The sequence below is a fragment of the Bacteroides neonati genome (genome assembly GCF_000499785.1).
Lineage (GTDB): Bacteria > Bacteroidota > Bacteroidia > Bacteroidales > Bacteroidaceae > Bacteroides > Bacteroides neonati.
The window spans coordinates 1-112,507 of the sequence record NZ_HG726029.1; the positions used below are offsets into that span (position 1 = coordinate 1).

Here is a 112,507-nt window from a genome sequence, read left to right on the forward strand (position 1 = left end):
AGGAGTTTGGACCGTGTCTCAGTTCCAATGTGGGGGACCTTCCTCTCAGAACCCCTATCCATCGAAGACTTGGTGAGCCGTTACCTCACCAACAATCTAATGGAACGCATCCCCATCAAACACCGAAATTCTTTAATAGCAATAAGATGCCTTATCGCTATACTATCGGGTATTAATCTTTCTTTCGAAAGGCTATCCCCGTGTGAATGGTAGGTTGGATACGTGTTACTCACCCGTGCGCCGGTCGTCAGCGGTATTGCTACCCTGCTACCCCTCGACTTGCATGTGTTAAGCCTGTAGCTAGCGTTCATCCTGAGCCAGGATCAAACTCTTCATTGTAAAAGTATTGTTGATTGATTACTAAATTTACACTCAGTAATCAAATTCTTGCTCTGTTAGGATGTTGTAAATTTATTGACGTTTATTCAAATCCCTGTTTCATTTGTAATGAATCAAATCATTGACGGTTTTAAAATTTTACCCGAGATTCCTATCTAAAAAGACAAGTCTCTCGCTCTTGTACTACTTGTATTGTTTATGTAAATCTTTCAAAGAACGCTTCTTTAAGTATGCTTCGTTTTAAAAGCGGATGCAAAGGTAAGACTTTATTTTTAAACATCAAAACTTTTGAGAAGTTTTTTTGTTTTCTTTTTCGTCTCGTGCGCTTCTCTTGTCGTCTCTCTTGCGAAAGGAAGAAAAGCCTCTGCGAGCTTTTAAACAGAATGTCAATCTTTCAAGGCTTAGCTTCTCTTGCTAAGCGGATGCAAAAGTAGGCTTTTTACCCATACAAGCCAAACTTAAACACCTTTTATTTCGAATAAAAAGGAAATTAAGTTGTAATACACTGAAGCATAGATGTGTTATAAAACATAATTCAGGCAGAGGGAAAAAGGAAAGCAAAGAGGGAACACATTATAATATATACGCGCGCGCGAAGGACATCCGGTAAATAACCGAAAAAGGCCTTACGTGGGTATGAAACTTTATCAAAACATGGCACAGCTTCACCTAGGACTTAATAGTCCACGAGTCAACGGATGAAAAAAACTAGCGATTCCAAAAGGTGTCTCTACTATAATCAGGAGTCACAAGAACCCCATTCGTTTGGTGCCGCTCAACTGAATTATAGACTAGTTGGTATACATCTTGCCCCGGCAGCTGCTCTTGAACAGCCGCTCTTGATGCCACACGGTTGCCCGTAATCAGTTCAATGGCTTTCTTGAGCATAAATTCATCTTCATCGCCCAACGGAAGAAGTTCATCTGTTGTATTTTGATTCCGATCAAACTCATTGCAAGGATAATCGGCCGGCAACCCACTACTGTAATCGTAACTTGTATTGCTACTTGTGATCCGGATAATGATCGGCTGCAAAGCCCATTCGTATTCATTCTTGGCATAATGTACCGAGCCTACATTCTTTCCCTCTGTTGTTTCTCCAATGATTGTGATATCCATGAATGGAGACAATCCATTAATAACCGCCTCCGAAGCCGAAGCTGTTGAACGACTCGTTAGTACAAACAGGCGATCTATATTCAAATGTGTCGTTGCTCCTTCACTACTAAAGTATCTTTTAGATTGCCGTCCTTTGTTATCGGTATCGATGGAAAAAATATCATTTTGATTCTTTTCGGGCACCAGTAGGCTTGCCAAGACATTTGCCGAGATCAAGTAGCCCCCTCCGTTATATCGCAAATCAAGAACAAACTCGTTGACCCCTTGATCAACAAAACGCTTAAATGTGGCCTTCATTTGTTCATCGTACGTTCGGTCGGTATACCCGTCGGGGCCTGTTATGAAGTGATTATAAAGTAAATATCCGATTTTACGGCCATCGATTTCTATTATTTTATCGACATATAAGGGGTTATCTTCGACTTTGCGCGAAGCAACCAGCGAAACTTGCTTGTAGTTCTCGACATCTCGCGGATTAGTGGCGACGGTTAGGGTCAACCCTCCTCCTCTTAATAGGTTGGAATACTGAGTTAAATTATTATTTTTCCCATTAAATCCCACAATCCAGTCGCCCCGCTTTAGACCGATCGCTTGAGCCGGACTATTGGGTAGCACATACAGCACTCTGACCCAATAATAACCAAGCGGTTGATTATTCGAGTCTGTAATGACATAGGCCGTAAACTCCATCCCATACGTATCTTCCTGATCAATCGAAGTTCGGGTAGCTGTATAATCTTTATTCTTCTCAATATACGAATAATAATGGTGGGACCCGCCTCTTGTCTTTCCATCTTTCAGGGTCAGCAGTGAACGAAAAAAGTCTTCGGCCCCTGCCGAGTAGTTAAGCTTGTTTGCAGCAGGTATCTCCGTATTCCAAAGGTAGTTATCTCTCATTGTTGTTTCAATCCACTGAATGACAGCAGACTTTTTCCCTGCAACTTCAATGGTCTTTTCATCCTCTTTTTGACAAGCCATCAACAACAAAACCAATGTGATTATTCCGATTGCAACTCCATAGTTCTTTTTCATAGCGACTTTATTAAAGTTAACGATTTACTTCGATCTCTATTAATTTGATTTTATTCAATGTCTTCTGTGCCTCGGTCGATGGAAATTGCTGAATAACATTCTGCAGGTATTCTTTTGCCTTGCTGTATCCGTTGGACAGCACCCTGCTCAATCCATCTTTGTAACGGGCATACTGCATCCGTGTAGGAGCATTTAGTTTCTTAAAATCGGTATCCAATTGCTTCTTCTCCTGTTCGGCTTTGAGATAAAGGTAGTTTCCGATAAAGATGTTGGCAGCCAAGTTATTCGCATCCAATTGGAGTATTTTCTCATAGGCTTCCAATGCATCATCTTCGCGTCCGCGACAAACTTCGGTCTCGGCATATCCGGCAAGAAACGTTACGTCATTCGGGGTCTTTTGAAGCAGTTCTCTGTAAAACAAATAAGCCTTATCGTAATTTCTCGACTTTTTATAATACAAAGCCAACTTCTGTGCTAACTTCACACAAACGGGACTGTTTTTATCGACCTGAGTCCAATAATACATTTCCGATTTATCGGGATTCGCGTTAATAGCCTGAGTAAATAGCGAAACGGCTTGTTCCTCTTGCCCGGCAGATAATGTCACCGACACTTTTTGCAACAAAACATCTGCCGATTGTGCAGAGAGCATAAACGGAAAGGAAAGGAGACAAAAAAGTACTGGCATCAAGATCTTCATCCTCATATTCGCGATTAAATTAGGTCCTCACAAAGATAATGAAAATCTTCACTCAAAGTTCGCTATCTTGCTATTATATAGGATTATTTCGCAAATATTTTCAATTATATAAAGAGAAAAAACGCAATCGCCATATCGGATGACAATATCAAGAAAGTTTCTTCTCCCCGTGGCTTGGGCGAGGCGTATGGTGTATAGGTAATCATACGGCTCCTGTGCAGCAGCCACGATCACCTCCCCATACGCTATCCGTTCACCTTCACCGAAGTAAAAGAAAAAAAGTGTAATGGATACATTTAACCGTATCATGTCATAAAAAACAACATTCATCCTACCATTTAGAACCATAATGAGAGATGAAACCCTTCATTTAGCCCCACATTTTCAGTTCATCGGATGAAAATCCGAAAATTATCACTTACCTTTGCAGAAACAATTAATAACCCACTATATGGCAAAATATAAACGAATTCTATTGAAGCTCAGCGGTGAGAGCTTGATGGGAGAGAAACAATACGGCATCGACGAAAAGCGCTTGGCCGAATATGCCGCACAAATCAAAGAGATTCATGCACAAGGAGTACAAATCGGCATCGTTATCGGTGGTGGTAATATCTTTCGCGGACTAAGCGGAGCCAACAAAGGGTTCGACCGTGTAAAAGGCGACCAGATGGGTATGTTGGCAACGGTTATCAACAGCCTTGCCCTGAGTTCGGCTCTGGTAGCCGACGGAGTGAAAGCCCGCGTACTAACGGCCATTCGCATGGAGCCCATCGGTGAGTTTTACAGCAAGTGGAAAGCCATCGAATGCATGGAGGCAGGCGAAGTAGTGATCATGTCGGCCGGCACGGGCAACCCGTTCTTTACCACCGACACCGGTTCGTCGTTGCGAGGTATCGAGATCGAAGCCGACGTTATGCTCAAAGGCACCCGCGTAGACGGCATCTATACAGCCGACCCGGAGAAAGACCCCACGGCTACGAAGTTTGACGAGATTACGTACGACGAAGTATTGAAGCGAGGCCTCAAGGTAATGGACTTAACCGCTACCTGTATGTGTAAAGAAAATAACCTGCCGATTGTCGTTTTCGATATGGATACGGTAGGCAATTTGAAAAAAGTAATCGTAGGCGAAGAAATAGGCACATTGGTGCATAACTAACCCATCCGTCATTCCATAAACAGCCCGACAAGGATAGCAATGCATTCGCTATCCTTGTCGGGCTGCTTCATATCGGGCATCACAAACCATCCCTGCCTGCATGAACGGAGATGATAGTATTTACAACTGCTTTTCGTCCGAAACCTAACGCTTCTTCACCTATTAATTATCTTCATTTCTTTAAGAGTTTTAGTTGTCGTCTTGCAATGCGACCATTGTCGGCTTGCATACCGACAATGGTCGCGTTGCAAGACGACAATAATCGTACTACAAGCCGATGATTAAAATAACAAATAGAAACCGGTTAGCAAACAGAAGAAGAAAAGATAACTCATAGATAGCTTGCTGCTAAGTTACCTATAAGATACATCGGAGGCTATACCACGCTGCGTAATAAAGTTATGAACAGAGTTATCAACAGGTATCGCATAAACCCTTAATTCGTTTAAACGCTAACTTCTCGGGCGTTTTATTGCAAATAATCAAAAAATGAGCTACTTTTGTTTGACATTAAAGAAAGTAATTAAAAACATAGAAAATATGGTAGACGTAAAGACTTGTATCGACAGCTCACAAGAGAAAATGGATATGGCCATTATGTATCTGGAGGAATCATTGGCACACATCCGTGCCGGCAAAGCAAGCCCTCGATTGCTGGATGGAATCCGTGTAGATTCTTACGGAAGCATGGTGCCGCTTAGCAACGTGGCAGCCATCAATACGCCCGATGCACGCAGCATTGTAATCAAACCTTGGGACAAAGGAATGTTCCGCCCCATCGAGAAAGCCATCATCGATTCGGACCTCGGTATTATGCCCGAAAACAATGGTGAGATGATCCGTATCGGCATCCCTCCCCTAACCGAAGAGCGACGCAAGCAACTGGCCAAACAATGTAAAGCCGAAGGCGAAACAGCCAAAGTAAGTGTGCGCAATGCACGCCGCGATGGTATCGATGCACTCAAGAAAGCAGTCAAAGACGGCCTGGCCGAAGACGAGCAGAAGAATGCCGAAGCCAAATTGCAGAAGATTCATGATAAGTACATCAAACAAATTGATGAAATGCTGGCCGAAAAGGACAAAGAAATCATGACAGTATAAGCGTATGCACGGATTAGTAATCAAAAACACCGGCAGCTGGTATCAGGTGAAAACCGATGACGGGCGCTTTATCGAATGCAAGATAAAAGGAAACTTTCGTCTGAAAGATATCAAAAGCACCAACCCCATTGCGGTGGGCGATCGTGTTCAGATTATTATCAATCAAGAAGGTACGGCCTTCATCAACGAAATAGAAGATCGGAAGAACTACATTGTGCGTCGTTCTTCCAATCTTTCTAAACAATCGCACATTCTTGCTGCTAACCTCGACCAGTGCTTGCTGGTGGTTACGGTAAACTATCCCGAAACTTCGACTATCTTTATCGACCGTTTTCTCGCTTCGGCAGAGGCTTATCGCGTACCGGTGAAACTGGTATTCAACAAGGTCGACGCTTACAACGAAGAGGAGCGTCACTACCTGCAAAGCCTCATCAAACTTTATACGCATATCGGCTATCCCTGCTTCGCCATCTCTGCCAAAACGGGCGAAGGAATCGAACAGATTATGGAGGAGCTCAAAGGACGTGTTACCCTCTTCTCGGGACACTCGGGCGTGGGCAAATCGACCCTTATCAATACATTGCTGCCGGGGCACGAGATAAAGACCGCCAACATCTCGTCTTATCACAACAAGGGGATGCACACCACCACCTTCTCGGAGATGTTTCCCGTAGCAGGCGATGGCTATATCATCGACACACCGGGCATCAAAGGGTTTGGTACGTTCGACATGGAAGAGGAAGAGATCGGGCATTATTTTTTGGAAATATTCAAGACATCGGCTCACTGCAAATACAACAATTGCACCCACCGCCACGAACCGGGCTGTGCCGTGCGACAGGCTGTAGAAGAGCATTATATTAGCGAATCGCGCTACACCTCTTATTTAAATATGCTCGAAGACAAAGAGGAGGGAAAATACAGATCGGGACATTAATTGACAATCGCCATTAAACCTTTTCAATAAACGGTAGTCTAACCTATAACGGAAATTAGACTACTATACCATGGACAAAAGAATAAAATGGAGCATCATTGTATTATTGGGTGCCGGACTAACCGGTTGGGGCATCTATTCGCAACTTCCCAAAGAGAATAAAGAGTTGGCAGCCGCCGACCGGGTGATGACGGGCAATCGCAACGGTAAGAAAGTCTTGAATGTAAACGCCCGTATCATTAAACCGCAATTATTGACCGATGAGATTCAAATCAGCGGTAGTCTGCTGCCCGATGAAGAGGTCGATCTATCGTTCGAGACATCGGGAAAGGTCGTTGAGATAAACTTCGAAGAGGGTAGCGCCGTTAAGAAAGGGCAACTTCTCGCCAAGGTAAACGACCGGCACCTACAAGCTCAACTGCAACGATTGGTATCGCAACTAAAACTGGCCGAAGACCGTGTGTTTAGGCAGAACGCCTTGCTCGAACGCGATGCCGTAAGTAAGGAAGCCTACGAACAGGTTAAAACAGACTTGGCCACCCTCCAAGCCGATATCGAAATAATCAAAGCCAATATAGCACTAACCGAACTCCGCGCACCCTTCGATGGGGTGATCGGGTTGCGACAGGTGAGCGTGGGTACGTATGCTTCGCCTACCACCATCGTGGCCAAACTCACCAAAGTATCGCCCTTGAAGATAGAGTTTGGTGTACCCGAACGGTACGCCAATCAAGTAAGAAAGGGCACGAACCTCACATTCAGTATGCCCGGCGAACTGAATACCTTCCACGCCAAGGTGTATGCGCTGGAGTCGCGCGTAGATCAAGATACGCGCACGCTATCCATCCGAGCACTCTACCCCAATGCCAACGGAGCGGTATTGCCCGGACGATATGCCAGCATACAGCTAAAGAAGGACGAAATAGCAAACGCCATTGCCGTGCCTTCCGAAGCCATCGTGCCCGAACTGGGAAAAGACAAGATATTCCTCTACCAATCGGGAAAGGCACAACCGGTAGAAATAACGAGCGGTATCCGTACCGAATCTCAGGTGCAGGTCGTGAAAGGACTATCCGTTGGCGATACCATTATCGTATCGGGCACCTTGCAACTACGCACCGGACTACCTGTAACACTCGATCATATTGATTAATACCCGTACCTCATGAATATATCCGAATTAAGCATCCGCCGACCGGTATTGGCCACGGTATTAACGCTCATCATCCTACTCTTTGGTTTCATTGGGTACAGCTACTTGGGTGTACGCGAGTACCCTTCGGTCGATAACCCGATTATTTCCGTCTCCTGCTCGTATCCCGGTGCCAATGCCGACGTGATAGAGAATCAGATCACCGAACCCTTGGAACAAAACATCAACGGTATTCCCGGTATCCGTTCGCTGTCGAGTGTAAGCCGACAAGGACAAAGCCGCATCACGGTGGAGTTTGAATTATCTGTCGATTTGGAAACGGCAGCCAACGACGTACGCGACAAGGTATCGCGTGCACAACGTTACCTGCCCCGCGACTGCGACCCACCTACCGTATCAAAGGCCGATGCCGATGCCATGCCTATCTTGATGGTAGCGATTCAGAGCGATAAGCGAAGCCTTTTGGAACTAAGCGAAATAGCCGAGCTAACGGTAAAGGAACAACTGCAAACCATAGCCGATGTGAGCAGCGTATCCATCTGGGGAGAGAAGCGTTACTCGATGCGTTTGTGGCTCGATCCGCTCAAGATGTCGGGCTACGGCATCACGCCCATCGATGTAAAGAATGCGGTCGACCGCGAGAACGTAGAGCTTCCCTCGGGCAGTATCGAAGGAAATACGACCGAACTAACCATCCGCACATTGGGGCTGATGACCACTGCCAACGAGTTCAACAACCTTATCATCAAAGAGGTCGACAACCGGATCATCCGCTTCAGCGACATCGGACGTGCCGAACTCGGAGCTGCCGATATCCGCAGTTATATGAAGATGAACGGTGTACCGATGGTAGGCGTCGTGGTGATTCCACAACCCGGTGCCAACCACATCGAGATAGCCGATGCGGTATATGCACGCATGGAGACGATGAAGAAAGACCTGCCCGATGATGTACATTACAGCTATGGGTTCGACAACACCAAGTTTATCCGCGCTTCGATTACCGAGGTAGAGGATACGGTTTATGTGGCGTTCATCTTGGTTATCATCATCATCTTCCTCTTCCTGCGCGACTGGCGTGTAACGCTGGTGCCCTGCATCGTTATTCCCGTATCGCTGATCGGTGCTTTCTTTGTCATGTATCTGGCAGGCTTCTCGATCAACGTGCTCTCCATGTTGGCCATTGTGCTCTCCGTAGGCTTGGTGGTCGACGACGCCATCGTAATGACCGAGAATATCTACATCCGTATCGAACGGGGCATGGAACCCAAAGAAGCAGGTATCGAAGGGGCGAAGGAGATATTCTTTGCAGTAATCTCGACCACCATCACGCTGGTAGCCGTGTTCTTCCCCATCGTGTTTATGGATGGAATGACGGGACGACTCTTCCGCGAGTTCAGTATGGTTATCACCGGATCGGTCATCATCTCTTCGTTTGCCGCACTTACGTTCACCCCGATGCTCGCTACCAAACTGTTGGTTCGACGGGAAAAGAAAAACTGGTTTTACCGCAAAACCGAACCTTTCTTCGAAGGCATGAACCGGATGTACAGCCATTCGTTGGCTGCCTTCTTGCGCAAACGATATTTGGCTATTCCTTTTATAGCCGTTACCATCGGCCTCATCGGGTTCTTATGGAATTACATCCCCTCGGAGATGGCCCCGTTGGAAGACCGTTCGAGCATCAGCATCAATACACGTGGTGCCGAAGGAGTTACGTACGAATACATTCGCGACTATACAGAGAGCATCAATACATTGGTCGACTCGATCATGCCCGATGCCGAAGCTGTAACCGCCCGCGTATCGAGCGGCAACGGTAACGTGCGAATTACCTTGCGCGACATGAAAGACCGCGATTACACACAAATGGACGTAGCCGAACGGTTATCGAAAGCGGTACAGAAGAAAACGCAGGCACGAGCTTTCGTACAGCAATCGTCGACCTTCGGCAGCCGCCGTGGGGGTATGCCTGTGCAATACGTGCTGCAAGCCATCAACCTGGAAAAGCTACAAGAGGTATTGCCCAAGTTCATGGCCAAGGTATATGAGAATCCTACGTTTCAGATGGCCGATGTGGATTTGAAATTCAGTAAACCCGAAGCACGAATCAACATCGACCGCGACAAAGCAAGTACCATGGGCGTAAGCACACGCAACATTGCCCAGACATTGCAATACGGACTGAGCGGGCAACGTATGGGCTATTTCTACATGAACGGCAAGCAGTACGAAATTCTGGGAGAGATCAATCGCCAACAACGCAACAAGCCCGCCGACTTGAAATCGATCTACATCCGCAGTGATAAGGGAGAGATGGTGCAACTCGACAACCTGATCGAACTCAACGAAGGCATTGCACCGCCACAACTGTACCGATACAATCGCTTTGTATCGGCTACCGTATCGGCAGGGCTTGCCGAAGGGAAAACCATCGGGCAGGGACTGGAGGAGATGGACAAGATAGCCAAGGAGACATTGGACGATTCGTTCCGTACGGCACTAACGGGCGACTCGAAGGAGTACCGGGAAAGTTCGTCGAGCCTCATGTTTGCTTTCGTACTGGCCATTCTGCTTATCTATCTGATTCTGGCGGCACAGTTCGAGAGTTTCAAAGATCCTTTGATTGTGATGCTGACCGTTCCGCTTGCCATTGGTGGCGCACTGGTCTTTATGTACTACTCCGATCAGACCATGAATATATTCAGCCAGATCGGTATCATCATGCTCATCGGACTCGTAGCGAAGAACGGTATCCTCATTGTGGAGTTTGCCAATCAGAAACAAGAGGCCGGCGAAGATAAGATGCAAGCCATTAAGGACGCTTCGCTGCAACGCCTGCGCCCCATCCTGATGACGAGTGCATCGACCATTCTGGGATTGTTGCCGTTAGCCTTTGCCTCGGGCGAGGGTCGCAACGGACGTATTGCCATGGGTATTGCCGTAGTAGGGGGCATGTTGGTATCCACACTACTGACCATGTACATTGTTCCGGCCGTATACAGTTATATTTCTACCAACCGAACCAAGAAGAATTTACAATCATGAAACGACTATTCTATATACTAACCTGTTGCAGCTTACCCCTCATGGCACAAGCTCAAGAGGTATATACACTGAAATCATGCCTTGAGAATGGTTTGCAAAACAATTACTCGCTGCGCATCACTCAAAACACCGAGCAGATTAGTAAAAACAATGCTACACTGGGCAATGCGGGTTACCTGCCTACACTCGATCTGAGTGCAGGCTATAAAGGAACAATAGACAATACCGAAAGCAAACTGCGCGAAACAGGCGAGATCAGTAAAGAAAACGGTGTATTCGACCAAGCACTTAGCGTCGGGGCAAACCTGAACTGGACACTGTTCGACGGTTTCAACATCACGACCAACTATAAGCGCCTCAAAGAACTGGAACGACAAGGTGCAACCAACACGCGCATTGCCATCGAAGATTTTGTTGCAGGTATGGCAGCAGAGTATTATAACTTTGTACAACAAAAGATCCGCTTAAAGAACTTTCGCTATGCGACTTCGCTTTCGAAAGAACGGTTGCGTATCGTAGAGGAGCGTTATCATATCGGTAACTTCTCGCGGTTAGATTATCAACAGGCAAAGGTCGATTTCAATTCGGACAGTGCCAAGTACATGAAGCAGCAGGAGCTATTGAACACCTCTCGCATCCGGTTAAACGAACTGATGGCAAATCCGGAGGTAGACAAACGCATACGCATCAAAGACTCGCTCATTCAGGTTAACACGCAACTTACCTTCGATGAGTTATGGAACGCTACGCTGGCAACCAATGCCGTACTACTGAAAGCCGAACAGAACACAAGACTGGCACAGTTAGATTATAAAAGCATTCAATCGCGCAACTACCCTTACCTGAAGCTGAATACGGGCTATGGTTATACGCTGAACAAATACGACATCTCGCCCAATAGCCGCCGGAGCAACCTGGGCTTCAACGGCGGACTAACCTTGGGTTTTACCATCTTCGACGGCAATCGCCGACGCGAACGAAAGAATGCTGATATCGCCATCAAGAATTCGCGCTTGCAACAAGAAGAGTTGGAATTGACCCTACAGGCAGATATCAGTAATCTATGGCAAGCCTACCGCAACAACCTCGAAATGCTGAAGTTGGAACGGCAGAATCTGGTAGCTGCCAAAGAGAATTACGAAATTGCCATGGAACGCTATCTGCTGGGAAACCTATCGGGTATCGAGATGCGTGAGGCACAAAAGAGCTTACTCGATGCCGAAGAGCGAATTTTATCGGCCGAATACGATACGAAACTTTGCGAAATATCACTCCTGCAAATCAGTGGCAATGTATTGAGCTATATGCAATAATATGCCAATTATTACTCCATAAAAAAACAGTTCGAAGCTTTTAACAAAGGAGTCACCTGCCTGTAGAAAGGATACCGGATGGTGCCTTGTACCGACTGCGAACCACTATGGGCACGCTTGTACGAACGAGACACCAGCCGTCCTTTCTTTTGCGATCGTGATGGTATTAAGAAATACGATCTATCCGAGATAGGATACGAACGTCGCAATGGATATAGCTGTTATAACAATGCAGGCATCAAGCTGCTTAAGAGTTACGAGCAATGGAAAAAGGAGAACGGCCGTTAGCCGACCAACCATTTTGCCTTCTTGCCCATGCAGCGATAAATAAGCCATACAAGCAACCACGATATGCCAAACGCTATAACAGATGCTATAGGAATCTGCAAACCTAATGGAACGTTCAAGTAACGCATCACGACCACCGACGGGCCGGTGAAGAAGTAATGTATCATATAGATACCGAATCCGCATACCGTCAGGTTGGCCAATGCCCTCTTCGTTCGTTCCGAACGCACCTTTACTTTCTTAGCCAACATAAATACCGGGAACGTCATCAGCAATACATTGATGGAGCAATAAGTAAAGAAGAGCTCAAGCATCTCATCCGAATACTCCGGTAGAGCCGTTATATAGCGGAAACCGAAGAAGGTAATCAGGTAACCTACCACAAACATAGGAAGGCCGATAGCCATCGTTTTGCCCAACGACCAATCGAGGTTGCGCAAGTAATGCCCCAACAGCAGATAACCATTGAATCCGGCAAAAGCATAAAGCATACCAAAAGCATTCCATGAACAGGTTCCCCACAAATAGGGTGCTACAAACTGATTATAATAAGGTATCAACAAAGTAACTCCCCATGCCAACAAGAAATACAACTTGGCACGCTCCGAAGCCTTCTCGACCCATGCCGAAAAGATGGGCATATACAGATAAAGACCGATAAGCAGATAGATATACCACATATGAACCGCCAGAATAGAGAAGTTGAACGGTATGTGTAGAATATAGTCGAGCGATACGGCAAATGACTGTCGGGCAACCTCCTCGCCCGAATAAGGGAAGAAGTCGAGGATAATCTTCGGATCTAATCCGAGCAACCCGGTAATCCAAGGGAACAGATTGTAAATGACAGACCAAATAAGGAAAGGGAAAAACACCCGTGGAATTCTCTTCTTATAAAAGACGGATGCTTCGCCACGTACGGGCAGTAATAACGCACCGGTGATCATTACAAACAGCGGTACGCAAGGACGTAGTAACGAACCGTAGATAGCACCCCAGAGTTTTATTTGATCGATATTGGGAGCAACTCCCGGATAGAAATTGAAAGGGTCGGTGCAATGGCAACAAACGACCGTAAACATGGCAATCAGCCGCACGACATCTAACCAGACCACATGCTGATTTTGTTGTTGAATAGGATTCATCGTATTAGTAGTTTATATGTGTTAGCAAAGAAAGACAGAGCCTCATAGGTATTCTCTACGAGACTCTGTCCGTTTTATCTATTTTTTAAGTAACTCTTATTTGCAACTGCCTGCACAACGAGGCTTTATTTGCTTAAAGAAGTCATTCCCTTTATCATCGACCAAAATAAATGCAGGGAAGTTTTCTACCTCGATTTTCCAGATAGCTTCCATTCCCAGTTCGGGATATTCTACACATTCAATGCTCTTGATGTTGTTCTGAGCCAGAATAGCAGCCGGTCCGCCGATTGATCCTAAATAGAAACCTCCGTGTTTCTGACAAGCATCGGTTACCTGCTGGCTACGATTGCCCTTAGCCAACATAATCATGCTACCGCCGTGTTCTTGGAAAAGGTCTACGTACGAGTCCATACGTCCCGCAGTGGTAGGTCCCATCGATCCGCAAGCCATACCATGAGGAGTCTTTGCAGGTCCGGCATAGTAAATCGGATGATCTTTTACGTATTGTGGCAGACCTTCGCCACGGTCGATACGCTCTTTGAGTTTCGCATGGGCGATATCACGACCTACGATAATCGTTCCGTTGAGCGACAAACGCGTAGCTACCGGATACTTGCTGAGCTCTTTCAGAATATGAGCCATCGGCTGGTTCAGGTTGATCTGTACAGCTTCACCTTCGCCGGCCTGACGTAGTTCGGCAGGAATCAACTCACTTGGGTTTGAGTCAAGCTTCTCGATCCAGATACCTTCTTTATTAATCTTACACTTCACGTTGCGATCGGCCGAGCACGATACGCCTAAACCTACGGGACACGAAGCACCGTGACGAGGCAAGCGGATGATACGCACATCGTGAGCATAATACTTACCACCAAACTGAGCACCCAGCCCAATCTTTTGTGCCTCTTCGAGTACTTGTTTTTCCAATTCTATATCGCGGAAAGCACGACCACCTTCGTTACCGCTCGTTGGCAATTCATCATAATAATGAGTCGAAGCCAACTTAACTGTCAACAGGTTCTTTTCGGCCGACGTACCACCAATCACAAAAGCAATGTGATAAGGAGGACAAGCGGCTGTACCCAATGTCTTCATCTTCTCTACCAGATAAGGAACCAATGAAGTAGGATTCAGAATAGCCTTTGTTTCCTGATACAGATATGTTTTATTGGCAGAACCACCACCTTTGGTTACGCAAAGGAACTTATACTCCATGCCCTCTGTTGCTTCAATATCAATTTGAGCCGGTAGGTTGCATTTGGTATTTACCTCTTCGTACATGGTCAACGGAGCATTTTGCGAATAACGCAGATTCTCTTCGGTGTAGGTTTTGTAAACACCGAGCGAAAGAGCCTCTTCATCGCAGTATCCGGTCCATACCTGCTGTCCTTTCTCGCCATGAATAATAGCCGTACCGGTATCCTGACAGAAAGGAAGCTTGCCTTTGGCCGCTACTTCGGCATTGCGTAAGAAAGTCAATGCTACATATTTATCATTATCACTTGCTTCGGGATCGTTCAGAATCTTTGCCACCTGCTCATTGTGCGAGCGACGAAGCATAAACGATACATCACGGAAAGCCGCGTTGGACATAGCCGTAAGACCTTCCGGCTGAATTTTCAGAACCGGTGTTCCTTCAAACTCGCTTACTGAAACGTAATCTTTCGTAAGCAGATAATACTCGGTAGTATCGGGCCCTAACGGAAAAGGATGCTGATACTTAAACGGAGGTGTTGCCATATTTATACTTTTTAATACGTAATGTTAGTTAGTGAGGCAAAGGTAATAATAGTTTTTTATACGAGCTGCCCGATACGATTAATTAATTCTTCGCCCAATGCTGTTTTATCGTCGATATGCTGCAATACAGCCATCACAAACGGATTGCTCTCAAAGTCGCCCCGTACCTGCTCGAAGTCTTGCTTCATCTCATGCCGCGAACCATCGGCTCCAAAGCCTGTCATCGACGAGAGCGAGAACTCCTTACGGGCATCGTCATAGACCATGCGGTCTAGTCCAACCACTGCTTCACGCCACGACTTAACGATCCCAATAATCTCTTCGGCCGTAATCGTCTCGGGGTTTAGCCCGTAAAACTCTTGAATTTTACTATATGCCCACGTCCACTCATAAGTGTAGTAACGTTCGTGCATCTCGGCAAAGCGGGCATTGATGGTCTTTAGTTGATCTACTTCGCCACTTTCGATTGCTCCCAGCAATTGTTCTATTTCACTTTTAGGAGCAATCAATCCCGATATATCCACCCATTCGCCACATCCGATGCTCGTATCGGGTTTCAGTCGTTGGCGGATATCCTCATTCGTCTGGAAGTTGATACCTTCGAGACGCTTAATAATTGAGTTGCCCAGAAACTTATGAATCGCTATCTCGTAGTACTTCATTCCGCTATTGAGCGACGAGTTCTTTATCTTGGCACTCTGATAAGAGTAGATTTCAGACGTTTCGCCCGATACCCGTTTGAGGTCTCTCAAGATAGACAGCCCTTTGAACATTTTCTGAATGGTATAGGGGCTCAACAGGTTGTAGTTAATAAAGTCCAGCTTATGAGGATCGGTTCGTTTGTCGCGCTTCGGCCATTTCTGTGCATCGCGAATGGTTCCTACGCTTCGCAGATTGACTCCCGGCACAAGATAAGTCGTGTTGCCCTGCTCTATCAGGTAAGAAAAAGGCAGATTAGAGGTATCGGCATGGTTCACGTGCCGCCCCATCACCAGAGAGAAAGCTCCCACCCTGGCAGGCCATAGAATATAAGAATCGGAAGTAGTCTTGGCACCCCGCTCCAATGTACCTTGATGAATCGGCCCCAACTTATACATGTGGTTGCTTTGATTTGACCCCGAACCGGCATTCATAAAGGAGAACATACCGGCAATGAGCAAGGTCGATTTATGATGCGTTACCGTATAAGGACCGGCAAAGATGGCACAAGCCTCTCCATTCTCTCCCTGGCAGTTGCTAAAGAAAAGCGAATCGGATGCCGAATAGTTATGTCCAAGCTGGCAAGCCTGCCCCACGAAGCAGCGACTCAATACCGTTCCGTCATTGACATGCGAACCCGATGAGATGATAAAATCATCGCAGATCACCCCGTGGCCAATGTGTACGGGAGCTACCGCATTGCTATTGATGCTACCATTCCTTAAACGGCATGTGCCTTCGATGCGGCAATAATCTCCGATACGTACATTTTTAATCGAACCTGTGTTGAGAATCATCACATGGCTACCGATAGATCCAACAGTCGAAGCATGCTTGGAGGCATAGTAATCGGTGATTTTCTTCATCCGACTAATCAGTTCGGGACGATGGCGATAAAGTGCAAGTATATAAGCCTGATGCGCCGACAGTTTATCGTTCATCCACACCTCTCGCCCTCCGGTTTCATTGAGTACGGATATTTCGGTTCCATTGCCAAAGGTAGAACAGGAATCTACCAGAATGATATCGACATTTTCAATAAACGTATCGTCGCCAATTTCATAGTTGGCGATATAATTCTGGATATTTTCAATGCAGCAGTTATCTCCCACCGTTGCATTGTGCAAGGTTACGTGCCGCAATCCCGAATGTTTTTTAATACCACCGGGCAATATAAACTCCGAATCGAAGCGCCCCAGCTTCACCTCACCCGAAAAACGGGTGTGGTGAACAAAACACGTTGTGAAGCCTTCAGCTACCCATACACTCTCCCAGTTATCAGCCAAACACGACTGACTCTTCAACTGAAGAATTTCGTCCTCAGTCAAGTTACGGTAATTTCTCATATTGTTCAGTTACGAATTATTCTTCCTCTTCGTAGGTCTGATAAAGAAAATCATTATAGGGGTACTTTGTTACGTGCAATTCTTTCACTCTTTGATAAACCACACTCTTTAGTTCTTCTATATTGATTCGTTCGCGGGCGGAGATAAACAGACAGTTGTCTTCCATCTTCGACATCCACGTCATCATCAGTTCTTCGAGTGTTAAGTTGTCCTTCGTTCGGGGGGTAAGGTCGTCTTCTGCTTTCTCCACGTGGGTGTAAGCATCTATTTTATTAAAAACAAGTATCATGGGTTTTCCACCACCGTCAATATCAGCCAGTGTTTTATTAACCACCTCAATCTGCTCTTCAAATCCCGGGTGCGAAATGTCGACCACGTGAAGCAATAAATCAGCTTCGCGCACTTCGTCGAGAGTCGATTTAAACGATTCGACCAAGTCGGTTGGCAGTTTACGGATAAAACCTACGGTATCAGACAGTAGGAATGGCAGGTTCTCGATGATCACTTTGCGCACCGTTGTATCGAGTGTGGCAAACAGCTTGTTTTCGGCAAACACCTCGCTCTTGGCAAGCATATTCATAATGGTCGATTTGCCCACATTGGTATATCCTACCAAGGCTACACGAATCATACGTCCGCGGCTTTTGCGCTGCGTCGATTTCTGCTTATCAATCTCGGCCAGGCGTTCTTTTAATAAAGCCATACGCCCGAGGATAATTCGTTTATCCATTTCAAGCTGGGTCTCACCCGGTCCGCGAAGTCCTACAGAGCCTCCTTTTCCGCTACCACTACCCGATCCGCCACCTTGACGCTCGAGGTGAGTCCATAGACGTGTCAATCGGGGAAGCATGTATTTATACTGTGCAAGCTCCACTTGTGTCTTAGCATTGGCTGTTTGGGCACGCATGGCAAAGATATCGAGAATCAGTGAGGTGCGGTCAAGTATCTTCACCTGCAACTCGGCTTCTATATTACGTAATTGCTTGGCCGATAGTTCATCGTCAAAGATGACCATCCCAATTTCTCTTTCATTTTCACTTTCACTGCGAAGGTATTCTTTTATTTCTTGCAGTTTTCCTTTTCCTACATACGTCACTGAGTTAGCTGTGGGCAGCTTCTGAGTGAATTGTTTTACTACTTCCGCCCCAGCTGTCTCAGCAAGGAATGCCAGCTCATCAAGATACTCATTCGTCTTGCGCTCATCTTGCGTTTGCGTGATAAGTCCTACAAGTACGGCGGTCTCGTTCTGCACTTCGGATATTACAAATTCTTTCATACTTTCTATTCCTATATAATATGGCAACAAATATAACGATTTTCGGAGAAGAATGGTTATGAGCGATGTTTTTTATTCGATGCGAACGTATTCATTGGAGTGATTCGTTCCTTGCATAGGGTATTGATATAGCTAAATAAAAAAGAGACAGTTCAAATTTGCGAATAGCGATCACTATTCGCAAATTTGAACTGTCTCTTAAAATATAGACAATCTTAGTTCGGGAATTGTAACGAACAATCTACATTGTTATATAATTGCGTTAATTTATTATTGTAAATCACACACGGCTTAAAGTTAAATAACAACGTATTACCTTGTCTCTTAGAGCTATTAAGCACATAATAAACCATTCCATAAGTAGCATTTACATAACCCATTTTTTGAGGTGCAAAAGAAGCTAACGAACCATCATCATTCAAGATAAAAATGAGAGGAAATCCTTTAACTACACAATCAGGCAAACGGTAAATATTTCCTTCCTTTGCTTTTTCTATAAGTTGCTCCCAACTATCCTCAAATAGTCCATCCGTATAAAGTCCCGTTCCAAAAGTTTCCCAAGTCAATTTACGTTGTGCATTGATCTTAATTGTTTTGACTCCAGATGGTGAAGCCTCAGTGGGATCAACTAGACTCAATACAATCGTATAGACATCTGTCACACCCAGCTTACTTAAGTCAAAGCCGATTTTAGCTACCGCTGAAGATTCGCCATCGGCAAAAGATACAGTAGGTGAAGTTAAACTAAAAAGGCCTTGATCAATAGTTTTGCTATCTATTTGAACTTTAACGGAAGCTTCTCCATTCTTACCTGCCCTATAAATAGGAACTTCTATTACACCATTATCTTGTGCCGCCAACTCAGTATTTAATTGCGTTGAAAAGAAGGCCGCATCAAGTGCTGTACTATTATAAATGGTACCTTCCGGCTCAGAATCACACGAGGTCATTCCAATAATACCGAAAGCTAATACCACAACTAATTTAACGATATATTTATTCATAATTTACTCTAATTAGATTATTCATTAATTATTGAACAATTGGGTTTTGATCATTTGTATTGATGTTCTCATTTCCATCAATTTCCGATTGAGGAAGAGGGAGAATGAAAAGATCAGATGCAGCATTCGTGTTTTTTGTTGCTACCTTTTGAGTATGGTTCGAACCGGCATAGGTACGGTTATAACCTAATCCCAAACGTTGCAAATCAAAAATACGACCAGACTCACCCCAAAGTTCTATTCTACGCTGAAATAAAATTTCATCCATTAAAGTTTGCAAAGGAGCATTTGTATCCAAATTATACGATTTGCTATCGATTCTATTAATCAATCGATCTGCAAATTTGCTATCACGAAGAGTACCTAAAGTAGATATGGCTTGGCGGGCTTGTGCAAATTGCTCTTGATGACACAAGGCCTCTGCCTTAATTAACACCATTTCTTCTGCACGCATCACTAAATAGTCACCTGTACTCGTTTTATGATCAGCCATTTTGAACTTTATTTGGCAATAGCTAGCATTAGACCCTGAGCCATTTTCGGCCAACTGTCCACGCCACCATGCCATTCGGTCATCAGTAGCCGGAATCATTTTATACAAAGCACTGCTAATACATTGGCGGGCTTTTGAAGCATATTTACCTTCCACATCAGCATCCATATGAGAGAAGAAACTAGCAAACTGAGTTGATTGATCCGGAATGATCTCATATCCCCAAAGCACGTCTGCACTTTTCACGCTGTTGTTTCCACCTAGGTCTTTCACCGAAATCAATTTAAGATTGGGGCGTTTTAATGCTTCATCTGCCGCTGCAGCAGCAGTTGCATATTCGTGTTGCGTTAAAGCAATACGAGCCTTGATACCATTGGCAACATAATAATCGATATGCGACGGGTGTTTTTGAACTTTTCCGGAAGATTCTCCCAACAATGAGATTGCATTGTTTATATCAGCATTAATTTGAGTATAAACTTCTGCCAGAGTACCTCTGCCCTTACCAATCGAGCCAGCTACAGTAGGCTCATTATATAAAGGTATGCCAGGTTTTTGCTCATGACCTACATAGGTTTGTTGAAACAATTGTGCCAAATAATAATAAGAGAAAGCTCTAATGGCATACGCTTGACCAACTACATTTTTGATTGCTTCGGGAGTTCCTCCCATTGTGTTCTCCGCACCAATAATATAATTAGCATTGGAAACAAGCGTATAATAAAAGTTCCAAATAGAATAAGAGCGACCATTCTTATTTGTATAATCTCCGTGTACATTCAAACGGTAGTCTTCATAAAACCATCCTTGTCCTTGCTCTAACATCAAATGATCTTCTGCCATAAGGTCTGCAAGCAAGTTAATAGATGTTTGCCCAAAATTTTCCGAAGCCCAATTTGTACTCCAACCGGAGACATACATGGCACGATAGATACCATTAATTGCCGCTTCAGCACTACTGGCATCCGCCATAATCACAGATCCAGAGACTTTGTTGGTAGGTTCCGTATTTAAATCATCGCTACACGAGCTGAACGCAAGCAAACCTACCAATGAAAATATAGATAATATCTTTTTCATATTCAATTAATAATTTTGTTTAGAATGTAACATCAAATCCCAAAGACACGGTTCTAGTAGGCACATATCCAAAATTGGTACCTCCACTAAAGTTGTATTGTGGATTCATTCCTTTCAAGTGAGTGAACAACAACAAGTTATCTCCAGAGAATGTAAAACGAGCTGATTGCATACCCACCGATTTCAATAGTTTTGATGGCAGATTATATCCTAAAGTGATATTTTTTATTGAGAAATAAGACGCATCAATCAGTGAATTATCGGTAATTATATAGCTTTTACCAACTTCAATTCTTGGAATATCTGTAATATCACCAGGTTGCTTCCAAGCCCGTTCTAAAGCCTTACTTTTAGCCTGTCCGATGTAGTTTCCATACAAGAATGTATAGTAATTACCATCTAAGATTTTTCCACCAATAGAGTAGGTACACAAGATGCTTAAATCAAATCCCTTGTATTTAAAGTCATTTCTTACAGATCCATAAACATCCGGTATGCGACTACCCTGTATGTCTTTACATTTAGTAGCCTTAGCCATATCCGTTGTCACATACTTCTCTCCTCTTACTCCATCAGCATCGGTATCATACACCCAGTACAGTTGCTGTCCGGTTGCAGGATCTACACCAGCCGAAGTAGCCGTATAGAAAGAGTTGATCGTTTCGCCTTCACGAATGATGTAGCTTCCATTAATAATTTCCGGTTTATCAGCCAGTTTGTTTACCTTATTTTTGATGGTAGAACCCAGTATTTCCATTCTCCAAGTTAAAGGAGTATTTCTAAGGATATCAACTCCCAATGTGATGTCAAAACCTGTATTGGTCATGCTACCGATATTCTTACTATATCCATCAAATCCCAAAGAGCTTGCCATAGGATAATTCAGCAACATATCAGAAGTCTTACGATTATAGAACTCAATACCTGCATTAAATCGCTCAAAAAGCTTCATTTCTAAGCCGACATTGAAATTCGCATTTTTTTCCCATTTGAGTTCTTTATTCTCCAGAGAAGTAATCACAGCTCCACTCATCGAAGCATTCGGATAACCTAAATCGTAGAAAGACTGCCATGCATAAAGACTAGACAAAGCATCGTTTCCTTGTACACCATAACTAGCTTTTAATGAGAGGTTGTTTATCCAATCATAATTATCTTTAATAAAAGATTCTTCGCTGATACGCCAGTTAGCTCCAACCGACCAGAAATTTCCCCAACGGTTATCTTTATAAAAACGAGATGAACCATCGGTACGGAAACTTCCCGACACATAGTATTTATCTGCATAATCATATCCTACACGAGATAAAACAGATTCAATAGCATAATTATCTTGATAAGAAGATGCATCAGTAATTGTAGTTGCAGCATCCAACTCATATAATCCGCCAAAAGGGAATCCGGTTTTAGTTGCGGCCAAATAATCTCTGCGATATTTATAGAACTCATGACCAACCAATGCTTCTACATGATGATCGCCAAACTTACGATCGTAGGTCAAAATTTGATTAAATGTATAGCTATAAACACGAGCCATGGATTTCTGCAAAGTACCTTTTACCGCTACAGAGTTTCCATTATAAGGGTTATAATAAGTAGCACCAGCAGAGTTGATCAAATCAAATCCGTAATTGATAGATAATTTAAGCCCTTGGAGCAATCCACTTTTCAAATTACCAATTTCAGCATACGTACGTCCACTAAGGTTATCGCTCGTTGAACTATACTTATCGTCAAATAATGTTGCAACTGTGTTCCAGTTAGCACTAGCACCTGCGGGACGGTTACTACCATAATCAAAAACGGCATTTCCTAACGCGTCATAAGCAGTTGTTCCATCGGCATTTTTTTCATAAACGGGATAAATAGGAGCCATCAATTGTCCGGAATACCATACGTTGGAAGAACCAGATGAATTCTCTACAGCCGTATTGCTCTCATTTCTTGAATAATTGGCACTCATTCCGGCCTTCAGCCATTTTGTAATCTCCGAATCAACATTTAAGCGACCATTATAACGAGTAAACTGAGTCGTTTTTAATAATCCCTGTTCGTCCAAGTAACCTAACGAAAACATATATTTTGTTTTCTCAGATCCACCACTGATAGCTGCAATATATTCCTGGCGTAATGGATTTGAAGCCGTTGCTTCGTCAACCCAATCTTCGCTATAGCGTAATACAGCATCACTACGTACCTTTCCTGTAGTAGGATCAATCAATTCGGTGATACCATAATTAAAAGGATTATATTGTTCATTTTTACCTAACATGGCAGTAGCTCCGCTTTTCATATTATTCAATGCTGCTATGGCAGCGGCGGCGGGAGCATATCCGCTATTGATTATAAGGTCGTTCTTATAAGATTGAAAAACCATTTCCAAATGCCCTGCTTCATCTAGCAGATCATATTTTTCTATAGCGCGAGAAGCTACACCCCAATTGGCCTTCAAATTAATTTTAGCCTTGCCCGTATCTCCTTTTTTGGTTGTGATCATAATCACACCATTAGCACCACGCGCTCCATAAAGGGCTCCTGCAGAAGCATCTTTGAGCACTGTCATTGATTCGATATCGTTCGGATTAATGGCTGCGATATTACCATCATAAGGAATACCATCTACTACATATAATGGATTCTGCGAAGAATTGATTGAGCCAAAACCACGAATAACAGTACTAACACCCGAGCCAGGCTGTCCTGATCCAGAAGTTGTTTGAACTCCCGCAACCATACCATCCAAAGCCTTTGATACATTAGCAATTGGTCTTTCTTTTAGTTTATCAGACTTAATCACTTCAGCAGACCCAGTAAAAGATGCTTTTTTAGTAGTACCATAAGCCACTACCATAACTTCATCAAGTACCTCTGCATCAGACTTTAATAAGATCCTCATATTGGGTTTAATTGCCACATCCTGTGTTGACATACCAATATACGAAACCTGCAAAGTCCTTGCAGAACTTATGATCTTTTTGTAAATAATCACTTGCTCTTAATTCAAGTCTGTTTTAACCCAGGGAATAGTTTTACTAATTCTCTGAAGATTCTGATTTCAGTATAACTTGAGTAGAATATATTTTGCTTATTTAGAAAGCTTATCTATGTATAATAATAAACTGTTTTGTTGAGAAAAATACACACAATAGACTTGTAGTATAAAACATGTTTATTAACATGTTTTATACTACAAGTCTATACTAATTGAAATTTAACATTATCTATTGTTATTTGATTTATTTATAAATAAATCAAATAGATACTATATTCTATAAATTTGTGACATATATAGTTTGATTTATGGGTAAATGAAATAAAAAAAGATAACTGATTTTAGTTTATCCTTTTCCTTTTATATTATTTTGAATTACAAAGTAAATAGATATATTTGCGATTATTAAACAATTGAAATAAATCTTTATGTAACCTTTTAAGATGTATTATGAAGAAAATGTTAATTTTATTTTGGGTCTATCTATTTATTGGCATAGGCCTAGTTACTGCTCAAAACAGAAAAGTAACTGGAGTTGTTGTTTCATCTGAAGATAATCAGCCTATTGTGGGTGCATCAGTTTTGGTTAAAGGCACATCTATTGGTGCCGTAACTGATCTTGACGGCAAATTTACGATTCAGAACGTACCAAGTTCTGCAAGAACTTCAAAGAAGTTAAATAAACATTTTCCTATATCATTTTAGGCAATGTTGCTTTCGATACTCTGAGGGAGAGCACCCTCGTTGCTTCTTAAATTGTCGACCCAAACTATTATAATCGACCAAACCTACCTGCATGGCGATCTCGGCTATGGGTTCTCTGTTTTCGAGCAAAAGTTGAGCAAAACGGTCCATGCGGAGTTGAAAAATGTATTGATAAACAGGTTGATTGGTTACTTGCTTAAACCGCATCTCGAGCAAACGACGAGAAAGTGGCACCTGTCGAACAATATCGGCAACACTGATTCTCTTCTCCAGATTCTGGTGAATGTACCGCAATGCTGTCTGCACATAAGGGTCGTCGGTCGAATAAACATCGGTCGAATGGCGATTCACCACGTGAGTTGGACGAATGACAATATCCTCGAAAGGCGCATTCATATTTTGCTTAAGCTTTTCAATGAGTTGGGCGGCTTCGTAACCACCCTTTTCTATATTCAGATCAATACTTGAAAGTGGAGGGTCCGAAAGATTGCACGTCATCGCGTCATTATCGACTCCCAAAACAGCAATTTCTTCGGGTATCTTGATGCCGTTTGCCCTGCATACCTCGGTAATCCGATTCCCTTGCGTATCATCGCAAGCCAATAAGGCCGTAGGACGAGGCAACGAGCGAAGCCAATCGGCCAACGGAGTATGATCATAAAACCAAAGATTTTCCAAGCGTTGATTCTGATACTCTTGAAAATCAGCACCAAAACCTTGTGCAGTAATGCGCTCTCGAAATCCGTCGCAACGCTCTTGCGACCAAACAACATCCTTGTAACCATAAAAAGCAAAGTGTCGGAACCCTTTCTGAAGAAGAAAGTCGGCTGCCATCTGCCCTGTCAGTCGATATTCACTGGTGATGTTGGGAATATGGGTAAAACGAGACTTAAAGTCCTGAGCTAGCGCAATAATGCCGTTTTTGCGAAAGAGAGACACATCATCATTGTCATCGAACTGAGCAATAATAGCATCGGCTTTCCATTTATATGCCCACTTCAGCACACCGGGAATTCCATAACGCTCTCGATACGAAGGGGGCATCCGACAAACTACCCAAGGCTCGCGCCCCTTCGAATATGCCAAAATTCCCTTTAAGAGATTATGGGAAAATGCCTCTGTAAAGTCGGTTAACAGAATGAGTCGAATCATAGTGCAACAAAGGTATAAATAGTTTCTGAATTGGTATAACAACCGGAAATAATAAATACAAAAAAAAGAACAAGAGTTTTATTTCAATCGCGCTAAAAAAAGAGATAAATCACTCTATATCAAGCAATTTAAAAGTACGTATTCTTTATTACCAAGAGTACGTACTTAACACAGCGTTAATATACTAGTTATTACTGTGTTAAATACGTACTTTATCAACCAATGATAAGGTCTTCTTGAATCGATAGAGAAATTAATAAACAAATGCGGGAATGACAATATCCTGCGCTTGCTGGTTCCAACCCGAAACAGTCAGCCGTAAAGGCTTTTTGCCGGCTACTTCAGGGGAGTACATACACTTCAGCACACGCTTTTGTCCGGGTAAGAGAGTGATGTAGTTGTCTTCCCAAAAAACAGGGCGCAGCAATTCGCCTTGTTCGCCCTTCAAGGCCAAACGGGTAAAGAAAGCTACTTGTGGGGAGGAGTTATGGAGCGTAACCTCTAGCTCTTGATTTCCATTTACCATACGAGAAGCAGCCGTTACTTTACATTCGGTTTGCGGCAGATTGGACAGCTGGTGGAAATTGGCTGCCGACTTCAATGGCGTATGTATCCAGTTAGTCTTTGCCCAGTCATATTCATCCTTTTGCTCCGAGAGACAATAAAGATTGTCAGCCACACGCCCACCTTGCGCATCGGTTAACTGAAGAAACAACAAAGCATTATCCTTTATATGAGGAAGCTCAAATACCTTAATAGCGCTACCGGGCATGGCTTTCAGCTCCTTATGCTCCTCTTTAATCGGTTGAGAGTTGAGCCCGTAAAGACTGTATTTAGCCGTTAACAGAAGGGGTTCATCGGTTTCATTGACCAGATAAACAGCATTTTCTTTGTAATCATAGATGAGCTGTTGGGGCATATTGGCTTTTTTAACTGCATAATAGGCTGCTGTGGGAACCAAATAATAGTCATAAAGTTGCCAATAAAATGATGGCCAAGCCGAATTCAACATCCACTGTACAATGCCGGTTGCCTTGGGAGCTTGCACTCGAAAAGCTTCGAACATGGCGCGTGTAGACTCATAGTTCAATAAGTCGGCCTTCTTCAAATAGTCATCAAGGTCGATTGCCACACCATACTTGGCTTGAATGGTTTGCGTAAGCACATCGAGTGTGTTCATGGCACTGGTCGAGGCGGTGCAATGATAGTTCCAGACGCTTTGATCGACCGGCCACCGCTTATCGGCAGGAATCATCTTTTCGATAGATTCGCGTACAGGCAATTGTGCACCGATGCCCGTCTCGGTATTAAAACCGAAAGCACCTCCGTTGAGCGAATCGATGTACCAATAATTAGGGCCGACATACTCGTAAGGCCCATTCATCTTCATGCCACTGGGGCCTGTTAATTCACTGACCATCGTTTTAGCAGCCGATACATAAGGGCGGTTGTCTATATCGGGAAGAAAGCTCATATACCTCTTTTCTAACTCGGGACGGGGCAGCATATCGCTACCTACAAACCAAGCAATGATGCTGGGGTGGTTGCGCAACCACAACACCTGATCTTTGAGCGAACGAGCGATCAGGCTGATTTGCTTTTCAGATTTAATGCCGCCAAACTCATCACAGGCAGAGCCCAGATAAGGTTCCCACTCCCAATGGCAGCTCCACCCAACCAATGCCATCAGACCGTAGCGATCGCAAAGATCGTAGATGTTTTGCGAGTTACCCCAAATATTCTCAAAGCGGATGGAGTTTAAGTTCATATCTTTGACATATTGTACCTGAGTTTCATTCGAAGAGGGTGTGTCGCGCAGAAAAAGATCGTCCGTCCATCCGGCACTTTTTACCAGAACCGGCTTACCATTTAACCGAAAACCTCGATGCCCTTCGGGGGTGAAATAGTCTTCTATTTCGCGAATACCAAATTTCACCGTTGTGCAGTCGGATACGTTCTTATTGGTTTTAAATGCCAGATCGAGCGAATACATCTCCGGACTACCCAGGTTATTGCACCACCATAAGCGAGGATTGGCAATATGCAAACCTCCTACTTGCTCGGGGGTTATTTTGACAATTTTCGTTTCACCGGCTTGCAGCGATACGGGGATAGAGAAAGTGACACCTTCCATAGTTCCCGTCAGCTCGCCATCAACGGCCTCATCCGAGAGGTTGGCAAGTTGTGTTTCGACGGTCAGCCATGCCTCTTTCAAGGTTTGGGTGTTCACTTTGCTATGCACCGCCGTATGTGCCATAGATACTTGCCCGGTAACATGTGCATATACTTCGCGAAAGATACCCATACTCTCATCGGCCGGTCGGGGATTCCAGTCAACAAACCCAATGTTCGGATCGCCCGGCTGGGCACGAAACACTTCGACGGCAAGTACGTTTTTCGTCTTTGCATAGGGAGTAATATCGATAGAGAATTGACGGAAAGGACCATAAAGAGAATCTCGCGACAGCACCAAGTGCCCGTTGAGCCATACATTGGCAGCATAGCTGATGCCATCAAACGTTAGCGACGCATGTTCGTCCTCGCTTAACTCGGCAAGTGTAAACTCTTTACGGAACCACCAGGGGCAATCGAACAACGTACGGTCGACCGAGCGGTAGTTCTCGCCTTCGAATAGATCCGTATAGACTCCATTGGTAGTTAAAACACCCATTACGGTAGTAGGAACTGTAGCTGCATACCAGTCTGTGGTTACCGCCTCATCGGTAGAGAGTACGGCACCGGGCACATTGGCTTGTGCCGATGATTGTACCTTCCAGCCATCGGATAAAATTATTTTAGTACGCATAGATTTGTCATTAGCATTGCATGCCAGTAAGCAGCCGACAAGCAAGAGCGAAGCAGGCCAATGTAATAATCGGTTTTTCATATCAGTTTGTTTTAAGATCAATTATGGAATCAAAGCAGAAGCTCCCAACATGCTGATATCAGCTTTCTGCGTAATCCGTATTTGCAGATTTTTCAACGTTTCGGCATACGGGAAATCGGACATAGAAGCATACATAGCTGCTTCGTAATAAGAGAAAGCAGCAGAAATTCCACCACCGATCACAATCATTTCGGGGTCGTAGGTAAACAAGGTGGCTTTTATGAGCTCCCCTAAATGGCGACCGAACATCTTCCAGATAGCCAACGCCTCGGCATCTCCATGAGCAGCTTTCAGAGCAGCTTCTTTACCTGTTAGGCCGTAGTATTTGGTAAAAAACTCACTGCTGCAATAGTGTTCGAAATCGGCATCTTGATAGGGCAATGACCCAATTTCGCCTGCGCCTGTATTTCGTCCGTTATACAATTGGCCATCAATGATAATGCCTGCTCCTACTCCCGTACCTAGAGTAAGTCCTACTAAATTTTGAAACGAAGTTCCTTCTCCAAAGAGTTTTTCGCCCAGAGCAAAGCAGTTGGCATCATTATTCACCGATACACGAACGGAGTGCTTTTGTTCCAGAATTTCTTTCAGATGCACCTCTTTCCATGAGGGAATGTTGGTTGCATTGTATACAATACCTCGTTTCGAATCGACTACCGAGGGCACACCGATTCCTATTCCATCGACCTCCGGTGTCATCATGCTATCAATCAATGTGCCCAATTGCAGCATCACCTCATTGTAACTATCTTTTGCCGGATAAGCAATGGCTCGTCGAGCTACTATGACTCCGTCTACGACCTGTCCGATACGGATATTCGTACCTCCTAAATCAATTGCAAGTTTCATTTCATTATTATTAATAAGTTAACAGTCAGCAAAATTAACGATCTTGCCACTCTCCTTTTTATTCTTTTACGCATGATATTCGTCTGTTTACGCAAAAATAGCGCTGCACCTCTCCCAGTATCTCTTGGGCAATTTCCCTATACTCTCTTTGCTATATCCGAACCCTTTTCGTACTTTTGCTGCGCGAATTATTCAATTACAAGCCATTTATCTATGCTCATCGAACATTTTTATAGCATCACTCACCAACAAGTCATCGCAGAGAATGCTTGGTCGGTTACCCTCAAGCTCAATCCGAAGCATGCGCTTTACAAAGGACATTTCCCGGAACATCCCGTTGTGCCGGGAGTTTGCATGCTTCAATTTATTAAAGAGTGTGTCGAAAAATACAGAGAGCAATCTTTACAATATGCTAAAATTGTATCTTGTAAATTCCTGTCGGCATTGAATCCTGTAGATGCTCCGACATTGGTCTTGGAGCTACTTCTCAAGCAAAGTGAGGATGGGAAGCTACAACTACTGGTAGAGGGCAAAACCGGAGGAGAAGCGGAAGAGGGCATCGCTTTCATCAAACTAAAAGCACAACTGATCGAACAATAGGATATGGAAAATAACTCCACTGCTTTTTGGCACAATAAACTGAAACAGTTGCAGGCCATCGTCATCATTCCTACCTATAATAATGCGAAGACGCTGGAAGATGTTATCCGGTCGGTACGCTTTTACACCGAAAATATTCTCGTAGTGAACGATGGCTCTACAGACGAAACAGCATCTATTTTATCCCGGGAGGCCATCGGATTATACACCATCACTCACCCGACCAACCAAGGAAAGGGTACTGCACTGAAGCATGGTTTGTGCAAAGCCAAAGCATTAGGTTTTCGTTATGCCATAACCATCGACTCCGACGGGCAGCATTTTGCCTCGGACATACCCGCTTTTATCGAAGCCATAGAGCAAGCCCCCGACACATTACTCATTGGAGCGCGAAATCTGTCTTCAGACAATATGCCGGGCAAGAACACGTTTGCCAATAAGTTTTCTAACTTCTGGTTTACCCTCGAAACAGGGGTAAAGTTACAAGATACACAGTCTGGATTCCGTCTGTATCCGTTGCAAAAGCTCAACGTAGATGCGTGGTACTATACAGCCAAATACGAATTTGAGCTCGAAGCCATTGTGTTTGCTTCCTGGAAAGGAATAAAAGTAACAAATACCCCCATACATGTGTATTACCCGCCGCAAGAGGAGCGAGTGTCGCACTTCCGGCCTTTTCAAGACTTCACACGCATCAGCATACTAAATACGATATTGGTGCTCATCACCTTTCTCTGGATTTATCCGCGTAACTTTCTACGAAAGCTCACTTGGACCAATGGCAAGCGTTTTTTTGCGGAACACATTACCCAATCCAAGGAGTCGAACCTGAAAATAACACTGGCCATCATGCTCGGAATCTTTATGGGCATCGCTCCTGTATGGGGCTACCAGATGTTGATCACCCTCTTTCTTGCCTATGTTTTCAAACTAAACAAGGTAATAGCGATTGTAGCGGCCAATATCAGCCTGCCACCTATCATCCCGTTTCTACTATACGCCAGCTACTACACGGGATGCAAGGTAACGGGAGTATCTACCGATTTAAATTTCAGTGATCTATCACTTGAAAATGTAACGTCGGTTATCGAACAGTATTTAATAGGAAGCATTATCTTTGCAGGCATTAGCAGCCTTTTGGCAGGGGCAATTGTCTTTTCCCTGCTTTCTGTTTGCAGAAGACATCAAACAACATGACGAAATTCTTTATCGATTTATACAATTACTTTGAAAGACATAAGGTTCTTCTCTATGCATCCCTCCTCCTTTCACTCCTTTTCTTAGGAGTGATGGCCAGTCGGGTGAAGTTCGAAGAAAACGTAACCCGCTTCTTCCCCGACACCAAGGATGCCGTATATGCCAACCAGGTGTTCGATAACCTGAAGATCAAGGACAAGATCATTGTGATGCTGACCAGGACCGACAGCACCGCTACGACCGATCGTTCTATCGAGGCTTCGGAAGAGTTGACACAACGACTAAGCGAACAATCGGGTGATACGCTCATCAAACATATTTTTACACAAGTAGACGAGAACCTGATTGGTGGAGCAACCGATTTTGTATACACGCACCTGCCACTCTTTCTTACTGCTGATGACTATGCCCGCTTTGATACGTTGCTTACCACAGAAGGCATAGAGGCAACCATGCAGCGTAACTATACCACCTTGCTTTCGCCTGCGGGCATGGCACTGAAGGGATTTATACTTAAGGACCCGTTGGGTATAGGTAGCCGGGCATTATCCTATTTGCAAGAGTTTCAGGTAGAGGCGAATTATACCATCGATAACGGATATATTTTCTCGAAAGACGGCTCAACGCAGCTCCTGTTTCTCACCCCCTTGTTCGCCACCGGAAGCACGGGCAAGAACGAGAAACTGATCGAAACCATAGAGAGTGAATTAGCACGCCTATCGACCCGATATCCCGATTTGCGTATGACGTATTTCGGCGGTCCGTCGGTAAGTGTATACAATGCCCGGCAGATCAAGCAAGACACCTTGCTCACCTCCGGCGTTGCCTTGCTGATTATTATCGTATTTATTTCGCTCGTGTTTAAGCGCAAGCGCTCCATTCCGCTTATCGTTACTCCGGTGCTGTTCGGGGGCTTGTTCGCGCTCTGCTTCATTTACTTTATCAAGGGAGAGATTTCGGCTATTGCCGTGGGGGCAGGTTCGGCGGTGATGGGAATTGCGTTGAGCTATTCCATTCATATTCTGGCGCACCAGAACCACGTTTCTTCGGTGCAGCAATTACTCAAAGAGCTTACCTACCCGCTCACGGTGGGAAGTTTCACTACCATCGGAGCCTTCTTCGGGCTTACGTTTACAAGTTCGGACCTGCTGCGCGACTTCGGTCTCTTTGCTTCATTGGCACTGATCGGTACAACCTTGTTCTGCCTCATTTTCCTGCCTCATTTCCTCAAAGGGCAGGCGGATGTAAAACAAGGCGTAGTCTTGCGCCTCATCGAACGGATGAATGCCTATCCTTTCGAGAAGAATCGCTGGTTAGTGGGGGGACTGCTCGCAGCAACACTTATCGGCTTATTCACTGCCAACAGGGTGCGGTTCAACGACAATATGATGGACCTCAACTACGAACCCGAACACTTGCGCCAAGCCGAGCAACAACTCACCCAACTGTTTGACAAGAAGGAGAAGACCGTACTTTTTGTTAGTGTAGGCGAGGATATGAACACCGCCATCGAGCACTACGCAGAGACGAACGGACGGCTCACTGCCTTGCAGTCGCAGGGATTGATTAAGGGGTATGCCAGCGCCCAGCGCTTCCTCATCCCCGTACAAGAGCAGCGCGAACGGCTGCAACGGTGGAAGAGCTTTTGGACGGTCGAACGGCAAGCCTTCGTGCAACAACAAGTAGAGACGGCTGCCCGCAGAAATGGTTTCCGCGAAGGTAGTTTCGACGGATTCTTCGGATGGCTGCAAACGCCCTTCGAGGTCTACGCTTACCGGGAGGACGTGGCCAACAGCCTGCTCAGCGAATGGCAGGAATCGGCCGACTCGCTCACCATGCTCATTACACAGGTACGCATGAACGAGGCCGACAAGCAGGCCGTTTACCGCGCATTCGAGGGTACGCCCCACACGGTCATATTCGACCGGGGATTCTTTGCCAACAAATGGGTGTCGGCTATCAACGACGACTTCTACCTGATTCTGTATCTCTCGTCGATACTCATTTTCCTCGCGCTGCTGGTGTCGTACGGACGCATCGAACTCACCTTGATGAGTTTCCTGCCGATGGCGGTTAGCTGGATCATCATACTGGGGCTGATGGGGTTGCTCGGGATTGAGTTTAATATCATCAACATCATCCTCTCTACGTTCATCTTTGGTATTGGCGACGACTTCAGTATCTTCATCATGGACGGGTTGCAGAGCCGATACCGCACGGGCCGACAGGTGCTCAACTCGCACAAGACCGCCATTTTCTTCTCCGCGTTCACCACCATCGTGGGGATGGGTGTACTCATCTTTGCCCAACACCCTGCTTTGCGGTCGGTAGCGTTGATTTCTATTTTAGGTATTATCGTGGTGGTGCTGGTGTCGTACACCCTGCAACCGATTCTCTTCCGCTGGCTCATTGCCGCACCTGCCGAGAAGGGGTTGCCTCCGTACACATTTATGGGGCTGCTCCGAACGGGGGTGCTGTTTCTGCTCTTCTTTCTCGGCTGCATCGGTTTGCGCATATTGATGGCAGTGATGTGGTTTATACCTATATATATAGGTAAGAAGAAAGCCTTCCTTTGCCGGTTGATACAGCTTACGTGCCGGGCGATTCTGCGGCTGGCATTCTTCGTGCGCAAGGAGCAGGTCAATATCGGGCGCGATACGTTTGCCCGTCCGGCGATGATTGTGGCCAACCATCAGTCGTTTATTGATATTTTGGTTTTGCTATCGCTCGCTCCCAAAATAGTAATGGTTACGAACCACTGGGTATGGAACTCGCCATTTTTCGGGGCGGTGATACGGTATGCCGACTTCTACTTCGTGGGCGACGGATACGAGCACTATGCCGAGCGGATGCGTGCCAAGGTGCGCGAGGGGTATTCGATTGCCGTTTTTCCCGAGGGCACACGTACGTACAGCGGCGCAATGAAGCGGTTTCACAAAGGGGCGTTTTATCTGGCGGAGACGTTGCAGCTCGACATTCTTCCGGTGGTGCTCTACGGCAACGGACAGATCATAGCCAAGGCACAACCGTTCAACATCCGCCGCGGGGTTATCCGTACCGAAGCCTTGCCACGGATTGCGCCGACCGATACAAGCTTCGGCAGCACCTATCAGGAGCGTACCAAACGCATTTCGGCAGAGATGCGACGGGTTTATGCGCGGGTATGTACGGAGATGAACGCACCGGACAATCCGGCATTTTACGAAGCGTTGGTGCAGAACTACATATACAAAGGCCCGGTCGAAGAGTGGTACATCCGCATCAAAGTAGCGATGGAGAAGAATTACGCTCTTTTCGACCGACTCGTGCCGCAGAAGGGGCGGATAACCGATATAGGTTGCGGCTACGGCCCGCTTTGCTATATGCTGGCGATGCTCTCGCCCGAACGCGAACTGCTGGGCATTGATTATGACGAGGATAAAATAGATGTAGCCAAGCAGGGTTGGTTGCGGAAGAGTTTGACACAGCCCTTCGCCAACCGCATCTCCTTTCTACATGCCGATGCACTCGCTTGCGAGCTGCCCGAGAGTGATCTCTTTATCCTGAACGATATGCTCCACTACCTCGGCCGGGACGACCAGCGCAAACTCTTGCTGCGTTGCGCCTCGCGCCTACGTACGGGAGGAAAGATACTCGTACGCGACGGAAATACCGCCCGCAAAGGCAGACACCGGTTGACGAGACTGACCGAATTCTTCTCCACGCGCATCTTGCGGTTCAACCGGACGAGTACTTCGCTCTGCTTCATCTCGGAAGAGGAGATGCGCGCCATCGCCCGCCAGTGCGGCATGAACGTAGAGGCGATGGACAACGATGCCTACACCTCGAACACCATCTACGTGTTTACCCCGGAAGAGATACCGGATAAACCTATACAAACCTGTTAATAACCGATACACATGACGCAATACGACATTATTATCATTGGCAGCGGACTGGGCGGACTCGAATGTGCCGCCGTTTTGAGCAAAGAGGGCTACAACGTATGTGTGCTCGAAAAGAACGAGCGATACGGAGGCTGCTTCCAGACCTACCAACGACAAGGACACCTGCTCGATACCGGCATCCACTACGTGGGCAGCATGGAGCAGGGGCAGGTACTCAACCAGTACTTCCGCTACTTGGGCATCATCGACCGGCTGAACGTGCGGCGCATGGACAGCACCTTCGACCGCATCCATTGCCAAAACAAGGTGTACCCCTACGCTATGGGGCACGAACAGTTTGTCGAGCAGCTGGCCGAACACTTCCCCCGGGAACGCGAAAACCTCGTGCGCTACGTAGGCAAACTACGCGAGGTAGGCGAGCTGATCAGTATCGACCACCTCGAGCGCGGCGTACTGGCCGTGGAGGGAATGAAGCATTTCGGAACTTCGGCCGCCGCGTTGATAGACGAAATTACACCCGACAGTAACCTCCGCCGGGTACTGGCCGGATCGGCACTGCTCTACGGAGGTATGCGCGAGGCGTCAACGTTCTACGCACACGCCATGATTAACCACTCGTACATCGAGGGCGCCTACCGCTTTGTCGACGGAAGCATGCAGGTAAGCCTCGCCTTGATCGAACAGATACGCGCCCACGGAGGCACAGTGCGCAACCTAAGCGAGGTAACGCGCATCGTTGCGAGCGACACGAAGGCCGAAGCCGTGATCGTCAATGGCTGCGAACGGTTGGAGGCGCGCTACATCATCTCGAACGTGCATCCGCAACGTACCTTCGACTTGGTCGACAAGAGCCGCTGCATCAAGAACGCGTTCCTGTCGCGCATCCGCTCCCTCGAAAATACGTACGGCATCTTCACCCTCTATCTGGTGATGAAACCGAAAAGCTACCCGTACAGGAACTACAACACTTATCTGCACGCCGACAACGATGTGTGGTACCGCAGAGACGAGTACCGCGGAAGGGTAACCAACTGCCTGATCTCGATGCAAGCCACCTCGCAACCGGCAGGCAGCGACTGCGCAGCACGTATGGCGGGGGCAACAGGCAGCGTACAAACACCAATAGGTAGTGCCCAAATGCGAACAGGCAGTGCCGCCGGGGCAACCCCCAGTGAGTGGGCCGATGTAGTCACCATCCTCTCGCCCATGTACATGGACGAACTCACCCCGTGGCTCGACACTACGCCCGGACAGAGAGGTGAGGCCTACCGCCGCTTCAAGGCCGAGCGGGCGGAGCAACTGCTTGCCTTCGCCGCCGCACACGGCATCGACCTGAGGGAGCACGTAGCCTCGATGTACACCACCACGCCCCTAAGTTACCGCGACTACACCGCCACCACCGACGGGTCGGCATACGGCGTGGTCAAGAACCATCACTTCCCGCAGATAGGCTTTATCTCGACCCGCACCAAGCTCGGCAACCTGCTGCTCACGGGACAGAACCTCAATGTGCACGGTGCGCTCGGCGTGTCGCTTACCGCCATGCTCACGTGCAGCGAATTCCTCGGACAAGAATATTTAGCCAAAAAGATAGCCCATGCGTAAACTACTTAAATACACCCTGATCGGCTTGGCGGTGTTGATACTCACGCCCGTAGCCCTGGTTACCTACCTATATCTCTCGGCCGATATGCGTACGCCCACGCACGCGCCCACAACGACCGAACACGCGCTATCGACCGACAGTCTGCGTCTGTACCGAGGCAATTTCCTGCGCCACAGTCGCAACGGATTGTGGGAGTTGAAGGTACGCGGCAACGGATTCGAGCGTGGCGAAGCCATCGGAAAGCTCGCCCCCGACCTGCTCCATTATCAGGAGAAAGTATTCGTTGACCAAATCAAACAGATCGTGCCCTCGGAGGCATACCTGCGCTTTCTGCGTTTCTTTATCGTCGTCTTCAACCGCAACCTCGGAGCCAATATCACCGACGAGCTACGCGATGAGATATACGGCATCTCGCTCGCGTGTACCCACGAGTACGACTTCATCGGAACGCCCTACGAGCGGCAGCTCAACTACCACTCGGCACACGATCTGGGGCATGCAATGCAGGATTATATGCTGGTAGGATGCACCTCGTTTGCCGCATGGGGCGCGCAGAGCGCAGACTCGTCGCTGATCGTGGGGCGCAACTTCGACTTTTACATGGGCGACGACTTTGCCCGCAACCGCCTCGTCTCCTTCTACGAGCCCGAACGGGGCTACCGCTTCGCCTCCGTTGGCTGGGCGGGAATGACCGGTGTGCTCTCGGGCATGAACGAGGCCGGGCTGACGGTTACGATCAATGCCGCCAAATCCTCCGTACCTACTTCGTCCGCCACGCCCATATCCATACTCACGCGCGAGATTCTTCAATACGCCGCTACGATCGACGAGGCCTACGCCATCGCCCGCTCGCGGCGCACGTTCGTGTCCGAGTCGATTCTCGTAGGGTCGGCACGCGACGGACGGGCGGCGGTGATCGAGAAATCGCCCGAGAAGATCGCCCTCTTTGCCGGCGACGGGTCGGAGAAGATATGCTGTACCAACCACTACCAGTCGCCCACGTTTGCCGACGACGAGCGCAACCGCGAAAACCTCGCCACCTCCGACAGCCCCTACCGCTTCGAACGGCTCGGCGAGTTGATGCAACGGTACGCCCCCCTGTCGCCCCAAAGCGCAGCCGCCATCTTGCGCGACCGCCGCGGACCGCACGACGAACCGCTCCGAGCGGGCAATCCGTGGGCAATCAATCAGCTCATCGCTCACCACTCGGTTATCTTCCAACCCGAGCAACTGCTCATGTGGGTCTCGACCGATCCTTGGCAGTGCGGGCCCTACGTGGCGTACGACTTGAAGAAGATTTTCTCCCTCACGCCCCAAGGCGGCACACCGTCTGCGCAAAAGGGAGCACCGTTCGCACAGAACAGCACACCGTCTGCCGATGCATCTACCTGCGTGCCCGACCCGCGCCACGAGCTCTCCACGCCCGAACTCACCTTGCCCGAAGACCCCTTCGTACGCACCGACGAGTTCCGCCAGTTTATGAAAACCCGAACGAACCGTTTCTTAAAAAAAGAATAAGATGAAAGAAAATCCCGCCATACAATTCGCTCCCGCCGAGGAGATCAAGCGCTATCAGGAAGCGCGACTGGCCGAGGCACTCGCCTACCTGCAAGCACACTCGCCCTTCTACCAACGAATGTTCGAACGCGAACAGATCAACCCCGCCTGCATACGCACGCTCGAAGACCTGCGCCAACTGCCCGTAACCACGAAGACGGACTTGCAACAATACAACTCCGACTTCGTCTGCACGCCGCGCGAGGGCATTGCCGACTACGTTACTACCTCGGGCACGCTGGGCGAACCCGTCACGTTCGCCCTCACCGACGCAGATCTCGACAGGCTGGCGTACAACGAAAAACTCTCCTTTGCCACCGCCGGATGCAACGGTAGCGACGTGCTTCAACTCATGACCACGCTCGACCGCCGCTTCATGGCCGGGCTCGCCTACTTCCTCGGCGCGCGTGCGCTAGGCATGGGCGTGGTGCGCGTGGGCAACGGCATACCCGAACTTCAGTGGGACACGCTGCGGCGGATCGAACCGACCTGCGGCATGGTCGTCCCGTCCTTCCTGATCAAGCTCATCGAGTTTGCCGAAAAAAACAACCTCGACCACCGCCGCTCCTCCCTGCGCCGATGCATCTGTATAGGCGAGTCGCTGCGCAACAGCGACTTCTCGCTCAACACCCTCGGACAGCGTATTGCCGACAAGTGGCCTGAGCTGGAGTTGCTCTCGACGTATGCATCGACCGAGATGCAGTCCTCCTTCACCGAGTGCCCCGCCCACCGCGGCGGCCACCTGCAACCGGAGCTGATCATCGTTGAGTTTCTCGACGACAATAACCAGCCCGTAGCCCCCGGCGAGCCCGGAGAGGTGACCATCACCACACTGGGCGTGACGGGGATGCCCTTGCTGCGCTTCAAAACGGGCGACATATGCTACCACCACACCGAACGTTGCGCGTGCGGACGCCATACGATGCGCCTCAGCCCTGTGCTCGGACGCAAGGGGCAGATGATAAAGTATAAAGGAACCACGCTCTATCCCCCGGCGCTGTTCGACATTCTCGACAATGTGCCCGGTCTGTCCAACTATCTCATCGAGGTCTCGACCAACGAGCTGGGCACAGACGAAATTCTCATCCGCATCGGTGCCCGTCGGTGCGACGAAGCGTTTGCCAAGGAAATTAAAGACCTTTTCCGCTCCAAGGTGCGCGTGGCGCCCGGTATTCGGTTCGAATCCCCCGAGGCGATAGCCAAGATACAAATGCCGCCTATGAGCAGAAAAACAATAAAATTCATTGATTTACGATAAATTCTTTCTATATTTGGCACGAACCCCACAAACGGGGAGCCGAACCCTAAAACACTACCAATTATGAAACAACTACTTATGGCCCTGATGCTTGCCACCGTGCTGCCTCTCTTCGGGCAAACCCCGCAGGAGATTTCCTCCATTACATTCTACGGTATAGACTACTCGCTGGTGCGCGTATACGGAGCCTCCGAATCGCCCACACAGTTCCGCTACACCTTTGGCGAGATCAACAATCTCTTCATCACCGAGCCGAAGAAGTACGACATCGGTAAGTATACGGGCAAGAAACTGAACGAAATTTCGCTCGATGCCGTAAACGAGGTAAACCAGAAGCTGAACCTGCACGATTTGGTCACGACCACCCCCGATTATACACTCGATGCCACGCAAATCACCCAAGCCGTGCGCCAACTGCCCATCAAGAAGGGAGCCGAAGGTACGGGCGCAGTCATCGTAGCACAGCTACTCAATAAAGCCGACAACCGCGGTACGTACGAGTTGGTATACTTCGACGTAGCCACGCGCGAGATCATCGACGGCATCACCATGAGCGGCAAGGCGGGCGGTTTCGGTCTGCGCAACTTCTGGGCAGGCTCTATCTACAAAGCACTCAAAAACCTTCGCTGAAAAACGCCTCCGCGGAGGCATCCGAAATTACATACGTACATAAATAAAATTACATACGTACCCGAGAAAATTTACATACGTATGCAAGCGTACACTACATACGTATGTAGCCAAAATTACATACGTGCATAAAATAACTTACGCACGTATGTAATTCAAACTACCCTTTCCATGCCCGAAATCTCTATTTACTAACCATTATAATGAAGACGCATGAAAGTAAAACTCATTCCGCGGAAAAACCCGCAAAAGCGCGACGCCGCTCCCAAGTACTATGCCGAGCCCCAATACGAGGGTACGATAGACATTGATTTTATTGCCCGACAAATTGCCGGACGCTCCTCTCTCACAGCAGGCGACATCAAGAACGTACTGAGCAATTTCCTTGAGGAGATGCCCACCTACATGCTGCTCGGCCGATCGGTCAAGCTGAACGAACTGGGAACTTTCCGCATCTCCTTCAGCAGTGAAGGCGCAGCGGAGGAATCGGCCTTCAAGACCTCGATGATCAAGGGGTTGAAGATAATCTTCACGCCCGACGTGACGATGAAAAGCCGCATCAAAGACGGCATTACCTACGAGGTGATACGCAGTAAAAAGGCGGACGGGGGCGAGCCCGAAAACCCATTTGAGTAAATGTGAAAGCACACATAATGAGGCAGGCGGGGGCTCTTATATTTCATTTTTTTTGTTGTTAAAGTTTTGATTGCCCCCGTCCTGCCTTTCTCATTCAAACGTATAGAAATAAAAAAGAAAACGAATCATGAAAAAAGTAAGTTTGCTCCTGCTGCTGTTGCTGCTCATTAGTGCCTATGCCGGCGCACAGAACCAATACCAAGAGGTGGTGTACCTGAAGGACGGCAGTACCGTTCGCGGTATGATCATCGAACAAGTGCCCAACGTTTCGCTCAAAATAAAAACGGCCGACGGCAGTATCTTCGCCTACCCCATGACGGAGGTGGAGAAAATTACGAAAGAACCCTTCCGCATGCGGCAACGCGACGCCTCACGGCGGTATTCGGGCAACCGCGAGTATAGATATAGGGGCGTTGCCGATGAGAACACTCTTTACAACTGGGCTCATCTCAATCAAAATTTGCGCGGATACAAGGGCTTTGTCGACGCAGGTTATCAGTTCGATCTGAGCGGTCATAATGCAAATTCGTTTGAGGTCTTGACCTCGCACGGCTACCAATTCAATAACTACATCTTCGTCGGTGGTGGCGGTGGAATTATCTACTACACCGGTCTCGAAAAGGTGATGATACCTTTCTTTAGTAACTTCCGCGTCAACTTCGGCCAACGACCCGCCACCCCTTTTGCCGATGTGAAACTGGGCTACAGTGCGGGCGACATGCCGGGCGCATACTTCTCCCTCGGTCTGGGCATGCGCATCAAAGTGGCAGACAGAAAGGCGATTAATCTGCGCCTTGAGTACGCAGCCCAACAGCAAGGCTATGAATGGGAATTTCACACCAACAACGGCTACGATTTCTACGACGCCTCGTTTACGGCAAGCTCGCTCGGCTTTAAAGTCGGGTTCGAGTTCTAATACATACGCACACAACAGAAAATACAGCTAACCTGTGGGGTGAAGAAAAAAGATACGAACGAACAGGTGGGTACAATCAAGATACGCAACTCCTCGGTCAATAACTTCCGGGGAGTCGGCATGGAGAGCTTTTACCGCCTGTAAGAGACCTATGCAAAGGCCGAACGGGAGCCGGCAAAACGCCCCATAAAGAAGGAAAAACTTACGTAATTATTACCGTACAAATGCTTCTGTATATAGGAAAAACCAAAAACGTTAAAAAAGTTTCATACATACAAGTGCCTTATATATAAGATAAATTGCCTACTTTTGCAGCTCGGTAAGAAAAAAAATATCTAATTCATTAATATGAAAACGGGCAAGGAGATACACTTAGACACGCTGTACGCACTGTTATTTCAAGACGAGACACTCGAACTGGCACCCGAATGCACGGCAAACATCGAACGTAGTTACGACTTTCTGAAAACGTTTGCCGCCGATAAAATCATTTATGGCATCAACACCGGGTTCGGACCCATGGCACAATACCGCATTGAGAACGATTCGCTCACCGCGCTACAATACAACATTATCCGCAGTCACGCCACCGGCGCAGGACAACCGCTGCCGCCACTCTACGTGCGCGCAGCGATGATTGCCCGCCTGTACACGTTCGTACAGGGCAAGTCGGGCGTGCACCCCGAACTGCCCGCACTGCTCACTGCCTTCATCAACCACCACATCTGCCCCCTGATACCCGAACACGGGAGCGTGGGCGCAAGCGGCGATCTGGTGCAGCTGGCACACATTGCACTCACACTCATCGGCGAGGGCGAAGTATTCTATCAAGGACAGCTACGGCCTACGGCGGAGGTGATGAACGAACTCAAGCTCACGCCCCTGCGGATGCATATCCGCGAGGGACTGTCGGTAACGAACGGCACGTCGGTGATGACCGGTATCGGCATCGTTAACCTCATCTACGCGCGCAAACTGCTGCGCTGGGGCGTCGTTGCCTCGGTGATGATGAACGAGATAGCGGCTTCGTACGACGACTTCCTGTCCGAACCCCTCAACGCAGCCAAGCATCACCCCGGACAACAGCAGATTGCGCTCGCCATGCGCCGCCTGCTCGAAGGGAGCCAATGCGTGCGCCGCCGCGAAAATGAGCTGTACACGGGCGAGCATACCGAAAAGATATTTACCCACAAGGTGCAACCCTACTACTCACTGCGCTGCACACCGCAGATATTGGGCCCGGTGCTCGATACACTGACTAACGTGGAGCGCGTGCTCGTGGGCGAGATAAACTCCGCCTGCGACAACCCGATCGTAGACCCCGATACGGAGAACATTTACCACGGGGGCAACTTCCACGGCGATTATGTGGCGTTCGAGATGGACAAACTCAAAATCTCGGTCACCAAACTAACCATGCTGGCCGAGCGGCAGCTGAATTATCTCTTCCACGACCGCATCAACGGGATCCTGCCACCGTTCGTAAATCTGGGCACACTGGGGCTGAACTACGGCTTGCAGGCATCGCAATTTACAGCCACATCGACCACCGCCGAGTGTCAAACCCTCTCGACGCCGATGTACGTGCACAGCATCCCTAACAACAATGATAACCAAGACATCGTAAGTATGGGCACAAACGCAGCCCTGCTGGCAAAGACGGTCATAGAAAACTCGTATCAGGTCATGTCCGTACTCTTCATGGCACTGGTACAGGCGGTAGACTGTCTCGAAATAGAGGAAAAGTTGAGCACACAGTCGCGAGCCGTGTACACGGAGATTCGCGCCTTCTTTCCCCGCTTTGCCGACGACACGCCCAAATATAAGGAGATAGCCGCCATGACGGAGTATTTAAAGAAAGGAACTGACGAATTATGAAATATGCATTAGTAACCGGCGGCAGCCGCGGCATCGGCCGGGCGGTATGCACGCAACTGGCGGGGATGGGGTACTTCATCCTCATTAACTACCAAAGCAACGACGAAGAGGCCGAAAAGACCCTGCAACTCGTGCGCGACCAAGGCAGCGACGGCGAACTACTGAAGTTCGACATCACCGATGCCGCCGCAGCACTCGCTACCCTGTCGGCATGGATGGAGGAGCACGCAGGCGCGTACATCGAGGTATTGATTAACAATGCCGGCATACGCAAGGACAACCTCATGCTCTGGATGACGGGCGAGGAGTGGACGCGTGTGCTCGACACGAGCCTCAACGGCTTCTTCCACGTCACTCAACCGCTGCTGAAAAATATGTTGGTCAAACGTTTCGGCCGCATCGTCAACATCGTTTCGCTGTCCGGTATCAAAGGAACGGCGGGACAGACCAATTATTCGGCTTCGAAGGGAGGCATCATCGCCGCCACCAAAGCCCTGGCACAGGAGGTGGCGAAGAAAAACGTAACGGTCAACGCCATCGCCCCCGGTTTCATACGTACCGACATGACCGAGGATATGAACGAAGCGGAATGGAAGAAGGTGATCCCCGCCGGACGCTTCGGTGAGCCCGAAGAGGTGGCCGCACTGGTGGGATTCCTCGTCTCGCCCGCAGCCGGATACATCACCGGAGAGGTTATTTCGATCAATGGAGGATTATATACGTAACATACAGATATGAATAGAGTTGTCATTACGGGCATGGGTATTTACTCCTGCATCGGCAAGAATCAAGAAGAGGTTAAAGAATCATTATACAACGGTGTGTCGGGCATCGGTATCGACCCTGCGCGCAAAGAGATGGGCTATTTCTCCGCGCTCACAGGTATGCTCGAACGCCCCGACCTGAAGAAAAAACTCGACCGGAAGAAACGCCACTCACTGCCCGAACAGGGCGAATATGCCTACATGGCAACCCTCGAGGCGTTTGCACAGGCAGGCATCGACGAGGCCTTCCTCGATGAGCGCGAGGTGGGCATTCTCTACGGAAACGACAGCAGTGCCGAACCGGTGATTACAGCCGTCGACATCATCCGCGCCAAGCGCAACACGGCACTGGTAGGGTCGGGCTCCATCTTCCAGTCAATGAACTCAACGGTGACGATGAACCTCTCGGTCATCTTTAAGCTCCGGGGCATCAACTTCACCGTATCGGGCGCGTGTGCCAGCGGCTCGCACGCCATCGGCATGGGCTACCTGCTCATCAAATCGGGGCTGCAAGAGTGCGTTCTCTGCGGTGGGGCACAGGAGGTGAACCCATACGCAGTAGGCAGTTTCGACGGACTGAGCGCATTTTCGACACAAGAAGCCGAACCGACAAAGGCCTCGAAACCGTTCGACAGCCGACGCGACGGGCTTGTGCCCAGCGGCGGAGCAGCGAGTTTGGTGCTCGAGAGCTACGAATCGGCCGTGAAGCGCGGAGCTACGATTCTGGCAGAGGTGGTGGGCTACGGGTTCTCATCGAACGGCGACCACATCTCGGTGCCCAACGTCGACGGACCGAAGCGCTCGCTGCTGATGGCGATCCGCGAGGCGGGCGTGTCGGTAGAGGAGATCGCCTACATCAATGCCCACGCTACCTCGACCCCGGTGGGCGACAAGAACGAAGCGCGCGCCATTGCCGAGGTGTTCGAGGGGCACCGTCCGTACGTTGCGTCGACCAAATCGCTGACCGGTCACGAAATGTGGATGGCCGGCGCGAGCGAAACCATCTACTCGATCCTGATGATGAACAACGACTTCATCGCCCCGAACCTCAACTTCGAGCAACCCGACGAGGACTCGGCACGGCTGAACATCCCCACGCAACGGGTCGACACGACATTCGACACCTTCCTGTCGAACTCCTTCGGGTTCGGAGGCACGAACTCGACCCTGATCGTCAGGAAGTTCAAACCCTAAGAAAATTAGATACGTATTCCATTTACCATACATTTACCCTAATAACAGATAAATATGACTCACGAAGAAATTATAGACAAGATTAGAACCACGCTGGCCGAAGAGTTCGAAGTAGACATCGAGATCATACAGGCCGACGCGCCCTTGATGCAAACCCTCGAGCTCGATAGCCTCGATCTGGTAGATATGGTTGTGCTGGTAGAGCAGAACTTCGGCTTCAACATCACCGGACAAGACTTTGTAGGCATCAAGACGTTTCAAGACTTCTACGATCTGGTTATCACCCGCATGAACGAACCCAAGTAGATGGCACGCTGGAAGGGACAGACCAGAGGCGGAACGGCAGGGTACTTGTTTTTCATCTATATGATACGGTATCTGGGCATTGGGGCAGCGTACGGCTTCCTCAGTCTGGTTGTGCTTTACTTCATCCCTTTCGCTCCGAAGGCTACCGCCGCCACGTGGCGCTATGCGCGGCAAACGCTCGGGCGCAACCGGTGGAAATCGGCTTGCCTGCTGCTGCGCAACTACTACCGACTGGGGCAGATATTGATCGACAAGGTAGCCATCGGCAACGGCATGGTGTCGAAATATCACTTCGAATTTGAGCAGTACCCCCGCTTTCTGGAGGTGCTCAACAGCGGACAAGGCGTCATCATGATCGGTGCCCACGTGGGCAACTGGGAGATCGGTGCGCCGTTTTTCGACGACTACGGCAAAAAGATCAACATCGTTATGTACGATGCCGAGCACCAACGCATCAAGGAGTTGCTTGAGAAGAGCGACCGCCCCTACAAGGTCATTCCCGTGAACGAAGACAACCTCACGCACGTGTTCCGCATCACCGAGGCGTTGCGGCAGAAGGAGTACGTCTGCTTTCAGGGCGACCGTTACCTGAATCAGGAGAAACTGCTTACCTGTACGTTTATGGGAAGAGTAGCGGCCTTTCCTGCCGGCCCTTTTCTGCTCGCCTCACGCCTGAAAGTGCCCGTAGTGTTCTATTTCGCCATGCGCGAAAAGGGGCGCACGTATCGTTTCCACTTCGCCGTGGCGGATGAGGCGGTACGCAGCCGCAGCGCGAAACCGGAGCAAGCTCTGCTCGAACAGTACGTAGCAGCGCTCGAAGGCATTGTAAATCGCTATCCGGAGCAATGGTTCAACTATTACCCGTTCTGGCAATTGCCCCAAACAACCGTATCAAACTAAAAAAACAACCGCATGAAACTATTTCCCTCGTTAAAGAAAAGATACGCCAAGGAACAGCTCACAGCCACTCAGGCACAACGGCTGGCGCAGGAGATTGCGTTCGGCCCTGTTGTCTTTCAGGTATCGCGGCTGATGCTGAAATTCGGCATTTTCCGTCGGCTCGCCGACCAGCGGCAAGGGCTGACGCTCGCACAAATCGCCGAATCGGCACACCTGTCCGTCTACGCTGCGCAAGTGCTCCTCGAGGCTTCGCTCACCATCGGCACGGTACTGATCGACGAAGAGCGGTATACGCTCTCAAAAGCGGGCTGGTTCTTGCTCAATGATAAAATGGCACAGGTCAACATGGAGTTCAACCACGATGTAAACTATCAGGGGCTCTTTCACCTCGAAGAGGCACTACGCAACGAGCGTCCCGAGGGGTTGAAGGTATTCGGAACGTGGTCCACGATCTACGAAGGGTTGTCAAGCCTTCCGCCGCAGGTACAGAAAAGCTGGTTCGGCTTCGATCACTACTACTCCGACTGCTCGTTCGATCAGGCGCTGGAAATCGTCTTCTCGCGTCCCATCCGCACACTGCTCGATGTAGGCGGCAACACCGGACGGTGGGCCACCCGCTGCGTAGCCCATCACCCGCAGGTCGAAGTCACCATCATGGACCTGCCGCAACAGCTCGCCATGATGAAGGAGCAAACCTCCACCCTACCCGGTGCGGCGCGCATCCACGGACACGGGGCGAATCTGCTCGATGCGTCCGTGCCTTTCCCTACGGGGTTCGATGCCATCTGGATGAGCCAGTTCCTCGACTGTTTCTCCGAAGCCGAAGTAACCGCCATCCTGACCCGCGCCGCCCCCTCCATGACTGCCGACAGCCGGCTCTACATCATGGAGACTTTCTGGGACAGGCAAAAGTTCGAAACAGCCGCTTACTGTCTCACCCAGATCAGTATCTACTTTACCGCCCTTGCCAACGGAAACAGCAAGATGTACCACTCGGACGATATGGAGCGCTGCATCCACGCCGCCGGACTGACGGTAGAGGAAACCTACGATCACTTAGGCATGGGACATAGCATCCTGCAATGCCGACTGAGATAAACAACATAACGTAAGAACCAACGAATTGACTGTACTGATGGAAAAGAAACCAAGAGAAATCATCGTATCGGGAAAAGAGATTTACAGACTTATCCCTCAACGTCCGCCTATGGTCATGGTCGATGCCTTCTACGGATTCGACGGTGACAAATCCTTGACCGGATTGACCATAGAAGCCGACAATCTGTTTTGCCAAACCGGACAGCTTCAGGAGTCGGGTATCATCGAGCACATCGCCCAGTCGGCTGCCGTGCGCGTTGGCTACCTGTACATCCAACGCAATGAACCGATTCCGCTGGGTTTTATCGGTTCGATAGATCAATTAACCATTCACGCCCTGCCAGCTGTCGATAAGGTATTGGCAACCGAAATCAGTATAGTGCAAGAGGTAGGCGACATCACCCTCATTGCCGTACGTGTGTGCAGTGCCGGGCAGCTGATTGCCGAGGGACGTATGAAGATATTTTTAAAGAAAGAATGAGAAGAAAAAAAACAGTCCAACCCGCAGCGCTGACCGACCGCACTTCACTGCGCGTGCGCTTCAGTGAGGTAGACTCCATGCAGATAGTGTGGCACGGCGAATACGTGCGCTACTTTGAGGATGGACGCGAAGCATTCGGCCGACGCTACGGACTTGACTATATGAGCATCTACCGGGAGGGATTTATGGTTCCTATCGTCGACCTCGCCTGCCAGTTCAAGCAGCCGCTGTCTTTCGGCGAAGAGGCCATTGTCGAAACACGTTATATAGCCTGCGATGCAGCCAAGATACAGTTTGAATATACCATCTATCGTGCTTCCGATCAACGCATCGTTGCTACCGGCAGCACTACGCAGGTGTTTCTCAACGCAGCTAAAGAACTCGAATTGGTGAACCCGCCATTTTACCAAAACTGGAAAAAGAGATGGAACATCCTTTGAATGTACACATTGTTGCCGATGCCCTGATTAGCTCACTGGGCTTTGGTACGAGCGAGAACGTATCTGCCATTCGCAGCTACCGTACCGTTCGCCCGGCTGTTATCGACCCGCTCCGACTGCAACAGGCAGCCGCAGCAGCAGGCATACCGGAGGATCACTTCACGCGCCTGGAGCAACTGTTCATCCTCACCATCGGGCAGGTAGCCGAACAGGCAGGTATCAACCTGCGCAATCCCGGTTGTGCCATCCTCCTCTCTACCACCAAAGGAAACATCGACCTATTGGCAGGCCACACCGACGACACGCCCAGTAAGCGGCTCTTCCTAGGCGAAATGGGGCAACGGATCGGTCGTTATTTCGGTGCGGAGAAGCGAACGGAGGTACTCTCAAACGCTTGCATCTCGGGCGTATCAGCCCTCATCGTAGCCAAACGATGGATTGAGACGGGGCGATATACCGATGTCGTTGTCGCGGGAGGCGATTTGCTGTCACCCTTTATCACCAGTGGATTTCAATCGTTCAAATCGATCAGCGAAAACCTCTGCCGTCCTTACGACTCACAAAGAGACGGATTAAACTTGGGTGAAGCCTGCGGAGCCATCTTACTCAGTCACCGCGGCACCACGAACGACGTATTACTTACAGGCGGAGGCATCAGCAACGATGCCAATCATATTTCGGGTCCGTCGCGTACAGGCGATGGCTTATCTATCGCCATCTGCCAGGCGATGCGGGAGGCAAACGTAACACCGCAAGAAGTCAGCTTTATCAACGCACATGGCACTGCCACCTTATACAACGACGAAATGGAGTCGAAAGCGATTCACCTCGCAGGACTCGAAGCTGTACCGGTGCATAGCCTGAAGCCCTACTTCGGCCATACACTGGGAGCATCGGGGGTGATCGAAACCATTATCAGCCTGCACCAGCTGCGAGAAGGCATACTGTTCGGCACCTACGGATACGAGTCACTCGGCGTACCCATGCCCATTGAGGTAAGTGCCACACACCGCCACTTGTCGATGCAGCACTGTATCAAAACCGCCTCGGGCTTCGGTGGGTGCAACGCAGCCATCGTGTTATCACTGCCCCAGCATTTGCCAGCACCCGCAACCGACAAAGAGCGTACCCCCGAGAGCGTTTCGGAAGCATGCGCGAAGGTAGCACCCCGTCAGGAGATTCGACTCACCGCTACAGTAACCATCGAGCAAAGCAAGGTAAGCATCGAACAAAGCAGGGTAAACGTAGGTCAAAACAAAGTAAATATAGAGCCGGAGATAGTATTCTCCTCTGCCGAAACGGACTTCGGACGCTTCATCCGCGAAGCTTTCAAGCACTTGGGCGAAAGCAATATGAAGTTCTACAAGATGGACGATCTCTGCAAGCTGGGCTACGTAGCTGCCGGGTACCTGTTGAAGCAGGCCACCACCACTTTGCTGCCACAAGAAACGGGCATCGTGCTGGCCAATGCATCAGCATCACTCGATACAGACCTCAAACACCAGACGCTCATCGACAGTGGGGGGAACGAAGCAGCCAGTCCGGCGGTTTTCGTTTATACGCTGCCCAATGTGGTGGCGGGCGAGATTTGCATCCGTCATAAAATACAAGGCGAAAACACCTTCTTTATTGCGCCTCAGTACGATGCTACCCGTTTGGAACAGTATGCCCGCATAGCAATGACCGATGGCGGGCTGAAACGATGTGTGGTAGGATGGTGCGAACTCTTACAAGGCAACTACCGGGCAACGTTCAACCTATTGGAAACTTATTCGGAATCATAACTAATCATTCTCATAAAACAAAAAACAGATGGAAACATTAATACAGAAATTAAAAGAAGAACTGATCGCAGAACTAAACCTCGAAGAGATTACGCCCGACGATATTGACGCCGAAGCTCCCCTCTTCGGAGACGAAGGGTTGGGACTCGACTCGATCGATGCTCTTGAGATCATCCTCATTCTCGAACGTAGCTACGGTATTAAAATAGAGAAACCTTCGGAGGGTAAATCAATCTTCTATTCCGTGCGCACACTGGCGGATTACATCAGCGCACACCAAAAGTAATGAACATATACGTAACCGGAATAGGGGTTGTTTCCGCCATCGGGCTGAACGTCAGGGAGAACATAGCTGCCTTGCGTAGTTGCCAACATGGCATGGGGGCTGTTTCGCTCTTTGCCACAGGACTCGATGTGCCGGTAGCCGAAGTGAAGCGAAGCAATGACGAGCTGAAGCAACTGCTGGAACTCGACGCCAAACGCACCTATTCGCGCACGGCACTACTCGGAATACTGGCTGCCCGCGAAGCAGCAAGCGATGCAGGGATAGCGGTCGACCGACTACGCATCGGACTGATCTCGTCCACTTCGGTGGGAGGGATGGATCGGAGCGAAGAGTTTTACAAAACCTTCAAGACCGATCACAGCCGCGGCCGGCTACGCAATGTGATAGCCCACGATTGTGGAGCTAGCACCGAACAGATTGCTGCCGATCTGGGTGTACAGGGAATGGTGACCACCATCAGTACCGCCTGCTCGTCGGCTGCCAATGCCATCATGCTGGGTGCACGGCTCATTCGTCAGGGGCGGCTCGATGCCGTCGTTGTAGGAGGTACCGACGCCTTGTGCCGATTTACCTTAAACGGCTTTCAGGCATTGATGATTCTGGACAAGGAGCATTGCCGCCCGTTTGATGAGTCGCGGGCAGGGCTCAATTTAGGCGAAGGAGCGGGATACCTCGTGCTGCAAGCCGAATCCACCCTGCGCCGTACCCCCTATTGCCAACTAAGCGGATGGGCCAACACCAACGACGCATATCACCAAACAGGCAGTTCGCCCGATGGCGAGGGAGCGTATCTGTCGATGTCACAAGCATTGGCTACCGCCCGCATCACCCCGCAAGAGGTCGGCTACATCAATGTGCACGGCACAGGAACACCCAGCAACGACGCCTCCGAAGGGCGGGCGATTCAACGCCTTTTCGGCAACTGTCCGCCACTGTTCAGCTCAGTGAAACCGTTTATCGGGCACACCTTGGGAGCATCGGAAGGCATCGAAGCGGTTTACTCCGTACTTTCGGCACAGCAGGGATATGTTTATCCGAATCTAAACTTCGCCTGCCCCATCGAGGAACTCGGCTTACGACCCGTTACCGAATTTCAGGAACATCTCCCCTTGCGGCACGTACTCTCGAACTCGTTCGGCTTTGGTGGAAACAACTCATCACTCGTCTTCTCACGTTTAACCGATCAATGATGCAACCAGTCTATATCAATCACATCGCTTCCATCCATCCCGATGGAAAACGGATCGAATCCGAAAGCGGCCGGTATTACCTCGCGGCTTGCGAACCCGATTACAAAGCGGTCATCGCGAACCCCACGCTGCGCCGCCGCATGAGCCGTATCGTTAAGATGGGAGTAGCCTGCGGACTGCAATGCCTCGACGATATCCACACCGAACAGATAGGTGCTGTCATTACAGCCACCGGCTGGGGCTGCCTCGCCGATACGGAGAAGTTTTTATCCTCGTTGATCGACAACGATGAACGAATGATAACCCCCACTCCTTTCATTCAGTCTACCTTCAACACCATCGGTGCACAGATTGCCTTGATACGACAAATCCATGCGTATAACATGACCTATGCACATCGCGGCCTCAGCTTCGAAAGCGCCTTAACAGATGCGTTGATGCGGATAGACGAGGGCGACGAACAAGTGTTACTGGGTTCCGTAGACGAGATAACGCCTGCCAGCCACGCCGTGCAGCAGCGCTTGGGCTTACTCAAAGGCAACATCACGGCAGGCGAGGGTGCTCATTTCTTCCTGTTAGGTAAAGAACCGGTCAACCGATATGTACCTATCATAAGCGACGTGGAAACCTTCATCGGCCTTCACCCTGCCGACGAAGTGAGTAAGCGGATCACCGCTTTCCTCGACAGAAACGGGTTGCAAAGTAGCCACATCGACTGTTTGGTGACGGGAAAGAACGGATGTGCCGCGCAAGACGCCATCTACGCAACCCTCGAAGAGCAGCTCTTTCCGCAGGCTGCGCACACTACCTTCAAAGAGAGCTGCGGCGAATATCCTACCGCTTCTGCCTATGCACTCTTTCGCGTGGCGCAAGATTGCATAGACGGCACGCACAGCGGCAGAATCGTATTGATATACAACCACTATCAGTCAGTGAACCACTCGCTGATACTTATCCGAAAGCCATGATTGCAACTACTCTTTTCATCATTGCCCTCGTTTTTCTCTTCTATGCTTCGTACAATATCCGTTCGGGCATTTACCTCCGCACGTTCTACCGAAAGCGTACACAAGAGAAAATAGTTGCTCTAACCTTCGACGACGGCCCCGACGAGGCGCAGACACCGCGTGTGCTCGACGTGCTCCAAGCGCATCAGGCCACAGCCAGCTTCTTTTGCATCGGCCGGAAGGTAAAAGGAAACGAAGCGTTACTCCGCCGAATGGTTGCCGAAGGACACCTGATCGGCAACCACTCTCACAGCCATGCCAATCTCTTTCCGCTGTTTTCGCTACGAAAGATGAAGCAAGATCTCGCAACCTGTACCCAAGCATTGGAAGAGGTCACTTCACAGCCGATCAAATACTTTCGTCCCCCTTTCGGAGTGACGAACCCAACCATCGCCCGTGCCATTCGCCAAGCGGGGTATACACCCATCGGATGGAACATCCGTTCGCTCGACACCTGTACAGCCTCACCTGCGAAAGTAGTCAAGCGCATCGAAAGGCAGTTACAGCCCGGATCTGTTATCCTGCTCCACGACCGAATGCCGCACTGTGCCGAAATAGTGACCCTCTTGTTGGAACTCCTCCGCAAAAAGGGATACACGATTGTCCGTTTGGACAGCATGCTCTAATTTAATCCTCAAAACGATATGAAGCAGAAACAAATACTCTCCCTACTCCTACTACTTTGCGCTGCATTGCCCATGCAGGCACAGTCCATGAAGAAACTTCAAAACAAAGCACAATTTGAAGAGCGTCTGGCTCGTGAGGCACAAACAACGCAGTCTATCGAAAGTGACTTTACGCAAGAGAAGTTTCTCGACGTGTTCAATGAGAAGATTGTTTCGAAAGGGAAGTTTTACTACCGGAAGAGCAACCAGATATGCATGGAGTATGCCCGCCCGATGAACTACCTGATCGTGATCAACGGCAGTAAACTTAAAATTGTGGCCGACGGCAAGAAGAGCATCATGCAACTCAATTCCAACAAGATGATGAATGAGATGCAAGATATGCTGACCGCCTGTATGGTAGGTGACTTGTCGAAGATGTCGGGCAACTACCAGCTGGAGTATTTTGAAGACGCTCGCCAATACCTCGTCAAGATCAAGCCAACGAGCAAAGCCGTGCAAGCTTATATGGCAAACATCGAGATATACCTTGACAAAAAAGACCTGTCGGTAAACAGGCTCCGCCTCAACGAAACGGCAACGAACTATACCGAATATGAGTTCCACAACAAACGATTCAACACTTTGAAAGATGAAACAAAATTTTCTGTTCGTTAGCCTGCTCGCCGTCATACTATTTGCCTGCACCTCCTGCGCCCGGAACCTCACCGAGAGCAAGGCTTCGCTCCCTCCCATCATCCGGGTCGATACCACCTCGCAGCGGTACAACCTTCAGTTCGACTTCATGAAGCACCACTTCAGCGGCTTGTTCATTGTTCGCCGACTGCCCAACGATGAGATTCGCATGCTCGCCTCCACGTATTTCGGGCTGAGCCTGTTCGATTTCTCTCTGCGCAACGACACGTTCGTTGTGAACAGTTGCATCGAACCGATGCGGAATGAAAAGATACTCCGCCTGCTCGAAGCAGACTTCAAGAACCTTTTTCTGGCAAAGAATAACTTACGAACCGTAAAAAGCGTCCCGGCTTTGAAAAGCGAGCCGGTGGGCGCGGTTTCGGTAAATCCATCTTTTCTCTTTCAACAGAAGGCGCAGAACGAGCCCAACACATTGAAATCCGCCATCCATGGCTCCGGCTGAAGATGCAGTTGGATGAATTGCCACCTCACTAACCTTGCCAAGTTCAATCCTGCCCTTATCGAAATATTTTCGTCTCTTCTCCATACACTTCCGGTTTTTTTCGTACTTTTACAGCTTGTTGGGAAGAAGTATCCTTTTCCCAATCCTGAGCGAAGAAAAAGAAAAAACAATATATAAAATGAATCACAAATGGAATTATCAACCCATTACACACGAACAGGCAGAGACAAGCCGGGCATTGGCCCAGGAGTTGGGCATTAGTCCCATCCTGAGTCAACTCTTAGTGCAACGAGGAATTGAGCGGGCAGGCGATGCCCGGAAATTCTTTCGTCCGCAATTGCCCGACCTGCACGATCCGTTCTTGATGAAAGACATGGATTTGGCAGTCGAACGCCTGAATCAGGCAATGGGAAAGAAGGAGCGCATTCTGGTTTATGGAGATTACGATGTAGACGGCACTACGGCAGTAGCGCTGGTTTACAAGTTTATACAACAGTTCTATTCGAACATTGATTATTACATCCCCGACCGCTACAATGAAGGGTACGGAATATCAAAAATTGGTATCGATTATGCTGCCTCAACAGAGGTAGGGTTAATTATCGTACTAGACTGCGGCATCAAGGCGGTAGAAGAAATAACGTATGCCAAGCAGAAAGGCATCGACTTTATCATCTGCGACCACCATGTGCCCGACGCCGTACTGCCACCCGCCGTAGCCATTCTCAATGCCAAGCGGCTCGACAACACCTATCCTTACAGCCACCTATCGGGCTGTGGCGTAGGATTCAAGTTCATGCAGGCATTTGCGATCAACAACGGCATCGAGTTTCACCACCTCATTCCGTTGCTCGATCTGGTAGCTGTGAGCATTGCTTCGGATATCGTACCCATCATGGGCGAAAACCGTATCTTGGCACACCACGGACTCAAGCAACTCAATAGCAATCCGAGCACGGGTATGAAAGCTATCATCGACGTATGCGGACTGGCCGAGAAGGAGATTACCGTGAGCGACATCGTATTCAAGATAGGCCCGCGCATCAACGCATCGGGACGTATCGAGAACGGGAAGAAAGCAGTCGACTTACTTACCGAAAAGGAGTTCTCGACCGCACTTGAAAAGGCCGGACAGATCAACCTCTACAACGAAACGCGCAAGGACCTCGACAAAAGCATGACCGAAGAGGCCAACCAGATTGTGGCCAACCTCGAGGGACTGATCGACCGCCGCTCCATCGTTATCTACAACGAAGACTGGCACAAAGGCGTTATCGGCATTGTAGCTTCGCGACTTACAGAGATCTATTACCGTCCCGCCGTGGTGTTGACCCGTACGGACAACATGGCCACCGGATCGGCACGTTCCGTTTCGGGTTTCGATGTGTACAAAGCCATTGAGCACTGCCGCGACCTGCTCGAGAACTTTGGTGGACACACCTATGCCGCCGGACTATCGATGAAGGTCGAAAACGTACCTGCCTTTACCGAACGGTTCGAAGCGTTCGTCACCGAACACATCCTGCCCGAGCAGACCAGTCCGGTGATCGAGATCGATGCCGAGATTGACTTTCGCGACATCACACCCAAGTTCTATAGCGACCTGAAGAAGTTCAACCCCTTCGGACCCGACAATCAGAAGCCGATCTTCTGTACACACCACGTCTACGACTACGGAACCAGTAAGGTGGTAGGACGCGATCAAGAGCATATCAAACTCGAGTTGGTGGATAATAAATCGAACAACGTCATGAACGGTATTGCTTTCGGACAGAGCTCGCACGTGCGCTACATCAAGACGAAGCGCTCGTTCGACATCTGCTACACCATCGAGGAGAATACCCATAAACGCAACGAAGTACAGTTACAGATAGAGGATATTGAGCCGATTGAACAATAACCCTGAACAATCGCCCACCGTTATGCCGACTTATCGGGAGATTTTGAAACAATACTGGGGATATGATGTCTTCCGCGATTTGCAGGAAGACATCATATCCAGTATCGGACAAGGAAAAGATACACTGGGGCTTATGCCCACCGGCGGTGGCAAGTCCATCACGTTTCAAGTGCCCGCCCTTGCCCGCGAGGGACTCTGTATTGTCATCACCCCGCTCATCGCCCTGATGAAAGATCAGGTGCAGAACCTCCGCAAGCGAGGCATCAAAGCCGTAGCCATCTACTCGGGCATGAAGCGGCAAGAGATTATCGTGGCACTCGAAAACTGTATCTTCGGCGATTATAAGTTCCTATACATCTCGCCCGAACGGCTCGACACCGAGATATTCCGCACCAAGCTACGGTCGATGAACATCAGCATGATTACCGTCGACGAGAGTCACTGCATCTCGCAGTGGGGCTACGATTTCCGTCCCGCCTATCTCAAAATAGCCGACATTCGCGAGCTCCTGCCCGGAGTTCCCGTACTGGCACTGACCGCTACCGCCACCCCCGAGGTGGTGAAGGATATTCAGGCCCGGCTCCACTTCCGCCAGGAAAATGTGTTCCGCATGAGTTTCGAGCGAAAGAATCTTGCCTACATCGTTCGCTCTACCGAGGACAAAACCAGCGAACTGCTGCACATCCTCAAACGAATGCCCGGCAGCGCCATTGTCTATGCCCGTAGCCGCCGCCGCACCAAAGAGATCACCGGGCTGCTGCAAGGCGAAGGGATTACAGCCGATTTCTACCATGCCGGACTCGACAATGCCGTGAAAGACCTCCGACAGAAACGGTGGCAGAATGACGAATGTCGCGTAATCGTAGCCACCAATGCCTTCGGTATGGGCATCGACAAACCCGACGTGCGCTTGGTAGTGCACCTCGATCTGCCCGATTCGCCCGAAGCCTACTTTCAGGAAGCCGGGCGTGCCGGACGCGATGGCGAAAAGGCGTATGCCGTTATCCTCTACTCCCGGTCGGATAAAACAACCCTGCACAAACGCATTCCCGATACCTTTCCCGACAAAGACTACATCAAGGATGTGTACGAGCACCTGCAATATTACTATCAGATGGCCATGGGCGACGGACAAGACTGCGTCAAAGAGTTCAATCTCGAAGAGTTTTGCCGCACGTTCAAGTACTTCCCTGTTCCGGCCCACAGCGCACTCAAGATACTTACCCAGGCAGGCTATCTCGAATATACCGACGAGCAAGACAATGCCTCGCGTATCATCTTCTCCATCCGCCGCGAAGAACTCTATAAACTGCGCGAGATGCCGGGCGAGGCCGAAAAGCTACTGCAAACGATACTGCGTGCCTACACCGGACTCTTCACCGACTATGCCTACATCAGCGAAACGGCACTGTCGGTTTACTCGGGTATGCCCGTGCCCAAGGTGTACGAACTGCTCAAGGTGCTGGCCAAGCGGCACATCATCGACTACATTCCCCACAAAAAGACGCCCTACATTATCTATACGCGCGAGCGAATGGACAGGCAGCGCCTTCACCTCTCGCGCAGCGTATACGAAGACCGTAAGGAGCGATACGAAACACGCATCCGGGCGATGGTCGAATACGTCACTTCCGAAAGCATCTGTCGCAGTCGGATGCTGCTTCGCTACTTTGGCGAAACAGACCACCGCAACTGCGGACAGTGCGATGTCTGCCTCAGTGGTCGCGCTACCGACGAGCTGCCCGCCAATCTTCTCGACGAACTGAAGGAACAAATCATCACTTTGACAGAGGAGCATCCCCTCACACCGGCCGATATAGCCGACCGCCTTCACACCAACCGCGATACATTGACCCAAACCATACAGTACCTCGTAGACGAAGGTGAATTGAACATGAAAGACGGGCTGATAGGAAAGAAAAATTAAGATTACATCTCAAAAGCGATATTTCGGATGCAACAGACCGAAATATAGACAAGATTCATTATTTTTGCACCATAGAATCAAAACAACATATCCCTATGGCGAACTTCTTTAAATCTTTCTTCACCGGAAAAACAGACAATCCGGACAGTGACAAACAAAAAAATGATAAGAAAAACTTCGAGATCTTCAAATACGACGGCCTGCGCGCGCAACGCATGGGACGTCCCGACTATGCCGTGAAATGCTTTACCGAAGCCCTGGCCATCGAAGAAGATTTTGAAACACTGGGCTACCTCAGCCAACTCTACATACAAATGGGCGAGCTGCCCAAAGCACAAGAGATTCTGCACCGCATGGTCGAGTTGGAACCCGAACTGACGAGCACCTACCTCACCATGGCCCATGTATGCTTCCTGCAGGAAGACTATCCGGCGATGCAGCAAGCAGCGCAAACCGCCATCACCCTCGAGGCCGATAATGCCGTGGCGCACTACCTCATGGGCAAGGCGACAAAAGGGCTGAACGATGCGCTGATGACTGTGGCGCACCTAACCAGAGCCATTACGCTGAAAGAAGATTATACCGAAGCGCGTCTGCTGCGTGCCGAAGCATTGCTCGACATGGCGCAAGCGGGCGAGGCACGCAAGGACATCGATGCCATTCTGGAGCTACACCCCGACGAAGAGGCAGCTATCCTGTTGCGCGGTAAGATAAGCGAAGCGCAAAACGATCAAGAATCGGCCGAAGCGGATTATCAGAGCGTGACCGAGGTCAATCCGTTCAACGAACAGGCGTACCTCTATCTGGGACAGCTATACATCGCACAAAAGAAACTGGCCGAAGCCATCGAACTGTTTGACGAGGCCATCGAGCTCAACCCGAACTTCGGAGCAGCGTATCACGAAAGAGGTCGCGCCAAGCTGCTCAATGGCGACAAAGAGGGTTCGATAGCGGACATGAAGAAATCATTGGAGCTCAATCCCAAAGAGGGAGAAAACCTGAGCGGACAGTTCAATAACCAGCCGGGAGTCGGCAGTACGAACGTATTGGGGCTGTAACACCTATCACCACTTGGTCTGAGGCGCAGGCTCTATCTACCAAAACCACAAGCCCAAAACGTCCAATACAGCGGTTCAAATAGCAAAAGTACCAGAAAGAAAGAGATTCTCACCAAGGTGGGGAGACCTTCCCACCCGGGTGGGTAAACCTTCTCACCTAGGTGGGGAGATATTCTCACCTAGGTGAGAAAGCAATTCTGCCCGTACCTTTACCATTCTTTCCCTAAGGAAGAGAGTGGCAAAGGTACGGGCAGTTTCGTGCAGAGAGTAAGGCATTTACTCCATATTGTCCGTTTTCGGACGGAGGAAATAGAGTTGCAGGCAAAGTGCCAGCAGCACCACCCCCGCCAAAAAGGCAAATCCCAGCCCCAAACGGCCACCATCGGTCCACTTTCCGAGCAGATCGGTTACGGCGGCACCGGCAAACACACCGGCCATATTCATAATTCCATAAGCGGTAGCGCGGTATTTCGCCGACACGAATTGGCAAAGAATAGGCATGTTGTTGGCATCGAACATTCCGAACCCGATACCAAACAGCAGTCCGGCACCCACTATACTGAGAAAATGATGCCCAAAACCCAGCAGTATCAATGCCGGAATGGTTATGCCCAATCCAATAGCCCCCGTATACACGCGCCCACGAATATTCTTTTGTACCCAGCGGTCGGACAACAGCCCGCCCACAATGACTCCGATAAACGAAGAGACGGCGATGGTTATGGTGGAGATAGGTCCGGCTTCGGACATGGGAATGCCCAGACTTTCGGCAAAGAGCGTAGGTAACCAGTTCTTCGTAGCCCAACCGGGCAGACTGGGAACAGCAAAATAGAACAGGATAACCCAGAAGGCGATATTGCCCAGCAGCAGAGAGAGCCCTCTGAAGGGCGATGTGCGCTCTTCGTTCGCAGATCGGGCTATCTTCTCCATCTCGGTATGCTCTTTATTTTCGTGCAGAAACAACATCAACACCAAGGCGTAGACAATGCCGATGATGCCAAACCCATGGAAGGTAGTATGCCAATTATAGGCAGCTGCCACCGTTGCGCCAAAGCCACCGATGGCTTGTCCGGTATAGAGACCGGTCATGTGAATACCAATGGCCAAAGAGCGCGATTTGTCCTTGTGCCAGTCGGCTATCAGCGATAATCCTGCGGGGATGTACAATGCTTCGCTAACCCCCATCAACGCACGCAACCAATAGAGTTGGTCGAAGGTTTCGGCGTAGCCCATGCCGTAGGTCACCGTCGACCACACGAACAAGCTGCCCACAATGAGCCATTTCCGGTTGAGTCGGTCGGCAATCATACCCGCCATGGGGCTCACCAACCCATATATCCACAGGAAGATAGCCATCAGCCGGCCAAAGTTGGTGGCGGACTGAAGCTCGACGATATCAACCTGCATCGCCTCTTTCATCGTCGACAGCATTTGCCTGTCCATATAGTTGAGCAACGCCACAAACCACAACAGTCCGACGACTATCCACGGGTAATATTTGTTGTTTTTCATATACTTAATGATTGGTTCTAATGACTATTTACCGATCAGCTCCTCGAGTTTTACTTGCTGAAAGGCCATCTGCGCCTGACTGCTTTCGTAAAAGACGCCAATCGTGGATTCATCGACGGAGGTGATGCAGGAGTAGCCGAAACTGCCATACTCGTCGAGCAGTATCTTGCGGTCTGCCGACCACGTGCGTCCGTCGTCGAAGCTGACTTTGAGCGTCATGTGGTCGCGGCTGTTGTACGACTCGGGGTTGCAGAAGAGCAGTATCGACTTCTCCACTCCCTTGTGGCGGTACGTGTGCCGGTGCAAGCTGGCCATGCAGGTGGGTTCGACGAGAGCCTTGCGCGACGTGGGGTGCTCGGTCCATGTCTCGCCCAGATCGGAGGTTACACAGATGCGGCGGCCGTTGACCTCTTTGTTGCCGTGATTGCGGTTATCGCGCATATTGAGCATGATATCGCCATTGCTCAACTCCACCGCCATGCACTCGGTGGTGTTGTGGTAGGCGGGGCGGCTGGTTACCCAAGTGTTTCCTCCGTCCTTGCTATAAGTGATGTTCGAGAAAGGAAGCCCCTCCTTGTCGCGTCCTTGCGTGGGAAACACGAGTGTACCGTCTTTGAGCGTGATGCCGTGGCCGGGGGCAGGAGCAAAAAGCCACCATTCGGGGTGCTTGGTCTGTGCGGTGATATTGATCGGTTCGCTCCACGTTTGCCCGTCGTCAAGGCTTTTGGTGATAAGGAACTGGCTGGTCTCTTTCACGCCCAAGCCCGGCTGTGAGCCTTTGGCGTGCCACTGATGAATCCAGCGGGTGCTGTCTTTCGTGATTCCCTCTACCCACCGGCCGGTTTTTCCATCGAGCACCCCGTGCATCCAGAGTCCGGCTACGTAGATCGCTCCGGTCTGCCGGTCGACCAGTACACAGGCATCACTGACGCCGTTATATTTTTCGGGCAATCCGCCCCACTCCTTGCGGTCGAGAACGACCTGCATCGGTTGCCACGTGGCTCCTCCGTCGAAGCTGCGATTCAGGGCGATATCGATATCGCCTTGCAAGTCGCGCGAGGTGTCGTAGCGTGCATCGTACACGGCCAGCAGGGTTCCTTTCTGCGAGGTGGCGATGCCGGGGATGCGCGAGGTGTGTACCCCATCTTGTTGGTACTGCCGCACGGCAACGCCGGTTCGCAAGGCTACCAGCGGGCGGACGGTGATCGGGGTAACCTTACCCAGATCGGTCTTCACTGCCGTGCACGAGAGCTGTATGCGGTGTGCAAGGTCTATTTTATCTTTCAGTTTGACGGACAGCCAAACGATGGTTGTGTCGGCTTGCAACGAGAGCGGATATTTAAAAGTAACCTTAGAGGTTGCAGGCTGCGGAGCCGTCAAAAGCGTTTTCGCCGAAAAGCTACCATTCTTAGCAGCAGCATACAAGCAGACACTTTCGATGTCATCAAGCCGGGTAGTGCCCTTTAAAGAGCATACAATATCTTTAATCAAACGGGCATCTTCACCACTCTTTATCAGTTCAAGGCGCAATACAGGGTTGGCCTCTTTCAAAGTTAATACGGGGAGCAAAGGCTGAAACTGATTGACCTGTACCTGCCCCAAAGCGGACAAGCACAACAGCAAAAATGAGCAAGTGAGATAAAAACAAGGATAATTCTTCATACGTTATACTATAGATCGATCAACATTTTACTCTACATCCGTCCGGAACGGAGAGGCTGGCAGATTATCTTTATTAAAGAGATTCACATCGGGTACATGCGCCCAACCATACCTCACGGCAACCGGAGACTGTACATGAGGAGAACTCACTACGACTGTGTTTCCTTTGATTTCGGCTTTGGCCGGCACAAACTGTTTATCTTCGCCGGCAATGGTAAACCCTTTCAGTTCTTTACCTTTAGCCATAAGCCCTCTGCCCACCTGCGAGAAATGGATTGTCATTTGATTACCTTGCCTTTCGGAGAACTGATAGACGGGGCCGGAATAAGGTATATTCTCACCATAGGCCAACGCCCGGGCTGCCAACGACAGCCGATAGCCAACGGGCTGTTTGTGGGTGGGATGAATGTCATTGGCATCGCCACAATCGACCGTAACCACCATTGCCGTATAAGGAGTCGACTTCAACGTGAGCAATTGTGCTTCACGGATTTCGGGCGATTGATTTTTAAACGGCGCTATCTGTACGAATAGAAAAGGAAGGTTTGGCTGCTTCCAATCCTCTCTCCAGTTCTTTATCATCAACGGAAAAAGTGTTTGATACTGTTTGGTTCTACCATCATTCGATTCACCTTGATACCATGCTACACCTTTAATGGCATAGGGTTGTAAGGGGCGAATCATCCCGTTGTAATGTCCGGAAACATGTCGTTGTTCTGCCGGATTGCTCGGTGCTTCCCCCACTCCCCCTCCGCGTTTATAGACGGCTTGCTTTTGAGCAAAATCGATCAACGAACGGTCGTATCGCTCTACTATGGCGCGCAGATCGGGGTATTGCTCCAGCTCGGCTCTGGCAGTCCAGTATTCAGCGGGCGTTCCACCCACAGCCGAAAAGAGAATACCTACCGGACGATTGACTGCTTTATGCAGATCGCGTGCAAAGAAGTAGCCCACACAGGAGAATTCGCTGACTGTCTGTGGTGAGCACACCTGCCATTTGCTACGGGCATCATCGACCGGCTCGTCGGCATTCATCCGAGGTACATAGTATTCTCGAATCAGTGGATAGTTGGCTGCATCGCGTTCCTGCTCCCAGTTCACAATGGGATTCTGCCCTTGACGGGGACCCAACTGACGCTCCATATTCGACTGTCCGCTACAAATCCACACTTCACCCACATATATATCGGTTGCTTCTACCCGATTCTCTTTACCCGAAATGGTTAGCACGTAGGGACCGCCGTGGGGCATCGCATCGAGTTCGACCAGCCAGCGTCCCTCTTTTTCGACAGCTTGTTTGCGCTGTCCGTTAAACTCGACGATAACCGACTCGTTTTTATCTGCCGTTCCCCAAACGGGAACCTTAACACCTTGCTGAAAAACAGCGTGATCGGTAAACAGGCTATTGGGCACTACCTTTGCTTGTGCACAACAACTGCCTAGTAAAATCGCTAAAAAAAGAAATTGTTTTTTCATCTTATATTTTAATTTATATTTGATACCCAACAGACACAGCTACCCGGGCACATATCTTACATACTGTAAACAGAGCGCATAAAACAACCGAAACTGATTAAGAGCAGTATCCTATATCTCTTCAGATCATAGATATTGATTGTATGCGTTTTATTTCAACATAGCATCTGTTTCATCGAGTTTGAAGCGTACTTCGACGATGGAGTGCTGTTCCTTTCCGGGTTTCATCTTGATATAGGTGATGGCCACAATTGTGCCGTCGGGCAGTATCTCGAGCCCGGGATAGCCGCAATCGGAGCCGGCGTAGCTGTGTAGCAACTTGATCTTATACTGTCCGGAAGTCTCTTCGCGCAGGTCTTTGTAATGGCCTACCCAAGCAACGAAGTGTCCTTTGGTGGAACTATTGGGAGCCATATCGCGGAACACGGCAATCAAGCGTCCGTCGGGGGTGTATTTCATGACGTGGCGGTCGCCGGTCAGTCCCCAAGGGGTTTCCTTGAGTGGTGTCCAAGAAGCGCCTTCGTCGTCCGAGAACATCATGAGCGAGTTGCCTACTCTGTCGTTTTCGCGGGCTACGCATACGAGGCGTTTGCCGTCGGGGGTACGGAACAGACACGGTTCGCAGGGTGAACGACCCTCCATCTCTCCTACTTTGACCGATTCGCTCCAAGTCAGTCCGCCATCTTGCGACACAGACTTCCACAGCGTAAGCGGCGGACGGTCCTGATCGTTGTTTCCGCGGTGATACAGCCCCATATAGTCGCCGTTCTTCAGTTGGATAATACTGGAAAAGGCCATGACACAGGGTTTGTTGAGACTGCGCACGGGGCTCCATGTTTTTCCGTAGTCTTCGCTGTAACTCTGCCCCATGAGCGGATCGGCGCAGAATACGAAAAGTCGCTGTTTGCCTTGTTTGTCGGTTAGTTTGTAGATGCTGGGGCAGTTGTTCATCGTATCCCAATCGGCAGGAGTCCGGCGGTTTTGCCAACTTAACCCTCCGTCTTTGCTCTCGGCAATGAAAGAGGCTTTGCCGCCGTGACCAAACGACCAAGTGCAAAGGATGGTGCGGTTATCATCGAGCAGCACCGTTGTGGGGTGTCCGTTATACAAATCTGCTTTGCCCTGCGAGATCACGATCTGCCGTTCTTTCTGTGCCGACAGATCGACCCAAGGCAGATTGGGTTGTTGCGCTTGCACCGCAGCGGGTAGTGCAAAGCAGAAAAGAAGGGTGTGTAAGAGGGAGTTTTTCTTGTTTCTCATGTGTTCGAATCATTTAATTAGCCATATATGTATATATAAAGAAGAGAGTTGTATCGTACGGTCGAACTGTCCGGTTGCAACACAACTCTCGTTCTGTTTTTCTATTGTATTCTATCGTACATCGCTTTTATAACCTTCTGTTTGAGTTAGTTTATCATTCAAAATCATATCGTTGTAATTGATAGGGAAGTAGAGCGGATACCCCTTTTTCCCTTGCAGGTTAGGCACTTCGGTGTAGATGTCAATAGCACCACCCGAATGAAAACGAACCAAGTCAAACCATCGCTTTTGTTCGACGAACAACTCGCGCAAACGTTCGTCGCAGAGTTCTTTTTCCACACTCAGTTTGTCCGATGGTCCACCATAGCGTCCCAACCCTGCCCGGTTGCGAACAGTATTCAGATCAGTAAGCGCTTCGGGAATTTGATTCAAAGCGGCATAAGCCTCGGCACGGAGCAGTAATAGATCGCCCCAACGATAGGCGATGAGGTCATCATCGAAATAGCGATCATCGGCATACACCTTGCCACGGAATTTATTCGTCTGGGTAAGAATCAGTTTGCCGTCTTTGTCTACCAGATCAATCATAGCGACTTTATACCGTTTGTCGCCCGGATTCTTAAGGTAGAGCCCCCTTGCTTTATTGCTGGGCGCATAGACGTGGCGGCTCTGATTGGGAGAAGTAGCAGCCTCATCGAGGTTAACAGCCATCGACAGGTTGTCGGTTCTCGATGTGGTGTAGGTACCCATCCAAAGGTTTCCGGTTTCATAGCGTTCGAAGTAAAACGAGAAGATGATCTCATTGTTCTTCTTATTGGCATTATCGAATATTTTCGCATAGTCGGGCAATAAGGAAACACCACTGGATTCGACAGCATTAATCGATTTAATCGCTTCTTGAAAATCGGTAGCACCCCCTTTGAGCACTTTGGCTTTCCACATTAAAGCGTCGGCTTTCAAAGCATGGGCGGCCGGCATGGATGCATAGTTCTTATTGATATATCCGCTTTCGGGGAAGAGTGAAAGTGACTGTTCGATGTCGGAGAGGATAAAAGCCATCACATCGCTCTTTGAAGAGCGGGCTTTCAGTACCACATCGTCCGATAGTACGGGATCTGTCACCAAGGGAACATCGCCCCATACACGCAACAGCAGAAAATAGGTATAGGCTCTCAGGAAATAGGCTTCGGCCTTGATGCGATTTTTCTCGGCGGGGTTGGTAAAGGTTAAATCTTCAATCTTCAGAAACAATAGGTTGACATGATGAATCACATTGTAGGCATCCCGGTAAGAGGGCGCATTGCTCTCGAGCAAATCCTGTGCCCAAGCAACAGTAGTAGGGCCAATCTCTCCGGCTTTAAAAGCATCTCCCCGATCTTCGCCATAGTAAGAGGTATTGTTTAAATTACGGACTCTGTTATAGATTCCGGTGAGGTATGCTTTGGCATCTCCGGGATTTTTCCAAAACGAGGAAGAGGTGATGGTAGAAACCGGATCTACATCCAGTAGGCTGCAACTGCAAATAAATGTGCAAGCGACCATCCATATATATATTTTTAGTTTTCTCATTGTAGTAACTATTAAAAGGTTATTCTTGCTCCAAAATTGAATTGAATAGGCAGAAAGTATTCGCCGTCTTCACGTCCGTCGTACTGTTCGGGGTTTAATCCGTCAAAAGCAGTGATATATCCGATATTGGTGACGCCTGCATTGAAAGAAACACCTTTAATCTTCAGTTTGGAGCAGATGAAGCGGGGCAATTCATACCCCAACGATACTTCGCGGAAGCATAAATAATCGCCTTTGGAGTAATAGGCGGTATTATCCGCGTTTCCATTAGAGTTCATGCCGGCATAAGCAATGGTGCGCATATGGTTACGGTATCCGTTGTCCCAGTCGGAAGCAACGTCGTAGCGAGGATATTTAGCCGTCGCCGCATCGCCCGGATTCCACCAAATATTTCCATTGGTTACATCGGTGGTGGTAATGATGGCATTGCGAGCGTTACCGTTTGAACGTGCCCGCCAAACATTGGCAATGGTATGCCCCAAAGCATAGTCTATGACAAAGCGGAAGGAGAAGTTTTTATAGGTGAGGTTGTTGATTAACGCACCTTTCTTATCGGGGTTTGCCCAACCGATGAACGTAATATCTTTATCGTCAATCACATTATTTTTATCCAGATCGGCCCAAATAGCGTCTCCTGCCACTTTTTTCTTTCCCAACTTAGAACCGGAAACTTTTGTATCGGTGGGGGCATTGGCAGCCGCCTCGTCGGTATCATACACGCCCAGGTATTTGTATCCCCAACGACCGCCAATACGCTCGCCTTCGGCCAATCCGCCTGCTTCGATATACGTTCCCGATTGGCTGTCCCAGATTAAGCCGCCTTGTACACGGTTCTTATCACGTCCGTTGTCGGGGAGTTTCTTCATATAGGTCCGGTTCATGCTGAAGGTGGCAGTTATGTCCCACCCCACCTTCGAGCTTGGTGATAGCGGACGGGCAGTCGCGGTGATTTCAATACCTTTATTCTGCACCGTACCCAAATTGGCCTTGATAGAGCCAAAACCGGTTTCGGCAGGGAGTGATTTGTCATACAACCGATCCGAAGTCAATTTATTATATCCGGTAAACCCTAATTCGATGCGGTTATCCAAAAAGCCGATATCAAAACCATAGTCGATATTGGAAGTCGTTTCCCACACCAGACTATTGTTGGCCAACACGCTATTCAGTACCCCCGGATTGCCTCCATATTGATAGGTTTGGCTGCTATTGCCCGGTACAAAGAATCCATACTCTCCCTGCGTGTTCGAATAGGAAAGCTTGTTGTTTCCTGTTTGTCCCCAGCTTGTGCGCAACTTCAGGCGACTTACCACATCTACCGGAAACCAATCTTCATAATGCATATTCCAACCACCAGATACTGCCGGAAACAGAGCAAACTTATTGTCTTCTGCAAATTGAGAAGCACCGTCATAACGAGCAGAAACGGTTAATAAATAGCGTCGTTTATAATCGTAATTAACGCGAGCAAAAAAGCCCAGTAAGATTTCTTTCCCGAGTCTGGAGGTAGTACGCTGCTCACTCGGTTTGGTAGGGTCAAGTGTCGGTATATAATCCGTAGGAGCCAATGACCCGGAACCTTGAAGGTTATAATCGTCGCTTTGCGTATAGTTCATACCTGCCATGGCGTTGAAGGTATGATCTTTTTTAAATATTTTATCGTAGGTAAAGACTGCATCTCCCATCACTTGCAGACTTTGGTCATGCTTCTCGATGGTTTTACGCGACTTATTAAACTCATTGTATCGCTCGAAGAAACGATAAATATTCTCCTGCATATAATAGGAAGCCGACGGCTTAAAATGCAGTCCCTTCGCTATTTCCCAATCGAGTGCCACTTGAAGGGTATTGCGATAGGCTTTATCAGTGATGTCTTGGTAGTAAAGCTCGTGCAGGCGATTGCGTGGCGAACCGCCGGACTCACCGATACCGGGTGTACCGTCATCATAATACAAACGGAAGGTGGTCGGGTAGCGAGAGGAGCGGTCCATGGTACTGGTTCCCGACCCGGCCGGATCGGTCGCCTTATTGGAGATGGTAGAGTGTTTAATGCCGACTGTCAGCTTCAGGTTATCCTTCAGCTGGTAGTTACCGTTGGCAGTAATGCTCAAGCGGTCGTAACCCGTACCAAGCACCATACCTTCCGAATTAATATAACCCAAGCTAACGTAGTAGTTTGCTTTATCAGTACCTCCGGAAACATTGATATCGTAGTTGTGTGTCAGTCCGGCTTGAAACAACACATCCTTTTGATAGTTATTGTCTTTAAAGATCAGCTGTTTGCCCGAATAGGGGTCTTTCATGGTTTCATACCCTTGGCGGTTAATCAGGTTGTCAACATAATCCTGCCCCATCTTACCGATCAGATTATCCAAATACTCTGTGGTAAAGCGGGCGTATCCATATCCGACCAACGATCCGTTTTTATAGTTCATATTTCCTGTCGAATAAGGGTAAGCGCCTCCTTCCAGACGTCCGGTTACATTGGCGTCATTGATTCCGCGCGAACCCGCCAAGCGGGAAGCGTAGAGATAATCACGTGCACTGGTGAATGGATAATCTTTTCGGATTTGCTCAACTCCCAATCGATAAGAGGCCGAGACAGTCGCTTTACCATCCTTTGAGCTGCCTTGTTTGGTTGTGATAAGGATGATACCATTGGCCGACTTAGCACCATAGATAGCGGCCGATGCAGCATCTTTGAGCACTTCCATCGACTCGATATCTTCCTGATTAATTCCATTCATGTTTTCGCGCAGGACACCATCGATAACAAACAACGGAGTATCTTTGGCGGGATCTGTCGAACCTCCGCGAATCAAGACCACCGGTTGAGCACCGGGCTGACCAGTCGTTTGTCGAATATCCAGACCGGCAACCTTTCCCTGCAAATTATTCAACGGAGAGGCCGACACGGACGACAGTAACTCTGTTTTCTTGACCGACACAACGCCCGACGTTACAGTAGCCTTGGATTGAGTGCCATAACCAATGGCCACCACTTCATCCAATACCGTGGATTCATCTTGCAACGTAACAGAATAGAACGTGTTGCCCGTTACTTTCACATCAACGGTCTTCATTCCGACAAACGAAACCTGTAAGATCGATTTTCGAGGAACCTTTAATGCAAATTTGCCATCAATATCTGTTGTAGTACCAATTCTCGTATTTTTTACAAGAACCGTTGCTCCGATAACGTTTTCTCCCATACCATCTTTTACGATACCACTAATCTCAAAGTCAGCTTGTTCCTGTGCATATATTGGGCAAATGATCCCAACAAATGTAAATAAAACAAGAATGAGGTATCTTAATCCATTAATTTTTCTCATCTTTGTATGCTTTTTATTAAATAATTTAAGGCTAGGAGATGGGAAAATATACCGCCAAGTTTATGAATCCCTTCTCCTATTTTTATTAATTAGTTGAAGAAGTTTATTTTCTCCAAATCTTCTTTCAGCGATATATATTCTTCATCGCTAAACGGCGTAATTGGCAAACGACACTGACCGCATTCGATACCAATTAAATTCATAATAGCTTTACCTCCGCGTACACCTCCTCCGTATTTAATGATTACTTTTACCACTTCAATTGACTGTTGCTGCAACTGACGGGCTGTTTCCATATCTCTTTTCTTCATAGCTTCAATAATGCCCAGATATACCTTAGGCAAGTAATTATAGGTGCTACCCACACCGCCTACCGCACCAAAAGCTAACCCTGCAATCAAGATTTCATCGTATCCGTGAAGCACCTCAAAGGCTCCATTATTCAAAGCCAGACATTCGCCCATCTCCATCAGGTTGTTGTGCGTAAACTTTGTGCCGACCAGATTCGGTATCACCTTTTTGCCTTCTACCAAAAACTCCGGCACAGACAAGGAGACACCCGTCATAGAAGGCATATTGTAATAATAGAAAGGCAACTCGGCAGCCGATGCTGCAATCGGAGCAAAGAAAGCAATCAAATCGCGAACCGTAGCCGGCTTGAAAAAGCAAGGAGCCATCGCAGCAATGGCATCGGCACCTACCTGTTGGGCATGAGCAGCCAATTCCATCGCCTCACGCATGGAGTTACTCCCTACATGAGCAATAACCTTGAAGCGCCCCTGAGCCGACTTTACCCATTCGACCAATATCTCTTTCCGCTCTTGCGTAGTTAATGAGTGAGACTCTCCAGTGGTGCCACACACAAATACTCCCGACATTCCCGAGCGCGCCATGAGGTCGGCATAATGCTCAATGGCAGGAAGATATACGTTTCCCAATGCATCCATAGGGGTAAAAGATGCAGCTACTAGCCCCTCTATACGTTGATAGTTCTTCATTTAATTGTATTTTTTAGTATGATTAAAAAGAATTATTTATGTTTTTCTCTATTGGTCATAAAGGTTTTGTACACGGCAAAATGTAATTCTAAGGCACGTCGATATCCATCCTCATCTCCTTTTTTGATATAGTCTAATAAATCGGCATGTGTAATCAATTCGCCTTTTTGTTTTATCTGAATATTAATGGGTTCGAGCAGTTCTTTAAACTTCTTCTTAACGAACTCCATGACCGGATGAATAATTTCCTGAAACTCCATAATTGTTTTATTACCGGTAATTTCATAAAGTTTGGCGTGGAAAGTAAATTCACTGATGGGGGCATATTCATTATTTTCAAAAACAATTCCTATCCTAACAATCTCTTCAAGATCAGCTATATCCTTCGAAGTTATATTTTGAAATAAATCACTGCATATTCCTATCTCTAAGGCAATTCTGAACCCTAAAATATCAAATAAGGAGCTCTCGCTCAAAATACGGGGATCGACTACCCGCTTCATCCCTCCAAGCAGGGAAGGCTCAGTCAAAATCATCCCTTTCCGGGTTCGGGTTTCGATCATGCCCATCATTTTCAGGCGGCTCAACGCTTCACGAAGTACACTACGCGCTACGCCTAAAGCTGCAGCTAATTCTAATTCATTGGGTATAGAGTCACCAACGCGCAAATCTTGTTCTCGAAAATAGGTAAGTAAGTTGTCTTCAACCTGATCGACAAGAGTCATGGTATGGCTATGTACTCTCAACTGTTCCATAGTATTTTATTATAAAATGTATAGTATAACAAAGATATAAATAGTAACCATAAAGAAATGATTAGTCCTATTTGTCTGACAAATAAATGTATTTTAAAGATAGAATGCAATAAAAAAAGAGAGAAAAATTAAGTAGATTACTCTTTTTTAACCAAAACTGATTAAATACGAATAATCGACATAAGTACCTATAAATTAAGGAGGAGAATATTTCTATCGCTAGACACTGCTTAGAGCCTCCCTGATCAAAGATATTAAGAGACTATTTACTGAAAAAAACAAATAAAAGCAGAAAAACATGACTTTATGCTTGGTTTTAAAAGAAAAGTATTACTTTTGCCTCGAATTAGAAAGCAAACCACTAACGTTATGAACGTATTTACTTATACATATTACTTCTTTTTTTACTTTTACTTTAGCCAGAAAGTAGAGCGGGAGTTTGTATGTGTCAAGTGACAGTGATGCTTAAGGACTTGAAAGGAAGAAAATCAGTAATAGATATGAATCCCGCTCCATACGAATATGGACGCGGGATTTTTTTATATAGCATACATAGAACGAAAGAATGAAAAAGATAGCAATTCAAGGAACAAGAGGCTCGTATCACGATATAGCTGCACACCGTTATTTCGAAGGAGAAGAAATCGAATTAATCTGTTGTACTACGTTCGAGGATGTATTTGCAGCCATCCGAAAAGACAGTCAGGTCATTGGTATGCTCGCTATCGAAAACACCATTGCCGGAAGCCTGCTTCACAACAATGAGCTGCTTCGACTGAGCGGTACACAGATCATCGGCGAATACAAACTACGCATCTCGCATTGTTTCGTGTGTTTGCCCGATGAGGAGTGGGACGACATCACCGAGGTGAACTCGCACCCCATCGCCCTGATGCAATGCCGCGACTTCTTGCAACAACACCCACGCATCAAGGTAGTCGAAGCGGAAGATACCGCTTTGAGTGCCGAGATCATCAAGCGTGACGACTTGAAGGGACGTGCCGCCATCTGCTCGCGAGTAGCTGCCGAGCACTACGGAATGAAGATATTGCAGGAGGGCATCGAGACGAACAAGCATAACTTCACCCGCTTTCTGGTGGTATCCGATCCTTGGCAGGTCGATGAAACAGGCAGACAAACAACTGCCGAGAAGAACAAAGCCAGCATCGTATTCACTCTGCCACACACCGAAGGCAGCCTTTCGCAAGTACTCTCCATCCTTTCATTCTACAACATCAACCTGACAAAGATACAATCGCTGCCCATCATCGGGCGGGAATGGGAATACCAATTCTACGTCGATGTAGCTTTCGGCGATTACGTCAGATACACACAAGCCATTACGGCCATCACCCCATTAACCAAGGAACTCAAAACATTAGGCGAATATGCAGAAGGAAAATCAAACGTTTAACATTGCTCCGGCCAACCGACTGACCGAGGTAAGCGAATACTACTTCTCGAGAAAGCTCAAAGAGGTAGCCCAGATGAATGCCGAGGGCAAAGATGTCATCAGTTTGGGCATCGGCAGTCCCGATATGCCTCCCGCACCCGAGGTGATTGATACCCTGTGCGTACAGGCACAACAACCCGGAGGACACGGCTATCAGCCTACCAACGGCATAGCCGAACTGCGTCAGGCGTTCGCCCGCTGGTACCACCAATCTTACGGAGTAGAGTTGGACCCGGCCACCGAGATTCAACCCCTGATCGGATCGAAAGAAGGAATTCTGCATACCACACTCGCTTTTGTGAACCCGGGCGAACAGGTATTGGTACCCAATCCGGGCTACCCCACCTACACCTCGCTGAGCAAACTGCTGGGCGCAGAGGTGGTGACCTACGACCTGAAAGAAGAGAACGGCTGGATGCCCGACTTCGATGCGCTAGAGCAGATGGATCTAAGTCGCGTTAAGCTACTATGGACCAACTATCCGAATATGCCCACCGGAGCCAATGCAACGATGGAGACGTACATTCGTCTGGTAGACTTTGCCCGACGCAAAGGCATCGTGGTGGTGAACGATAATCCGTACAGCTTCATCCTGAACGACCGTCCGCTGAGCATCCTCAGTGTGCCCGGTGCCAAGGAGTGCTGCATTGAGTTCAACTCGATGAGCAAAAGCCACAACATGCCCGGATGGCGCATCGGCATGCTTGCCTCGAATGCACAGTTCGTACAGTGGATACTGAAGGTAAAAAGCAACATCGACAGCGGTATGTTTCGGGCTGCACAACTGGCTGCTGCCAAAGCACTCGAAGCCGACGAAAGCTGGTACCAGGCCAACAACCGCAACTATGCCAACCGCAGGCATCTGGCCGGAGAAATTATGCATGCACTGGGATGCACGTATGATGAAAATCAGGTCGGTATGTTTCTTTGGGGCAAAATACCCGACTCGTGTGTAGAGGTAGAAGACCTCACCGAACGCGTATTGCACGAGGCACGCGTATTCATTACACCGGGATTCATCTTCGGCAGCAACGGCGCACGCTTCATTCGCCTTTCGCTCTGCTGCAAAGAGGAGAAACTACAAGAAGCACTCGACAGAATTAAACAAGCAATCAAGTAATAACAAGAGAATAAAGATATAAAAGAAATATGGAACTCGAATCAATTTTACTCCCCGGCGTTGAAGCCAAACGCCCCATTGTCATAGCCGGCCCCTGTAGTGCCGAGACAGAAGAACAAGTGATGAACACTGCCAAACAACTGGCAGCCAAAGGACAGAAGATATACCGTGCAGGTATCTGGAAGCCACGTACCAAACCGGGAGGCTTCGAAGGCGTAGGCGTTGACGGCCTGGCTTGGTTGAAGGAGGTAAAAAAGGAAACCGGCATGTACGTAGCAACGGAAGTTGCCACAGCCAAGCACGTGTACGAATGTTTGAAAGCAGGAATCGATCTGCTTTGGGTAGGTGCGCGCACCACCGCCAACCCGTTTGCCGTACAGGAGATAGCCGATGCACTGAAAGGTGTCGACATTCCGGTATTGGTAAAGAATCCGGTAAACCCCGACCTAGAACTTTGGATCGGCGCACTGGAACGCATTCACAATGCAGGACTGAAACGTCTGGGAGCCATTCACCGTGGTTTCAGTTCGTACGATAAAAAGCTGTACCGTAACCTTCCGCAATGGCATATCCCCATCGAACTGCGCCGCCGTTTGCCCGAGCTGCCTATCTTCTGCGACCCGAGCCACATCGGTGGACAGCGGGAGTTGATAGCACCGCTTTGCCAGCAAGCCATGGATTTGAACTTCGACGGACTGATCGTTGAGAGCCACTGTACCCCCGACTGTGCGTGGAGTGATGCCTCGCAACAGGTAACACCCGATGCACTGGATTACATCCTCAACCTGCTGGTGATTCGTACCGAAACGCAAACCACCGAAAGCCTGAGCCAACTGCGCAAACAGATCGACGAATGCGACGACAACCTGATTCAGGAACTGGCTAAGCGCATGCGTATCGCCAGAGAGATCGGTACCTACAAGAAAGAACACGGCATGACGGTGTTACAATCGGTACGATACAACGAGATTTTAGAGAAACGCGGCACGCAAGGCGAGCAATGCGACATGGATGCAGCGTTTATAAAGCATGTATTCGAAGCCATACACGAAGAGTCGGTGCGTCAACAGATGGAAATTATCAACAAACAATAACCGGATCGTCATGCGCATATTAATACTCGGAGCCGGGAAAATGGGCTCCTTCTTTACCGATATCTTAAGCTTCCAGCACGAAACGGCCGTGTTTGATACCAATCCGCATCAACTGCGGTTTGTATACAATACGTACCGTTTCACCACACTCGAAGAGATCAAGGAGTTCGAACCGGAGTTGGTGATCAATGCTGTAACCGTTAAATATACCATCGATGCTTTCCGTCTGGTATTGCCCGTATTGCCCAAAGAGTGTATCATCAGTGATATTGCTTCGGTTAAGAATGGCTTAAAGAAGTTTTACGAAGAGAGTGGCTTTCGCTATGTATCCTCTCACCCCATGTTCGGGCCAACCTTTGCGACGCTCAACAACCTGGGTCACGAGAACGCCATCCTCATCAGCGAAAGCGACCACATGGGTAAGATTTTCTTTAAAGACCTGTACCACACACTGAATCTGAACATCTTCGAATACACCTTCGAGGAGCACGACGATACAGTGGCTTATTCGCTCTCGATTCCTTTTGTGTCGACATTGGTTTTTGCCGGTGTCATGAAGCATCAAGAAGCACCGGGCACTACCTTCAAAAAGCACATGGCCATCGCCAAGGGGTTATTGAGCGAAGACGACTATCTGCTACAGGAGATTCTCTTCAATCCGCGCACACCGGCACAGGTCGAAAAGATTCGTACAGAACTCAAAAACCTACAACAGATTATCTCGGAGAAAGATGCCGAAGCCATGAAACGCTTCCTGACCAAAGTGCGCGAGAACATTAAATAATGCACTTGGTTATCCCGGAAATATCATGTACCTTTGTGTTCGCTAAAAGAAAAGCTAAGAATCAATGATAGATCAAGGAACCATAGACCGCATACTCGATGCCGCACAGATTGTGGACGTAGTATCCGAATTCGTCACTCTGCGTAAACGGGGAGTGAACTTCACCGGTCTCTGCCCGTTCCACAACGAGAAAACACCCTCGTTCAGCGTCTCTCCTGCCAAAGGGTTGTGCAAATGTTTCAGTTGCGGAAAGGGCGGAAACGCCGTGCACTTCATCATGGAACACGAACAGATGTCGTACTACGAAGCCCTGAAGTATCTGGCTAAGAAGTACCACATCGAAATCAAAGAGCGCGAACTGAGCAACGAGGAGAAACAGGCGCAAAGCACCCGCGAAAGTATGTTCATCGTGAACAACTACGCCCGCGATTACTTTCAAAACATCCTGCGTAACCACGTCGACGGACAAGCCATTGGATTGGCTTATTTCCGTCAACGTGGTTTTCGCGATGATATTATCGATAAGTTTCAACTCGGATTCAGTACGGACAGCCACGACGCGTTGGCACAAGAGGCACAACGCAAGGGTTTCAAAAAAGAGTTCTTGATCAAAACCGGACTCTGTTACGAGACCGACGACCACAGACTGCGAGATCGCTTCTGGGGGCGTGTCATGTTTCCCGTACACACCCTTTCGGGCAAGGTGGTTGCCTTTGGCGGTCGCGTGCTAAGTACCGAAAACAAAAAACTGGCCAAATACGTCAATTCTCCCGAATCGGAGATCTACCACAAGAGTGCTGAGCTCTACGGTATCTACTTTGCCAAGCAAGCCATCGTAAAACAGGATCGCTGCTTCTTGGTAGAGGGGTATACCGACGTAATCTCGATGCACCAATCGGGTGTTGAGAATGTCGTTTCTTCGTCGGGCACCTCACTTACGGGTGGACAGATACGACTGATCCATCGCTTTACCAACAACATCACCGTGCTTTATGATGGTGATATGGCAGGTATCAAAGCGTCGATCCGTGGTATCGATATGCTGCTCGAAGAGGGTATGAACATCAAGGTGTGTCTGCTGCCCGATGGCGACGACCCCGACTCGTTTGCCCGCAAGCATAATGCAACCGAATTTCAGCAATTCATTCAAGAGCATGAAACCGACTTTATCCGCTTCAAGACCAATTTATTGATGGACGAAGCAGGCAAAGACCCCATCAAGCGAGCGGAGCTGATCAGTGATATCGTGCGAAGCATATCGGTTATTCCCGAAGCGATTATCCGCTCGGTTTACATCAAAGAGTGTAGTCAGGCACTACATGTCGAGGAGAGGTTGCTTGTAGCCGAAGTAGCTAAGTTGAAAGAGATTCAGGCCGAGAAAGACAATAAACCTTCGGCAGCCACCAATGCTGCTGCTTCGATGGCCTCACCGACCGACGAACAATCACCCTTCCCCCCCGATGAAGTGTATGAATCATTCATCCCGCAAGAGGGCAAGGAGGGACAAGAGTTTTATAAATACGAACGACTGATTATCCAAACGCTGATTCGTTATGGCGAGAAAGTGCTTTGCAATGTGCCCAATGAAGAGGGAGAGGAGATTCCCATCACCGTTATTGAATACATCATCAACGACCTGAAAGAGGATGATCTGGCCTTTCACAACCCACAACACCGCTTCATTCTGAACGAAGCAGGAGGGCATATTCATGATGCAGGGTTTGTGGCGGAGCGTTATTTCCTGGCACACCCGGATCAAGCCATCAGCAAACTGACATCAGATCTGGCAAGTGACCGTTACCAGCTAAGCAAGTATCATTCAAAAACGCAGAAACTCGTAACCGACGAAGAGCGTCTGCTCGACTTGGTTCCTACACTGATGATTAACTTCAAGAATGCCATCGTAGCCGAGGAGCTGAAGCACATCATGTATGCGCTCCAAAACCCCGAAACGGCCAAAGACGATGCTAAATGTGCCGTACTGATGAAGCGTTATCTGGAGATGAAGCAAATTCAGAGCTTGATGGCGAAGCGGTTGGGAGATCGTGTTGTATTGCGCTAAAGCATCACTCAACACAACCTCCCTCTTTTAGCAAGCAAAACCAAGATACGATATTCACGATAACATCTGCTCGTATCTTGTTACTTTTCCAAATCTAGCTTTCTTTTCAATGCCTCTAAATAATAATAATCTGCGTAATTGAGTGGCACATCAATCTCACTATTGTGCGGAATACTACCCACGCTATGTTCTAATAGAAAATTCCCATTTGTACCTAATGCCGCACAGTAAGCCGAAGAACTCAACGAATTCATGATTCTATCGGCATATCCTTTATAAGAAGAAGCATCCGGGATATCATATGTGCTAATTTCATAAAGCGCAGCAGCCATACAAGAAGCAGTTGATACGTCGCGAGGTTCGTTGGGAATTTTAGGAGCATCCATATCCCAATAAGGAATCAGATCGGAGGGCATAGCTGGATGATTTTTCATAAACGTAAACGTTTTAAGTGCTTGATTAAGGTATCTAAGATCCTTGGTTTCGCGATAGCAAACCGTAAACCCATACACAGCCCAAGCTTGTCCTCGAGACCAAACTGATTCGTGAGCATATCCTTGTGCCGTGTGTCGATTACGTACGGAACCATCTTTCAGGTTATAATCAATCACATGGTAACAGCTCCCATTAGGGCGAAAATGTTCGGTCAGCGTACGATCAGCATGAGCAACGGCTATTTGATAGAACGTTGAATCACCCGATAAACGGGTAGCTTCAAAAAGTAGTTCCAAGTTCATCATATTATCGATGATAACCGGGCACTCCCAACCACGCTGACTCATCCATCCGCGGTCCACGTTCCAACTCTGAATGACATTTGCTTGCTTACGAAAACGAGTTGACAGAGATTTAGCCGCTTGAATGATAACCGCGGGATAAGTGGTATCTTTAGTCAATCTCCACCCGTTACCAAAACTGCAATTGATAATAAAACCAATATCATGATGCCAAGTCAAGTTTTCGGCTTCACGGATGGCTTCGGTATATTTACGAGCTGGAGGCAAAAGTGTAGAATCTCCCGAAAGTTCATACAAATACCATACACTTCCGGGGAAAAAGCCACTGCGCCAATCAGTGTAACTGCAATTATAGACTGATCCATCCGATTTCAAGGTAACCGGATTCAAACATTTACCACTTGCCTCAATGACATCGATGGCAAGCCCCAATTGTTTTCGGGCATGCTTAATTGGCCGATCCATCACAGTTTCTGGCTGTGCCGACAAGGGAGCAAAGATAAAGCAGGAAAGAAAAAAAATATAAAATCTTACTATCATAATGAATGTGTTAAGTATAAAATAGAAAGGCTGTGTTAAGACACATAGGTTTAACACAGCCTTCTTTTGTATTTTTTATTACCAACCCGTATTTTGTTTCAGATGACCATTCTTAAACAACTCGGAATTTGCTATCGGATAGAAATATAATTTATCTTCTATCTTACGAGACTCTAGCAGTACCTTTTCATAGTGTACGGCAGCACCCTCTTTGGTGATTTTAACGGCATAAATATCTTTGGATGCATCTAACTCCTTCCATCGACGAAGATCCCAGAATCGATGCCCTTCGAAAGCCAACTCCACTCTACGTTCATTTTTCAAACGCTTCATAAATTCTTCGACCGATAATGTATTGGGTAAAACCGGCATTTTCACACTGTTTCTACCACGTACTGCATTGACGGCATCGAGTGCAGACATTTTACAAACAGGCGTCGTGTAGTTAATATCACCGTAAGCATTAACCATGGCCTCGGCATAATTTAATAATACTTCTGCATAACGAAATAATATCCAACTATGCTGTAGCGTAGCCGGCGTTTGTCCAGACTCGAAACTCACGTTGTTATTTACATATTTACGTAGGTAATAACCAGTTACTGTAGCATTAGGTAATGGCAAGGCATTCGCTCCACCTTCCCAAACTTCTATAGCCACATTTTTAGGCCATTTCATGCCGTTATGTACAATAGTAAGGTAAAAACGCGGATCTCTATTGGCATAAGGATTCTTTCGCATCTCTTCTTCATTCCAATCGAACAGACTCCCATCAACCATTTCAAAAGCAGAGGCAAGGTTTTCGGTAGGACAGGTAGATGTTCCACCACCGGCAACACCCATGGGAAAATTGCCTGATTCGAAGGTATTACTTACTCCGATAGAGCGCACCCAAATATTCTCTGAACTCTTGTAGTTTTCAGCCCCAAATAAATTACTAAAGCTACCATCTAGTACACAACCCAAAGTTGTGTTGTCATTGATGATTTCCGCAGCAGCTTCAGCTGCAATGATCCATTTATTCTTATCGTTACTCGGATTGAATAACGGACTTGCTGCATACAACGTGGCACGAGCCTTCAAAGCCAAGGCTACTGCTTTCGTAGCACGTCCTTTTTCGTCGCTCTTGAAACCTTTCACATACGTGAGCGGAAGCCTTTTTGCCACATCGGTACACTCTGCAATGATGAAATTCAGAATCTCGGTTGCCGATGTCGGTTGCACTTCATTCGCTTCATTGTCTGTCAGTGTTTTAGTAATTAAAGGAATGTTTTGATAACGCTTCACTAATTCGAAATAGAAATAGGCACGAAGGTATCTCACCTCATCTTCATGCACTACGTAAGCTTTCATCCAGTCTGCATAATCAATGTTGTATTTCCATTCATCGAAAGTGAGACCACAAAGATTTTCCAAATAGAAGTTTGCATCATAAATGCCTCTATAGTAATAACCGTATAGATCGTCTATTGTGTAAGTAGGCGACCATGTTCCGTTTACAAAACGTTGTATATTCGACCCCTCATACACATGGATAGCATCGTCTGTAGCCGCATCCTGCATAGCACCATCGGTGTTCAGAAAATCATGTGTCACATAGCCATACACATTGGTCACATATTGCTTTACATGATTGTAATTTCCTTTAATCTGATCCAGTGAATAATTGTCTGATTCATCGCAATCCATAAAGTCACAAGCGGCAAACAAGCTTAGCGACAAGAATAGAATAAAGTAATTCTTTATAAGTTTCATACTAATCAACATTTTTAAAAAGATAAATTAAAGCCAAATGCATATTGAGTCATCGTAGGATGCACTGCGCCTAGAGCTTCCGGATCTTGAAGATCGATCTTGTCAAAGCAGAATAGGTCATGAGCACGAGCAAAGAGTTTGGCTCCATCCATAAACTTCGTTCTCTTCAATAGTCTTGCCGGAAAGTTATAATAAAGCTCCAGTGTTCTTAACTTTAAGAAAGAGGCATCGGTTATCCACATTGAGTTATTGTTGTAATTATTGTCCGATCCGGTATAGGTGAGGCGGGGCAATGTTCCGTTCGGTGTACTCTCACTCCAGCGATTCTCGTAATAATGAGTAGAAATGGTATTATTACCTACTATTGGACGATAAACACTACGTGTATCTAACATTTTGGTATAGTGTCCTGTACCTTGAAACTGCGCATAAACACCGACCCCTTTATATTCAGCACCCAAATCGAACGAATAATAAATTTCCGGCATGCCTGCGTTATAGCCTAGAGCTACTTGATCGTAGGAGTCGATAATATTATCACCATTCTGATCTTTGAACATCAAATCGCCCGGACGTACTGTTCCCAACTTTTGTTTCACTTCCCGGTTGTCGATCTGCTCTTGCGATTGATAGATACCTTGCACTTCATATCCAAATATTTGTCCGATTGAAGTACCTGTGCGTTTCTGATAATCATACGGACGATATTCCTCATTCATTTGCATGATTTCATTACGAGCAAATGTAAACTGTCCACCTATATGATAGGCAAAATCGGAGATTCTATCGTTCCACGACAAAGCAATCTCCACCCCTTTATTATCAACAATACCATTATTTTTCTTGGGAACCGGAACACCCAATACCGAAGAAGTATAGCCACCTGCATCGACCAAGATATCGGTGCGATGATCGTAGAAAGCATCCATAGACAAAGAAAGTTTGTTCCATGCAATGAAATCCAGGCCAGCATTCAGTTTATGTGATTTTTCATAGGTCAATCCATTGATACCCAATTGAGACACACGTTTTCCTCCCAACCCCGCAGGCGTTTGGCTACCAAAATAGAATGAATTTCCACTATTATCATAGATCGTTTTAAATAAATTCACCTCATAGTCGGCACGTCCCGATATACCATACGAAGCTCTTACTTTCAACAGACTCAACCAATCTCTGTCTAAAAAATCTTCGTTCGACAGCACCCAACCGACACCAAGTGCAGGAAAGATACCCCAACGATCTTTCGGATCAAGTATACTTGAAGCAGACCCTGAGAGAGACAAATCAAGTAAATAGCGATTATTGTAAGCATAATGAACTTGTCCTACGATATCCATAAAAGCACGTCCTGTGTTGCGACCTTTCATGGTTGTTTTATCCATCGAATACTGCATGGTAGCATTCAGGTTGTGCTTACCCCATATTTTTGCATAGTTGGCATACAGCCCCAAGTTAAAGAGCGTTCTCACATCACCTACACTTTTCGAAAAGCTCAATGTTCCTTCATTGCGAAGATTCGTATAAATTGCTTCGTCCTTTACCCAATCGTATACCGCCGAACCATAACCGAAGTTTTTGGTATTGCTATCCCAATAAGAAGCTGTATTATCTAATCCGATTTGGAATCCTACCGACAGGCCCGACAGCAACCATGACAAGTCCTGCTTCAAGTGCATATCGGCAAACAGCGCACGAGTCTGTGAACGGGCATAACCTGATCCCGAAATAAAAGCAATCGGATTGTTGCTATACGTTGTAGTGCCTCCCCAAACACCCTTATCTGTTTTAATGGGAAAAGCACCGGCAGGTACCTGATATATAGAGTTGAAAATATCGTCAGTAACCTTACCCGGACGATTGTGTTCGCTAAAATTACCCATGAAATTCAACTGTACGGATGTTGTAGGCGAAACAGTGATATCCAGATTGGTACGTACATTTAGTTTGGAGTATTTTTGCTGGGTAGAGTATCCTTCATTCGTTTCGGTAGGCTGCAGGAGTCCACGGTTATCCAAGAAATTCAATGAAGTATAATAGCGCACAAATCGACTGCCTCCTTGAGCGGAAAAGTTCACATTGTCACCGTAAGTAGCGTCTCTTAATGCCTCGCCGACCCAATCCACGTTTGGATAGAAACCCGGCATGGTCTGGTTCTTAAAAGCATCTAATTCGGAACCCGAATAACGAGCTGGCTGACCATCATTCCGCAACGCTTCATTTAATGCAGAAGCGTACGTATATCCATCTACAAACTCAGGTAAACGGTTGGGGGTAGCCATATTGAATTCGTAAGAAAAGTTGATCTGCGGTTCGTTGACAGAACCACGCTTGGTTTTAACCAAAATCACACCGTTGGCACCACGAATACCGTACAGAGCAGTAGCCACCGCATCCTTCAAGACACTGACCGACTCAATTTCTTCGGATGTTAACTCATCCATAGAGCGTTGGTAACCATCCACCAAAATCAACGGAGCGTTAGAGTTAAGCGAACCTTGTCCTCGCACCGATAGCGATGCCCCATTTTCCCAGGCCGCTCCATCGGTTTGCATCACCTGCAAACCTGGCAACATTCCGAATAGTTGATTCGAAGGCTTAATACTATTTTTGTGCGATAGCTTATCGCTAGTGGTAATAGCCACCGCACTTGTAGCTAACGTGTCCTTTTGTGCCATTGCATGGAATGAGCACAACACACTAATCAGTATAATATATATATTTTTACTCATCATAATCTTTATCTATTATGTTTCGAAACCCTTATTCCCAACCGGGATTTTGCACCATTCCATAACCTTTATTTATTTCAGCTTGAGGGAAAGCACTCAGATACCATTTCTCTTCAAAGCCACCCGGTTTCCACCAAGCACGGCTTTCAGCTCCTCCTTCGAGACTAAATGGTTCACAAATATAGGTTTGGTTTACCTTATGCTTATAGATATTTAAACCATGCAAGGGAGTCGTAAACTTCTCTTTCATCTTCCAACGAATTAAGTCAAAGAAGCGAACCTCTTCATATCCAAACTCGCAAGCACGTTCGCGGAGCAAGGCAGCACGAAACTCCTCTTGACTCAATCCTTTTTTCAAGCCATTCAGACCTACACGTGCTCGCACAGCATCCACATATTGATATGCCAACGCATTGGGACCACGATGATATTCATTCAACGCCTCAGCATACGTCAAGTAAAGTTCTGCCATTCGTAAGTGTGGCCATTGTATTGGCTTATCCTTATATTCGCCTCCACGATCCAAACCCCACTTACGCACAGCAAGCCCTGTCAATAAGCTTTTAACCGATAATTGACCTTGTCCCCAGTCGCTACCAGCAGGATAATTCTTTTTATCTTCCGGATATTCTTGAGTAACTTGCACCTTTCTTCCTTGGTAGTTATCGCCATCTAGAATAAAGGTTTCGCATAAACGAGGATCACGGTTGATAAATGGATTCTTTGCATGATCCGGATTATTCCAATCGAAAGTATCACCATCGGCCGTTTGGAACATGTCAAAATACTCTTTCGTAGGACACATGGCTCCCCAGCGGCGTGCTTGATCGGGAAACTGATTATTGTTGGCCAAATAAATATTTCGATTGACAGTAATCAAAAGTTCGGGTGTATTGCGGTCAAAATAAGCTTTACGGAATGCCAGACGATATTCTTGAGGGTCCACATCCGATGTTTGCACCAACCTGTAATGTCCTTGCGCATTCACTTCTTTAAAAAATGCTTCACAAGCATCCACTGCTGCTTTCCAACGATTGTGATCATAGTTACCAAACCAAGTCATTTTCTGCTCTGAAGCGGCACCCGGATAGAAAGCCGTATCGCTATTGTAAAGAGGACTGGCTACAAAAAGTAATACTCTTGCCTTTAAAGCCATAGCACCTGCCTTAGTCATGCGAGCCCCCAAATTAGCAGCCTCAGCTTCAGGAATACTCCAAGGGAAATCGGGACAAGCAATGGCTTCGTCCAATAATCCGATGGTAAAATCGACTGTTTCCTGCAACGTAGCACGTTTAGGAAATTCTTCGGTAGCTACCAATGCTTTATGGATAAGGGGTAATCCTCCGTAATGACGTAACATATGTGCATAATAGATTGCCACAATCATTTTCGCTTCTGCCTTTAACCGTGACTTTTCAATTGCATCCATATCTGGCACACGATCTATGTTTTCGACTGTCAACCAAGCATGGCGAATAGCACTCCACATATGAGATTCTCCTTCGAGAAAACGGATTTTGGTTGCCATAAAAGATTTTCGGGCATCTTCCAAGCCGGCATTGTAATTACCTGCATAATAAACCTTATTTACACCCGAATAGCCCAAATAGTCTTGATTTAGGTCTGTCAGCCCTTCGATACAGCCTAACCACATCGTTGTCCAATAACCACTAGTCTCATGCCCATAAGGCAAATACTCATAACTATACCACAATACACGGCGGGCATACTCAGCAGTGGAATACACTGTATCAATGGTCACATCTGTGCTTGGAGGCTTCTGTAAAAACTTATCTCCGAAGGCCAAATCCTCACAAGCCACTATTGCCAGCAACCCTAAAGAAACTAATATAACTTGAATTTTATTTTTGATATTCATAATGATATGTTTATTAAAATCCTACTTTCAAACCGAAATTCACAACTTTAATTAACGGATAAGTTTCACCATCGGCATTTGATTCGGGGTCATAATAGTTTAGCTTATCGAAAGTCAATAGATTATATCCCGATAAAGAGAGTCGCAAAGAGCCCACATGGAGCTTCTTCAATACCGCCTTGGAGAAGGAATAACCCATTTCGATATTTTTCAGACGGATATAAGAAGCATCACGCAACCATAAATCAGAATCCCGATAGTTATTGGGTTTACTACTTGTTAGCGATAAGGCAGGAGCCTTGGCTGAGTTTCCTTTTTCGGGTGTCCAAGCATCGTCAATCATATATTGTAATAATGAATTCTTGTTTGTTTCACCAAATGGATTACGAAAGAAACCCGAAATCAAACGAGATGTTTGGAATGCACCTGACCAAGTCATACTGATATCTAGTCCCTTCCAAGAGATACCATACTGTATATTACCACTCAACAAAGGGTATTTGGGTTGCCCAATGGCACTGATATCGTTATTGTCAATCTTCTTATCACCATTCAAGTCCTTGTATTTCACATCGCCTGCTACAGGTTTAAACCCAGCACCATGATCAGGTATACCACCTTCCTCACCCTTCAGATTAGGGTAATCTGCCGCCTCTTTCTCTGTGAAGAATCCGTCAAAATTATATCCAAATTGCTGTCCGACGGGAAGTCCTGTCTCATACATCCACTCATACGGTTTGGGGACTTCATCTTTGAATATAACTTTGTTTTTAGCATATCCCCAATTGGTTGCCACATGATATCTCAACTCTTGAATATTGTCTTCCCAACGAAGCGTCACTTCAAAACCTTTATTATCTACCTTACCCATATTAACGGTAGGAAGCTTAATGGCAAGATAGCCTGGGTTGATTTGACGAGAGATCAAGATATCTTTGCGATGCTCAACAAAATAATCAAAAGAAGTTTTGAGGCGACTGTTGAAGAAGTGTAAATCAATACCATAGTTTTGCTTGGTTGCTGTCTCCCAAGTGACATCGGGGTTACCGACCTTCGCCTCTACGGCACCATTCAATAGATACTTATTACTTGAACCGAAATCATAATTACCACTTGAAATATTATAAGAGTTCGGTAAAAATAAAAAACGAGACTCATCGGAAACACGATCGTTACCAACCTTACCAAGCGAAGCACGTAGCTTTAAATAGTTAACAAAAGGCTTGAGTGACTGCATAAACTTCTCTTCAGATGCAATCCAACCGATAGAACCGGCAGGGAACGTACCAAAGCGTCTGCCCGGAGCAAAATTCTCAGAGCCATTATAACCAATGCTCACATCGAGCAGATAACGAGTTTTATAGTCATACGTAGCACGTCCTACCAAGCCAACATAGGCACGAGGAATACCTGGGAAGATATTGCCCGAATAGTAATATTTCATCGATTGGTTATACATACCGAGAGCCGAGATATTGTGATCACCAAATTTTCGTTGATAATTGAATGCCGCCTCCAAATACCAGTCACGAGACTGTCCCGAACCCTCTGTATATCCTAATGTCGTTGCATCTTGTGTCTTTCTTAGCAATACTTCTCCATCTTCTCCTCGAAAAGCCTGATAAGCATTGGCACGTCCTTCTCTACGCTTGCTCACCGTGGCACCACTATTGTAAGCACCCTTAACGTGAGCTTTTAAGCCTTTGGTTAGAAAATCCAGTTTCTGTTCTAAAGCGAAATCAAAGTTTACCACATTACCCAATGAGGTATTATATCCCTTCCCGTAATACGAGCCTAAGGCATCGGCAGCCTCACCAAATTTACCAAAAGTTTTAGAGTCCAAGCCAATCCATTTACCATCTACAATACCCGGTCCGCCAAACGGAACGGCAGAATAGATATCACGGAATAAAAACTCCACTTTCGTATAGGTACCATTATTATAATTTGGTTCGCGCTTATCGGACAAACGTCCACCCAGATTAAGCCTCATAGTCGTTGTTTTGGTGACGTCAATATCCATGTTGACACGATAGTTATAACGGTTGTACTGAAAGCCACTGTTATAGTCACCGGTATCATACATTTCAAATAAACCGCTCTGTGTATAAATACCCAATGAAGCAAAATACTTCACACGATTGGAGCCTCCAGATATATTCAAGTTGTGTTGTGTCTGCCAAGCTGTTTCCTTTAGCAGCAAGTCCGTCCAATCCGTATCCGGATAGAGTAATGGGTCACTATGCGTACGGAAAGCTTCCAAAATTGTTGGAGTAAAAACGAAATTCTCCTCTTTTACACCATCATGCATCTGCGCCTTATTATAGGCCGTAGCATAATCATAGCTATTTGCAAACTCCGGTATGCGAGTAGGCAGTTGTAGCGCCATGCTAGTCGAAAAACTGATCTGTGCTTTCCCTTCCTTTCCACGTTTAGTGGTAACCAGAATAACACCATTGGCACCACGCACTCCAAATACAGCTGTGGCCGAAGCATCTTTCAACACCGTAATATCTTCTATTTCATTGGGGTCTAATTGATAGAATGATCGTTCCACTCCATCAACCAGCATTAACGGGGATGAAAGCCCTTCGGTCAATGACCCCACACCACGAACATAGATCTTTGCATCGTCAGCACCAGGCTGTCCACTAGTTTGTACACTTGACAATCCAGGAATCTTACCACTTAGGGCATTAGCTATGCTACCTACAGGCGACTTCATTATTTCATCCGACTTCATCGAAGAGATAGCGCCAGTAATAGTTACCTTTTTCGTGGTACCATAGGCAATCACCTGTACCTCTTCTAATTGTTGTATATTCTCATCCAGTGAAATCTTCAGTTGTTTCTCGCCCTTATAATGGATTTCTTTATTTTCATATCCTATATAAGAGACAATCAAGGTCGCTCCTATCGGAACTTTGAGTGTAAACTCACCATCAAGATTGGTAATTACACCTGTATTTACTCCTTTGATTATAATACTGGCTCCAATAATGGGTCCGGAAGCATCGGAAACAACTCCACTGACTTCGACGACCTTTTTTTGCTGTGTTACTGATTGATGTGCTTGACTTTTGCTCGATTTATTATCTGCAAAAGCAATCTGTCCAACCGATAGTACAATAGCCAACAGCCACATTCTGCCAAATAGATTCATAGGGCTTATTCGTTTTTTCATACGGCTTTAAAAGTTAACATACATTGTTTTTAATAGTAAAAGAGATACTTTGGGGTCTTTATGGACCGGCAAGTAATAAGAATAAAAAAAGAGGTAAATCAAAGAGAAAAACTCTTCAATGGGAAAGCGAATGTTAATAAAGTGTTTTTTCATACGCAGTACTAAATTTAGTGAATAATTTAAAATCCACGTCAAATTAAGTATTTATAGCGAACACCTTAGTATTAAAATTTGCCGAAATGCTAGCACAAATAGTCCGCAGACAATCACTGCATATCCACGGACAATTTAAACAATATATTATAACAAGAAAATATAATTAAAATACAGTTACTCCTCTTCACCTTTCCTGTATTTTTGAGGAGAGGTATAAAACTGTTTTTTAAAACAACGACTAAAATAAACTGCCGACCCGAAACCTAGCCTGTCGGCAATCTCACCAATGGGCATATCAGGAAATTGGCGAAGCATCACGGCTGCACATTTCAATTTGTGGTTTAAGATAAAGTTGTTGGGAGTCATACCGGTCAATGCTTTGAATTTTGCATAAAGCACAGTTCGCCCCATACCTAGCTCCCGACAAAGAAGGGGTATATCAAATTCAGGATCGTCAATGTTTTCATCGATAATCTGTGTCGCCTTCTTCAGTAAACTCTTATCCAACGGATTGATAGTCGTCAAGTCTATCTCCGACAATGGTTGCCGAGTAAACTGATGCTGAATCAGTAGTCGGTTTCTAATTAAATTAGTGCAACGCGACAGCAATATCTTGGCATTGAAAGGCTTTGTGATGTAATCATCAGCCCCACGGTTCAAACCTTCAATGTTCTGCTCTGTTGTATTAAGAGCTGTAAGCAATATAATGGGAATATGACAAAGATCGATATTATTCTTAATTTGCAAGCACATTTCTGTTCCGGTCATCTCCGGCATCATCACATCACTAATAATCAGATCTATTTTTTCGTTCATGGCTATTTCCAAACCTTCTTTTCCGTTTCGAGCCACCAAAACCTGATAAAACGATGTAAACAGCTGTTTCAACACGTTTAGCAAATCTTCGTTATCTTCGACAATCAATAACGTATAGGCGGCTTCCAGAGAGTTTACTGATCGTGATTCTTCTTGTTGTTCGCTCTCCATCGGCAATGAGTCGGGAATCAAATAATTAATATCCTCTTCATCTACAAATCTCACATCACTGTCCTCTCTAAAATGCTCCTTACCTCTTTTCAGATAAATGGTGAATATACTTCCCACTCCGACTCGGCTTTCAACAGTAATTTGACTATGATGTTTTTCTATAATACTCTTAGTTAATGCCAAACCAATACCGGTTCCCAAACCCTTTTCGGCAGTTTTTAGTTCATTACCTGCTTGATAGAAGTGATCAAAAACATGTTCAATATCGGCCGCTTCTATCCCTGCTCCATTGTCTTTCAATTCAATACAAATATCATCAGTTGCAGTAACAATAATCTCAATTGTTCCGTTATCAGGCGTATATTTGAATGCATTGGACAAGAGGTTGAAAAAGACTTTCTCCATTTGTTGAGCATCGAACCAACAATCGATATGTTGTAAGTGACAAGTGAATTGATAATCAATGCCGCGCTGCTGTGCATAATCCAAGAAAGAGAGGTAAATCTCACGAAGAAAATCCACCACATTATATCGAGAAAGGTTCAACACAACATGATCCTGCTCAAATTTACGAAAATCAAGCAACTCAGAAACTAAATTTCGCATTTGCCGGGCGTGCTTGTTTATTTTTAGCACATTATTGTAAAGCACAGTTGGAATGGAACTATTCTGCAGAATCAACTCGATATGACTGATAATAAGAGTAAGCGGTGTACGGAATTCATGACTTACATTGGTAAAAAAGAGTAATTTGGCTTGGTTCAGTTGCTCTATTTGCTGTTTCTCGAACTTCTCTTTTTCCAGTGAAAGAGCCAATATCCTTTTAGCCGTTTGACTTCGGAGGTAATAAACTGCACACAACCCTATAATTAGCAAATAAATACCCCAAGCCCATACTGTATTATACCAAGGAGCCGAAATATTAATTTGAAGTGATATTTCTTCATTTTTCAAATTTAAGCTGTTTCCTTTGGCACGTATACGTAAAGTATAGTTTCCAGGATCAAGATTTGTATAATGCAAGCTCATCTGCTTTGTAGGTACCCATTGCGTATTAAATCCCTCGAGTTTATACTCATACTGATTATTCTGCAATATATCAACATAGTTAGAAAGAGCAAAAGAAATAATCAAGTTGTTATGGTCATACTTCAAGTTCAGCTCCTTCACAAAGGGAAGAGAAACGTTGAGGATACCGCTTTCATCTCCCGGATATATTTCCTGATTATTTACTGATAATTGAGAGAAATAAAAGGTGCGATTTTCGTTAAATTCTTTCAGATCTTCTTCCCGAAAGGAAGTGATTCCTTCTACATCACCTATAAATATCTCATCATTGGCTGCAACTAATGCGCCACAACCATTGATAATAGCAGGAGCCGGAAATCCGGAAGACAGTCCGATGGAACGGAAAGTATGATTCGTCGGCGAAAATAAGGTAACACCTTTGTCTCCCGTAATTAACACATTACCATTTCTCAATTCTACCAGATTATAGCAATAATCACTCAATAGTTGCCCTTTCCCCAAGGAATAATTAGTTACAGTCTTAGCCATCTTATCATAATAAAAGACCCCTGCTCCCAATGTACCCACGTACACACCTTTTTGAGTACTTTTTACTTTCGAGATGGCAAAATGACAACCGGATTGTTCTAAGTCGATTACAGATACCTCTTTGGAAGTACGAAGGTTGAAACCGATGATTGTATTCCAAGAAGTCAGCCAAATAAAGCCATCCTCATCAATATCGAAACTTTGGCAATACTCCACCGAGGCAGGAATACGCTGAAACTCGTTCGTATCAGGATCCAGCACAAACATACCGTTACGAGCTGCGATATATAAACGATCCTGCCAAAATAATACCTGAAAAATAATATTGTCAGGACAATCCTTATTCTTTCTTTGAGTCTCCAGATAATTATAAAAAGTTTTTTTCTTTATATCATAGCGAGAAAGTCCTCCTAAATAAGTTCCTATATACAAATAGTCTCGCTTGCTATCATAACAAATACTCTTGACATTGTTATGCGGTAATGTATTCTTTCCACCGGATTTAAAATTAGTGAACGTATGGGTATCACGATTCATACAACTTAAACCACCTCCATCAGTACATATCCAAAGATTGCACCTTTTATCTTCGGCCATTCCACCAATATACGAATAATATAAGCTTTTATCTGCACTCAGCTCGTAGCTATAGCGCGAAAAAAGCTCATTACCCGGATTGAAATAGTTGACACCTCCATAATAAGATCCAATCCAAATTGTTCCTTGCAAATCTTTATATAAGGAAAAAATAGAAGGATGCTCCAACCCTCCCATGCTTTTATGGAGTTTGATAAGCGAATATTCTCCGGTGCTAAACGTATACTTTTGCAATCCGTCGAATGTACCAAACCAAATATTATGAAACTTATCTTCAGCAAACTCGCGTATCTGATTACTTGCGATACCTCGCGAAGCCCCCGGTGTATAAGGAACTTTACTTACTTCTCCTTTGGGGTTCACCCGATATAAGCCATCCATACGGCATCCTATCCACAGCTCTCGCTGGGAGCTCTCAAATATTCGATAAACTTCGACATTCGGAATGATACACTTCTTTTTATGACTTCTCCGGTCTATCTGATGAAGCCCTTGCTTAGATCCTATGTAAAAATTACTTTCCGAAACAGTCAACCAATTGATCCCTTTCAAGTTCGTTTTCAATAGGAAATCCAAACGATCTGTTTGCTCATTATAACTAAAGAGCGAATCAGAAACCACACACCAAATATTTCCTTCATAGGCAGTCAGAGCAAATGTATTGCGATTGGTTACTTTGTGAAACGTCTCCTTTCTTATGTCATATTTCGACAAAGCTTTATCTGCTATAAAAAATACATCTCCTATAGTATTACCTTGAATTGCATAAACTTCATTGCCTATAATTGCTTTTTCATGATGCTTATAATAATTATTAGCATAGGCCTTATAAGTATTGATGTCATTGCCATCATATATGCAGATGCCCTCTCTCGTCCCAAACCACATACGCCCGAGTTTATCCTGATAAATAGACATTATGGAGAGCTGCGATAATCCGTCTGCTCTACCAATATGTTTAAAATATTCAGCAGACACCGTTTGAGACAAAAGAATAAATAAAGCGATCAGCACCTGTTTCAGATTATTCATGCTTTTCTTAGTATAGACGGCTAAACAGTTATTTCAAAAGTAGCCAAAAAGTTTTTACTAAAACAAAAGTAGTTAAAAAGTTTAATACACCAAAGAAAGGGAGACAAAAAGGGGGTAAGTACCCATTTATTTGGTCTAAGTTCAGATGACAAATCATGAGGTAAGCAGTTCAGCCATAAGTTAGATGAAGCGACCAGTGTATAATAAAGTGCTGGGGATTTCAATAGGGTGTCAGTTGCCTCCCTAAAAGTTATCTAAAATAGGCAAAAAACATACAAAATCCGATATTTACCAGAAAAAAGATGTACTTTTAACGGTATTATATGCATATATCTCTAATACCATGCTCAATACATCGTGCAACCTCTCTTTATCCATGCTCTTTGCTGGTTATACACGCGTAGAAAGTTGGTGGAACTTTCAAAACATCATAAGTCCTTTTTACCGTCTATACTATATTAAAGATGGTCATGCCAAGGTGTATCTCAACAACAAGTGCTATGAATTATCTGCCAATCAGTTATTCTTAATACCTAAATTCACCTTTCACAGCTATGAATGTGATGATTTTATGTCTCACTATTACATCTGCTTGTTCGACGATCTGACAGGAGGAAGTTCCATCCTTAATCCTTCGACCCTGAATTTACAGTTGCCGGCCACATCTATCGACATGGAACTGATACAACGTTATATGGATCTAAATCCTCATAAATCATTAACGGCAGTCGATCCGCAACAGTACGATAATGAAAAAATTGTATACACAAAGACAAGAACCAGCTCCTCCCCTTACTCGCAAATCATCGAAAGCAACGGCATTTTGCTACAACTATTTTCGCGCTTCGTCACCGAAGAGAGCATGAAACGAACCACATCGGGCAACTCATACGAACGGCTGGATATTGTGATACAACACATCAACAAGAATCTCGACCAGCATATTTCTATTTTAGAACTATCGGGATTGATGTGCATCACACCCGATCACTTCTCGAAAATATTCAAAAGAGTAATCGGCATACCTCCTTGCGAATATATTCAGATGAAACGTATTGAGCGGGCACAAGCTTTGCTGCTTACCTCGCGCAAAAGCATAACGGAGATAGGAGAACAGGTAGGCATTTACAATCCGGCGCAATTCTCGCGTCTTTTTACCAAAACAGTGCAATGCTCACCCAGAGAATACAGGAAGATGCAGCAAATCAACGAGGCTCAAAAAAGAGAACCGATCACTTAGCCATCAAATCAATTGTTTGACCGGGGGTTGTTTCTATCAATAATTGATGCCCCTCAACAACATAGTTCGGATGGAGCTTAACCTTCTCTAAAACATCTTGAGGCAAGGCGATCTTCAACGTTCCTCCTTTTTCTGAGAGAATTCGCAACCGAACCAACTCCCCGTCTCTCTTTTCTGCCGAGATGAGGAAAGCCCCCATGGCACGAAGGTTTTCGAATGAGACATTCTTCCAACTCCGGGGTATGGCAGGGAAAACATGAATGACTCCCGTATGACTCTGCAAAAGCATCTCCTGCACGCCCGATGCAAAGGCAAAGTTGCCCTCTAACGTGAACGGACGGTAGGTGAATTTTGACTTTCCGGTTCCCGACTGATCTCCATTGACGTGGAATGTATTCTTCAGGCAGAAACATTGGGCAAATGTGCGCAAAGCCTCGGCAGCCCCTTCGCCATCGAAAGCACGTGCCTTCATATTGGCAAACCAACTATACGAGTATCCAGTCCAGTAATCGGGACCGTAATCTTCGAGTTTCTTCAACGTGGCGCAAATAATACGTTGCGATTCTTCTCCATCGCTCCAATCAATCAATCCCAACGGATGGATAGCCATCGCATGAGAAAAATGACGATGCGAAGCATGATAAGGGTAACCTTCGGCAAAAGTCAGGCTCCCCTCTTTGTCCACATTCAGGTCGGGCAACTGTCTCTTTATCGCATCCCAATGTGCCGATTCCTCCTTCAGGTTGAGTTCTGCTGCCAATTCGGAGGTTGCCTGAAAAAGAAAATGCATCAGTGACAGGTCATAGTTTGTCATAGTCTGGAACCAAGCCTGCAAGGAGTTGTCGAAAATCTCCGGACTCGAACTAAACTCCAACTTCCGGACTCCCTTTGCATCGACAATCGAATTTTGCTCCATATAAACAGCCACCTCTTTAAGAAAAGGATAAGCACGCTCTTTGAGAAAGGTGCGGTCGGCAGAATATTTCCAATGCAAATAAAAATGCTGTGCCAGCCAAGCTCCGACAGTTTGCGACATGGCGTATTGAATCCATCCACCCATGGGTTCTCCATTGAGCGATGCTACACCGGGCACATTCATTCCATCCGTTTCAAAGTACTGCCGGGTGTAACGCTTGTAGGTATCGCGTTGATTCCACAAGGTGTTCAGGTAGCCCATCCCTTCCGTCAAATGATTGCCGATGTATGTAGGCCAGTAGCTAAGCTGTGTATTCAGGTCGTGATGATAATCACCCTTCCAAGGCGGAAGCTTTCCATTGTCGGCAGTCCACACAGCCTGAAGCGATATGGGCGATGAGTTTTCGCGAGTAGCCGAAGCGAATTTATACATTTCATTCTCATACTGTTTCTGCAAGATAGAATCGGGCAAAAGGATCGATGATTGTGCCCAATAGTGATTCCAGTAGTCGGTATGGGCGTGATAGTCATTTTTCAATCCGCGTTTCATCGCCTCTTGCACTTCGTCCGCAGCCTTATCGACCGAGCTCGAAGAGGTGACACTCCAAGTGCCGTAAAGGGTAGTTCCTTTTCGCTCCCAACGCACCACTACCTCGTAAAAGAAATCGCCAAAACCCTTCTGCCGGTATATGATCTGGTTTCCCTCACGGCTCACCTTTCCCTGATCGTATCCGAGGCGATGTAAATCCTGCCCCGAAACCGGGTCTGTACTGCCATCCTCTTTGGTCTTGTTGTATATGGGTGTGATTATAGACGGTGCGACGTCTGCCTTGAGGTTTTTAAAAACGAACCACCCAACCGGCTCGGTTGCATGAACAAATGTTTGCATCTGTGTGCCATCCCTCCACGTAGCTTGGCACAATGCATTGTATAGGTAGAGCTTTACTTCCGAAGGGCTGCCGATCTTAGAGAGCGAAAATTCAATAGAGGCACCCGGAATTTTAGACGGTGCGGGATCACGATCATAAGGCCAGTCCAACTTCTTCTGCACCGGAAGATAATCTTTCTTCCGTATCTGTTCTTTTACCCAGGCAAAACGATAATCCTCGCCCGAAAAGCCATTCACCGGACGCAAATCCCACAGATCGGTTCTATCCAACGAGAATCGCAAAGACGAATCTCGCTTCCAAACCAATACGCCTACGGTTGCATTGCCCAACGGTACCCCTTCATCCCAGCTTCGGGCCAATCCGGAAAAGGTCAAATCACTTCGCGTAGGTGTAACCGGGCAGGAATCATACGTATGACAACCGATCATAAAAAGGCAACAAATAATCAATAAAGTAGCTTTTCTTTTCATGGTACAAATATAACAGATTCCTAACTTCCATAATTTCCCAAATAAGAGAAATACTTTGCAAAATCCGTTATAAAGGTTTGCAATGCTTACTTATGATCGGATTTAGCAAAGTATTGGACGGTTCTGCATAAAAAACTTTGAAGAAAATCGGCTATTTTTGAAGCATTAATTTTATCACTTATAACAAAAGGAAAAACATGAAGAAGTTACTTCTTATAGCTCTTGTAGTATTCATGGCAGTAGGATGCAGATCACTTAAGCAACCCATCCTTCCGGTATCGTCTACACAACCAAGCAAAACACAACGAAAGCAGATTGAGCGGAAATACGGAATGTTCATCCACTTCGGAATCAATACTTTTCATGACCAAGAATGGACCGATGGCTCCAAACCCGCATCTTCATACATCCCCACAGATGTTGATGCCGATCAATGGATAAAAACAGCGAAAGACGCAGGTATGAGATACATCATTCTAATCACCAAACACCACGACGGATTTTGCTTGTGGGATAGCAAGTATACCGATTACGATGTGGCCAACTCGGGCAACAAAACCAATGTGGTGGAAGCTGTGGCGAAAGCCTGTCGAAAATATGGAATCGGGTTGGGACTATACTATTCGTTATGGGACAGAAAAGTCAATGGCAACGTAAAAGATACGGCACAAGATGTAGCGTACAACACCTATATGATTCGACAGTTAGAAGAGTTGATGGACATAACGAGAAAGCATGTTCCGCTCGTTGAGTTTTGGTTCGACGGAGGTTGGACGAAGGAGAACGAACGCTGGCCTGTGAACGAGATCTATCAAACAATCAAATCCCGGGAGCCTGAGTGCCAGATCGGTATCAACTGGAGCATTGGAGTACCCGGCAATCCCGATCAGCACCCTGTACTACCCACTCAACAGAAAGAGGGCTATCCCATTCGCTATTTCCCAAGCGATTTCAGGCTGGGCGATCCTTATCTACCTGCCGAGAACGACCCTAAGCTCTTCGTACACGATGGTAAACAATATTATATGCCATGGGAGTCGACCGTATGCATCAGTCAACGCTGGTTCTTCAACACCACCGATACGGTTTATAAAAGCGTTGACGAATTGACCGAGCTGTACCGAATAGCCACTCGTAACGACAATATTCTTATTTTGAACTGCCCACCCAACCGGGAAGGAAAAATCAGAGAGAAAGATATCGAGATATTAATGCTACTAAAGAAAAATATTGTCAGCCAACAAGGCAAATAGGAAAGAGAAAGTGATCTAACGGAATCATAAATCACTCATTCAAAGATCATTGCAAGAGTACGTACTTTATTGATAAAAGAATACGTATTTAATGGTGTATAAATATACTAATTAACACACTGTTAAATACGTACTGTTGATAGATAGATAATCTATGTTTTGCTTCTACAAAGAAAGGAATTTACATTACCATCTTATACAGCGGACAGATGTCTTCCAATTCCCCCCTCTTTGGGGTTAGGCATGACGAATGAGATTCATAAACTCTTCGCGGGTTTTGGCTTGATTGAATGCACCGGTAAAGTCGGATGTAGTAGTAATCGAGTTTTGTTTCTCCACACCGCGCATCTGCATGCACATGTGCTTAGCTTCGACCACCACCATTACGCCCAGCGGATTGAGAGTTTGCTGGATGCATTCCTTTATTTGCAGCGTCATACGCTCTTGCACCTGCAAACGATGAGAGAAGATATCGACTACACGAGCTATTTTGCTAAGCCCGGTGATGTAACCGTTGGGGATATAAGCCACATGAACCGTTCCATAAAATGGAAGCATATGGTGCTCGCAGAGTGAGAAGAAGTCGATGTCTTTCACGATAACCATCTGGCTGTATTCTTCTTTGAACTTAGCCGAACGGAGCACTTCGTGAGGATCCATCCGGTAGCCTTTCGTCAAGCTCAACATGGCTTTGGCTACGCGCTCGGGAGTTTTCAACAATCCTTCTCTGGAAGCATCTTCGCCCAATAAGGTAATAATACTTTGATAATGATGCATGAGCTCTTCCAAAGCAGGAGAGACAATTTCTTCTTTTTCCAACATGGCTTTCTTATAAAGGGATATTTATTTGCTCTTTTACAATAGAAACTTCCTTGAACATACCGGTCGCTTTTAGCTTACGCATCATGGCATCGGCCTCTTCGATACTACGAAAATCGCCTACCCGACAGAGCCAACGGGGAGGAACAAAAGAGGTGTAGATAGGTAACTCGGGAAAGGTCTCTTTAATACGTGAGGCAACTTGATAAGCATTGTTTTTAGCAATACGTGTGTTATTGCCTGCGTAGGCTTGTATCCGATAGCCAGCAGATTTGATAACTGTCTGTTCGCCGGTAGCAGGACGTTCGGTACCTAGCAGTGCAGCAATGCGTTCATCCTGATGAATGGTCACCTTGCCTTGTCCGGGAACGTTGCGTTCCAAACTTTGAACGATGTTTTGTGCTTGTGCGCCGGTGAAAGCAAACAGCAATAAAAATAAACTAAGCTTCTTCATACATTTGTTCTGTTGTAAATTAAGAGTTTTGAGCTCCGAACGTTGATTCGCATCGTTCGGAACTCAAAACAAATCATTCAATACTTATTTAAAAGCATCGATAATGCCTTTGAAATCGGCTACATTCAAAGCAGCACCACCAATCAAACCACCGTCTACATCGGGATTAGCGAACAGTTCGCCTGCGTTAGAGGCTTTGCAGCTACCACCGTAAAGGATAGAAGTGTTGTCGGCGATTTCCTTGCCATATTTATCAGCGATAGTTGAACGGATATAAGCGTGGATCTCTTGTGCTTGTGCAGCAGAAGCAGTTTTGCCTGTACCGATAGCCCAAACGGGTTCGTAAGCCAATACAATCTTAGAGAAATCTTCGGCCGACAGATCGTAAACAGAAGCCAATTGAGCCAATACAACTTCGTTTTGTTTGTTGGCTTCGCGCTCTTCCAGTACTTCACCGATACAGAAGATAGGAGTCAAGCCGTTGGCCAATGCCAATTTCACCTTTTCCTTCAAGATCTCTACAGTTTCGCCATAGTATGCACGACGCTCTGAGTGACCCAAGATTACATATTTAGCACCGGTAGAAGCAACCATAGCAGCCGAAATCTCACCCGTATAAGCTCCTGATACTTTATCAGCACAGTTTTCTGCACCTACACCGATCTTAGCGGGGTTTACGATAGGAGTGACAGAAGCCAAATGGATGAACGGAGTACAGATGATTACATCGCAATTCTGTGTTTCGTTAGCCAACGCGTCATTCAAATCTTTTGCCAAAGCAATACCTTCTTGAAGAGTATTGTTCATTTTCCAGTTTCCTGCAACAATGTTTTTTCTCATTTTTGTTTTTATTATTAAAGGGTTAATATAATTACTTTATTTTATTCGACAGACGACCGATCAAGCGATTCTTCTGCCATAAGCTTCTTAGCACGTATTCTCTCCCGTCTCTTGATGACCAGAATATCGAGTCCCAAGACCAACAGTAAGGGAAGTGCAAACCACAATAGCACATTGCCCATAATATACAAACGACTTTCGGTCTTTTGTTTGCCTAAATCGATATTCTCTAATTTATCGTGCAACGCATATTCATCGGGCAAATCGGCATCACTCCATTTATTCAGGATAGTGCCGTTTTTGATAAGCATCAATCCCGGATTCGAGCGCAACATGGTCTTCAATGTTATCTCATCCATTAAGCCAAACGGATATTCGGCTCCTGTTTTATCTCGCCATAAAGCGATTTGCTCGGCAGGCGAAGAGGTCAGGCAATAGAAGCCATAACCATGTTCAACCGAATAATCATATATTTCATTAATCAGATCGATATTGCTGTCATCGGCCTCTTCGATACGCTGAGCCACCAATAGAAAGGTATAATTCATATCGGTGAGCACTTGCTCGGTAATATCCTCTCCGGTTTTCTGTTCGGTAATCGAAAAGTCGTGAATGGGAGGTTCGTATCCTTTCTTCTTCAGTACGGTACGCGTATCGATAAATTTCCACGTACTATCGGGATAGTTTTCGAGCGTAAACTCTTGTGGCTTGCCGTTCTTTTCAAGAATAAATACGCTTTCGTACACACTGGGTTGAGCTCCGGGAGGGAGTGTCATGCCCTGAAGAATATTTTGTCCGATCTTATAAGGACGAAAATCCAGAATGGGCAGGTGTGTCAAGCAATAAGACGATAGAGCCAAAACGAATAATACAGTGTACAAAGAGACTAACCATTCGGTTTTTGCACTGATAAAGCGTATCAGTTGTTGCTTCCACTGAAGAACAGATAAAGCGGCAATCAGCAGCAAAATATTCTTCCAGAATGTCTGCCAGTTGGTCAGGACCCAGGCATCTCCGAAACAGCCACAATCAGAGACCGGATTGACCAGTGCCAAATAAAGCGTCAGGGGAGTCATGAATGCCATCAACAGCAAAGCCAGCGTAGTTGCCGTATTTTTTCGAATACCGAAGAATAAGAGAATGCCGACAGAAAACTCAAGAGTAGACAGTGCTACTGCAATGAGCAAAGGCAGAAAAGAGGGAAACCAAGACAGCATTCCGAATGCTTCCAGATAATCTTGTATTTTATACTGTGACCCCAGAGGGTCGACAGCTTTTACAAATCCGGAAAAGGTAAATGCCGCTGCCAAGAGAAATCGACAAGCGTTGGCCCATACCTTCAGAATTATATGTAGTTGTTTATCCTTCAAATTCAATTTTAATCAACCCAAAAACGGAATAATTAATCATATCCATGTAGTTCGCATCAATACCTTCCGACACCAGGGTATTGCCCGAAATAGATTCGATCTGTTTGGTTCGATATATTTTCATCAAAATCAAATCGGTATAAGAGCTGATACGCATATTGCGCCAAGCTTCATCGTAATCATGGTTTTTGGCAAGCATCAATTCTAACGCTTCTTTCGAATACTTATCGTACAGCTTCATGGCAGCTTCATTACTGATATCGGCCGACTCGGCGTATCCCAACTCTAATTGAATCAAACCAATGATACCGTAGTTAACGATAGCAATAAACTCGGCACGAACCCCTTCGTCTACTAAAGCTACCCCTTTGGTTTCGATGCTACGAATACGGTTGGCTTTGATAAACAATTGGTCGGTTACGGACGCAGGACGTAGAATACGCCATGCAGGACCATAATCGTGCAATTTTTTCGAAAAGAGGTCACGGCACAAAGCAATGACATGCTCAAATTGTTGTCTGGTATCTTTCATTTTCTTACAAATAGAGCACAAAGGTAGTAATAAATAAAGAAAAAAGGAAAGAGGGTACTCTAAATTATATTAAAGTACCCTCTTCCCTGATATGTTAATTGGATGTAATTACGAGCAACGAAGCACCTGACCGATACGAAGTGTTGTCTTTCGTGTAATACGGTTCAGCTTACAAAGCCTGTCGATAGAAACACCGCGTTTTTGAGCAATACGCCCCAACGTGTCTCCACTCTTCACTTTATGGTATCTGATTGTACCTCCGTCTTCACCGTTATCAGCCATATTCGTTTCAGACGAACTGCTTCTATCCGGTCTTCTTGTTCTTCTGAAGGTATAGTTATCGGCTACAATATCTTGTTTGGGGAAGTCGAACATATAAACAGGGTTGATGGCAATACCCAAAAAGCGGGTTTCAAAATGCAGATGCGAACCTGTTGAACGACCGGTGTTTCCACCTAAGCCAATCGCTTCGCCTGCTTTTACTAATTGATTGGGTTCAACCAATTGAGCTGATAAGTGACCGTAAACCGTTTCCAACCCATTATCGTGACGAATGACCACGTATTTGCCATATCCTCTACGCTCGTACTTCACGATACGCACTTTTCCGTCGAAAGCCGCTACAATCGTATCGCCGATATTTACCTTTAAATCCAATCCGTTGTGCATTCTTCTCCAGCGAGGACCGAAAGGCGAGGTAATACGGGTGCTTGGCGTTGGCATACAGAATCCTGTTAAATCAATAGTATACGATTCGGGGATAATAGCATCCTTTCCGTAAGCATGTACGTACTCGTTGTTCCAGTTTGGGTAAAGATCTAAAGCGGGATAGGCCGACTGCTCTGCACGAATTTGCTTTTGCAACGCCAGAGAGTCTACTAATTTTAATTTCTTGTCGATAGGTGCTTGACGAGCAATCAGATCCTGAGAAAAAGAATTCAGGCTGATCATGGCTGTCGCGGCAAGCAATACTGTTTTAATACAATTAAAATTCATTCGTTATAATAAGTTCAATCAATATTCGTCATTGGCATACAGGTAGTCAAAAGTAACCTGTTTGTAGTCGAATATCTCATTGGGTTTAAAGAATCTATTTAATTCGGCAACAGCGGTTTCTAACGAATCAGAGGTATGAACGATATTTTCCTGAAAGCTCATACTGTAATCTCCGCGAATCGTTCCCGGTGTTGCTAAACGTCCGTTTGTTGGACCCGCCAACTGTCGAACCACTTGAATAGCATCCACACCTTCAAAGCAACAAGCGATAACGGGAGCCGCCATCATGGAATCTTTCACGCGCTGAAAGAATGGTTTTGCGCTTAGGTGGGCATAATGTTCGTTTAACAATTGGTCTGTGAGTTGCATCATTTTCATACCGGCCAGACGTAATCCTTTTCGCTCAAAGCGGTGTATTATCTCACCAATCAATGACCGCTGAAGAGTACATGGTTTTAATAGAACCAGCGTTTTCTCAATCATAATGCGACAGTTTTCAAAGGGTTAAACTTGACATTTTATTCAAAAATCTCCCAAAGATAACATTTCCAGATGAAAAACGAAGTATCTGATTAACTATTTTTTGATGACTACCTCACAGAATAGCAGCTATTTATTCATGTAAAGTGCTATAAATAGGGGAAATAAGTCGAAACATGTTTTTCAACACATTTGTGAAAAGAAACTGTATGTTTAACCAATTTTCAACTAATAGATGCCCAGTTAACATTCGATTTACGAAGCGCTTTGAGCTGTCTCCACAAAACTTCATTCTGAGGGTTTTCGGACGTCGGATCCGCATCTACTATTTCTTGTGCAATGGCACGGACATGTTGCAGCAACTGCCCATCGTGAACAATATCGGCTATTTTAAGATCAAAAGCAACACCACTCTGCTGCGTACCTTCCAAATCGCCCGGCCCGCGGAGCTTCAAGTCGGCCTCTGCTATCTCAAAACCGTCATTGGTACGCACCATAATTTCGAGGCGTTTGCGGGTTTCGTCAGAGAGCTTATAAGTGGTTACGAGAATGCAGTACGACTGATCGGCACCACGTCCTACTCTACCACGTAACTGATGCAGTTGAGAAAGCCCGAAACGCTCGGCATTCTCAATAATCATGACCGAAGCGTTGGGCACGTTCACTCCTACTTCGATAACGGTGGTAGCCACCATAATTTGTGCTTGGCCCGATACGAATTGTTGCATCTGCTCATCCTTCTCGGCAGCTTTCATCTTTCCATGAACTTTACAGACTTTGCTATCCGGAAACTCTTCGCAAATGTGTTGATAACCTTCTTCGAGATTCTTTAAGTCGATCTTCTCACTTTCTTTAATCAACGGATAGACGATATAAATCTGCCGGCCTTCGGCTATTTGTTTGCGTACGGAATGATACAGACTCTCTCGGCGATTATCAAATTGATGAACCGTGGTAATCGGCTTACGTCCCGGCGGGAGTTCGTCGATGACCGACACATCCAGATCGCCATAAAGAGTCATAGCCAAGGTGCGGGGAATAGGTGTAGCCGTCATGACCAAGACATGAGGAGGTTGCACGTTCTTAGTCCACAAGCGGGCGCGTTGTGCAACTCCGAAGCGATGTTGTTCATCGACGATAACAAGACCCAAAGAGGAAAAATTCACCGTATCTTCAATCACGGCATGAGTACCGATTAAGATATGCACGTCGCCCGTGAGCAACCCTTTTAAGATGGCTTCCCGTCTTTTTCCTTTGATCGATCCGGTAAGTAATTCCACCCGCACATTCATGCCAAAAAGTAATTCTTTGATACTTTCGTAATGTTGATTGGCTAAAATCTCGGTCGGCGCCATCATGCATGCCTGAAACCCATTATCAAGAGCAATCAACATGCTCATCAGGGCTACAAGTGTTTTGCCACTACCGACATCGCCTTGTAGCAAACGGTTCATCTGACGGCCATAACCCATGTCTTGTCGGATCTCTTTCAACACTCTCTTCTGCGCACCCGTTAATTCAAAGGGTAGGTTCTGAGTGTAAAACGTATTGAATATCTCCCCGACCGTCTCAAATATATAGCCGCGGTATTTCCGCTGACGGTCTTTGGAGTAACGCAAGATATTGAGCTGTACATAAAAGAGTTCTTCGAACTTTAAGCGGTACTGCGCTTTTCGTAACAACTCGGAGTTTGCCGGGAAATGGATATTTTGCAAGGCCTCCGTCAAAGGCATTAAAAAATGATCGGCAATGAGTTGCGGAGATAATGTTTCGGGCAGTGGCTCCTGTATTTGCTGAATGATGGAGCTCATCATTTTGGTGATGGCATGGGAGTTGAGGTAACCACGCTTCATCTTCTCCGTGGTATTGTAATAGGGTTGCAAACCCATGGCTGTAAGCTTGAGTTCGGCAGGAAGGTCGATATCGGGATGAGCCAGGTTGATGCGTCCGTTAAACACGGTTGGCTTGCCAAATACAATGTACTCTTCGTGCAGTTTATACTTTCCTGTGATGTACTTGATTCCTTGAAACCAAACCAGGTCGATGATACCCGTACCATCCGAAAAGTGTCCTACCAACCTGCGTTGTCTGCCTTCGCCAAAGGTCTCGAAGCCGACAATACGACCTTTCAATTGAATATAGGGCATGTTGCCATCTATTTCATGTACGTAATAGATGCGACTCCGGTCTACATATTTATAGGGAAAGTAGTAAAGCAGGTCATGGACCGAATAGATACCTAACTCTTTATTGAGTACAGATGCCTTTTGCGGTCCTACACCGGATACGAATTTTATGTCACGTGTGGCTAAATCAAACATCCTAACAAGGCACTCCCCACTTTCAAATCAAATGGGGTCGTTATTTTTATATTCTCACGATTTCCTTCGACAAGCGTAATGGATACACCAAGCGCTTCGACTACAGATGCATCGTCGGTAAAATGAGTAGAGTATGCTTGTGAATAAGCGTTCTTTAATAGTCCGACCTCAAATACCTGAGGGGTTTGAACTAATTTATAATCGTCGCGATTGACCGTCTCACTACCTTGCGGAGTTAAATGCCGAACTGTTTCGAACACATCTATAACCGGAATAGCGGCCAATTGAGTTTCAGCCGCTTCATAGCAACGAGCAATGACTTCTTGCGAAACGAACGGGCGCACACCATCGTGTACTGCAACAAGTCCAGGTTCTTGGACCAGCATCAACCCATTTTGCACCGAATGAAAGCGGGTCTCTCCACCATCGGCGATAAGGTGATTAAGCGTGAAGTGATAATCGGAGCACAACTGCTTCCAATAAGATTGTTGCTCGCGAGGCAATACAACGATCAGCTGCATCGCTTCATCATAACGGTGAAACGCTTCAAGCGTATGCATCAACACCGGTTTAGCAGCCATAAGTAGGAATTGTTTGGGAAGTTCGCTTCCCATACGCAGTCCCTTGCCGCCGGCTACAATCAGAGCAGTCCGTATCATTCTATCACGCTTATCTTATACACATTGCACTTTGTAACTCTTGAGCCTTCGCTTCGCCAACCAACTCTTTGACAAGTGCCAAAGCAAATGGCATGGCTGCGCCCGGGCCGAGTCCAGTAATGATATTACCATCTTTTACAACAAGTTCGTTGATACACTCAGCACCTTCGAGATATTGTTCGAAACCCGGATAACAGGTTGCTTTGCGTCCCTTCAGTAAGCCAAGTTTACCAAGTACCATAGGTGCGGCACAAATGGCCGCAATGGGTTGATTATTTTCGGCAAACTTGACTAGTTGCTTACGTAGCCCTATATGGCTGTCGAGAGTCGCTGCACCGGGCATTCCTCCGGGCAGAACCAACATGGCTGCATCACGAAAATCGCAATTTACAAAATTAATATCACAAAGCACTGATATATCATGAGCGCCCACTACTATCTCGTCAGGGGTTACCGATACGATTTGTACATTCACTCCGGCACGTCTCAACGTATCAATGGTTGTAAGAGCTTCGATTTCTTCAAAGCCATCCGCAAAAAAAACATATACAGTTCCCATAATCTTATTCATTATGTGCCATATGCCAAAGGCAATACACGTTTTAATGGTTAATTATTAATTGATTCGTTCTTCATCATCAATCTCATGTGCATACGATGTACATGAACCAAGAAGTACTATCTCAAGTTAAAATAATAGGTAATCGTTCCGGTCTGGTTATTAACTCCGTCGACACTATTAAATCGGGCTTTCTTAGCAGCATCTTCGGCGGCTTTACGAAGGGTAGCATTTACCGTATTCGTTTGCCGGTTAATACTCGTAGCAATGACTTGTCCGGCCGGATTTACCGTGATTGAGACAACAACACGCCCTTCTTCTTGCACATTATAAGCAGGACGAGGCAGACCACCTTCACCAATAGAACGTCCGCCGAGGTTAAAAGTTCCATATCCTCCAACGCCCGTTTTAGCACCTGTTGATGAATTTCCGTCTTTACTTCCTTCAACACCTGTACCAGCAGTTGCCGTTCCTTTACTTCCTTCCATCTGAGCACCTTTACCAAAAGCTCCTGCAACTCGTTTACGTGCAGCCTCTTCGGCCGACTTACGTTCTTGCTCCGCTTTTGCTTCTGCAAGTTTCTTTGCTTCTGCTGCTATCTCGGCTGCCGTTTTTTCAGGCTTCTTAACCTCCTTAGGTTTCTCTTTTTTAGGCGTTTTTTTAGGCTTTACAACGACAGTCTCTTCTTCTTCCTGGGCGATCAATTCTTGCTCGGTTATCTCTTCCGGTTGAGCTTCTGCTACTGGTTCCGGTGGAACAGGAAGCACTTCGACTTCGACCAATGAGGGATCAGCCTCACCACTGGCGGCGTCTACGTTTCCTATCATAACAGGAATTCCACCATCATCTTCATTCGGCAGAGGAACAACAAAAGTTAGCAGAATCAAAAGAGCAAAGAAAATTGCATGCACCAACAGCGCACCCAATACTCCTACATATTCACCCTTTTTTTTTCTATCCATGCTTTATTTCTTTTCAGGCGGACGTGTGGCCAACACCATTTTAAAATGATTTTCGTTTGCAATATTCAATACCCTTACTATTTCTTTATAAGGTACAGTCTCATCAGCATAAAGTGCCACAAACATCTCCGGTTCTTTATCGGCACAACTTTGCAGGAAAGGAGTCAGCTCCTCCAGCGTCAATATACGCTCTTTCTCATTACCGAATGCCGCATAATAGTTCAGATCCTTATCGATAACAACGCGAGTCAGTGGTTTCGCCGAGGTTTGTTGTTTTCCTTGTGGAAGTAATACCTTAATCGCATTCGGTGATACCACAGTAGAGGTTATCATGAAAAATATCAGTAACAGGAAAATGACGTCCGTCATGGAAGCCATGCTGAAATTGGGCGATATTTTAGCTCTTCGTTTTAATGCCATACTAGATATTATTTAACCGGTTCGTTGAGTAGATCCATGAAATCCATGGTACGCAACTCCATCTTATTTACCACTCGATCAACTAACATCACCAGATAATTATAAGCAAACATAGCGATAATACCGACAATCAAGCCACCTACAGTCGTAATCATGGCTTCATAGATACCTCCCGACAATAAAGTGATATCAATGTTACCACTTCCTGCATTAGCCATTTCGTAGAATGCGCGTACCATACCTGTTACCGTACCCAAAAATCCGATCATCGGTGCACCACCCGCAATGGTAGCCATCACCGGCAATCCTTTTTCAAGTTTGGCCACTTCAATATTACCTACATTTTCAATAGCCACCTGTACGTCATTGATCGGACGCCCCAAGCGGCTGATTCCTTTTTCAATCATTCGTGCTGATGGAGTATCGACAGTACGACAATACGATATAGCCGCTTTTATTTCACCGCTATGGATATAGTCCTTTATTTTATCCATAAACATAGGGTCTTCCTTTCCGGCTTTTCGAATGGTATACATACGTTCAAAAAGAATATAGAAACACCCTACCGACAAGACGGCAAGAACGATCATGATCCAGCCGCCTTTTACTGCCATATCAAGCATGTTCATCTCTGCAGGATCACTTACCGAAGTCAACACGGGAGCAACCGTATCCAGTGGCTCAGTTAAATTTGTAGCCGCCTGGGCCAATAACATTAATACATTCATTATCGAAGACAGTTTTTATATTCCACAATGGTACGTTCGAGTCCCAAATAGAGAGCATCACTAACTAATGCATGCCCAATAGAGACTTCGTCGACCCAAGGGATGTTTTTATAAAAATAATTCAAATTGATCAGACTTAAATCATGACCGGCATTCAAACCAAGCCCTAACTTACGTGCAACTTTAGCCGCTTCTATAAAGGGAGCAATAGCCAATTCAGGGTTTTTCGGATATTCTGTCGCATAAGGTTCTGTATACAGTTCTACACGGTCGGCACCTGCTTTAGCTGCATATTCGACCATCGTTATATCCGGTGCTACAAACACCGAAGTACGAATACCGGAGCGGTTGAACTTCTCAAGGATCTCTGTTAAGAACTCCAGATTGGCTTTGGTATCCCATCCCGCATTAGACGTTATTTGCGATGGTTCATCCGGAACAAGCGTTACCTGGTGAGGCTTTACTTTCAATACCAAATCAATAAACTCGGGCGAAGGATAACCTTCAATATTAAACTCCGTTCGCAACAGCGGACGTAAATCATAAACATCAGCTCTGCGAATATGTCGTTCATCAGGACGAGGATGTACCGTAATTCCATCAGCACCAAAACGTTCACAGTCAAGAGCAACCTTTACTACATTAGGAACATCGCCCCCACGAGCATTTCTTAAAGTTGCAATCTTATTTATATTTACACTTAACTTAGTCATACCTACCATAATGTTTGCTACAAAAGTACAAATATAAGTGACATGATAACAGCAATCTGAAAAAAAAATCCCAAATTTGCGGCATAACTAACGATGGTGTATATGAAATTTGCGATTTTTGGTAATACGTATCAAGCAAAAAAATCCTCACATGCAGAAAACCTCTTCAAATTGCTTGAGAAGCGAAATGCAGAAGTTTATATTTGCAGAGAATTCTATCATTTCTTGGTATCCGATCTCAACCTTAATGTTCGTGCAGCAGGTCTATTTGATGGAAATGACTTTACTGCCGATATGGTAATAAGCATCGGAGGTGATGGAACTTTCTTAAAAGCAGCCAAAGTAGTCGGTAATAAATCAATTCCTATTTTAGGTATTAATACCGGACGTTTAGGTTTTTTGGCCGATGTATCCCCCGAAGAGATGGAAAGTGCTATCGACGAAATATATACCGGCCACTATTCTGTAGAAGAGCGAAGTGTATTACAGCTAATATCTGGTGACAAGCATCTTCAAGCATCTCCATATGCGTTGAATGAGATTGCTATATTGAAGCGAGACAGTTCATCTATGATCAGTATCCGTACAGCAATCAATGGCGTTTTCTTAACAACATATCAAGCCGATGGATTAATTATCGCTACCCCCACAGGCTCTACTGCTTACTCATTGAGTGTAGGTGGTCCGGTAATTGTTCCTCAATCTAAAACCATTGCAATCACGCCGGTAGCTCCTCATAGCTTAAACGTACGTCCTATTGTTATTTGTGATGACTGGGAAATAACGCTAAACGTGGAAAGCCGTAGTCACAACTTTCTTGTTGCAATCGATGGAAGCAGCGAAACCTGCAAAGAAAGCACGCAATTAACCATTCGAAAAGCCCCTTATAGTATAAAGGTTGTGAAACGTTACGATCATATTTTTTTCAATACTCTTCGCTCCAAACTAATGTGGGGAGCAGATACTCGAAAATAGATCTCTACACCCGCTAAAACCCTTTTTCACCACAGAAGACACAGAGAATATAGAGAAAAATACAAAGAGAAACGCAGAGGCGATTCTACGGAAACTTCTCTGTATTGCCTCTGTACTTCCTCGTGCCTTTTCTTTCTCTTCTTCTTCATCTCTTTTCTCTCTCTTTCTCTTTTTCCACTCCGTGTTCTCTGTGTCCTCTGTGGTGAAAGAGAATGCACTATGGTGAGTTTCGCTGAGCTATGATGAGGTGTATCTATAACGCAAAACGTCCCGTCAGTCTGATCGACTAACGGGACGTTTCTAAAAATGGCGGCTACCTACTCTCCCACTGTTACGCAGTACCATCGGCGTGATCAGGCTTAACTTCTCTGTTCGGAATGGGAAGAGGTGGAACCCTGATGCTATAGCCACCTAAATAAGGTTGACATGACAAAAACCAAAAAAGAATCATTCTAGCAAAGCTAAAGGGATATACCAACCATACACCTATAAGAAGAAAGTGTACGGGCAATTAGTAAGGCTCGGCTTTGATGTTACCATCTTTACACCTGCCTCCTATCAACGTTGTCGTCTTCAACGACCCTGAGAAATCTAATCTTGTGGCTGGCTTCGTACTTAGATGCTTTCAGCACTTATCCAATCCCGACTTAGCTACCCAGCGATGCACCTGGCGGCACAACTGGTAAACCAGCGGTCAGTCCAACACGGTCCTCTCGTACTAGTGTCAGAGCCACGCAAATTTCATACGCCCACGATAGATAGAGACCGAACTGTCTCACGACGTTCTGAACCCAGCTCGCGTGCCACTTTAATGGGCGAACAGCCCAACCCTTGGGACCTTCTCCAGCCCC

The 112,507-nt window shown here is 46.7% G+C and carries 80 protein-coding genes, 3 rRNA genes and 4 pseudogenes; 43 read left to right on the top strand and 44 right to left on the bottom strand.

From position 1 onward, the window contains the following. The 3 genes from TY03_RS20275 to TY03_RS20285 form a co-directional block, all read right to left on the bottom strand. A 16S ribosomal RNA gene (locus TY03_RS20275) occupies window positions 1-339 on the bottom strand; the annotation flags it as partial. A gap of 708 nt (window positions 340-1,047) precedes the next feature. Next, window positions 1,048-2,490 carry a S41 family peptidase gene (locus TY03_RS20280; protein WP_042373378.1) on the bottom strand — a complete coding sequence of 481 codons (1,443 nt, stop codon included), beginning with the start codon at window positions 2,488-2,490 and terminating at the stop codon, window positions 1,048-1,050. Between the two features lie 16 nt (window positions 2,491-2,506). Beyond that, window positions 2,507-3,190 (bottom strand): tetratricopeptide repeat protein, encoded by a 684-nt coding sequence (locus tag TY03_RS20285; RefSeq protein ID WP_042373380.1) that lies wholly within the window; start codon window positions 3,188-3,190, stop codon window positions 2,507-2,509. Window positions 3,191-3,641: 451 nt separating this feature from the next. On the opposite strand from TY03_RS20285, the gene pyrH reads away from it, so the two are divergent. From pyrH to TY03_RS20325, 7 genes and pseudogenes are all read left to right on the top strand, one after another. Beyond that, window positions 3,642-4,352 (top strand): UMP kinase, encoded by a 711-nt coding sequence (pyrH, locus tag TY03_RS20295; RefSeq protein ID WP_042373383.1) that lies wholly within the window; start codon window positions 3,642-3,644, stop codon window positions 4,350-4,352. A 540-nt stretch (window positions 4,353-4,892) separates the two neighbouring features. Beyond that, window positions 4,893-5,453, top strand: coding sequence for a ribosome recycling factor (frr, locus tag TY03_RS20300; RefSeq protein WP_042373502.1), 561 nt, complete (start codon window positions 4,893-4,895; stop codon window positions 5,451-5,453). A gap of 4 nt (window positions 5,454-5,457) precedes the next feature. Then, complete coding sequence (gene rsgA / locus TY03_RS20305) at window positions 5,458-6,390, top strand: ribosome small subunit-dependent GTPase A (protein ID WP_042373385.1); 933 nt, start codon at window positions 5,458-5,460, stop codon at window positions 6,388-6,390. Window positions 6,391-6,460: 70 nt separating this feature from the next. After that, complete coding sequence (locus TY03_RS20310) at window positions 6,461-7,543, top strand: efflux RND transporter periplasmic adaptor subunit (protein WP_042373387.1); 1,083 nt, start codon at window positions 6,461-6,463, stop codon at window positions 7,541-7,543. Between the two features lie 12 nt (window positions 7,544-7,555). Next, the gene (locus tag TY03_RS20315; protein WP_042373388.1) at window positions 7,556-10,591 is read left to right on the top strand and encodes an efflux RND transporter permease subunit; all 3,036 of its coding nucleotides are present in this window, start codon (window positions 7,556-7,558) and stop codon (window positions 10,589-10,591) included. After that, the gene (locus tag TY03_RS20320) at window positions 10,588-11,904 is read left to right on the top strand and encodes a TolC family protein (protein ID WP_042373390.1); all 1,317 of its coding nucleotides are present in this window, start codon (window positions 10,588-10,590) and stop codon (window positions 11,902-11,904) included. The genes TY03_RS20315 and TY03_RS20320 overlap by 4 nt, the downstream gene beginning before the upstream one ends. Before the next feature lie 66 nt (window positions 11,905-11,970). Further along, window positions 11,971-12,192, top strand: a pseudogene (locus TY03_RS20325) (pectate lyase); the annotation flags it as partial. Here the strand turns inward: TY03_RS20325 and TY03_RS20330 are convergent. From TY03_RS20330 to TY03_RS20360, 7 genes are all read right to left on the bottom strand, one after another. After that, complete coding sequence (locus tag TY03_RS20330; protein WP_042373394.1) at window positions 12,189-13,337, bottom strand: acyltransferase; 1,149 nt, start codon at window positions 13,335-13,337, stop codon at window positions 12,189-12,191. The pseudogene TY03_RS20325 and the gene TY03_RS20330 sit on opposite strands and share 4 nt — an antisense overlap. 96 nt (window positions 13,338-13,433) lie before the next feature. Then, window positions 13,434-15,077, bottom strand: coding sequence for a fumarate hydratase (locus TY03_RS20335; RefSeq protein WP_042373396.1), 1,644 nt, complete (start codon window positions 15,075-15,077; stop codon window positions 13,434-13,436). Window positions 15,078-15,133: 56 nt separating this feature from the next. Continuing rightward, window positions 15,134-17,122, bottom strand: coding sequence for a DUF4954 family protein (locus TY03_RS20340; protein WP_042373398.1), 1,989 nt, complete (start codon window positions 17,120-17,122; stop codon window positions 15,134-15,136). Between the two features lie 16 nt (window positions 17,123-17,138). Then, window positions 17,139-18,398: a GTPase HflX gene (gene hflX / locus TY03_RS20345; protein WP_042373400.1), complete on the bottom strand. Its 1,260-nt coding sequence runs from the start codon at window positions 18,396-18,398 to the stop codon at window positions 17,139-17,141. 215 nt (window positions 18,399-18,613) lie between these two features. Continuing rightward, the gene (locus tag TY03_RS20350) at window positions 18,614-19,402 is read right to left on the bottom strand and encodes a hypothetical protein (RefSeq protein ID WP_052332583.1); all 789 of its coding nucleotides are present in this window, start codon (window positions 19,400-19,402) and stop codon (window positions 18,614-18,616) included. Between the two features lie 28 nt (window positions 19,403-19,430). Further along, window positions 19,431-20,975 (bottom strand): RagB/SusD family nutrient uptake outer membrane protein, encoded by a 1,545-nt coding sequence (locus TY03_RS20355; RefSeq protein ID WP_042373401.1) that lies wholly within the window; start codon window positions 20,973-20,975, stop codon window positions 19,431-19,433. 19 nt (window positions 20,976-20,994) lie between these two features. Then, the gene (locus tag TY03_RS20360; RefSeq protein ID WP_074434226.1) at window positions 20,995-23,958 is read right to left on the bottom strand and encodes a SusC/RagA family TonB-linked outer membrane protein; all 2,964 of its coding nucleotides are present in this window, start codon (window positions 23,956-23,958) and stop codon (window positions 20,995-20,997) included. Window positions 23,959-24,417: 459 nt separating this feature from the next. On the opposite strand from TY03_RS20360, the pseudogene TY03_RS20365 reads away from it, so the two are divergent. Continuing rightward, window positions 24,418-24,633 (top strand): annotated as a pseudogene (locus tag TY03_RS20365) (carboxypeptidase-like regulatory domain-containing protein); the annotation flags it as partial. Between the two features lie 30 nt (window positions 24,634-24,663). Here the strand turns inward: TY03_RS20365 and TY03_RS20370 are convergent. The 3 genes from TY03_RS20370 to TY03_RS20380 form a co-directional block, all read right to left on the bottom strand. Next, window positions 24,664-25,824 (bottom strand): AraC family transcriptional regulator, encoded by a 1,161-nt coding sequence (locus TY03_RS20370; protein WP_042373407.1) that lies wholly within the window; start codon window positions 25,822-25,824, stop codon window positions 24,664-24,666. 253 nt (window positions 25,825-26,077) lie between these two features. Continuing rightward, window positions 26,078-28,711 carry a glycoside hydrolase family 2 protein gene (locus TY03_RS20375; protein ID WP_042373408.1) on the bottom strand — a complete coding sequence of 878 codons (2,634 nt, stop codon included), beginning with the start codon at window positions 28,709-28,711 and terminating at the stop codon, window positions 26,078-26,080. A 21-nt stretch (window positions 28,712-28,732) separates the two neighbouring features. Next, a complete protein-coding gene (locus TY03_RS20380) occupies window positions 28,733-29,560 on the bottom strand; it encodes an ROK family protein (protein ID WP_042373410.1) in 828 nt (275 codons plus the stop codon). Window positions 29,561-29,773: 213 nt separating this feature from the next. On the opposite strand from TY03_RS20380, the gene TY03_RS20385 reads away from it, so the two are divergent. The 27 genes and pseudogenes from TY03_RS20385 (at window position 29,774) to TY03_RS20515 (ending at window position 59,824) form a co-directional block, all read left to right on the top strand. Continuing rightward, window positions 29,774-30,160 (top strand): hotdog family protein, encoded by a 387-nt coding sequence (locus TY03_RS20385; RefSeq protein WP_042373411.1) that lies wholly within the window; start codon window positions 29,774-29,776, stop codon window positions 30,158-30,160. 3 nt (window positions 30,161-30,163) lie between these two features. Then, window positions 30,164-31,357 carry a DUF2062 domain-containing protein gene (locus TY03_RS20390; protein ID WP_042373412.1) on the top strand — a complete coding sequence of 398 codons (1,194 nt, stop codon included), beginning with the start codon at window positions 30,164-30,166 and terminating at the stop codon, window positions 31,355-31,357. After that, window positions 31,354-35,244, top strand: a complete 3,891-nt coding sequence (locus TY03_RS20395) for a 1-acyl-sn-glycerol-3-phosphate acyltransferase (RefSeq protein ID WP_042373413.1) — start codon at window positions 31,354-31,356, stop codon at window positions 35,242-35,244. Before TY03_RS20390 ends, TY03_RS20395 begins: the two co-directional genes overlap by 4 nt. Window positions 35,245-35,256: 12 nt before the next feature. After that, complete coding sequence (locus tag TY03_RS20400; protein ID WP_042373414.1) at window positions 35,257-36,849, top strand: phytoene desaturase family protein; 1,593 nt, start codon at window positions 35,257-35,259, stop codon at window positions 36,847-36,849. Continuing rightward, a pseudogene (locus TY03_RS20405) lies at window positions 36,842-38,332 on the top strand (C45 family autoproteolytic acyltransferase/hydolase); the annotation flags it as partial. The gene TY03_RS20400 and the pseudogene TY03_RS20405, both read left to right, overlap by 8 nt. Before the next feature lie 37 nt (window positions 38,333-38,369). Beyond that, window positions 38,370-39,665 carry a phenylacetate--CoA ligase family protein gene (locus TY03_RS20410; protein WP_042373415.1) on the top strand — a complete coding sequence of 432 codons (1,296 nt, stop codon included), beginning with the start codon at window positions 38,370-38,372 and terminating at the stop codon, window positions 39,663-39,665. A 63-nt stretch (window positions 39,666-39,728) separates the two neighbouring features. Continuing rightward, window positions 39,729-40,295 (top strand): hypothetical protein, encoded by a 567-nt coding sequence (locus TY03_RS20415; protein WP_042373417.1) that lies wholly within the window; start codon window positions 39,729-39,731, stop codon window positions 40,293-40,295. A gap of 213 nt (window positions 40,296-40,508) precedes the next feature. Further along, the gene (locus tag TY03_RS20420; protein ID WP_042373419.1) at window positions 40,509-40,931 is read left to right on the top strand and encodes an HU family DNA-binding protein; all 423 of its coding nucleotides are present in this window, start codon (window positions 40,509-40,511) and stop codon (window positions 40,929-40,931) included. A 127-nt stretch (window positions 40,932-41,058) separates the two neighbouring features. Beyond that, window positions 41,059-41,847 (top strand): hypothetical protein, encoded by a 789-nt coding sequence (locus tag TY03_RS20425; protein ID WP_042373420.1) that lies wholly within the window; start codon window positions 41,059-41,061, stop codon window positions 41,845-41,847. A 348-nt stretch (window positions 41,848-42,195) separates the two neighbouring features. After that, window positions 42,196-43,725: an HAL/PAL/TAL family ammonia-lyase gene (locus TY03_RS20430; protein ID WP_042373421.1), complete on the top strand. Its 1,530-nt coding sequence runs from the start codon at window positions 42,196-42,198 to the stop codon at window positions 43,723-43,725. Then, entirely contained in the window at window positions 43,722-44,450 is a 729-nt protein-coding gene (gene fabG, locus TY03_RS20435) for a 3-oxoacyl-ACP reductase FabG (protein WP_042373423.1), read from the top strand. Before TY03_RS20430 ends, fabG begins: the two co-directional genes overlap by 4 nt. A gap of 9 nt (window positions 44,451-44,459) precedes the next feature. After that, window positions 44,460-45,683 (top strand): beta-ketoacyl-[acyl-carrier-protein] synthase family protein, encoded by a 1,224-nt coding sequence (locus TY03_RS20440; RefSeq protein WP_042373425.1) that lies wholly within the window; start codon window positions 44,460-44,462, stop codon window positions 45,681-45,683. 54 nt (window positions 45,684-45,737) lie between these two features. Beyond that, complete coding sequence (locus TY03_RS20445) at window positions 45,738-45,989, top strand: acyl carrier protein (RefSeq protein ID WP_042373427.1); 252 nt, start codon at window positions 45,738-45,740, stop codon at window positions 45,987-45,989. Further along, the gene (locus TY03_RS20450) at window positions 45,990-46,889 is read left to right on the top strand and encodes an LpxL/LpxP family acyltransferase (RefSeq protein WP_042373429.1); all 900 of its coding nucleotides are present in this window, start codon (window positions 45,990-45,992) and stop codon (window positions 46,887-46,889) included. Between the two features lie 12 nt (window positions 46,890-46,901). Further along, complete coding sequence (locus tag TY03_RS20455) at window positions 46,902-47,987, top strand: methyltransferase (protein ID WP_042373431.1); 1,086 nt, start codon at window positions 46,902-46,904, stop codon at window positions 47,985-47,987. A 37-nt stretch (window positions 47,988-48,024) separates the two neighbouring features. Continuing rightward, window positions 48,025-48,468: a hydroxymyristoyl-ACP dehydratase gene (locus TY03_RS20460; protein ID WP_042373433.1), complete on the top strand. Its 444-nt coding sequence runs from the start codon at window positions 48,025-48,027 to the stop codon at window positions 48,466-48,468. Then, a complete protein-coding gene (locus tag TY03_RS20465; RefSeq protein ID WP_042373435.1) occupies window positions 48,465-48,908 on the top strand; it encodes an acyl-CoA thioesterase in 444 nt (147 codons plus the stop codon). Before TY03_RS20460 ends, TY03_RS20465 begins: the two co-directional genes overlap by 4 nt. Then, window positions 48,893-50,692: a beta-ketoacyl synthase N-terminal-like domain-containing protein gene (locus tag TY03_RS20470; RefSeq protein WP_042373437.1), complete on the top strand. Its 1,800-nt coding sequence runs from the start codon at window positions 48,893-48,895 to the stop codon at window positions 50,690-50,692. Before TY03_RS20465 ends, TY03_RS20470 begins: the two co-directional genes overlap by 16 nt. A gap of 28 nt (window positions 50,693-50,720) precedes the next feature. After that, window positions 50,721-50,978: a phosphopantetheine-binding protein gene (locus tag TY03_RS20475; protein WP_042373438.1), complete on the top strand. Its 258-nt coding sequence runs from the start codon at window positions 50,721-50,723 to the stop codon at window positions 50,976-50,978. Continuing rightward, window positions 50,978-52,168 carry a beta-ketoacyl-[acyl-carrier-protein] synthase family protein gene (locus tag TY03_RS20480; RefSeq protein ID WP_042373439.1) on the top strand — a complete coding sequence of 397 codons (1,191 nt, stop codon included), beginning with the start codon at window positions 50,978-50,980 and terminating at the stop codon, window positions 52,166-52,168. Before TY03_RS20475 ends, TY03_RS20480 begins: the two co-directional genes overlap by 1 nt. Beyond that, complete coding sequence (locus TY03_RS20485) at window positions 52,168-53,136, top strand: beta-ketoacyl synthase chain length factor (RefSeq protein WP_042373507.1); 969 nt, start codon at window positions 52,168-52,170, stop codon at window positions 53,134-53,136. Before TY03_RS20480 ends, TY03_RS20485 begins: the two co-directional genes overlap by 1 nt. Next, entirely contained in the window at window positions 53,133-53,801 is a 669-nt protein-coding gene (locus TY03_RS20490) for a polysaccharide deacetylase family protein (protein WP_042373440.1), read from the top strand. Before TY03_RS20485 ends, TY03_RS20490 begins: the two co-directional genes overlap by 4 nt. A gap of 87 nt (window positions 53,802-53,888) precedes the next feature. Then, window positions 53,889-54,458: an outer membrane lipoprotein carrier protein LolA gene (locus TY03_RS20495; protein WP_394330902.1), complete on the top strand. Its 570-nt coding sequence runs from the start codon at window positions 53,889-53,891 to the stop codon at window positions 54,456-54,458. Continuing rightward, a pseudogene (locus TY03_RS20500) lies at window positions 54,433-54,971 on the top strand (hypothetical protein). Before TY03_RS20495 ends, TY03_RS20500 begins: the two are co-directional and overlap by 26 nt. 146 nt (window positions 54,972-55,117) lie before the next feature. After that, window positions 55,118-56,839: a single-stranded-DNA-specific exonuclease RecJ gene (gene recJ, locus TY03_RS20505; RefSeq protein ID WP_042373508.1), complete on the top strand. Its 1,722-nt coding sequence runs from the start codon at window positions 55,118-55,120 to the stop codon at window positions 56,837-56,839. A gap of 22 nt (window positions 56,840-56,861) precedes the next feature. After that, window positions 56,862-58,766: a RecQ family ATP-dependent DNA helicase gene (locus tag TY03_RS20510; protein WP_042373445.1), complete on the top strand. Its 1,905-nt coding sequence runs from the start codon at window positions 56,862-56,864 to the stop codon at window positions 58,764-58,766. Between the two features lie 95 nt (window positions 58,767-58,861). After that, the gene (locus TY03_RS20515) at window positions 58,862-59,824 is read left to right on the top strand and encodes a tetratricopeptide repeat protein (RefSeq protein WP_042373447.1); all 963 of its coding nucleotides are present in this window, start codon (window positions 58,862-58,864) and stop codon (window positions 59,822-59,824) included. A 276-nt stretch (window positions 59,825-60,100) separates the two neighbouring features. Here the strand turns inward: TY03_RS20515 and TY03_RS20520 are convergent, their stop codons facing one another. The 8 genes from TY03_RS20520 to TY03_RS20555 all read right to left on the bottom strand — a co-directional run bounded on the left by TY03_RS20520 (window position 60,101) and on the right by TY03_RS20555 (window position 72,391). Continuing rightward, window positions 60,101-61,336 carry an MFS transporter gene (locus tag TY03_RS20520; RefSeq protein ID WP_042373449.1) on the bottom strand — a complete coding sequence of 412 codons (1,236 nt, stop codon included), beginning with the start codon at window positions 61,334-61,336 and terminating at the stop codon, window positions 60,101-60,103. Between the two features lie 24 nt (window positions 61,337-61,360). Beyond that, window positions 61,361-62,998, bottom strand: coding sequence for a sialidase family protein (locus TY03_RS20525; protein WP_081713149.1), 1,638 nt, complete (start codon window positions 62,996-62,998; stop codon window positions 61,361-61,363). Between the two features lie 27 nt (window positions 62,999-63,025). After that, window positions 63,026-64,474 (bottom strand): sialate O-acetylesterase, encoded by a 1,449-nt coding sequence (locus TY03_RS20530; protein ID WP_042373512.1) that lies wholly within the window; start codon window positions 64,472-64,474, stop codon window positions 63,026-63,028. Between the two features lie 150 nt (window positions 64,475-64,624). Further along, window positions 64,625-65,734: a sialidase family protein gene (locus TY03_RS20535; RefSeq protein ID WP_042373450.1), complete on the bottom strand. Its 1,110-nt coding sequence runs from the start codon at window positions 65,732-65,734 to the stop codon at window positions 64,625-64,627. Window positions 65,735-65,845: 111 nt separating this feature from the next. Continuing rightward, window positions 65,846-67,303: a RagB/SusD family nutrient uptake outer membrane protein gene (locus TY03_RS20540; RefSeq protein WP_042373452.1), complete on the bottom strand. Its 1,458-nt coding sequence runs from the start codon at window positions 67,301-67,303 to the stop codon at window positions 65,846-65,848. Between the two features lie 11 nt (window positions 67,304-67,314). After that, window positions 67,315-70,638 carry a SusC/RagA family TonB-linked outer membrane protein gene (locus TY03_RS20545; RefSeq protein WP_042373454.1) on the bottom strand — a complete coding sequence of 1,108 codons (3,324 nt, stop codon included), beginning with the start codon at window positions 70,636-70,638 and terminating at the stop codon, window positions 67,315-67,317. Between the two features lie 89 nt (window positions 70,639-70,727). Then, the gene (locus TY03_RS20550) at window positions 70,728-71,636 is read right to left on the bottom strand and encodes a dihydrodipicolinate synthase family protein (RefSeq protein ID WP_042373456.1); all 909 of its coding nucleotides are present in this window, start codon (window positions 71,634-71,636) and stop codon (window positions 70,728-70,730) included. Window positions 71,637-71,668: 32 nt separating this feature from the next. Then, entirely contained in the window at window positions 71,669-72,391 is a 723-nt protein-coding gene (locus tag TY03_RS20555; protein WP_042373459.1) for a FadR/GntR family transcriptional regulator, read from the bottom strand. Window positions 72,392-72,956: 565 nt separating this feature from the next. Between TY03_RS20555 and TY03_RS20560 the strand changes: the two genes are divergently transcribed. The 5 genes from TY03_RS20560 to dnaG all read left to right on the top strand — a co-directional run bounded on the left by TY03_RS20560 (window position 72,957) and on the right by dnaG (window position 78,904). Further along, a complete protein-coding gene (locus tag TY03_RS20560; protein WP_042373460.1) occupies window positions 72,957-73,805 on the top strand; it encodes a prephenate dehydratase in 849 nt (282 codons plus the stop codon). Beyond that, window positions 73,780-74,964: a pyridoxal phosphate-dependent aminotransferase gene (locus tag TY03_RS20565; RefSeq protein WP_042373462.1), complete on the top strand. Its 1,185-nt coding sequence runs from the start codon at window positions 73,780-73,782 to the stop codon at window positions 74,962-74,964. The genes TY03_RS20560 and TY03_RS20565 overlap by 26 nt, the downstream gene beginning before the upstream one ends. A gap of 29 nt (window positions 74,965-74,993) precedes the next feature. Then, a complete protein-coding gene (locus tag TY03_RS20570; protein WP_042373464.1) occupies window positions 74,994-76,058 on the top strand; it encodes a bifunctional 3-deoxy-7-phosphoheptulonate synthase/chorismate mutase type II in 1,065 nt (354 codons plus the stop codon). Window positions 76,059-76,068: 10 nt separating this feature from the next. Continuing rightward, complete coding sequence (locus tag TY03_RS20575) at window positions 76,069-76,842, top strand: prephenate dehydrogenase/arogenate dehydrogenase family protein (protein ID WP_042373466.1); 774 nt, start codon at window positions 76,069-76,071, stop codon at window positions 76,840-76,842. Between the two features lie 64 nt (window positions 76,843-76,906). Beyond that, complete coding sequence (gene dnaG / locus TY03_RS20580; RefSeq protein WP_042373467.1) at window positions 76,907-78,904, top strand: DNA primase; 1,998 nt, start codon at window positions 76,907-76,909, stop codon at window positions 78,902-78,904. An 80-nt stretch (window positions 78,905-78,984) separates the two neighbouring features. On the opposite strand, the gene TY03_RS20585 is transcribed toward dnaG, so the two are convergent. The 6 genes from TY03_RS20585 to TY03_RS20610 form a co-directional block, all read right to left on the bottom strand. Continuing rightward, a complete protein-coding gene (locus TY03_RS20585; protein WP_148335743.1) occupies window positions 78,985-80,106 on the bottom strand; it encodes a glycoside hydrolase family 88 protein in 1,122 nt (373 codons plus the stop codon). 153 nt (window positions 80,107-80,259) lie between these two features. Beyond that, window positions 80,260-81,936 carry a RagB/SusD family nutrient uptake outer membrane protein gene (locus TY03_RS20590; RefSeq protein WP_042373517.1) on the bottom strand — a complete coding sequence of 559 codons (1,677 nt, stop codon included), beginning with the start codon at window positions 81,934-81,936 and terminating at the stop codon, window positions 80,260-80,262. Between the two features lie 14 nt (window positions 81,937-81,950). Next, the gene (locus TY03_RS20595; RefSeq protein WP_042373519.1) at window positions 81,951-84,668 is read right to left on the bottom strand and encodes a SusC/RagA family TonB-linked outer membrane protein; all 2,718 of its coding nucleotides are present in this window, start codon (window positions 84,666-84,668) and stop codon (window positions 81,951-81,953) included. A 31-nt stretch (window positions 84,669-84,699) separates the two neighbouring features. Then, window positions 84,700-86,547: a RagB/SusD family nutrient uptake outer membrane protein gene (locus TY03_RS20600; RefSeq protein ID WP_148335742.1), complete on the bottom strand. Its 1,848-nt coding sequence runs from the start codon at window positions 86,545-86,547 to the stop codon at window positions 84,700-84,702. A gap of 13 nt (window positions 86,548-86,560) precedes the next feature. Continuing rightward, window positions 86,561-89,731, bottom strand: a complete 3,171-nt coding sequence (locus TY03_RS20605) for a SusC/RagA family TonB-linked outer membrane protein (RefSeq protein ID WP_042373470.1) — start codon at window positions 89,729-89,731, stop codon at window positions 86,561-86,563. Window positions 89,732-90,061: 330 nt separating this feature from the next. Then, window positions 90,062-94,060 carry a hybrid sensor histidine kinase/response regulator transcription factor gene (locus TY03_RS20610; protein WP_052332584.1) on the bottom strand — a complete coding sequence of 1,333 codons (3,999 nt, stop codon included), beginning with the start codon at window positions 94,058-94,060 and terminating at the stop codon, window positions 90,062-90,064. A gap of 343 nt (window positions 94,061-94,403) precedes the next feature. Here TY03_RS20610 and TY03_RS20615 point away from each other — a divergent pair, with 343 nt between their 5' ends. After that, the gene (locus TY03_RS20615; RefSeq protein ID WP_042373472.1) at window positions 94,404-95,300 is read left to right on the top strand and encodes an AraC family transcriptional regulator; all 897 of its coding nucleotides are present in this window, start codon (window positions 94,404-94,406) and stop codon (window positions 95,298-95,300) included. Here the strand turns inward: TY03_RS20615 and TY03_RS20620 are convergent. Continuing rightward, window positions 95,293-97,575 carry a glycosyl hydrolase family 95 catalytic domain-containing protein gene (locus tag TY03_RS20620; RefSeq protein WP_042373474.1) on the bottom strand — a complete coding sequence of 761 codons (2,283 nt, stop codon included), beginning with the start codon at window positions 97,573-97,575 and terminating at the stop codon, window positions 95,293-95,295. The genes TY03_RS20615 and TY03_RS20620 overlap by 8 nt on opposite strands. A gap of 197 nt (window positions 97,576-97,772) precedes the next feature. Between TY03_RS20620 and TY03_RS20625 the strand changes: the two genes are divergently transcribed. Beyond that, window positions 97,773-98,828 (top strand): alpha-L-fucosidase, encoded by a 1,056-nt coding sequence (locus TY03_RS20625; RefSeq protein WP_042373476.1) that lies wholly within the window; start codon window positions 97,773-97,775, stop codon window positions 98,826-98,828. Window positions 98,829-99,065: 237 nt separating this feature from the next. Here the strand turns inward: TY03_RS20625 and folE are convergent, their stop codons facing one another. The 14 genes from folE to TY03_RS20695 all read right to left on the bottom strand — a co-directional run bounded on the left by folE (window position 99,066) and on the right by TY03_RS20695 (window position 110,681). Beyond that, window positions 99,066-99,650, bottom strand: coding sequence for a GTP cyclohydrolase I FolE (gene folE, locus TY03_RS20630; protein WP_042373480.1), 585 nt, complete (start codon window positions 99,648-99,650; stop codon window positions 99,066-99,068). A 7-nt stretch (window positions 99,651-99,657) separates the two neighbouring features. Next, window positions 99,658-100,101, bottom strand: coding sequence for an SPOR domain-containing protein (locus tag TY03_RS20635; RefSeq protein WP_042373482.1), 444 nt, complete (start codon window positions 100,099-100,101; stop codon window positions 99,658-99,660). Window positions 100,102-100,185: 84 nt separating this feature from the next. Next, on the bottom strand, window positions 100,186-100,941 hold the full coding sequence (gene tpiA / locus TY03_RS20640; RefSeq protein ID WP_042373484.1) for a triose-phosphate isomerase: 756 nt from the start codon (window positions 100,939-100,941) through the stop codon (window positions 100,186-100,188). Window positions 100,942-100,982: 41 nt separating this feature from the next. Further along, entirely contained in the window at window positions 100,983-102,311 is a 1,329-nt protein-coding gene (locus tag TY03_RS20645; protein ID WP_042373521.1) for a BT_3928 family protein, read from the bottom strand. Continuing rightward, complete coding sequence (locus TY03_RS20650; RefSeq protein ID WP_042373487.1) at window positions 102,301-102,843, bottom strand: DUF1599 domain-containing protein; 543 nt, start codon at window positions 102,841-102,843, stop codon at window positions 102,301-102,303. The genes TY03_RS20645 and TY03_RS20650 overlap by 11 nt, the downstream gene beginning before the upstream one ends. A 108-nt stretch (window positions 102,844-102,951) precedes the next feature. Beyond that, window positions 102,952-103,839, bottom strand: a complete 888-nt coding sequence (locus TY03_RS20655) for a M23 family metallopeptidase (RefSeq protein ID WP_042373488.1) — start codon at window positions 103,837-103,839, stop codon at window positions 102,952-102,954. 18 nt (window positions 103,840-103,857) lie between these two features. Then, entirely contained in the window at window positions 103,858-104,322 is a 465-nt protein-coding gene (gene ndk / locus TY03_RS20660) for a nucleoside-diphosphate kinase (protein ID WP_042373490.1), read from the bottom strand. A gap of 221 nt (window positions 104,323-104,543) precedes the next feature. Next, entirely contained in the window at window positions 104,544-106,640 is a 2,097-nt protein-coding gene (gene recG / locus TY03_RS20665; RefSeq protein ID WP_042373493.1) for an ATP-dependent DNA helicase RecG, read from the bottom strand. Continuing rightward, complete coding sequence (locus tag TY03_RS20670; RefSeq protein WP_042373495.1) at window positions 106,628-107,299, bottom strand: 2-C-methyl-D-erythritol 4-phosphate cytidylyltransferase; 672 nt, start codon at window positions 107,297-107,299, stop codon at window positions 106,628-106,630. Before TY03_RS20670 ends, recG begins: the two co-directional genes overlap by 13 nt. Window positions 107,300-107,309: 10 nt before the next feature. Next, window positions 107,310-107,858, bottom strand: a complete 549-nt coding sequence (locus tag TY03_RS20675; protein WP_042373522.1) for a DJ-1 family glyoxalase III — start codon at window positions 107,856-107,858, stop codon at window positions 107,310-107,312. A 119-nt stretch (window positions 107,859-107,977) separates the two neighbouring features. Then, window positions 107,978-108,820, bottom strand: coding sequence for a TonB family protein (locus TY03_RS20680; protein WP_042373496.1), 843 nt, complete (start codon window positions 108,818-108,820; stop codon window positions 107,978-107,980). Window positions 108,821-108,823: 3 nt separating this feature from the next. Further along, on the bottom strand, window positions 108,824-109,240 hold the full coding sequence (locus TY03_RS20685) for an ExbD/TolR family protein (RefSeq protein WP_042373497.1): 417 nt from the start codon (window positions 109,238-109,240) through the stop codon (window positions 108,824-108,826). An 8-nt stretch (window positions 109,241-109,248) separates the two neighbouring features. Then, a complete protein-coding gene (locus tag TY03_RS20690) occupies window positions 109,249-109,968 on the bottom strand; it encodes a MotA/TolQ/ExbB proton channel family protein (protein WP_042373499.1) in 720 nt (239 codons plus the stop codon). Beyond that, complete coding sequence (locus TY03_RS20695) at window positions 109,968-110,681, bottom strand: pyridoxine 5'-phosphate synthase (RefSeq protein ID WP_042373523.1); 714 nt, start codon at window positions 110,679-110,681, stop codon at window positions 109,968-109,970. Before TY03_RS20695 ends, TY03_RS20690 begins: the two co-directional genes overlap by 1 nt. Before the next feature lie 102 nt (window positions 110,682-110,783). On the opposite strand from TY03_RS20695, the gene TY03_RS20700 reads away from it, so the two are divergent. After that, the gene (locus TY03_RS20700) at window positions 110,784-111,656 is read left to right on the top strand and encodes an NAD kinase (protein ID WP_042373524.1); all 873 of its coding nucleotides are present in this window, start codon (window positions 110,784-110,786) and stop codon (window positions 111,654-111,656) included. A 304-nt stretch (window positions 111,657-111,960) separates the two neighbouring features. On the opposite strand, the gene rrf is transcribed toward TY03_RS20700, so the two are convergent. Both rrf and TY03_RS20710 read right to left on the bottom strand, forming a co-directional pair. Then, window positions 111,961-112,071, bottom strand: a 5S ribosomal RNA gene (gene rrf / locus TY03_RS20705). Window positions 112,072-112,147: 76 nt separating this feature from the next. Next, window positions 112,148-112,507 (bottom strand): 23S ribosomal RNA (locus TY03_RS20710); the annotation flags it as partial.

What these genes read in the sequence shown, in the direction of transcription:
- TY03_RS20615 (WP_042373472.1), top strand. Translation starts at nt 94,404, where the DNA reads ATGCTCAATACATCGTGCAACCTCTCTTTATCCATGCTCTTTGCTGGT.
- TY03_RS20520 (WP_042373449.1), bottom strand. Translation starts at nt 61,336, where the DNA reads ATGAAAAACAACAAATATTACCCGTGGATAGTCGTCGGACTGTTGTGG.
- TY03_RS20445 (WP_042373427.1), top strand. Translation starts at nt 45,738, where the DNA reads ATGACTCACGAAGAAATTATAGACAAGATTAGAACCACGCTGGCCGAA.
- TY03_RS20510 (WP_042373445.1), top strand. Translation starts at nt 56,862, where the DNA reads ATGCCGACTTATCGGGAGATTTTGAAACAATACTGGGGATATGATGTC.
- TY03_RS20675 (WP_042373522.1), bottom strand. Translation starts at nt 107,858, where the DNA reads ATGGGAACTGTATATGTTTTTTTTGCGGATGGCTTTGAAGAAATCGAA.
- TY03_RS20695 (WP_042373523.1), bottom strand. Translation starts at nt 110,681, where the DNA reads ATGACTAAGTTAAGTGTAAATATAAATAAGATTGCAACTTTAAGAAAT.
- TY03_RS20475 (WP_042373438.1), top strand. Translation starts at nt 50,721, where the DNA reads ATGGAAACATTAATACAGAAATTAAAAGAAGAACTGATCGCAGAACTA.
- TY03_RS20575 (WP_042373466.1), top strand. Translation starts at nt 76,069, where the DNA reads ATGCGCATATTAATACTCGGAGCCGGGAAAATGGGCTCCTTCTTTACC.
- hflX (WP_042373400.1), bottom strand. Translation starts at nt 18,398, where the DNA reads ATGAAAGAATTTGTAATATCCGAAGTGCAGAACGAGACCGCCGTACTT.
- TY03_RS20490 (WP_042373440.1), top strand. Translation starts at nt 53,133, where the DNA reads ATGATTGCAACTACTCTTTTCATCATTGCCCTCGTTTTTCTCTTCTAT.
- TY03_RS20450 (WP_042373429.1), top strand. Translation starts at nt 45,990, where the DNA reads ATGGCACGCTGGAAGGGACAGACCAGAGGCGGAACGGCAGGGTACTTG.
- TY03_RS20415 (WP_042373417.1), top strand. Translation starts at nt 39,729, where the DNA reads ATGAAACAACTACTTATGGCCCTGATGCTTGCCACCGTGCTGCCTCTC.
- TY03_RS20460 (WP_042373433.1), top strand. Translation starts at nt 48,025, where the DNA reads ATGGAAAAGAAACCAAGAGAAATCATCGTATCGGGAAAAGAGATTTAC.
- TY03_RS20690 (WP_042373499.1), bottom strand. Translation starts at nt 109,968, where the DNA reads ATGAATGTATTAATGTTATTGGCCCAGGCGGCTACAAATTTAACTGAG.
- TY03_RS20400 (WP_042373414.1), top strand. Translation starts at nt 35,257, where the DNA reads ATGACGCAATACGACATTATTATCATTGGCAGCGGACTGGGCGGACTC.
- TY03_RS20585 (WP_148335743.1), bottom strand. Translation starts at nt 80,106, where the DNA reads ATGGATCGGCCAATTAAGCATGCCCGAAAACAATTGGGGCTTGCCATC.
- TY03_RS20410 (WP_042373415.1), top strand. Translation starts at nt 38,370, where the DNA reads ATGAAAGAAAATCCCGCCATACAATTCGCTCCCGCCGAGGAGATCAAG.
- fabG (WP_042373423.1), top strand. Translation starts at nt 43,722, where the DNA reads ATGAAATATGCATTAGTAACCGGCGGCAGCCGCGGCATCGGCCGGGCG.
- TY03_RS20565 (WP_042373462.1), top strand. Translation starts at nt 73,780, where the DNA reads ATGCAGAAGGAAAATCAAACGTTTAACATTGCTCCGGCCAACCGACTG.
- TY03_RS20390 (WP_042373412.1), top strand. Translation starts at nt 30,164, where the DNA reads ATGGAAAATAACTCCACTGCTTTTTGGCACAATAAACTGAAACAGTTG.
- TY03_RS20540 (WP_042373452.1), bottom strand. Translation starts at nt 67,303, where the DNA reads ATGAGAAAACTAAAAATATATATATGGATGGTCGCTTGCACATTTATT.
- TY03_RS20380 (WP_042373410.1), bottom strand. Translation starts at nt 29,560, where the DNA reads ATGAAACTTGCAATTGATTTAGGAGGTACGAATATCCGTATCGGACAG.
- TY03_RS20470 (WP_042373437.1), top strand. Translation starts at nt 48,893, where the DNA reads ATGGAACATCCTTTGAATGTACACATTGTTGCCGATGCCCTGATTAGC.
- TY03_RS20315 (WP_042373388.1), top strand. Translation starts at nt 7,556, where the DNA reads ATGAATATATCCGAATTAAGCATCCGCCGACCGGTATTGGCCACGGTA.
- TY03_RS20310 (WP_042373387.1), top strand. Translation starts at nt 6,461, where the DNA reads ATGGACAAAAGAATAAAATGGAGCATCATTGTATTATTGGGTGCCGGA.
- TY03_RS20650 (WP_042373487.1), bottom strand. Translation starts at nt 102,843, where the DNA reads ATGAAAGATACCAGACAACAATTTGAGCATGTCATTGCTTTGTGCCGT.
- TY03_RS20625 (WP_042373476.1), top strand. Translation starts at nt 97,773, where the DNA reads ATGAAGAAGTTACTTCTTATAGCTCTTGTAGTATTCATGGCAGTAGGA.
- TY03_RS20280 (WP_042373378.1), bottom strand. Translation starts at nt 2,490, where the DNA reads ATGAAAAAGAACTATGGAGTTGCAATCGGAATAATCACATTGGTTTTG.
- TY03_RS20590 (WP_042373517.1), bottom strand. Translation starts at nt 81,936, where the DNA reads ATGAAACTTATAAAGAATTACTTTATTCTATTCTTGTCGCTAAGCTTG.
- recG (WP_042373493.1), bottom strand. Translation starts at nt 106,640, where the DNA reads ATGTTTGATTTAGCCACACGTGACATAAAATTCGTATCCGGTGTAGGA.
- TY03_RS20420 (WP_042373419.1), top strand. Translation starts at nt 40,509, where the DNA reads ATGAAAGTAAAACTCATTCCGCGGAAAAACCCGCAAAAGCGCGACGCC.
- folE (WP_042373480.1), bottom strand. Translation starts at nt 99,650, where the DNA reads ATGTTGGAAAAAGAAGAAATTGTCTCTCCTGCTTTGGAAGAGCTCATG.
- TY03_RS20600 (WP_148335742.1), bottom strand. Translation starts at nt 86,547, where the DNA reads ATGAATATCAAAAATAAAATTCAAGTTATATTAGTTTCTTTAGGGTTG.
- ndk (WP_042373490.1), bottom strand. Translation starts at nt 104,322, where the DNA reads ATGATTGAGAAAACGCTGGTTCTATTAAAACCATGTACTCTTCAGCGG.
- TY03_RS20335 (WP_042373396.1), bottom strand. Translation starts at nt 15,077, where the DNA reads ATGGCAACACCTCCGTTTAAGTATCAGCATCCTTTTCCGTTAGGGCCC.
- TY03_RS20465 (WP_042373435.1), top strand. Translation starts at nt 48,465, where the DNA reads ATGAGAAGAAAAAAAACAGTCCAACCCGCAGCGCTGACCGACCGCACT.
- TY03_RS20375 (WP_042373408.1), bottom strand. Translation starts at nt 28,711, where the DNA reads ATGAAAAACCGATTATTACATTGGCCTGCTTCGCTCTTGCTTGTCGGC.
- tpiA (WP_042373484.1), bottom strand. Translation starts at nt 100,941, where the DNA reads ATGAGAAAAAACATTGTTGCAGGAAACTGGAAAATGAACAATACTCTT.
- TY03_RS20425 (WP_042373420.1), top strand. Translation starts at nt 41,059, where the DNA reads ATGAAAAAAGTAAGTTTGCTCCTGCTGCTGTTGCTGCTCATTAGTGCC.
- TY03_RS20350 (WP_052332583.1), bottom strand. Translation starts at nt 19,402, where the DNA reads ATGAATAAATATATCGTTAAATTAGTTGTGGTATTAGCTTTCGGTATT.
- TY03_RS20655 (WP_042373488.1), bottom strand. Translation starts at nt 103,839, where the DNA reads ATGAATTTTAATTGTATTAAAACAGTATTGCTTGCCGCGACAGCCATG.
- TY03_RS20370 (WP_042373407.1), bottom strand. Translation starts at nt 25,824, where the DNA reads ATGATTCGACTCATTCTGTTAACCGACTTTACAGAGGCATTTTCCCAT.
- TY03_RS20550 (WP_042373456.1), bottom strand. Translation starts at nt 71,636, where the DNA reads ATGAAGAACTATCAACGTATAGAGGGGCTAGTAGCTGCATCTTTTACC.
- TY03_RS20545 (WP_042373454.1), bottom strand. Translation starts at nt 70,638, where the DNA reads ATGAGAAAAATTAATGGATTAAGATACCTCATTCTTGTTTTATTTACA.
- TY03_RS20485 (WP_042373507.1), top strand. Translation starts at nt 52,168, where the DNA reads ATGCAACCAGTCTATATCAATCACATCGCTTCCATCCATCCCGATGGA.
- TY03_RS20440 (WP_042373425.1), top strand. Translation starts at nt 44,460, where the DNA reads ATGAATAGAGTTGTCATTACGGGCATGGGTATTTACTCCTGCATCGGC.
- TY03_RS20535 (WP_042373450.1), bottom strand. Translation starts at nt 65,734, where the DNA reads ATGAGAAACAAGAAAAACTCCCTCTTACACACCCTTCTTTTCTGCTTT.
- recJ (WP_042373508.1), top strand. Translation starts at nt 55,118, where the DNA reads ATGAATCACAAATGGAATTATCAACCCATTACACACGAACAGGCAGAG.
- TY03_RS20395 (WP_042373413.1), top strand. Translation starts at nt 31,354, where the DNA reads ATGACGAAATTCTTTATCGATTTATACAATTACTTTGAAAGACATAAG.
- TY03_RS20680 (WP_042373496.1), bottom strand. Translation starts at nt 108,820, where the DNA reads ATGGATAGAAAAAAAAAGGGTGAATATGTAGGAGTATTGGGTGCGCTG.
- TY03_RS20620 (WP_042373474.1), bottom strand. Translation starts at nt 97,575, where the DNA reads ATGAAAAGAAAAGCTACTTTATTGATTATTTGTTGCCTTTTTATGATC.
- dnaG (WP_042373467.1), top strand. Translation starts at nt 76,907, where the DNA reads ATGATAGATCAAGGAACCATAGACCGCATACTCGATGCCGCACAGATT.
- TY03_RS20530 (WP_042373512.1), bottom strand. Translation starts at nt 64,474, where the DNA reads ATGAAAAAACAATTTCTTTTTTTAGCGATTTTACTAGGCAGTTGTTGT.
- TY03_RS20635 (WP_042373482.1), bottom strand. Translation starts at nt 100,101, where the DNA reads ATGAAGAAGCTTAGTTTATTTTTATTGCTGTTTGCTTTCACCGGCGCA.
- TY03_RS20285 (WP_042373380.1), bottom strand. Translation starts at nt 3,190, where the DNA reads ATGAAGATCTTGATGCCAGTACTTTTTTGTCTCCTTTCCTTTCCGTTT.
- TY03_RS20700 (WP_042373524.1), top strand. Translation starts at nt 110,784, where the DNA reads ATGAAATTTGCGATTTTTGGTAATACGTATCAAGCAAAAAAATCCTCA.
- TY03_RS20455 (WP_042373431.1), top strand. Translation starts at nt 46,902, where the DNA reads ATGAAACTATTTCCCTCGTTAAAGAAAAGATACGCCAAGGAACAGCTC.
- TY03_RS20495 (WP_394330902.1), top strand. Translation starts at nt 53,889, where the DNA reads ATGAAGAAACTTCAAAACAAAGCACAATTTGAAGAGCGTCTGGCTCGT.
- TY03_RS20525 (WP_081713149.1), bottom strand. Translation starts at nt 62,998, where the DNA reads ATGAAGAATTATCCTTGTTTTTATCTCACTTGCTCATTTTTGCTGTTG.
- TY03_RS20595 (WP_042373519.1), bottom strand. Translation starts at nt 84,668, where the DNA reads ATGAGTAAAAATATATATATTATACTGATTAGTGTGTTGTGCTCATTC.
- TY03_RS20610 (WP_052332584.1), bottom strand. Translation starts at nt 94,060, where the DNA reads ATGAATAATCTGAAACAGGTGCTGATCGCTTTATTTATTCTTTTGTCT.
- frr (WP_042373502.1), top strand. Translation starts at nt 4,893, where the DNA reads ATGGTAGACGTAAAGACTTGTATCGACAGCTCACAAGAGAAAATGGAT.
- TY03_RS20570 (WP_042373464.1), top strand. Translation starts at nt 74,994, where the DNA reads ATGGAACTCGAATCAATTTTACTCCCCGGCGTTGAAGCCAAACGCCCC.
- TY03_RS20605 (WP_042373470.1), bottom strand. Translation starts at nt 89,731, where the DNA reads ATGAAAAAACGAATAAGCCCTATGAATCTATTTGGCAGAATGTGGCTG.
- TY03_RS20515 (WP_042373447.1), top strand. Translation starts at nt 58,862, where the DNA reads ATGGCGAACTTCTTTAAATCTTTCTTCACCGGAAAAACAGACAATCCG.
- TY03_RS20430 (WP_042373421.1), top strand. Translation starts at nt 42,196, where the DNA reads ATGAAAACGGGCAAGGAGATACACTTAGACACGCTGTACGCACTGTTA.
- TY03_RS20560 (WP_042373460.1), top strand. Translation starts at nt 72,957, where the DNA reads ATGAAAAAGATAGCAATTCAAGGAACAAGAGGCTCGTATCACGATATA.
- TY03_RS20320 (WP_042373390.1), top strand. Translation starts at nt 10,588, where the DNA reads ATGAAACGACTATTCTATATACTAACCTGTTGCAGCTTACCCCTCATG.
- TY03_RS20480 (WP_042373439.1), top strand. Translation starts at nt 50,978, where the DNA reads ATGAACATATACGTAACCGGAATAGGGGTTGTTTCCGCCATCGGGCTG.
- TY03_RS20685 (WP_042373497.1), bottom strand. Translation starts at nt 109,240, where the DNA reads ATGGCATTAAAACGAAGAGCTAAAATATCGCCCAATTTCAGCATGGCT.
- TY03_RS20330 (WP_042373394.1), bottom strand. Translation starts at nt 13,337, where the DNA reads ATGAATCCTATTCAACAACAAAATCAGCATGTGGTCTGGTTAGATGTC.
- TY03_RS20555 (WP_042373459.1), bottom strand. Translation starts at nt 72,391, where the DNA reads ATGGAACAGTTGAGAGTACATAGCCATACCATGACTCTTGTCGATCAG.
- TY03_RS20340 (WP_042373398.1), bottom strand. Translation starts at nt 17,122, where the DNA reads ATGAGAAATTACCGTAACTTGACTGAGGACGAAATTCTTCAGTTGAAG.
- TY03_RS20355 (WP_042373401.1), bottom strand. Translation starts at nt 20,975, where the DNA reads ATGAAAAAGATATTATCTATATTTTCATTGGTAGGTTTGCTTGCGTTC.
- rsgA (WP_042373385.1), top strand. Translation starts at nt 5,458, where the DNA reads ATGCACGGATTAGTAATCAAAAACACCGGCAGCTGGTATCAGGTGAAA.
- TY03_RS20670 (WP_042373495.1), bottom strand. Translation starts at nt 107,299, where the DNA reads ATGATACGGACTGCTCTGATTGTAGCCGGCGGCAAGGGACTGCGTATG.
- TY03_RS20385 (WP_042373411.1), top strand. Translation starts at nt 29,774, where the DNA reads ATGCTCATCGAACATTTTTATAGCATCACTCACCAACAAGTCATCGCA.
- pyrH (WP_042373383.1), top strand. Translation starts at nt 3,642, where the DNA reads ATGGCAAAATATAAACGAATTCTATTGAAGCTCAGCGGTGAGAGCTTG.